This window comes from Streptomyces sp. NEAU-W12, assembly GCF_026242095.1.
In the GTDB taxonomy this organism is placed as follows: Bacteria; Actinomycetota; Actinomycetes; order Streptomycetales; family Streptomycetaceae; genus Streptomyces.
The window spans coordinates 170,023-285,365 of record NZ_JAPJDM010000005.1 but is presented as its reverse complement, the minus strand read 5'-3'; the positions used below and the strand labels follow the sequence as shown (position 1 = coordinate 285,365).

The 115,343-nt window shown below is 71.0% G+C and carries 90 protein-coding genes, 3 pseudogenes and 1 riboswitch (2 of these 94 only partly in view); of the genes and pseudogenes, 64 read left to right on the top strand and 29 right to left on the bottom strand.

Features of this window, described 5'->3' with window-relative positions; translation table 11 throughout:
* From ORI94_RS08940 to hflX, 3 genes and pseudogenes are all read left to right on the top strand, one after another.
* Nucleotides 1-2,032 carry the 3' portion of a RelA/SpoT family protein gene (locus ORI94_RS08940; RefSeq protein WP_266073824.1) on the top strand. Its footprint begins 179 nt before the window's first position, so 2,032 of the gene's 2,211 nt are visible here — the last part of the coding sequence; its start codon lies beyond the left edge, outside the window; its stop codon occupies nt 2,030-2,032.
* A 142-nt stretch (nt 2,033-2,174) separates the two neighbouring features.
* Nucleotides 2,175-3,806 carry a M1 family metallopeptidase gene (locus ORI94_RS08935; protein WP_266073823.1) on the top strand — a complete coding sequence of 544 codons (1,632 nt, stop codon included), beginning with the start codon at nt 2,175-2,177 and terminating at the stop codon, nt 3,804-3,806.
* A 146-nt stretch (nt 3,807-3,952) separates the two neighbouring features.
* Nucleotides 3,953-5,437: pseudogene (gene hflX / locus ORI94_RS08930) on the top strand (GTPase HflX); the annotation flags it as partial.
* Between the two features lie 562 nt (nt 5,438-5,999).
* Here the strand turns inward: hflX and ORI94_RS08925 are convergent.
* Complete coding sequence (locus tag ORI94_RS08925) at nt 6,000-7,220, bottom strand: trypsin-like serine peptidase (RefSeq protein ID WP_266073822.1); 1,221 nt, start codon at nt 7,218-7,220, stop codon at nt 6,000-6,002.
* A gap of 364 nt (nt 7,221-7,584) precedes the next feature.
* Here ORI94_RS08925 and ORI94_RS08920 point away from each other — a divergent pair, with 364 nt between their 5' ends.
* Entirely contained in the window at nt 7,585-9,591 is a 2,007-nt protein-coding gene (locus ORI94_RS08920) for an ATP-dependent DNA helicase (RefSeq protein ID WP_266073821.1), read from the top strand.
* A 246-nt stretch (nt 9,592-9,837) separates the two neighbouring features.
* Here ORI94_RS08920 and lexA read toward each other — a convergent pair whose 3' ends face one another.
* Entirely contained in the window at nt 9,838-10,620 is a 783-nt protein-coding gene (lexA, locus tag ORI94_RS08915) for a transcriptional repressor LexA (RefSeq protein WP_266073820.1), read from the bottom strand.
* 610 nt (nt 10,621-11,230) lie between these two features.
* Here lexA and nrdR point away from each other — a divergent pair.
* Complete coding sequence (gene nrdR / locus ORI94_RS08910) at nt 11,231-11,788, top strand: transcriptional regulator NrdR (RefSeq protein WP_266073819.1); 558 nt, start codon at nt 11,231-11,233, stop codon at nt 11,786-11,788.
* A gap of 157 nt (nt 11,789-11,945) precedes the next feature.
* Entirely contained in the window at nt 11,946-14,846 is a 2,901-nt protein-coding gene (locus tag ORI94_RS08905) for a vitamin B12-dependent ribonucleotide reductase (RefSeq protein WP_266073818.1), read from the top strand.
* A gap of 151 nt (nt 14,847-14,997) precedes the next feature.
* Here ORI94_RS08905 and ORI94_RS08900 read toward each other — a convergent pair whose 3' ends face one another.
* Entirely contained in the window at nt 14,998-15,531 is a 534-nt protein-coding gene (locus tag ORI94_RS08900) for a TerD family protein (RefSeq protein ID WP_042173031.1), read from the bottom strand.
* Nucleotides 15,532-15,698: 167 nt separating this feature from the next.
* On the opposite strand from ORI94_RS08900, the gene ORI94_RS08895 reads away from it, so the two are divergent.
* From ORI94_RS08895 to ORI94_RS08875, 5 genes are all read left to right on the top strand, one after another.
* Nucleotides 15,699-16,304 (top strand): YdbC family protein, encoded by a 606-nt coding sequence (locus ORI94_RS08895; protein WP_266073817.1) that lies wholly within the window; start codon nt 15,699-15,701, stop codon nt 16,302-16,304.
* Between the two features lie 106 nt (nt 16,305-16,410).
* A complete protein-coding gene (locus ORI94_RS08890) occupies nt 16,411-17,070 on the top strand; it encodes a histidine phosphatase family protein (protein ID WP_266073816.1) in 660 nt (219 codons plus the stop codon).
* A gap of 12 nt (nt 17,071-17,082) precedes the next feature.
* A complete protein-coding gene (locus tag ORI94_RS08885; RefSeq protein ID WP_266073815.1) occupies nt 17,083-17,985 on the top strand; it encodes an ADP-ribosylglycohydrolase family protein in 903 nt (300 codons plus the stop codon).
* A gap of 820 nt (nt 17,986-18,805) precedes the next feature.
* Nucleotides 18,806-19,507 (top strand): ribonuclease HII, encoded by a 702-nt coding sequence (locus ORI94_RS08880; protein ID WP_266073814.1) that lies wholly within the window; start codon nt 18,806-18,808, stop codon nt 19,505-19,507.
* Nucleotides 19,508-19,575: 68 nt separating this feature from the next.
* On the top strand, nt 19,576-20,205 hold the full coding sequence (locus ORI94_RS08875) for a hypothetical protein (RefSeq protein WP_266073813.1): 630 nt from the start codon (nt 19,576-19,578) through the stop codon (nt 20,203-20,205).
* A 104-nt stretch (nt 20,206-20,309) separates the two neighbouring features.
* On the opposite strand, the gene ORI94_RS08870 is transcribed toward ORI94_RS08875, so the two are convergent.
* A complete protein-coding gene (locus ORI94_RS08870; RefSeq protein WP_266073812.1) occupies nt 20,310-20,924 on the bottom strand; it encodes a hypothetical protein in 615 nt (204 codons plus the stop codon).
* 368 nt (nt 20,925-21,292) lie between these two features.
* Here ORI94_RS08870 and ORI94_RS08865 point away from each other — a divergent pair, with 368 nt between their 5' ends.
* From ORI94_RS08865 to ORI94_RS08835, 7 genes are all read left to right on the top strand, one after another.
* Nucleotides 21,293-23,452 (top strand): RecQ family ATP-dependent DNA helicase, encoded by a 2,160-nt coding sequence (locus ORI94_RS08865; protein WP_266073811.1) that lies wholly within the window; start codon nt 21,293-21,295, stop codon nt 23,450-23,452.
* 288 nt (nt 23,453-23,740) lie between these two features.
* Nucleotides 23,741-25,456 carry a DUF4192 domain-containing protein gene (locus ORI94_RS08860; protein WP_266073810.1) on the top strand — a complete coding sequence of 572 codons (1,716 nt, stop codon included), beginning with the start codon at nt 23,741-23,743 and terminating at the stop codon, nt 25,454-25,456.
* 184 nt (nt 25,457-25,640) lie between these two features.
* Nucleotides 25,641-26,399 (top strand): NUDIX hydrolase, encoded by a 759-nt coding sequence (locus tag ORI94_RS08855; protein WP_266073809.1) that lies wholly within the window; start codon nt 25,641-25,643, stop codon nt 26,397-26,399.
* 179 nt (nt 26,400-26,578) lie between these two features.
* Nucleotides 26,579-28,468: an ATP-binding cassette domain-containing protein gene (locus tag ORI94_RS08850; protein WP_266073808.1), complete on the top strand. Its 1,890-nt coding sequence runs from the start codon at nt 26,579-26,581 to the stop codon at nt 28,466-28,468.
* A 163-nt stretch (nt 28,469-28,631) separates the two neighbouring features.
* The gene (locus tag ORI94_RS08845; protein WP_266073807.1) at nt 28,632-29,516 is read left to right on the top strand and encodes a FadR/GntR family transcriptional regulator; all 885 of its coding nucleotides are present in this window, start codon (nt 28,632-28,634) and stop codon (nt 29,514-29,516) included.
* Nucleotides 29,517-29,944: 428 nt separating this feature from the next.
* The gene (locus ORI94_RS08840; protein WP_266073806.1) at nt 29,945-31,474 is read left to right on the top strand and encodes an RNA polymerase sigma factor; all 1,530 of its coding nucleotides are present in this window, start codon (nt 29,945-29,947) and stop codon (nt 31,472-31,474) included.
* 224 nt (nt 31,475-31,698) lie between these two features.
* Nucleotides 31,699-32,571: a S1 family peptidase gene (locus ORI94_RS08835; RefSeq protein ID WP_266073805.1), complete on the top strand. Its 873-nt coding sequence runs from the start codon at nt 31,699-31,701 to the stop codon at nt 32,569-32,571.
* 221 nt (nt 32,572-32,792) lie between these two features.
* On the opposite strand, the gene ORI94_RS08830 is transcribed toward ORI94_RS08835, so the two are convergent.
* Nucleotides 32,793-33,023 (bottom strand): hypothetical protein, encoded by a 231-nt coding sequence (locus ORI94_RS08830; protein WP_266073804.1) that lies wholly within the window; start codon nt 33,021-33,023, stop codon nt 32,793-32,795.
* A gap of 441 nt (nt 33,024-33,464) precedes the next feature.
* Between ORI94_RS08830 and ORI94_RS08825 the strand changes: the two genes are divergently transcribed.
* The 3 genes from ORI94_RS08825 to ORI94_RS08815 all read left to right on the top strand — a co-directional run bounded on the left by ORI94_RS08825 (nt 33,465) and on the right by ORI94_RS08815 (nt 37,883).
* Complete coding sequence (locus ORI94_RS08825; RefSeq protein WP_266073803.1) at nt 33,465-35,588, top strand: DNA gyrase/topoisomerase IV subunit B; 2,124 nt, start codon at nt 33,465-33,467, stop codon at nt 35,586-35,588.
* Between the two features lie 79 nt (nt 35,589-35,667).
* A complete protein-coding gene (locus ORI94_RS08820) occupies nt 35,668-36,294 on the top strand; it encodes a DUF485 domain-containing protein (RefSeq protein ID WP_266073802.1) in 627 nt (208 codons plus the stop codon).
* Nucleotides 36,291-37,883: a cation acetate symporter gene (locus tag ORI94_RS08815; RefSeq protein ID WP_266073801.1), complete on the top strand. Its 1,593-nt coding sequence runs from the start codon at nt 36,291-36,293 to the stop codon at nt 37,881-37,883. Before ORI94_RS08820 ends, ORI94_RS08815 begins: the two co-directional genes overlap by 4 nt.
* Before the next feature lie 53 nt (nt 37,884-37,936).
* On the opposite strand, the gene ORI94_RS08810 is transcribed toward ORI94_RS08815, so the two are convergent.
* From ORI94_RS08810 to ORI94_RS08800, 3 genes are all read right to left on the bottom strand, one after another.
* Complete coding sequence (locus tag ORI94_RS08810) at nt 37,937-38,617, bottom strand: response regulator (RefSeq protein WP_266073800.1); 681 nt, start codon at nt 38,615-38,617, stop codon at nt 37,937-37,939.
* Nucleotides 38,614-40,317, bottom strand: a complete 1,704-nt coding sequence (locus tag ORI94_RS08805; RefSeq protein WP_266073799.1) for an ATP-binding protein — start codon at nt 40,315-40,317, stop codon at nt 38,614-38,616. The genes ORI94_RS08810 and ORI94_RS08805 overlap by 4 nt, the downstream gene beginning before the upstream one ends.
* Before the next feature lie 130 nt (nt 40,318-40,447).
* Nucleotides 40,448-41,386 carry a sucrase ferredoxin gene (locus ORI94_RS08800; RefSeq protein WP_266073798.1) on the bottom strand — a complete coding sequence of 313 codons (939 nt, stop codon included), beginning with the start codon at nt 41,384-41,386 and terminating at the stop codon, nt 40,448-40,450.
* Nucleotides 41,387-41,637: 251 nt separating this feature from the next.
* On the opposite strand from ORI94_RS08800, the gene ORI94_RS08795 reads away from it, so the two are divergent.
* Nucleotides 41,638-42,729, top strand: a complete 1,092-nt coding sequence (locus tag ORI94_RS08795) for a CobW family GTP-binding protein (RefSeq protein ID WP_416237793.1) — start codon at nt 41,638-41,640, stop codon at nt 42,727-42,729.
* On the opposite strand, the gene ORI94_RS08790 is transcribed toward ORI94_RS08795, so the two are convergent.
* Nucleotides 42,726-45,182 carry a DNA gyrase/topoisomerase IV subunit A gene (locus tag ORI94_RS08790; protein ID WP_266073795.1) on the bottom strand — a complete coding sequence of 819 codons (2,457 nt, stop codon included), beginning with the start codon at nt 45,180-45,182 and terminating at the stop codon, nt 42,726-42,728. The genes ORI94_RS08795 and ORI94_RS08790 overlap by 4 nt on opposite strands.
* Nucleotides 45,183-45,581: 399 nt before the next feature.
* Between ORI94_RS08790 and ORI94_RS08785 the strand changes: the two genes are divergently transcribed.
* The 4 genes from ORI94_RS08785 to ORI94_RS08770 all read left to right on the top strand — a co-directional run bounded on the left by ORI94_RS08785 (nt 45,582) and on the right by ORI94_RS08770 (nt 50,498).
* Nucleotides 45,582-46,970 (top strand): M16 family metallopeptidase, encoded by a 1,389-nt coding sequence (locus ORI94_RS08785; protein WP_266073864.1) that lies wholly within the window; start codon nt 45,582-45,584, stop codon nt 46,968-46,970.
* Nucleotides 46,967-48,355 carry a M16 family metallopeptidase gene (locus tag ORI94_RS08780; protein WP_266073794.1) on the top strand — a complete coding sequence of 463 codons (1,389 nt, stop codon included), beginning with the start codon at nt 46,967-46,969 and terminating at the stop codon, nt 48,353-48,355. Before ORI94_RS08785 ends, ORI94_RS08780 begins: the two co-directional genes overlap by 4 nt.
* 224 nt (nt 48,356-48,579) lie before the next feature.
* A riboswitch (cyclic di-AMP (ydaO/yuaA leader) is annotated at nt 48,580-48,744 on the top strand.
* A gap of 13 nt (nt 48,745-48,757) precedes the next feature.
* Nucleotides 48,758-49,531: a M23 family metallopeptidase gene (locus ORI94_RS08775; protein WP_266073793.1), complete on the top strand. Its 774-nt coding sequence runs from the start codon at nt 48,758-48,760 to the stop codon at nt 49,529-49,531.
* Between the two features lie 253 nt (nt 49,532-49,784).
* Nucleotides 49,785-50,498 (top strand): GntR family transcriptional regulator, encoded by a 714-nt coding sequence (locus ORI94_RS08770; protein WP_266073792.1) that lies wholly within the window; start codon nt 49,785-49,787, stop codon nt 50,496-50,498.
* A gap of 189 nt (nt 50,499-50,687) precedes the next feature.
* On the opposite strand, the gene ORI94_RS08765 is transcribed toward ORI94_RS08770, so the two are convergent.
* Nucleotides 50,688-50,969, bottom strand: a complete 282-nt coding sequence (locus ORI94_RS08765) for an HPr family phosphocarrier protein (RefSeq protein ID WP_042172977.1) — start codon at nt 50,967-50,969, stop codon at nt 50,688-50,690.
* A 176-nt stretch (nt 50,970-51,145) separates the two neighbouring features.
* On the opposite strand from ORI94_RS08765, the gene ORI94_RS08760 reads away from it, so the two are divergent.
* From ORI94_RS08760 to ORI94_RS08715, 10 genes are all read left to right on the top strand, one after another.
* Nucleotides 51,146-54,118: a bifunctional GNAT family N-acetyltransferase/acetate--CoA ligase family protein gene (locus tag ORI94_RS08760; RefSeq protein WP_266073791.1), complete on the top strand. Its 2,973-nt coding sequence runs from the start codon at nt 51,146-51,148 to the stop codon at nt 54,116-54,118.
* Between the two features lie 392 nt (nt 54,119-54,510).
* Nucleotides 54,511-57,357 (top strand): Na+/H+ antiporter subunit A, encoded by a 2,847-nt coding sequence (locus ORI94_RS08755; RefSeq protein WP_266073790.1) that lies wholly within the window; start codon nt 54,511-54,513, stop codon nt 57,355-57,357.
* The gene (locus ORI94_RS08750; protein ID WP_266073789.1) at nt 57,354-57,875 is read left to right on the top strand and encodes a Na(+)/H(+) antiporter subunit C; all 522 of its coding nucleotides are present in this window, start codon (nt 57,354-57,356) and stop codon (nt 57,873-57,875) included. The genes ORI94_RS08755 and ORI94_RS08750 overlap by 4 nt, the downstream gene beginning before the upstream one ends.
* Nucleotides 57,872-59,431, top strand: a complete 1,560-nt coding sequence (locus ORI94_RS08745) for a Na+/H+ antiporter subunit D (protein ID WP_266073788.1) — start codon at nt 57,872-57,874, stop codon at nt 59,429-59,431. Before ORI94_RS08750 ends, ORI94_RS08745 begins: the two co-directional genes overlap by 4 nt.
* Entirely contained in the window at nt 59,428-60,333 is a 906-nt protein-coding gene (locus ORI94_RS08740; protein ID WP_266073787.1) for a Na+/H+ antiporter subunit E, read from the top strand. Before ORI94_RS08745 ends, ORI94_RS08740 begins: the two co-directional genes overlap by 4 nt.
* A complete protein-coding gene (locus ORI94_RS08735; RefSeq protein ID WP_266073786.1) occupies nt 60,330-60,596 on the top strand; it encodes a monovalent cation/H+ antiporter complex subunit F in 267 nt (88 codons plus the stop codon). The genes ORI94_RS08740 and ORI94_RS08735 overlap by 4 nt, the downstream gene beginning before the upstream one ends.
* A complete protein-coding gene (gene mnhG, locus ORI94_RS08730; protein WP_266073785.1) occupies nt 60,593-60,976 on the top strand; it encodes a monovalent cation/H(+) antiporter subunit G in 384 nt (127 codons plus the stop codon). The genes ORI94_RS08735 and mnhG overlap by 4 nt, the downstream gene beginning before the upstream one ends.
* Before the next feature lie 112 nt (nt 60,977-61,088).
* Nucleotides 61,089-61,676, top strand: coding sequence for a DUF5998 family protein (locus ORI94_RS08725; protein WP_042173127.1), 588 nt, complete (start codon nt 61,089-61,091; stop codon nt 61,674-61,676).
* Nucleotides 61,676-62,905 (top strand): alkaline phosphatase family protein, encoded by a 1,230-nt coding sequence (locus ORI94_RS08720; protein WP_266073784.1) that lies wholly within the window; start codon nt 61,676-61,678, stop codon nt 62,903-62,905. The genes ORI94_RS08725 and ORI94_RS08720 overlap by 1 nt, the downstream gene beginning before the upstream one ends.
* Before the next feature lie 55 nt (nt 62,906-62,960).
* Nucleotides 62,961-63,611, top strand: a complete 651-nt coding sequence (locus tag ORI94_RS08715) for a thymidine kinase (RefSeq protein WP_266073783.1) — start codon at nt 62,961-62,963, stop codon at nt 63,609-63,611.
* Between the two features lie 337 nt (nt 63,612-63,948).
* Here ORI94_RS08715 and ORI94_RS08705 read toward each other — a convergent pair whose 3' ends face one another.
* Genes ORI94_RS08705 through ORI94_RS08695 form a run of 3 tightly spaced genes read right to left on the bottom strand, consistent with a single transcriptional unit; the run spans nt 63,949 to nt 66,607 of the window.
* Nucleotides 63,949-64,608 carry a response regulator gene (locus ORI94_RS08705; protein WP_266073782.1) on the bottom strand — a complete coding sequence of 220 codons (660 nt, stop codon included), beginning with the start codon at nt 64,606-64,608 and terminating at the stop codon, nt 63,949-63,951.
* The gene (locus tag ORI94_RS08700; protein ID WP_266073781.1) at nt 64,605-65,771 is read right to left on the bottom strand and encodes a sensor histidine kinase; all 1,167 of its coding nucleotides are present in this window, start codon (nt 65,769-65,771) and stop codon (nt 64,605-64,607) included. Before ORI94_RS08700 ends, ORI94_RS08705 begins: the two co-directional genes overlap by 4 nt.
* Nucleotides 65,768-66,607, bottom strand: a complete 840-nt coding sequence (locus tag ORI94_RS08695) for a CPBP family intramembrane glutamic endopeptidase (protein WP_266073780.1) — start codon at nt 66,605-66,607, stop codon at nt 65,768-65,770. Before ORI94_RS08695 ends, ORI94_RS08700 begins: the two co-directional genes overlap by 4 nt.
* Before the next feature lie 631 nt (nt 66,608-67,238).
* Here ORI94_RS08695 and ORI94_RS08690 point away from each other — a divergent pair.
* The 4 genes and pseudogenes from ORI94_RS08690 to ORI94_RS08670 all read left to right on the top strand — a co-directional run.
* Nucleotides 67,239-67,460: pseudogene (locus ORI94_RS08690) on the top strand (thymidine kinase); the annotation flags it as partial.
* Nucleotides 67,461-67,600: 140 nt separating this feature from the next.
* Nucleotides 67,601-67,813, top strand: a complete 213-nt coding sequence (locus tag ORI94_RS08685; RefSeq protein WP_266073779.1) for an EF-hand domain-containing protein — start codon at nt 67,601-67,603, stop codon at nt 67,811-67,813.
* A 595-nt stretch (nt 67,814-68,408) separates the two neighbouring features.
* Nucleotides 68,409-68,666, top strand: a complete 258-nt coding sequence (locus tag ORI94_RS08675; RefSeq protein WP_266073778.1) for a hypothetical protein — start codon at nt 68,409-68,411, stop codon at nt 68,664-68,666.
* Nucleotides 68,663-69,043, top strand: coding sequence for a hypothetical protein (locus ORI94_RS08670; RefSeq protein ID WP_266073777.1), 381 nt, complete (start codon nt 68,663-68,665; stop codon nt 69,041-69,043). Before ORI94_RS08675 ends, ORI94_RS08670 begins: the two co-directional genes overlap by 4 nt.
* Nucleotides 69,044-69,300: 257 nt before the next feature.
* Here the strand turns inward: ORI94_RS08670 and ORI94_RS08665 are convergent, their stop codons facing one another.
* Nucleotides 69,301-70,107 (bottom strand): VOC family protein, encoded by an 807-nt coding sequence (locus tag ORI94_RS08665; protein ID WP_266073776.1) that lies wholly within the window; start codon nt 70,105-70,107, stop codon nt 69,301-69,303.
* A gap of 330 nt (nt 70,108-70,437) precedes the next feature.
* Here ORI94_RS08665 and ORI94_RS08660 point away from each other — a divergent pair, with 330 nt between their 5' ends.
* Entirely contained in the window at nt 70,438-71,289 is an 852-nt protein-coding gene (locus ORI94_RS08660; RefSeq protein ID WP_266073775.1) for a sulfurtransferase, read from the top strand.
* A gap of 94 nt (nt 71,290-71,383) precedes the next feature.
* On the opposite strand, the gene sepH is transcribed toward ORI94_RS08660, so the two are convergent.
* Nucleotides 71,384-72,424, bottom strand: a complete 1,041-nt coding sequence (sepH, locus tag ORI94_RS08655; protein ID WP_266073774.1) for a septation protein SepH — start codon at nt 72,422-72,424, stop codon at nt 71,384-71,386.
* Between the two features lie 478 nt (nt 72,425-72,902).
* Between sepH and ORI94_RS08650 the strand changes: the two genes are divergently transcribed.
* Nucleotides 72,903-73,793 (top strand): hypothetical protein, encoded by an 891-nt coding sequence (locus tag ORI94_RS08650; RefSeq protein ID WP_266073773.1) that lies wholly within the window; start codon nt 72,903-72,905, stop codon nt 73,791-73,793.
* Here the strand turns inward: ORI94_RS08650 and ORI94_RS08645 are convergent.
* Together ORI94_RS08645 and ORI94_RS08640 are read right to left on the bottom strand one after the other, a co-directional pair.
* Nucleotides 73,717-75,045 carry a D-arabinono-1,4-lactone oxidase gene (locus ORI94_RS08645; protein ID WP_266073772.1) on the bottom strand — a complete coding sequence of 443 codons (1,329 nt, stop codon included), beginning with the start codon at nt 75,043-75,045 and terminating at the stop codon, nt 73,717-73,719. The genes ORI94_RS08650 and ORI94_RS08645 overlap by 77 nt on opposite strands.
* Nucleotides 75,005-76,264: an MFS transporter gene (locus tag ORI94_RS08640; protein ID WP_266073771.1), complete on the bottom strand. Its 1,260-nt coding sequence runs from the start codon at nt 76,262-76,264 to the stop codon at nt 75,005-75,007. Before ORI94_RS08640 ends, ORI94_RS08645 begins: the two co-directional genes overlap by 41 nt.
* A 146-nt stretch (nt 76,265-76,410) precedes the next feature.
* Between ORI94_RS08640 and ORI94_RS08635 the strand changes: the two genes are divergently transcribed.
* Both ORI94_RS08635 and ORI94_RS08630 read left to right on the top strand, forming a co-directional pair.
* Entirely contained in the window at nt 76,411-77,538 is a 1,128-nt protein-coding gene (locus tag ORI94_RS08635) for a ferrochelatase (protein WP_266073770.1), read from the top strand.
* 8 nt (nt 77,539-77,546) lie between these two features.
* On the top strand, nt 77,547-78,365 hold the full coding sequence (locus tag ORI94_RS08630; RefSeq protein WP_266073769.1) for an inositol monophosphatase family protein: 819 nt from the start codon (nt 77,547-77,549) through the stop codon (nt 78,363-78,365).
* 208 nt (nt 78,366-78,573) lie between these two features.
* On the opposite strand, the gene ORI94_RS08625 is transcribed toward ORI94_RS08630, so the two are convergent.
* Nucleotides 78,574-78,747: a hypothetical protein gene (locus ORI94_RS08625; protein WP_266073768.1), complete on the bottom strand. Its 174-nt coding sequence runs from the start codon at nt 78,745-78,747 to the stop codon at nt 78,574-78,576.
* Between the two features lie 562 nt (nt 78,748-79,309).
* On the opposite strand from ORI94_RS08625, the gene ORI94_RS08620 reads away from it, so the two are divergent.
* The 4 genes from ORI94_RS08620 to ORI94_RS08605 all read left to right on the top strand — a co-directional run bounded on the left by ORI94_RS08620 (nt 79,310) and on the right by ORI94_RS08605 (nt 82,956).
* Nucleotides 79,310-79,963, top strand: a complete 654-nt coding sequence (locus ORI94_RS08620; RefSeq protein WP_042172936.1) for a response regulator transcription factor — start codon at nt 79,310-79,312, stop codon at nt 79,961-79,963.
* A 4-nt stretch (nt 79,964-79,967) separates the two neighbouring features.
* Nucleotides 79,968-81,215 carry a sensor histidine kinase gene (locus tag ORI94_RS08615; RefSeq protein ID WP_266073767.1) on the top strand — a complete coding sequence of 416 codons (1,248 nt, stop codon included), beginning with the start codon at nt 79,968-79,970 and terminating at the stop codon, nt 81,213-81,215.
* Nucleotides 81,216-81,608: 393 nt separating this feature from the next.
* Nucleotides 81,609-81,905, top strand: a complete 297-nt coding sequence (locus ORI94_RS08610) for a DUF4193 domain-containing protein (protein WP_003993510.1) — start codon at nt 81,609-81,611, stop codon at nt 81,903-81,905.
* A 13-nt stretch (nt 81,906-81,918) separates the two neighbouring features.
* Complete coding sequence (locus ORI94_RS08605; protein WP_266073766.1) at nt 81,919-82,956, top strand: hypothetical protein; 1,038 nt, start codon at nt 81,919-81,921, stop codon at nt 82,954-82,956.
* Between the two features lie 24 nt (nt 82,957-82,980).
* On the opposite strand, the gene ORI94_RS08600 is transcribed toward ORI94_RS08605, so the two are convergent.
* Complete coding sequence (locus ORI94_RS08600; RefSeq protein ID WP_266073765.1) at nt 82,981-83,442, bottom strand: DUF3093 domain-containing protein; 462 nt, start codon at nt 83,440-83,442, stop codon at nt 82,981-82,983.
* Nucleotides 83,443-83,667: 225 nt separating this feature from the next.
* Here ORI94_RS08600 and ORI94_RS08595 point away from each other — a divergent pair, with 225 nt between their 5' ends.
* From ORI94_RS08595 to ORI94_RS08565, 7 genes and pseudogenes are all read left to right on the top strand, one after another.
* Nucleotides 83,668-84,252 (top strand): PaaI family thioesterase, encoded by a 585-nt coding sequence (locus tag ORI94_RS08595; RefSeq protein ID WP_266073764.1) that lies wholly within the window; start codon nt 83,668-83,670, stop codon nt 84,250-84,252.
* On the top strand, nt 84,249-84,809 hold the full coding sequence (dut, locus tag ORI94_RS08590; protein ID WP_266073763.1) for a dUTP diphosphatase: 561 nt from the start codon (nt 84,249-84,251) through the stop codon (nt 84,807-84,809). The genes ORI94_RS08595 and dut overlap by 4 nt, the downstream gene beginning before the upstream one ends.
* 1 nt (nt 84,810) lies before the next feature.
* Entirely contained in the window at nt 84,811-85,572 is a 762-nt protein-coding gene (locus ORI94_RS08585) for a DUF3710 domain-containing protein (RefSeq protein ID WP_266073762.1), read from the top strand.
* A gap of 325 nt (nt 85,573-85,897) precedes the next feature.
* Nucleotides 85,898-86,398 (top strand): annotated as a pseudogene (locus ORI94_RS08580) (histidine kinase); the annotation flags it as partial.
* Nucleotides 86,399-86,562: 164 nt separating this feature from the next.
* Entirely contained in the window at nt 86,563-87,252 is a 690-nt protein-coding gene (locus ORI94_RS08575; RefSeq protein WP_266073761.1) for a response regulator, read from the top strand.
* Between the two features lie 117 nt (nt 87,253-87,369).
* Nucleotides 87,370-87,768 (top strand): OB-fold nucleic acid binding domain-containing protein, encoded by a 399-nt coding sequence (locus tag ORI94_RS08570; protein ID WP_266073760.1) that lies wholly within the window; start codon nt 87,370-87,372, stop codon nt 87,766-87,768.
* A gap of 3 nt (nt 87,769-87,771) precedes the next feature.
* A complete protein-coding gene (locus ORI94_RS08565) occupies nt 87,772-88,551 on the top strand; it encodes a DUF3159 domain-containing protein (RefSeq protein ID WP_266073759.1) in 780 nt (259 codons plus the stop codon).
* A 73-nt stretch (nt 88,552-88,624) separates the two neighbouring features.
* On the opposite strand, the gene ORI94_RS08560 is transcribed toward ORI94_RS08565, so the two are convergent.
* Both ORI94_RS08560 and ORI94_RS08555 read right to left on the bottom strand, forming a co-directional pair.
* Nucleotides 88,625-89,302 (bottom strand): potassium channel family protein, encoded by a 678-nt coding sequence (locus tag ORI94_RS08560; protein ID WP_042172914.1) that lies wholly within the window; start codon nt 89,300-89,302, stop codon nt 88,625-88,627.
* Nucleotides 89,302-89,973 (bottom strand): potassium channel family protein, encoded by a 672-nt coding sequence (locus tag ORI94_RS08555; RefSeq protein ID WP_266073758.1) that lies wholly within the window; start codon nt 89,971-89,973, stop codon nt 89,302-89,304. The genes ORI94_RS08560 and ORI94_RS08555 overlap by 1 nt, the downstream gene beginning before the upstream one ends.
* 592 nt (nt 89,974-90,565) lie before the next feature.
* Between ORI94_RS08555 and ORI94_RS08550 the strand changes: the two genes are divergently transcribed.
* On the top strand, nt 90,566-92,611 hold the full coding sequence (locus ORI94_RS08550) for an APC family permease (protein WP_266073757.1): 2,046 nt from the start codon (nt 90,566-90,568) through the stop codon (nt 92,609-92,611).
* A gap of 67 nt (nt 92,612-92,678) precedes the next feature.
* On the top strand, nt 92,679-94,007 hold the full coding sequence (locus ORI94_RS08545) for a class I SAM-dependent RNA methyltransferase (protein ID WP_266073756.1): 1,329 nt from the start codon (nt 92,679-92,681) through the stop codon (nt 94,005-94,007).
* Between the two features lie 624 nt (nt 94,008-94,631).
* On the opposite strand, the gene ORI94_RS08540 is transcribed toward ORI94_RS08545, so the two are convergent.
* Nucleotides 94,632-96,317, bottom strand: a complete 1,686-nt coding sequence (locus tag ORI94_RS08540) for a recombinase family protein (protein WP_266073755.1) — start codon at nt 96,315-96,317, stop codon at nt 94,632-94,634.
* Between the two features lie 155 nt (nt 96,318-96,472).
* Nucleotides 96,473-96,646, bottom strand: coding sequence for a hypothetical protein (locus tag ORI94_RS08535; protein ID WP_266073754.1), 174 nt, complete (start codon nt 96,644-96,646; stop codon nt 96,473-96,475).
* A 406-nt stretch (nt 96,647-97,052) separates the two neighbouring features.
* On the opposite strand from ORI94_RS08535, the gene ORI94_RS08530 reads away from it, so the two are divergent.
* On the top strand, nt 97,053-97,262 hold the full coding sequence (locus ORI94_RS08530; RefSeq protein ID WP_266073753.1) for a hypothetical protein: 210 nt from the start codon (nt 97,053-97,055) through the stop codon (nt 97,260-97,262).
* A gap of 225 nt (nt 97,263-97,487) precedes the next feature.
* Here ORI94_RS08530 and ORI94_RS08525 read toward each other — a convergent pair whose 3' ends face one another.
* On the bottom strand, nt 97,488-100,253 hold the full coding sequence (locus ORI94_RS08525) for an ATP-dependent helicase (RefSeq protein WP_266073863.1): 2,766 nt from the start codon (nt 100,251-100,253) through the stop codon (nt 97,488-97,490).
* Between the two features lie 758 nt (nt 100,254-101,011).
* On the opposite strand from ORI94_RS08525, the gene ORI94_RS08520 reads away from it, so the two are divergent.
* The 5 genes from ORI94_RS08520 to ORI94_RS08500 all read left to right on the top strand — a co-directional run bounded on the left by ORI94_RS08520 (nt 101,012) and on the right by ORI94_RS08500 (nt 108,065).
* Nucleotides 101,012-101,902: a DUF5655 domain-containing protein gene (locus ORI94_RS08520; protein ID WP_266073752.1), complete on the top strand. Its 891-nt coding sequence runs from the start codon at nt 101,012-101,014 to the stop codon at nt 101,900-101,902.
* 330 nt (nt 101,903-102,232) lie between these two features.
* Entirely contained in the window at nt 102,233-102,658 is a 426-nt protein-coding gene (locus ORI94_RS08515; RefSeq protein ID WP_266073751.1) for a hypothetical protein, read from the top strand.
* A gap of 108 nt (nt 102,659-102,766) precedes the next feature.
* Complete coding sequence (locus tag ORI94_RS08510; RefSeq protein ID WP_266073750.1) at nt 102,767-104,575, top strand: hypothetical protein; 1,809 nt, start codon at nt 102,767-102,769, stop codon at nt 104,573-104,575.
* Between the two features lie 1,136 nt (nt 104,576-105,711).
* The gene (locus ORI94_RS08505; RefSeq protein ID WP_266073749.1) at nt 105,712-107,154 is read left to right on the top strand and encodes a DNA phosphorothioation-associated putative methyltransferase; all 1,443 of its coding nucleotides are present in this window, start codon (nt 105,712-105,714) and stop codon (nt 107,152-107,154) included.
* A 59-nt stretch (nt 107,155-107,213) separates the two neighbouring features.
* Nucleotides 107,214-108,065 carry a hypothetical protein gene (locus ORI94_RS08500; protein ID WP_266073748.1) on the top strand — a complete coding sequence of 284 codons (852 nt, stop codon included), beginning with the start codon at nt 107,214-107,216 and terminating at the stop codon, nt 108,063-108,065.
* Between the two features lie 112 nt (nt 108,066-108,177).
* Here the strand turns inward: ORI94_RS08500 and ORI94_RS08495 are convergent, their stop codons facing one another.
* From ORI94_RS08495 to ORI94_RS08475, 5 genes are all read right to left on the bottom strand, one after another.
* A complete protein-coding gene (locus ORI94_RS08495) occupies nt 108,178-108,978 on the bottom strand; it encodes a phosphoadenosine phosphosulfate reductase (protein WP_266073862.1) in 801 nt (266 codons plus the stop codon).
* Nucleotides 108,979-109,183: 205 nt separating this feature from the next.
* A complete protein-coding gene (locus ORI94_RS08490) occupies nt 109,184-109,831 on the bottom strand; it encodes a hypothetical protein (RefSeq protein WP_266073747.1) in 648 nt (215 codons plus the stop codon).
* Nucleotides 109,832-109,905: 74 nt separating this feature from the next.
* Nucleotides 109,906-110,802 carry a phospholipase D family protein gene (locus tag ORI94_RS08485; protein WP_266073746.1) on the bottom strand — a complete coding sequence of 299 codons (897 nt, stop codon included), beginning with the start codon at nt 110,800-110,802 and terminating at the stop codon, nt 109,906-109,908.
* The gene (locus ORI94_RS08480) at nt 110,799-112,691 is read right to left on the bottom strand and encodes an ATP-binding protein (protein WP_266073745.1); all 1,893 of its coding nucleotides are present in this window, start codon (nt 112,689-112,691) and stop codon (nt 110,799-110,801) included. Before ORI94_RS08480 ends, ORI94_RS08485 begins: the two co-directional genes overlap by 4 nt.
* Nucleotides 112,688-114,274: a DEAD/DEAH box helicase gene (locus ORI94_RS08475; protein WP_266073744.1), complete on the bottom strand. Its 1,587-nt coding sequence runs from the start codon at nt 114,272-114,274 to the stop codon at nt 112,688-112,690. The genes ORI94_RS08480 and ORI94_RS08475 overlap by 4 nt, the downstream gene beginning before the upstream one ends.
* Nucleotides 114,275-114,773: 499 nt before the next feature.
* Here ORI94_RS08475 and ORI94_RS08470 point away from each other — a divergent pair, with 499 nt between their 5' ends.
* Nucleotides 114,774-115,343, top strand: the 5' end (the start) of a protein-coding gene (locus ORI94_RS08470; protein WP_266073743.1) for a cysteine desulfurase family protein. The gene runs 606 nt beyond the window's last position; 570 of the gene's 1,176 nt are visible here — the first part of the coding sequence; its start codon is at nt 114,774-114,776; its stop codon lies beyond the right edge, outside the window.

Sequence of the window (115,343 nt, the reverse complement as noted above, 5' to 3'; positions counted from 1 at the left end):
CGGCCATGTCGTCGACGCCCACCGGGCCCATCATCCCGACGCCGATCTCGACCCCCTGCGCCGCGCCTATCTCCTGGCCGAGTCCTCGCACCGGGGGCAGATGCGCAAGAGCGGTGAGCCGTACATCACCCACCCGCTCGCCGTGACCCTCATCCTCGCCGAACTCGGCGCAGAGACGACCACCTTGACCGCCTCCCTGCTCCACGACACCGTCGAGGACACGGAGGTGACGCTCGATCAGGTACGTGAGCAGTTCGGCGAGGAGGTGTGCTACCTCGTCGACGGCGTCACCAAGCTGGAGAAGGTCGACTACGGTGCCGCGGCCGAACCCGAGACCTTCCGCAAGATGCTCGTCGCCACCGGAAACGACGTCCGCGTGATGTCGATCAAACTCGCCGACCGGCTGCACAACATGCGCACCCTCGGGGTGATGCGTCCCGAGAAGCAGGAGCGCATCGCCAAGGTGACCCGGGACGTCCTCATCCCGCTCGCCGAACGGCTCGGCGTCCAGGCGCTCAAGACGGAACTCGAGGACCTGGTCTTCGCGATTCTGCGTCCCGAGGAGAACAAGCACACGCGTGAGCTGATCCTCCGCAACGCCTCCCGCGCGGACGACCCGCTCGCCGAGGTCGCCGCCGAGGTGCGCAAGGTGCTGCGCGAGGCGGACCTCGCCGCCGAGGTCCTCATCCGTCCCCGTCACTTCGTCTCCGTGCACCGCGTGTCCCGCAAACGCGGCCGGCTCCGCGGCGCCGACTTCGGCCGCGTACTGGTGCTGGTGAACGAGGACGCCGACTGCTACGGCGTCCTGGGCGAGCTGCACACCTGCATGACGCCCGTCGTCTCGGAGTTCAAGGACTTCATCGCCGTCCCCAAGTTCAACCTGTACCAGTCGCTGCACACCGCCGTCGCGCGCGACGACGGCCAGGTCGTCGAAGTCCTCATCCGCACGCACCAGATGCACAAGGTCGCCGAGGCCGGTGTCGTCGCTCTCGGCAACCCCTACGCCGTCCCGGCGGAGGAACAGTCGACCAGCGACGGCGAACGCGTCGACCCGACCCGGCCCGGCTGGCTCTCCCGGCTCCTCGAGTGGCAGCGCGGCGCGCCCGATCCCGACACGTTCTGGTCCACGCTGCGCGAGGACCTCGCCCAGGACCGAGAGATCACCGTGTTCCGCCCCGACGGCGGCACGATCGGCCTGCCCGAGGGCGCGACCTGTGTGGACGCCGCGTACGCGCAGTACGGCGAGGACGCGCACGCCTGCATCGGCGCCCGGGTCAACGGCCGCCTGGCGACGCTGAGCACCGTGCTGAGGGACGGGGACACCGTCCAGCTCCTGATGGGCCAGGACCCCGCGTCCGAGCCCTCCAGGGAGTGGCTGGAGCACGCCCACACCCCGGCCGCGCGGATCGCCATTCAGCGATGGCTGACCGCCCACCCCGCCGATCCGGTCGGGAACGACCCCGCCGATCCGGTCGGGAACGACCGCACCGGGTCCGATGCGGCACAGCCGGCTCCCCGCCCTGCCACGGGCGAGCCCCCGGCGGGACACGCCCCCGAAGCGGTGCCCGGTTCCTCCGGCGGTGCCCAGGTCCTGGCCGACCGGCCCGGCGCGCCGGTACGGCTCGCCGGCTGCTGCACGCCCGTACCGCCCGACGAGGTGACCGGCTTCCTCGTGCGCGGGGGGGCGGTCACCGTGCACCGCGCCGAGTGCGCCGCCGTGGCACGCATGAAAGCCGCGGGGCGCGCGGAGGTCGGGGTGCGCTGGGGGGAGGGCGCCGAGTGCCGGGTCACCCTGGTCGCCGAATCGTTCGTCCGCCCGCATCTGCTCGCCGACCTCACCGAGGCCATGGCGGTGGAAGGCGCCGAGATCGTCTCCGCGACCGTCGAGCCACCGACCCACCAGCAGGTGCGGCACACCTACACCGTGCAGCTGCCGGACGCCGCCCACCTGCCCACCCTCATGCGCGCGATGCGCAGGGTGGCGGGCGTGTACGACGTGAGCCGGGCCACACCGCAGACCCAGGGAACCTGACAGCGGTCCGCGCCGGGCGTCGCGGGCGCCGGGCGGCCGGACACCTTGTCGGCGTGCCTGCCGGGCCATCGGTCCACCCGGTCGGGTGAACCGGGAGCGCGCCGCCGAAAGCGCTCACGCGCGCGCTGATAGCCGTGGGCCCATGCTGCTCACCCCCCACGGCCCCGCTGCCCCGGAGCCGGCTTTCGAACGTCCCGCCGCCCCGCACGGTCCGGCCTCCGGCCGTCAGGACGCCCCCGTCCCGGCCGCCCGCAGGCCGACCCCCCGCGGTCGTTCCCGGCGGACGTCCGCGGCGCTGCTCGCGTCGGCCGTCTCCGTCTGCCTCCTCGCCGCGAGCGCCCCCGCCGCGCCGCTGGGCATCGGCGACCGCCTCTTCCCGTACCTGGGCAACCCCGGGTACGACGTGACGTCGTACCACCTCGCCCTCGGCTACCCCGGCACCAACGACACACCGCTCCGGGCCACCACCACGATCCACGCCCGGACGAGCACGGACCTGGAGCGGATCAACCTCGACTTCGCCCGGGGCACGGTTCATTCGGTCGAGGTGGACGGCGCCCCCGCCACCTTCACCACCGCCGGTGAGGACCTCGTGATCACCCCCGTCGGCGGCCTGGAGGCCGGCGAACGAACCCGTATCGCCGTGCGTCACACCAGCGAGCCGGTGGCCGCCGAGGACCGTGACGGCGGCTGGGTGCGCACCGCGGACGGCCTCGCCATGGCCAACCAGGCCGACGCCGCGCACCTGGTCTTCCCGTGCAACGACCACCCGTCCGACAAGGCCTTCTTCACCTTCCGCATCACCGCACCCGCCGGTCACACGGCCGTCGCCAACGGTCTGCCGATCCACGTCGACCGCACCCGCGCGGCGACGACGACCTGGACGTACCGCACCCGGCACCCCATGGCCACCGAACTCGCCCAGGTGTCCATCGGCCGCTCCACGGTCCTGCGCCGCACCGGCCCGCACGGGCTGCCGCTGCGCGACGTCGTCCCCACGGCCGACCGCGAACGGCTCGAACCGTGGCTGTCGAAGACCCCCGCCCAGATCGCCTGGATGGAGGCCAGGGTCGGCCGCTACCCCTTCGAGACGTACGGTCTGCTCATGGCCGACGCCTCCACCGGCTTCGCACTCGAGACCCAGACGCTGTCCCTCTTCGAGCGGGACCTCTTCACCGATCCGGCCCGCCCCGCGTGGTACGTCGAGTCGATCATGGTGCACGAGCTGGCCCACCAGTGGTTCGGCAACAGCGTCAGCCCTCGCACCTGGTCCGACCTGTGGCTCAGCGAGGGCCACGCCACCTGGTACGAGGCGCTGTACGCGCAGGAGAGGGCCGGCCGGTCCCTCGAGACCCGGATGAAGGCCGCCTACGAGGCATCCGACCGATGGCGCGCGGCGGGCGGACCGCCCGCCGCCCCCAAGGCCCCCCGGCCCGGCCGGAAGATCAGCATCTTCCGGCCGATCGTCTACGACGGTGCCGCGCTCGTGCTGTACGCCCTGCGCGAGGAGATCGGCCGCGCCGCGTTCGACCGCCTGGAGCGGCGCTGGGTGACCCGGCACCGGGACGGTACGGCCTCCACCGCCGACTTCGTCAAGCTCGCCTCCGAGACCGCGGGACGGGACCTGACCGGCTTCCTGGACGCCTGGCTGCACGACGTGAGGACCCCACCGATGCCCGGCCACCCGGACTGGAGGTCCGCGGCCCACGAACCCACGGGGGGCTCCGCCCCGACCGTGCATCGAACAGGCGTGAACCGGGAACAAACACGGTGACGAGACGTGCCGTGCCGTGCCACCATCATCAGGACGCCACGGCGCGGGACACGGGAATCTCCCGGGAGACCCGTGCGTTGTGAAGGGTGACGGGAGTACCCCGCCACCCCTGCGCATCCCCATCCACATATCGACGTAAGGACCCAATGACCTCCTCTTCTTCCCCTTCCCAGGACACCAAGCGCCTCGCGCAGACCTACCCCGAGGGCCTCCGGGCCGATGCCCTGATGGAAGCGGACGTCGCCTGGAGCCTCGAGATCGACGGAGAGCGGGACGGCGACCAGCTCGACCGCTCCGAGCGTGCGGCCCTGCGCCGCGTCGCCGGCCTCTCCACCGAGCTCGAGGACGTCACCGAGGTCGAGTACCGTCAGCTCCGCCTGGAGCGCGTCGTACTCGTCGGCGTGTGGACGTCGGGAACCGTGCAGGACGCGGAGAACTCCCTCGCGGAGCTCGCCGCCCTGGCGGAGACGGCGGGCGCCCTCGTGCTCGACGGCGTGACCCAGCGCCGCGACAAGCCCGACGCGGCGACCTTCATCGGCTCCGGCAAGGCCGAGGAACTGCGTGACATCGTGCTCGACACGGGCGCGGACACGGTCATCTGCGACGGAGAGCTGAGCCCCGGACAGCTGATCCACCTCGAGGACGTCGTCAAGGTCAAGGTCATCGACCGTACGGCCCTGATCCTGGACATCTTCGCCCAGCACGCCAAGTCCCGGGAGGGCAAGGCGCAGGTCGCGCTCGCGCAGATGCAGTACATGCTGCCGAGGCTGCGCGGCTGGGGTCAGTCGCTGTCCCGGCAGATGGGCGGCGGCAAGGGCGGCGGACTCGCCACCCGCGGTCCCGGTGAGACCAAGATCGAGACCGACCGGCGCCGGATCCGCGAGAAGATGGCGAAGATGCGCCGGGAGATCGCGGAGATGAAGACCGGCCGCGACATCAAGCGCCAGGAGCGCCGGCGCAACAAGGTGCCGTCCGTCGCCATCGCGGGCTACACCAACGCCGGCAAGTCCTCGCTGCTCAACCGCCTGACGGGCGCGGGCGTGCTGGTCGAGAACGCCCTGTTCGCGACCCTCGACCCGACCGTGCGCCGGGCCGAGACGCCGGGCGGACGGCTCTACACGCTGACCGACACGGTCGGCTTCGTCCGGCACCTGCCGCACCACCTGGTCGAGGCGTTCCGCTCCACGATGGAGGAGGTCGGCGACGCCGACCTGATCCTGCACGTGGTGGACGGTTCGCATCCCGTCCCGGAGGAGCAGCTGGCCGCCGTGCGCGAGGTGATCAGGGACGTCGGCGCCACCGGCGTACCCGAGATCGTGGTGATCAACAAGGCCGACGCGGCCGACCCACTGACGCTCCAGCGGCTGCTGCGGGAGGAGAAGCGCTCCCTCGCGGTCTCGGCCCGCACCGGCCAGGGCATCGACGAGCTGCTCGCCCTCCTCGACCACGAGCTGCCCCGGCCGGCCGTGGAGATCGAGGCACTCGTGCCGTACACCCAGGGCAAGCTGGTGGCCCGCGCGCACGACGAGGGCGAGGTGGTCTCCGAGGAGCACACCGCGGAGGGCACCCTGCTCAAGGTGCGGGTGCACGAGGAACTGGCGGCGGAGCTCACGCCGTACCTGCCCACGCCGGCCGTCGGCGTGTGCGGACGACCCGCCGCCTCGGCCACCGGGCGCCCTGATCCCGTACCGTCGTGCTCACCGGCCGCCGTGGGTCCTGCTCATGTTCTGGTGAAGCCTCATGTTCTGGTCCAGCGCCTCGACGTCCCGGCCCGGCTGCGGGCCCGCGAGCCAGGTGTTGCCGGTCGGGCCGATCGACGTCTTCGACACCGGTACAGTCCCGCCGTCCACCACCCGGAACCAGCCGCCGCCCTTCCACTCGTCGACATCGATCCCGTACTCCTCGAGCCGGGCCGTGATGCCGGCCGAACCCCCCGGCCTCGCTGCCCGCGGCCGGTGAGGTGCCGGAACCCGGCTTCTTCGCGTCGGCCCCTTCGTCGGCCGAACCGCCGCACGCGGTCGCGGTGCGTGCCAGGGCGGCGACGAGCCCGGCGGCGGCGAGCCCGGCGGCGGCGAGAGCTCCGCGACGGCCACGCCGGCGCGGAGCGGACCTACCGGTGGAACGCATGGTGCGATGACCCCCGGTGCCGTGAAGGAACGTCCTGCTGCTGTCCGCCGCCGGAGCGGCCTCAGGTCACCGGCCGGCGAACTTGTCGCTGACCGCGTCGTACACGCCCTCGGCCTCGTCGCCCAGCCGCGGGCCGGCCAGCCAGCCCGAGGTCACCGGGCCGATGGAGGTGTTGGACACCAGCGCCGGCCGGCCGTCGGAGCCCTCCGCGACCCAGCCACCCCCGGACGATCCGGCGGTCATGCTGCATCCGATGCGGTACATCGTCGGGTCGGAGGCACCGAGCGAGAGCCGGCCCGGCTGGTCCTCGCAGCTGAACAGCGTCTGGCCGTCGTACGGCTCGCCGGCCGGGTAACCGGTTGCGGTCACGCTCTTCACGTCGGGCACGGCGGGAGCCCCGAAGTCCACCGGCAGCGCCGAACCGACCGTCTCCTCCAGCGACTTGCCGTCGCCGCCCTTTTCCGGCGTCACATGGATGACGGCGAAGTCGTGCGAGGCGCCGTCACCGCCGGTCGCACTGCCCTGCTCGATCCACTGGTCGGAGGTCTGCGCCCAGTCACCCCACCAGACGCCGTACGGAGCGACCTCCTCCTCGGTGGCGCCCTCGAGCTCGCCGGTCGGCCTGCCCGCGTCGTTGTACGACGGCACGAAGGCGATGTTGCGGTACCAGCCGCCCTTCTTGCCGGCGTGCACGCAGTGCCCGGCCGTCCACACCATGTTGGACTTCCCCGGATTGGCGGGGTCCTGCACCACGGTGGCGGAGCACACCATGGTGCCCTCGGGGGAGTCGAAGAACACCTTGCCCGCCGTGGGGGCGTTGTCGTGGTACGACGGCGGCACGGCCTGCGCCTGCACCGGCTCCGGCGTCGGGTCGGTCACGCCCTGGTCACCGGAGATGTCGCTCTCGTCGACCTCCGGGTCCGGCTGCTCGGCGTCCCGCATGCGGTCCGGGTCCCACAGGTCCTCGATGATCGGGTTGATGTAGTCGTTGGCCTCGCGCAGCCAGTCGTCCTTGTCCCAGTTCTTCCAGTCGCCGTTCCTCCACTTGTCGACATCGATCCCGTGCTCCTTGAGCCGGTCCGCGATGTCGCTCGGGATCCGGATCTTGCCGTCCCCGGCCGCGGCGGTCGCGGAGGCTTCGCCGCCCGCCGCGTCGTCCCCCGCACCACAGGCGGTAGCGGTGAGCGCGAGCACCGAGGCGAGCGCGACGGCGGTCAGTACGGGGGAGGTGCCGCGGCGCGCCCTCCCGCCTCGGTGACCGGTGGACGACGGCCGTATGGATCGCATGATCTGACTCCCCCTGATGTGGACGAACTTGGTGCTCGGGCCGTGCCCGCCTCGCGGACCCGAACGGAGCCCGGACCCGTGGCACGACCACCGGGAACGGCACCACACACTATGTGTTCGCCGTGGTGGACAACCGCCGGAACGGCAACGGTTTCGCTACGAGCTCTCTGGCCTGGACACGCGCCGGAGAGCGGCCGATGCGATGCCCTGCCGGCTCTTTGCCGGGGGCTGGTGCCCGGTGACACGCATCCGACCGGAAACGTGTTCGTCCCCACCTCGTGCCGCGCTCACCTGTGCGTCCACGGCCCACGGCCCTCGCGATCGGCGCACGATTGTCGGTGCCGGGCCGTAGGGTGGTCGCGCTATGACGAAGCCCTCACTCCCCGAACTCCTGCACGCTGCCGTCACCGCCGTCGGCGGCACGGAGCGCCCCGGCCAGGTGACCATGGCCGAAGCCGTCGCCGAGGCGATCGACGACGCCTCCCATCTGCTGGTCCAGGCCGGCACCGGTACCGGAAAGTCGCTCGGCTACCTCGTGCCCGCGCTCGCACAAGGAGAAAGGGTCGTCGTGGCGACGGCCACGCTGGCCCTGCAGCGCCAGCTCGTCGAGCGCGACCTTCCGCGCACGGTGGAGGCGCTGCATCCGCTGCTGCGCCGCCGTCCGGAGTTCGCCATGCTCAAGGGCCGGTCCAACTACGTGTGTCTGCACCGGCTCCACGAAGGCGTACCGCAGGACGAGGAGGAGGGTCTCTTCGACCAGTTCGAGGCGGCCGCCCCCACCAGCAAGCTGGGGCAGGACCTGCTGCGCCTGCGCGACTGGGCGGACGAGACGGAGAACGGGGACCGGGACGACCTCACCCCGGGCGTCTCCGACCGTGCCTGGTCCCAGGTGTCGGTGTCGTCGCGGGAGTGCCTGGGCGCCACGAAGTGTGCCTACGGCGCCGAGTGTTTCGCCGAGATGGCCCGCGAGCGCGCCAAGCTCGCCGACGTCGTGGTCACCAACCACGCCCTTCTGGCGATCGACGCGATCGAGGGTGCGCCGGTGCTCCCGCAGCACGAGGTGCTGATCGTCGACGAGGCCCACGAACTGGTCTCCCGGGTCACCGGAGTCGCCACGGGGGAGCTCACCCCCGGCCAGGTCAACCGCGCCGTGCGCCGGGCCGCGAAGCTGGCCGACGAGAAGGCGGCCGACCAGCTGCAGACCGCGGCCGAAGGCTTCGAACGCCTGATGGAGCTGGCCCTTCCGGGCCGTCTCGAGGAGATCCCGGAGGACCTCGGGTACGCGCTGATGGCGCTGCGTGACGCCTGCCGGGCCGTCATCTCCGCGATCGGGGGCACCCGTGACAAGTCCGTCCAGGACGAGGACGCGGTCCGTAAGCAGGCGCTCGCCTCGGTGGAGAGCGTGCACGACGTGGCCGAGCGCATCACCAACGGCTCCGAATGGGACGTCGTCTGGTACGAGCGCCACGAGCCCCGCGGCGGAGCCGCATACCGGCCCAGCGGCGCCTCGCTGCGCGTCGCCCCCATGTCGGTCTCGGGCCTCCTGCGGGAGAAACTCTTCTCCGACCGCTCGGTGGTCCTGACGTCCGCGACGCTGAAGCTCGGCGGCGACTTCAACGGCGTGGGCGCCTCCCTGGGCCTCGGCCCCGAGGGCGCCGAGGGGGACGACCTCCCACCGTGGAAGGGCGTCGACGTCGGCTCTCCGTTCGACTATCCCCGGCAGGGCATTCTCTACGTCGCCAAGCATCTGGCACGCCCGGCCCGCGACGGTGACCGCGCGGACATGCTCGACGAGCTCACCGAACTGATCCAGGCCGCGGGCGGCCGCACCCTGGGCCTGTTCTCCTCGATGCGGGCCGCTCAGCTCGCCGCCGAGGAACTGCGTTCCCGCATTCCGGAGTTCCCGATCCTCCTCCAGGGCGAGGAGACCCTCGGCGAGCTGATCAAGAACTTCGCCGCCGATCCGAGGACCTGCCTGTTCGGCACGCTGTCGCTCTGGCAGGGCGTCGACGTTCCCGGCCCCAGCTGCCAGCTGGTCGTCATGGACAAGATCCCGTTCCCGCGCCCGGACGACCCGCTGATGAGCGCCCGCCAGAAGGCCGTGGAGGACGCCGGCGGGAACGGCTTCATGGCGGTCGCCGCGACGCACGCCGCGCTGCTCATGGCACAGGGCGCCGGTCGCCTCGTCCGGGCCACGGGTGACCGCGGGGTGGTCGCCGTCCTGGACCAGCGACTGGCGACGGCGCGCTACGGCAGCTATCTGAAGGCCTCGCTGCCCGACTTCTGGTTCACCACGGACCGCAACCAGGTGAGGAAGTCCCTGGCCGCGATCGACGCGGCGGCCGGGCAGGCCGGGAGCCAGGCGGACTGAGGGGCGAGGGGGCAAGCGGGCCGGGAACAAGCGGGCCGGGAACGAGGAGCACGCCCCGGCGTGGACGCCAGGCGCGAGGCCCTCGGCATGGGCCATGAAGGGGGCGTGCCGGGCTGTGAACCGACAGCACAGGACCGGACAACCCAGGGCCGGGCAACCCGGACGGGGCAGGGCCCCGGAACCGGCGCAGGGGTTCCGGGGCCCGGACCAGAGGCGGGGCCGGACCGGCCGGTCCCCGCGGCGGACTCAGACGCGGCGCAGAACGGCCACCACCTTGCCCAGAATGGTCGCGTCGTCACCGGGGATCGGCTCGTAGGCCGCGTTGTGCGGGAGGAGCCAGACATGGCCGTCCTCGCGCTTGAAACGCTTGACGGTGGCCTCGCCGTCGAGCATCGCGGCGACGATGTCACCGTTCTCGGCGACGGGCTGGCGCCGGACCGTGACCCAGTCCCCGTCACAGATCGCGGCCTCGATCATGGAGTCGCCGACGACCTTCAGGACGAACAGCTCACCGTCCCCGACGAGCTGACGGGGGAGAGGGAAGACGTCCTCGACCGACTCCTCGGCGAGGATGGGACCACCGGCGGCGATACGGCCGACCAGCGGTACGTACGACGCGGCCGGCTTGCCCGTGGTGTCCGTGGTCTGCACGGAGGTGGCCTGGTCGGAGCCGCGCACCTCGTACGCGCGGGGACGGTGCGGGTCGCGACGCAGGAATCCCTTGCGCTCCAGCGCCATCAGCTGGTGTGCCACGGAGGACGTGCTGGAGAGGCCGACCGCCTGGCCGATCTCGCGCATCGACGGCGGGTACCCGCGACGCTGCACCGAGTCCCTGATGACCTCGATCACCCGACGCTGGCGGTCGGTGAGTCCCGAGCTGTCCGCCCGGATGCCGGGAGGTCGGCCCGGCAAGGAGCGCTTCTGTCCCTCAGGATGCTGCGTGGCTTCGCTCATCGCATGCGCCGGCTCGAGCCGGCCCTGGGAGCGGTCCTGGGCAGTGATGCTGGCGCTGTCTGCGGTGGTGGTCACGTCGGCCCCTCTCGATGGTCTCCCTGCAGGACAACGGTAGTAGCTTTCGAAAGGTTGCGCCAAACACACGTTCGAGTGAAAAAACGCGAATTACCCTCTGTCGTGGCCCACCGAGGTGTATTGACTGCGATTCTCCCCGTCGGTGAAAACCCCGTGGCCGCACCCTCCGCCGCCGGGGCGGCGGCCTCCCGGCCGGGGCTCAGTCTGTCACCGGGTGCCGCGTGATGCGGTGAGCGGCCCGGCTCTTCCCGGGCCTCCTCGGGAGTCGCACGCCGCCTCCTTCCGGTGGGCACGACATCTCCCCGTGTGTGGCCTTCCCGGGGCCCGCAGGGGGCTGCGCGAGGTCGCGCGAGTCCGCACCGTGGCCCCGTGTGAGCGCACCGTGAGGAGGGCCCGCCGGGTGCCTCGCGCCCGGATTCGAACGACACGCGTGCTGGAGTGTATGAATGAGCCAATCACCACATCTAGTGGTTGGATTGCAACAGCTACCCAGAAGTTGTGGTCCCGCGGTCCTGAGGCCTTCGGAGATCGCTTATGCTGGAGCAGCTTCGCGGGGCCGAGCAGGCCCTGTGGGGCCATGGAGTCTGCTGCGAGGGAGGGTTGGGATTTCATGCACTGCCCCTTCTGCAGGCACCCCGACAGCCGTGTCGTCGACAGTCGTACGACCGATGACGGCACGTCGATCCGCAGGCGCCGCCAGTGTCCCGACTGCTCCCGTCGTTTCACGACCGTGGAGACGTGCTCGCTCATGGTGGTCAAGCGGTCCGGCGTGACCGAGCCGTTCAGCCGCACCAAGGTCATCAACGGTGTGCGAAAGGCGTGCCAGGGCCGTCCCGTCACCGAGGACGCGCTCGCGCAGCTCGGCCAGCGCGTCGAGGAAGCGGTGCGGGCCACCGGGAGCGCCGAGCTGACCACCCATGACGTGGGGCTGGCCATACTCGGCCCGCTGCAGGAACTCGACCTCGTCGCCTACCTGCGGTTCGCGTCCGTCTACCGGGCGTTCGAGTCGCTCGAGGACTTCGAGGCCGCGATCGCGGAACTCAGGCAGGTGGAGCACCCCGCCGCGGACGACGGAGACCGTGAGAGGGCTGCCGCGGAGGGCCGGGAGGACAGCGGCGGCTCCGGTGGGGCCGCCCGGGTCCCGGAACCCGCCCACCCCGCCGGCTGACCGGCGGGCCCCGCGGCCGGGGGCGGCCGGGTCGCGGCGATGAGAAGACCTGTTGTGGGTGACGCGCGCGTGGACACCCGCAGCAATCATGACAAACACCGTGCCACGGGAACATCGGGGCACTTCAGGGCGTTTTCGCCCGTACCAGGGAGGCGGCATGACAGAGACGGCGAGCGGTCCGACACGGAGTTCCCGGACCAAGGGCAGCGGCAAGGCCGGCAAGGGGCTGCGAGTCGAGCGCATCCACACCTCTCCCGGAGTCCACCCCTACGACGAGGTGGCCTGGGAGCGTCGTGACGTCGTCATGACCAACTGGCGCGACGGCTCGGTCAACTTCGAGCAGTACGGCGTCGAGTTCCCCGACTTCTGGTCGGTGAACGCGGTCAACATCGTCACCAGCAAGTACTTCCGCGGTGCCGTGGGCACCCCGCAGCGCGAGACCGGCCTCAAGCAGCTGATCGACCGCATCGTGAAGACGTACCGGAAGGCCGGCGAGGACCACAAGTACTTCGCCTCCCCCGCCGATGCCGAGATCTTCGAGCACGAGCTGGCCTACGCCCTCCTGCACCAGATCTTCAGCTTCAACAGCCCTGTCTGGTTCAACGTCGGCACGCCCCAGCCGCAGCAGGTCTCCGCCTGCTTCATCCTGTCCGTCGACGACTCCATGGAGTCGATCCTCGACTGGTACAAGGAAGAGGGCATGATCTTCAAGGGCGGGTCCGGCGCCGGCCTGAACCTCTCCCGCATCCGTTCCTCCAAGGAACTGCTGTCCTCCGGCGGCAACGCCTCCGGCCCGGTCTCCTTCATGCGCGGCGCCGACGCGTCCGCCGGCACCATCAAGTCCGGCGGTGCCACCCGCCGGGCCGCCAAGATGGTCATCCTCGACGTCGACCACCCCGACATCGAGGACTTCATCCAGACCAAGGTCAAGGAAGAGGAGAAGATCCGCGCCCTGCGCGACGCGGGCTTCGACATGGACCTGGGCGGCGACGACATCACGTCCGTCCAGTACCAGAACGCCAACAACTCGGTCCGCGTGAACGACACGTTCATGAAGGCGGTCCGGGACGGCGGCAAGTTCGGCCTGACGTCCCGCATGACCGGCGAGGTCATCGAGGAGGTCGAGGCCAAGGCGCTCTTCCGCAAGATGGCCGAGGCCGCCTGGGCCTGCGCCGACCCGGGGATCCAGTACGACGACACCATCAACCACTGGCACACCTGCCCGGAGTCCGGCCGCATCAACGGGTCGAACCCCTGCAGCGAGTACATGCACCTGGACAACACGTCCTGCAACCTCGCGTCGCTGAACCTGATGAAGTTCCTCGAGGACGACAGCAAGGGCAACCAGTCCTTCGACGTCGAGCGCTTCTCGAAGGTCGTCGAGCTGGTCATCACCGCGATGGACATCTCCATCTGCTTCGCGGACTTCCCGACCCGGAAGATCGGCGAGAACACCCGCGCCTTCCGTCAGCTCGGCATCGGCTACGCCAACCTCGGCGCCCTGCTGATGGCCACCGGCCACGCCTACGACTCCGACGGCGGCCGCGCCCTGGCCGGCGCCATCACCTCCCTGATGACCGGCACGTCGTACAGGCGCTCCGCCGAACTGGCCGCGATCGTCGGCCCGTACGACGGCTACGCCCGCAACGCGCAGCCGCACCTGCGGGTCATGAAGCAGCACTCCGACGAGAACGCCAAGGCCGTTCGCATGGACGACCTGGACACGCCGGTCTGGGCGGCCGCCACCGAGGCCTGGCAGGACGTGCTGAGCCTCGGCGAGAAGAACGGTTTCCGTAACTCCCAGGCGTCCGTCATCGCCCCCACCGGCACCATCGGTCTCGCGATGTCCTGCGACACCACCGGCCTCGAGCCCGACCTCGCCCTGGTCAAGTTCAAGAAGCTGGTCGGCGGCGGCTCGATGCAGATCGTCAACGGCACCGTCCCGCAGGCCCTGCGCCGCCTGGGGTACCAGGAGGAGCAGATCGAGGCGGTCGTCGCCCACATCGCCGAGCACGGCAACGTGATCGACGCCCCCGGTCTCAAGCACGAGCACTACGAGGTCTTCGACTGCGCCATGGGCGAGCGCTCCATCTCCGCGATGGGTCACGTCCGCATGATGGCCGCGATCCAGCCGTGGATCTCCGGCGCCCTCTCCAAGACGGTCAACCTGCCGGAGTCGGCGACCGTGGAGGACGTCGAGGAGGTCTACTTCGAGGCCTGGAAGATGGGCGTCAAGGCGCTGGCCATCTACCGCGACAACTGCAAGGTCGGCCAGCCCCTCTCCGCCAAGACCAAGGAGAAGGAGAAGGCCGAGATCACCGAGAGGACCGAGGACACGATCCGTGCCGCGGTCGAGAAGGTGGTCGAGTACCGTCCGGTCCGCAAGCGTCTGCCGAAGGGGCGTCCCGGCATCACCACGTCCTTCACCGTCGGCGGCGCCGAGGGCTACATGACCGCCAACTCCTACCCGGACGACGGTCTCGGCGAGGTCTTCCTGAAGATGTCCAAGCAGGGCTCGACCCTCGCGGGCATGATGGACGCCTTCTCCATCGCGGTCTCCGTCGGCCTCCAGTACGGCGTCCCGCTGGAGACGTACGTCTCGAAGTTCACCAACATGCGCTTCGAGCCGGCCGGTATGACGGACGACCCGGACGTGCGGATGGCGCAGTCCATCGTCGACTACATCTTCCGTCGCCTCGCGCTGGACTTCCTCCCCTTCGAGACGCGCTCCGCACTCGGCATCCACTCCGCCGAGGAGCGCCAGCGTCACCTCGAGACCGGCTCCTACGAGCCGACCGACGACGAGGTGGACGTCGAGGGCCTGGCCCAGTCCGCGCCGCGGGCGGCTCAGGAGCTGAAGGCGGTCTCCACGCCGAAGGCCGGGACCGAGGCGGCCGAGCCCGCCCCGCAGCAGGCCCACACCAGCGCCGAGCTGGTCGAGATGCAGTTGGGTATCCAGGCCGACGCCCCGCTCTGCTTCTCCTGCGGGACGAAGATGCAGCGCGCCGGTTCCTGCTACATCTGCGAGGGCTGCGGCTCGACCAGCGGCTGCAGCTGAGACAGGGCGTGACACCGTCCGCCCGGGCGTGCCCGCCCGGTGCGACCGGTTGAGACGATGGGAGAGGGGCACCTGCTTCGGCCGGTGCCCCTCTCCCCGTTCCTGCCGCCGTTCCCGCCGGACCGGGGCCCGGCGGTGTCCGGGATCCGGTTCACGGGCGGCGGGTGACTCCCATGGAGCGGGTGAAGGTCAGCGGGTCCCCCTGGAAACCCTGGACGCCGGGATGGAAGTCCCAGGCGCCGGTGCTGTCCCGGGTGAACTCGGCGACCGTTGCCGCCGTGGCCCCCAGGACACCGCTGAAGTCGTCCTCGGCCAGGACGGTGTACCCCTCGCGGATGCGCAGGCCGGGGCGGCCCACGCCGGCGAAGGTGCGTTGCTCCTGATGCTGCTGTATGACGACCCCGACCACCACGCGCGCGTACCGCGCGTCGAGCCGGTTCAGCTCCAGCATCATGACCTCGTCGAAGCCGAAGCCCTTGCCGTCCTTGCTGTCCCGGCTGAGGAGGATCGTGCCGTCGGGAGAGCGGCTGTCGAAGTGCACCACGTACGAGGGGTCACCGTGCGGATCGCTTGCCGGGTAGGGCGCGGCGACGAGATCCAGGTCGGTGGCCGGTTGTCCCGCGGGACTCGGGTCCCACCTCAGCGCGATCTCGACCTTGCCGATGCCCTTGTTGACGCCGTTCACCAGTCTTCCCCTTCCCCCTGGGACCGTCATGCCGCTTCAGAAGCTGCTGTCCAACTGCCGGGCGAACCCGGCAGGTTGTCCATCCTGTCATGCCGGGCCGGATGAGTGCGGCGAAGCAGTCCCGCCGAGGAGGACCGGGCCGCGCCCCGCGGCCTTACGATGGCGCGGTGCTGGTCAAGTGGATTCGCTGCACCGTGGTGGACCGCCGCGGGTTCGAACGGGGACAGCGGAAGTGGGCGGGGCTTCTGGGGGAGCCGGGATTTCGTGGACAGGGCGGGGGCTGGAGCCGGGGGCGACAGGACGTGGCGCACGTCTTCTCCTTCTGGGAGAGCCGCGCCTTCTACGACTCCTTCATGGCGCGGTCCTACGACCGGCTCGCCTCGGCCCAGTCGGGCACCTTCAAGGACGCCCGGGTCAGGCTGTTCGACCACCGCTTCGACGTGAAGACCGGATTCGAACCGCGCTTCACGGACGTCGACCTGCTGAGAGTGGCCCTGTGCCGCGTCCACGAGGAACGTGCGGAGCATTTCGTGCTGATGCACGAGAAGGTCTGGAACCCGGCGATGGCAGGCTCGCCCGGCATGGTCCGGGGACTGTTCGGTGAGGCCCCCGGCCATGAGTTCCTGGTGCTGTCGATGTGGCGGTCGGCTGCCGAGCACGGCAAGTACCGCACCGAGCGTGTGGAACGTCTCGCGCTGCGTGCGCAGACGGAGGCCGACATCGCGGCGCTCACGGGGGACATCGTGGACATGGAGCCGGTCTGGACGGTCTGACGTCCCGGGGCGGAAAACGGTCCCGAAGCGAAGGAAGTGTGTGACCTGTGCCGTACGAGGCGCGTACGGGTGCTCGGTCCGCCGTCAGCCGTTCTAGGGTTTCAGTATGGTACGACCACGGCGCATCGTCCTTGTCCGGCACGGTGAATCAACGGGCAATGTTGACGACACCGTTTACGAGCGCGAACCCGATCACGCGCTGGCCCTGACCGAGCGGGGCCGGCGGCAGGCCGAGAAGACGGGCAAGCGGCTGCACGACCTGTTCGGTGAGGAACAGGTCAGCGTGTACGTGTCCCCCTACCGCCGCACGCACGAGACGCTGCGCGCCTTCGGTCTCGACCCGGAGCGCATACGTGTGCGTGAGGAGCCGCGACTGCGTGAGCAGGACTGGGGCAACTGGCAGGACCAGAAGGACGTCCGTCTGCAGAAGGTGTACCGGGACGCGTACGGCCACTTCTTCTACCGCTTCGCCCAGGGCGAGTCCGGTGCTGACGTCTACGACCGGGTCGGAGGCTTCCTGGAGAGCCTGTTCCGCAGTTTCGAGGCCCCCGACCACCCGCCGAACGTCCTCATCGTGACGCACGGCCTTGCCATGCGGCTGTTCTGCATGCGCTGGTTCCACTGGACCGTGGCGGAGTTCGAGTCGCTGTCCAACCCCGGGAACGCCGAGATGCGGGTGCTCGTCCTGGGGCAGGACGGCAAGTACACGCTCGACCGGCCCTTCGAGCAGTGGCGGCAGCCGGAACCGTACGGGATCACCGGATAGGGTGGCAGGGCGATGACCGCTGACTCCACCACCGCCAGGCGCCTCGACCGCGCCCTGGCCAGCCTGCGTGGACTGTCCGTGGGGGACGCGCTGGGCTCACAGTTCTTCGTCCCGGTGAACTATCCGCTGCTCATGCGCCGTGAGCTGCCTCCGAGCTCCTGGCAGTGGACGGACGACACGGAGATGGCCTGCTCGGTCGTCGCCGTCCTCGCCGACCACCGGCGGATCGACCAGGACGCCCTCGCGCAGTCCTTCGCCCGGCGCCATGACTTCGACCGTGGCTACGGGCCCGCGGTCAACCGGCTGCTGCGGCTGGTCCGCGAAGGCGGTGACTGGCGCGAGCTCGCCGCCGGACTCTTCGACGGCCGGGGTTCCTGGGGCAACGGCGCCGCGATGCGCATCGCGCCCCTGGGCGCCTGGTACGCGGACGATCCGGAGCAGGCGGTCCACCAGGCCGAGATCTCGGCCTACCCCACCCACCAGCACCGCGAGGCCGTGGTCGGCGCGATGGCCGTCGCCGCGGCGGCCGCACTCGCCGCCGCCCCCGGCGGGCCGCCCGGGCCCGAAGCACTGCTCGACGGGGTCGTCGCGCTGGTGCCCGGGAGGAGTGCGGTCGGTGCGGGACTGCGCCGGGCCCGGGACATGTTCGACTACGGCGACGCGGCCACCGTCGCCGCTGTACTGGGGTGCGGACGGCGGACGACGGCCCACGACACCGTGCCTTTCGCGCTGTGGTCGGCCGCCCGAGCCCTGGGCGACTACGAGGAGGCCTTCTGGACCACGGCCCAGGCCGGCGGGGACGTCGACACCACCTGCGCCATCGTGGGCGGGGTGATCGCGGCGGGGAAGGCCGGGAGACCGCCCGCCGGGTGGGCCGAGCGGGTCGAGGCGCTCCCGGGCTGGATGCCGGTGTAGCTCCGGCAGGCCCGGACGTGCGGGGGGCGGACGTGGACGCGCGAGCTTTCGGAACCCTCCGTGCGTCATGGGAACTCTCCGTGACCGGCTGCCCGTTGTCGGGACGTCAGCCGTGTGGGGCATGAGGCCCGGGACGAGGCGGCGGCCGTACGGGTCCGAGTCCTGCCGGCGGTGATCGTGAACGGGCGGTTCACCGCACCGCTCCCGGTACTGCTCGGTTCCGCGACCGCGGTCCTGACAGGCGCGGGGCGGTCCGGCGTCCTGCGCGCCCCGGCCTGCCGGGGCGGCCGGAGAGGTGCCGGGCCGTCCCGCCCGGGGCGGGTCCTCGTCGGCCGGCGCCCGGCCCGGCGGAGACCCTTCGACGCGGCGCCGGACGTGGACCGTGTGCACGCGATTGGCCGGCCCCGTGCCCGCGAGGGCGTGCCGCGATGTTCTCCCGGCCGGGTGCCGTCCTGCGCCCGTTCGTTCACGCATGCGACTCCGTGCAGGCCGAGCGGTTTCGTGCCGTGTCTTCGACGGGGTCGTGGAGTGGGCCGTCACGATGCTCCGAGAAGTGATCGGGCGGCGAACCGGGCGCGGAGGGGCGCGTACCGATGTGGCGAGCGGCTGCGCCGTCGACGCCGTCCCGGCGATGACGGTGTACCGGTCCAAGGTGTGCGGAAGTGAATGGGCGGACGTCGACGTGGAGGAGACGACCGACCTGCCGACGGTTCCGGCGCTACGGCCGGCAGGCCCCTGAGCCGAGGTCGCCGGCACTCCGGCACCGCTCGGGGAACCTGGGTGTCGCGGGCCGTTCCGAGCGGCGTACGCTATGGGCGCCATGCCGTACGAACCACCAACTCACACTGTCGAGCGCTCCCTCCGCGCCACGACCGGGGCGAAGACCGTCGCAGGCGTCGACGAGGTGGGGCGCGGCGCCTGGGCCGGCCCCGTCACCGTCTGCGCGGCGGTCACCGGACTGCGCCGTCCCCCCGAGGGCCTCACCGACTCCAAGCTCCTCACCGTCAAGCGGCGGGACGCGCTCGACCGGACGCTGCGGGACTGGGTGACGTCGTACGCCCTGGGCCACGCGTCCCACGAGGAGATCGACCGGCTGGGGATGACGGCCGCGCTGCGGCTGGCGGCGGTGCGCGCGCTCGAAGGGCTGCCGGTGCGTCCCGACGCGGTGATACTCGACGGCAAGCACGACTATCTCGGGGCCCCCTGGCGGGTCCGCACCGTGATCAAGGGTGACCGGTCGTGCGTGGCGGTCGCGGCGGCCTCGGTGATCGCCAAGGTGCACCGCGACAAAATGATGGCCGAACTGGGTGCCGAGCATGCAGACTTCGGTTTTGCGGACAACGCGGGGTATCCGTCACCCGTGCACAGGGCCGCGCTGGAGGTCCGGGGCCCCACCCCCCACCACCGGCTGTCGTGGGCGTATCTTGATGCGCTGCCCCAGTGGCGGCATCTCAAGAAGGTCCGCAGCTGGGCGGATGGAAGCGTTCCGGCGATCGAGGGGCAGCTCGGCTTCGATTTCTGACGATTCCGTTCGCACTCATGTGCCACCCGACGGCGCGAGCCGTACCAGTGTTTGATAAAAATCAGCCCATGCCTCTCATTCCCGAGGAGTCTCAGATTCACGAGAGTGCCCAGGGTCCCCGCGCCACTCCGGCCAGCGGCCGTACCGCGCCGACCCCCCGCCCCGTACCCGGTCCCCGTCCCGCCGCACCGCCGCGACCCGGTCGGCCCGGCCCGGTCCGGCCCGCGCCTTCGGCGCAACGCACGCCGCGTGATGCCCCTGCGGCGGCCGACCCCGTCCCTTCGAAACCGACCGTTCCGGCTGCGGCCGGCGTCCAGGTCCAGCTGATCCCGGCACCCGTCCAGGGGGCGCTCGACGCCGCCGAGGAAGCCGTGGACCTGCTGCTGGACTCCGGCCGAGCCCCGGGCGACGTGCTGGTGATCACCACCGGCGAGCCGCACCCGTGGGCCACCCACGAACTCTCCTTCGGTGAGGCCTCCTACTGGGCCCTGCACGCCGCCGCCGACGACGTCTTCTACACGGACGCCGCTGTCGCGGACCGTGCCGGAGCACGCCCCGTGGTCGTGGTCGCCGTCAACGGGGGGCCCGAGCCGGTGACCGCGTCGGCCCTGGCCGTGGCGCGCACCAAGGCCACCACCCTGCTGATCGTCTGCGGTGACCCGCAGCGGATCAACCCGGTGACGGGGACCCGCGTCTGAGGTGACGTCATGGCGCCCGTCCGTACGGGCGCCATGCGGCCGCCCTTCCGCCGTGCGGGCAGTGGCGGCGAAGGAGCCCTGGTTCCCGGGTGCCCGGCGGGCCCTCAGCGCGCTGCCGCGCGGCGCAGGACGTCGGACGCGGCACCGCCGGTGCGCGGTATGCGCGGCGGCGCCTCGGCCGTGGCGAACGGTTCCGGCGCGGAGCCGGTGCTGGGCCGGCGCCCGCCGCGGCCCTCACCGAGCACCTGCCAGCCGTCACGGGTCAGCGTGATGTACGCCCCGCAGCGCAGCCCGTGCAGCGTGCAGGCGTCCCGCAGCCCCCACATCCACGCGCCGTCCTCCTCCGTCCAGCGTGCGTCGCCGTCACGGCAGCAGAGCAGGACAGCGGTACGCACCGGTGTACGGCGCCGCAGGTCGTGCGGGACGACCCGGCGCAGTTGGGACAACAGGGCGTTGCGGAACATCCAGCCGTCGGCCGGGGCGGGGCGGCGGGTGAACGAAGCGCTCGCCCGTACCCGCTCGTCCTGGTCGAGTACGGCGACGATCGCGGTCGCCGGCCCCGGGTGGTGCCGGGCGTGCAGGCCGCTGACGACCTCACGCGGGTTGCGCAGCAGCGGGATTCCCGCGGCAGCCCACTCCGCGGGTTCGAGCAGGCGAGTGGCGGAAGCGGCGGGTGTGGACAGCGATGCCGCCGAGGACGGAGCGAATCCGAAGGTCACGGTCCTCCCTTCGGCTACGCCCGGACGACGGGCGGGGTCGGATTCAGGGGAGCGCGCACGCAACGGAGCCCAACCTGGGTGGCGGACGAGCCGTGCGGGTGCGGACCTCAATTCTTCCTGTCGAACCAGGATGCGGCAACGAGCAATCGTGCGGGCCGACCGGTATCGGACGATTGGGTGTTTATATCCCTGCCCCGCGTGCCGGCGGGGCACACATGCGGCGCTCGATCCCGCCGTGTCGGTACGTGACGTACGGGGCCGGTGGCCTGTGGCCGGTTTCCAGGAGGCCGGGACGCGCGGTGCGTCACCACGAGGTGAACGCAGGGGTGAGGTGGCCGACTGTCGTAGCCATCGGGTTGCATGGGGGCATGGACACCCCGGAGCTGCGCACCGAAGCCGACGCCATCCTCGCCGAGCTCGTCGGCGACCCCGAAGGCTCGGCACGGTTGCGGGAGGACCAGTGGCAGGCCGTGGCGGCCCTGGTGGAAGAACGCCGGCGCGCCCTGGTGGTGCAGCGCACCGGCTGGGGCAAGTCGGCGGTCTACTTCGTCGCCACCGCCCTGCTGCGCCGGCGTGGTTCTGGCCCCACGGTGATCGTCTCGCCGCTGCTGGCGCTGATGCGCAACCAGGTCGAGTCGGCGGCGCGGGCCGGCATCCGGGCGCGCACCATCAACTCGGCCAACCCCGAGGAGTGGGACACGATCTACGAGGAGGTCGAGCACGGCGAGACCGACGTTCTCCTCGTCAGCCCGGAACGCCTCAATTCCGTGGACTTCCGCGAGCAGGTGCTGCCCAAGCTCGCGGCCACCACCGGTCTGCTGGTGGTCGACGAAGCGCACTGCATCTCCGACTGGGGCCATGACTTCCGCCCCGACTACCGCCGACTGCGTGCCGTGCTCGCCGACCTCGCCCCCGGTGTACCGGTGCTGGCCACCACCGCGACCGCCAACACGCGCGTCACCGCGGACGTGGCCGAGCAACTGGGCACCGGCGCCGGCGAGGCCCTGGTCCTGCGCGGCCCTCTGGAACGGGAGAGCCTGCGGCTGGGCGTGGTCCGGCTGCCGGACGCCGCGCACCGCCTGGCCTGGCTCGCCGAGCACCTGGACGAGCTGCCGGGCTCCGGGATCATCTACACGCTGACCGTCGCGGCGGCCGAGGAGGCCACCGCCCACCTGCGGCAGCATGGCTTCCAGGTGGCCTCGTACACCGGGCGCACGGAGAACGCCGACCGGCTGCAGGCCGAGGCAGACCTGCTGGGCAACCGGGTCAAGGCGCTGGTCGCGACCTCGGCGCTGGGAATGGGCTTCGACAAACCGGACCTGGGCTTCGTGCTGCACCTGGGCTCCCCGTCCTCGCCGATCGCCTACTACCAGCAGGTCGGCCGGGCGGGCCGGGGCGTGGCCCACGCCGACGTGCTGCTGCTGCCGGGCAAGGAGGACGAGGCCATCTGGCGCTACTTCGCCGACACCGCCTTCCCGCCCGAGGAGCAGGTCCGGCAGACGCTCTCGGTCCTGGCCGAGGCGGGACGGCCCTTGTCCGTGCCGGCCCTGGAGGCCCGGGTCGACCTCCGGCGCACCCGCCTGGAGACCATGCTCAAGGTGCTCGACGTGGACGGCGCGGTCAAGCGGGTCAAGGGCGGCTGGATCTCCACCGGCGAACCGTGGGCCTACGACTCCGAGCGGTACGCCTGGGTCGCCCGGCAGCGGGCCGCCGAGCAGCAGGCCATGCGCGACTACGTGAGCACGGACCGGTGCCGGATGGAGTTCCTGCGACGGCAGCTGGACGACGAAGGAGCGGTCCCGTGCGGCCGCTGCGACAACTGCGTGGGGCCCTGGGCCGATTCCTCCGTCTCGGCCGAGACCCTGACGGCGGCGGCGAAGGAACTGGACCGCCCGGGAGTGGAGGTCGAGCCGCGCCGGATGTGGCCGACGGGGATGCCGGCCCTGGGGATCGAGCTCAAGGGACGCATCCCGGCAGGAGAACAGTGCTCCACCGGACGCGCCCTGGGCCGGCTCTCGGACATCGGCTGGGGCAACCGGCTGCGTCCGCTGCTGGCCGAGAACGCGCCCGACGGGCCGGTCCCCGATGACGTCCTGCGGGCCGCGGTGGAGGTCCTCGCGGACTGGGCACGTTCTCCGGGCGGCTGGGCGACGGACGGCCCGGACGCCTCCGCCCGGCCGGTGGGAGTCGTCGCCGTGCCCTCCCTCACCCGTCCGCAGCTGGTCGGTTCCCTCGCCCAGGGCATCGCGACCGTCGGGCGCCTGCCCCTGCTCGGCACCCTGACGTACACCGCGCCGGACGGCGCCCGCACGGCACGCCGCAGCAACTCCGCCCAACGCCTGAAGGCGCTGTCCGGTGCCTTCGCCGTCCCCGACGAGCTGGCGGGCGCCCTGGCGCACGCGCAGGGGCCTGTCCTGTTGGTGGACGACTGCACGGACTCCGGCTGGACCCTCGCTGTCGCCGCCCGCCTGCTCCGCAGGGCAGGAGGCGCACAGGTCCTTCCCCTGGTCCTCGCCGCGGCAGGCTGAGCCTCCGTCGCCGGCCCGGTCCGGTCTCCGGGACTCCCGTGCCGGCCCCGGCCGAGGAGTTCTTCCTCGAGTTCGCCGGCGGCGTCCTGCGTGCCCGCGGCGATTTGGAGAGCGCCGGGAAACCGTTCGGTCGCCCCTCGTCCCGGTGGCGGAGACGCTCGCGTGATGGTGTGGCAATCGGACCGCAGTGAAATGGAAAGTGCAGGTCACACGAAGTGCGTGACGTGTCCCTGGAAGGAGTTGTCCACAGGGCGAGCGGAGTTTCCTGATCCGAGCGATCGTCCTTTCATGACGAACAGCAACGAAACGAACGGATCCCCGGGAAACGGTGATGTCGCCGGCCGGGGGCGGGGCGAGCGCGCCGGCCTTCCGGGACGCGACGACAACGACCGCGGCGCCGGGGTCCCGGGACCGGGGACCCGCGGGAACGGGGGCACGCACGCAGGGCGTGCGCCGGACATCGCCTGTACCGCCTACGGCAGCCACGGCGGCGAACAGCAGGTCACGCTGCGCACCCCCGCCGAACTCGCCGACGCCCTGCCCTACCTGCTCGGCTACCACCCCGAGGACAGCATCGTCCTGGTCGCCCTGTACGACAAGGACGGGCGGGGCAGGTTCGGCGGCCGGGCCAGGCTCGGCATCCCCGCCCACCGGGACGACTGGCCCGCTGCCGCCCGCCAGCTGGCCCAAGGGCTGGTCACGGGCAGCGAGCGCCGAGGCGCCAAGCCCGAGCAGATGATCGTCTTCCTCTGCCAGGAACCGGGGGACCGCGAATCCGGACAGCAGGTCAGGGAACGGCTGGGCCCGCTCGCCCACGCGCTGCGCCTGGAGTGCGGTGCCCTCGACGTCCCTGTGGTGGAGGCCCTGTGCCTCTCGGGCGGCCGCTTCTGGTCGTACTGCTGCGACGACGAGGGGTGCTGCCCCGAGGCCGGGACACCGATGGGGCTGCCGGGCACCTCGGTGCTGGCCGCCGCCGCGACCTACGCCGGACTCCAGGTCCGGGGCACGCTGCGTGAACTGCGGGCGAGGTTCCTCCCGTGGGAGAACGCCGCCGCCCTCGACCAGGAAACCGCTCTGGACGCCGCCCACCGGACGCTGGTCCCCAGGATTCTCGACGCGGCGGGACGGAACGAGGTCGCCCGGCAGACGCTGGAACTGGCCGAGCGTGTCATGGGCAGGCTGGCCTGCACCCCGCCCGTGCCCGGCACGCTCCCGGCGGACCTGCGGGACGACGAAGCGCTCCGGCACGACGAGGCCGCCACGCTGATCCTCGGTCTGCAGGACCGCACGACCCGGGACCGGGCGGCGGAGTGGATGGAGGGTGAAGAGGCAGGCCCCGCCCTCCGCCTGTGGCGGGCGCTGGCCCGCCGCTGCGTCGGATCGTACGGCGAACACGCCGCGGCGCCCCTGACACTCGCAGGGTGGGTCGCCTGGTCCATCGGCGACGAACTTGAGGCCAGGGAAGCACTGGCCATGGCCCTGGGGGCCGATCCCGACTATCTCTTCGCCCGTCTTCTGCACCAGGCCTGCAACGAGGGCCTCGACCCGGAATCGATCCGCCGCTGCCTGCGCTCGGAACGCGACGGCCAGGGTCAGGCGGACGGCGACGGTCCGGCGGCCACCGGTGCGGAGGACGAGGATCCGGGCAACGGAGATCCGGGTGACGGAGAGCCGGGTGACGGAGAGCCCGGTGCGGCGGGAGAGTCCACACCCTCCGGGCCCGCGGTTGCCCTGGTCCGGGAAGCGCGTTCGCGCCGCCGACGCCGCGAGCGTCTCTCCGGTGCTGGGGCCGGTGCCGGTGCCGGTGGCAGTTCCCCGCGTCGGGGGCGGACGGAAGACAGCCGCCCGAATGTGCGGATTCCGTATCCCCGTACGGCGGTGGGGGACGCGTGTCCGGACGGGGCGCGTCCCGGTGTCGAGAGGCCGGGTGCTGTCCGCCGTCGCCCCGCAGCCCCGCGGGGACGCACGCAGATCCGGAGTCAAGGCGGTGCCGGTGAGGAGTGACCGGGCGGGAGGGGGGCCACCGGTCGGGCGAAGGGGAGGGCGCAGGCGCCCCCGGAACCCGTCCCGCAGCTGAGCTGACCGTCGCCGACCCGCGGCGGGAGCAGCACCGGGCCGAAGTCGACCAGCCGTCGACGTCGTCGGTGAAGGGAGTGTTTATCGTCAGGAAGACGACTATGATCGCCGCATGTCCTACGACCCGTCAGCCTTTCCGCCCTTTGCCGTCACCGTGGACCTGGTCGTGCTGACTGTGCGCCGTCACGCCCTGTGTGCGCTGGCGGTGCGCAGGGGGGAACCGCCGTTTCAGGGGCGCTGGGCGCTTCCCGGCGGATTCGTCCGGGCCGACGAGGACCTGGCGCAGGCGGCGGCACGTGAACTGGCGGAGGAAACCGGACTGAGCGTGCACGACCCCGCCACCCCCGCCCAGGCCGGCGGGGCGCACCTGGAACAGCTCGCCACCTACGGCGATCCCAAGCGCGACCCCCGGATGAGGGTCGTCAGCGTCGCGCACCTCGCTCTCGCCCCCGACCTGCCCGCACCCCGGGCGGGCGGCGACGCCAGCAACGCGCGCTGGGCCCAGGTCGGGGAACTGCTGCAACAGGCGGGCTACGGCAGGGAAGGCGAGCCGGTGGCGCCGCTCGCCTTCGACCACGCGCAGATCCTGGCGGACGGGGTGGAGCGGGCCCGCTCCAAGATCGAGTACTCGTCACTGGCCACGGCCTTCTGTCCGCCCGAGTTCACGGTCGGCGAGCTGCGCCGTGTCTACGAGGCCGTGTGGGGTGTTGCCTTGGACCCGCGCAACTTCCACCGCAAGGTGACGGGGACACCGGGCTTTCTCGTGCCGACAGGTGGCACGACCACCCGGCAGGGCGGCCGTCCCGCCCAGCTCTTCCGGGCCGGCGGAGCCACCCTGCTCAATCCGCCGATGCTGCGCCCCGAGGTGTGACCGCACCGGACCGAACGGCCTGGGCGACGGGAGCGGGTGAGGGCGCGGAGGTGACTGCAGAGGCATCCGGCCCGGGTGGGGGCGGGTCGTGGGCGCGGGCCCCGTGCGGCTGAATTACCCGTGGCCGGCGGGCCTTGCGGTGCCCGAAAAACCCGATATGGCACGCTATCTTGCTTTGGGTGATCCAGGCCATCGGACTGACCAGCAACCCGCGCAAAGAGCTTCCGCCCGCTGTCGACAACGTGTCCTTCGACGCACACGCAGGTCGCGTCACGATGCTGCTCGGAGCGCCGGGCGCGGGCAAGACGACGACGCTCAGACTCATGCTCGAACTCCAGCCGGGCCGTGGCATCACCTACTTCAGGGGCCGCCCACTGCACCGCATCGGCCATCCGCCCCGCGAAGTCGGCGTACTGCTGGGCGAGGTGCCGGGCCACCCCGCACGCACCGTGCGCGGACACATCCGCATGCTGTGTGCCGCGGCGGGAGTTCCGGTGCGGCGCGGAGACGAAGTCCTGGAGGCCGTCGGGCTCGTGAGTCTGCGGGACGAACGCCTCGGCACCCTCTCGCGGGGCATGGACCGACGCCTCGGGCTCGCCTGCGCGCTGTTGGCGGACCCGCACACCCTCGTGCTCGACGAACCCGCGCACGGGCTGTCCGCCGGCGAGAGCCGCTGGCTGCACGGCATGCTCCGGGCCTACGCGGCCCAGGGCGGCACCGTTCTGAGTACAACGGCCGACCCCAAGGAGGCGGCGCGCACCGCGGACCGGGTGGTCACCCTCGTCCAGGGCCGGCTCGTGGCCGATCAGCCGGCCGCGGACTTCTCGCGCACCCGGCTGCGCCCCCGCGTCGCCGTCCGCACCCCGCACGCCGCCCGGCTCTCCGCGCTGCTCACCAAGGAGGCCCGCACCGCCCGGCGTTCCGTGGAGGTGGCCGAGGACGGCGGCAATCGCATCTCCGTCTACGGCAGTACCTGCGCGGACGTCGGCGAGATCGCCTTCCGCCACGGCATCGTCGTCCATCAACTCGCTGAAGAGATCGGGGACATGGGGCCAGGTGCGGGTGCCTCGTCCCATGCCGGGAAGCCGGTTGCCCCGGACGGCGAAACGCCGTCCGCCGCGGCGTCGGCCCTCGCCGCCGCTTCCGACGCCGGACATCCCGGTGACTCCTCCGACTCCCGCCCCGTCGACTCCCGTCCCGTCGATTCCCCACTCTCCGGCCTCCGCGCCGGAGGTGAGGCCCGGGCGTCGGAGTCCGGGTCCACGGCGGGGCTGCCGCCTCCCCTCTCCGTCCGTCCCACCCCCCGCCCCCTCCGCCCGCTGCGCTACGAGATCCGCCGGGTCACCGGCGTCGGGACCGGGTTCCTCGTCGGGGCGACCGTGCTGGTGGTGTCCGCGCTCACCGCCGTGCTGCTGGCCCGGATCGGGCACACCCCGCAGCCGCGCCTGCTGGCCGCGTGGCCCAGGGAGCTGCCCCTGCCGCCCGCGGCACTCGGGGCGGGGCTGCTCGGGGCGCTGGCCTTCGGTGACGAGTTCCGCCACCCCGTCCTGGCGGCGGACCGGGCAGGTGTGCCCCGGCGGCTGGGACTGCTGACCGCCAAACTCCTCGTCGCCTCGGTCTCCGCCCTCGTCCTGGCCGTCCTGACGATCGGGTGCGATGCCGAGATGCTCTACCTCGTCTACGGACGGGAGCTGGTCGAGATCCCCGCCGACTGGCTTTCGCTCGGAGCGAGTTGGCTCGGACTCGTGATCGGGTGCGCGTGGGCGGGCGTGCTGGCCGCGGGGCTCTTCCGGTCGACCGCCGCCGGTCTCGCCGCGGTCCTCGCCGTCCCCCTCCTCGTCGTGCCCCTCATGCGCAGGCTGGTGGAGGGGGCGTCGGTGGAGACCGTGGCCGGGGTGCCTCTGCGGATGCGTGAGGTGTCCCTGCTCCACTGGCCCTTCGGGGGCGAACGGTATCTGGAGGGGGTGCTGCGGATGGTCGCCCAACCGGTGGGCGGCGCAATGGCGTTGTCCCTCGCGGTGCTGCTCTGCGCGTATCTGCTCGCCTTTTTGCGGAACAGGGTCCGATGACGACCGGGCGCGCCCCGATCGGTCCGTCACTGCCGACAACTCCCCGCAGGGAGCCCGCTTCTTTCCGATAAGGCGTCAATTGCGACGGGGTGAGCGATCACCCTTTCGTGTGCTTTTCACCAAACTCCTCAAGGGAGTTGGGAGCCACGCCGACAAAGGATGCGTGAGTACCCTTGCGCACACCATGATGACCACCGCCCGCTCCGCAGACTCCGGCCTCACGGGTCCGGGCGAACTCGACCGCTACCCCTACGCCGACGCGCCCGTCGGCGGCCGTGCCGGGGCCCCTGTCTGGGACACCGATCCCGAGCTGGGTCGTGCGGGGCGCCGCAGCGCGGGCAGCCGTGGCCGCGGGCTGCACGGCCAACTCGTCCAGCAGCTGGGTCAGATGATCGTTTCGGGGGATCTGGGCGCCGACCGTCCTCTGGTTCCCGAGGAGATCGGCCAGCGCTTCGAGGTCTCCCGCACCGTCGTCCGTGAGTCGCTCCGTGTCCTGGAGGCCAAGGGCCTGGTCAGTGCCCGGCCCAATGTCGGCACGCGGGTGCGCCCGGTCAGCGACTGGAACCTTCTCGACCAGGACATCATCGAGTGGCGGGCCTTCGGGCCGCAGCGTGACGACCAGCGCCGTGAGCTCAGCGAGCTGCGCTGGACGATCGAGCCGCTGGCCGCCCGGCTCGCCGCCGGGCACGGGCGCGAGGACGTCCAGCAGCGCCTGTCCGACATGGTGGAGATCATGGGTCACGCCATGGGGCAGGGGGACGCGCTGACCTTCGCCCGCGCCGACTCCGAGTTCCATTCGCTGCTGATCCAGGTCGCCGGCAACCGCATGCTGGAGCACCTCTCCGGGATCGTGTCCGCCGCGCTGCAGGTCTCGGGCGGACCGGTCGCGGGCTGTGAGCGGCCGAACGAGGCGTCGCTCGGGCACCACGGCCGGATCGTCGACGCGCTCGCCGGTGGTGACGGCGCGGCGGCCGAGGCGGCCATGCGCCAGTTGCTGACGGTCCACCCCGAGGTCGAGCGGGTGGTGCCCGCCCCGCGCGAGCGCTGACCGCCTTCCGCGAGCGGCCCGGCCGGGTCTGCCGCCCCCTCCTGCGGCACCGTCCGGCCGGTGGGCCGCCCGCTGTAGGACCCCGCGGGATCCCCTTCGATCCCGCGGGGTCCTACAGTGATGAGGGGGCCGTAAGGTCCGGCACGGTGCCGCTGTCACCCCTGAGTGACCGTCTTTGTCCCGATCTGATCGATTCTGGATGCTTACGGGGTGTGACTCGGGCCACGCGGATTGGACGTAACGCTCCTGGAAAGAACGCGATGACCTAAGAGGTGACAGTCGCGGAGGGAATACGGACGCCGTTCACGGCGCTGTTGCATCTCCCCGGCCCCCGCCCGCATCGTCGGCCCATCCCCAAGCCGGCGGTCGGCTCCTGTCCGTCGTGGACGGGGCCGGAAGCCGTTTCTCAACGTCCCGAGAGGTTGTTCGTGTCGGCCAGCACATCCCGTACGCTCCCGCCGGAGATCGCCGAATCCGTCTCTGTCATGGCGCTCATCGAGCGGGGAAAGGCTGAGGGGCAGATCGCCGGCGATGACGTGCGTCGGGCCTTCGAAGCTGACCAGATTCCGGCCACTCAGTGGAAGAACGTACTGCGCAGCCTCAATCAGATCCTCGAGGAAGAGGGTGTGACGCTGATGGTCAGTGCCGCGGAGCCCAAGCGCACCCGAAAGAGCGTCGCAGCGAAGAGTCCCGCCAAGCGCACGGCGACCAAGACGGTCGCGGCGAAGGCGACGACCACGCGGAAGGCCAGTGCCGCCGCCACGTCGGCCGCGCCCGCCGCGGACGCCGTCGCCGAAGAGGAGGCACCCGCCAGGAAGGCGGCTGCCAAGAAGACCACCGCGAAGAAGGCGACCGCCAAGAAGGCGGCGGTGAAGAAGACGGCCGCCAAGAAGACCGCGGCCAAGAAGGACGACGCCGAGGCGCCCGACGAGGAGACCGTCGAGGAGGTCAAGGCGACGGACGAGCCGGAGGGCACGGAGAACGCCGGTTTCGTCCTCTCCGACGAGGACGAGGACGACGCGCCCGCCCAGCAGGTCGCCGCCGCCGGTGCCACCGCCGACCCGGTCAAGGACTACCTCAAGCAGATCGGCAAGGTGCCCCTGCTCAACGCCGAGCAGGAGGTCGAGCTCGCCAAGCGGATCGAAGCCGGTCTCTTCGCCGAGGACAAGCTGGCCAACTCCGACAAGCTGGCGCCGAAGCTCAAGCGCGAACTGGAGATCATCGCCGAGGACGGACGCCGCGCCAAGAACCACCTCCTGGAGGCCAACCTCCGTCTGGTGGTCTCCCTGGCCAAGCGCTACACGGGCCGCGGCATGCTCTTCCTGGACCTCATCCAGGAGGGCAACCTCGGTCTGATCCGCGCGGTGGAGAAGTTCGACTACACCAAGGGCTACAAGTTCTCCACCTACGCCACCTGGTGGATCCGTCAGGCGATCACCCGCGCGATGGCCGACCAGGCCCGCACCATCCGCATCCCGGTGCACATGGTCGAGGTCATCAACAAGCTCGCGCGTGTGCAGCGCCAGATGCTCCAGGACCTGGGCCGCGAGCCCACCCCGGAGGAGCTGGCCAAGGAGCTCGACATGACCCCGGAGAAGGTCATCGAGGTCCAGAAGTACGGCCGCGAGCCCATCTCCCTGCACACCCCGCTGGGCGAGGACGGCGACAGCGAGTTCGGTGACCTCATCGAGGACTCCGAGGCCGTCGTCCCGGCGGACGCGGTCAGCTTCACGCTCCTGCAGGAGCAGCTGCACTCCGTCCTGGACACCCTCTCCGAGCGCGAGGCGGGCGTCGTCTCCATGCGTTTCGGTCTCACCGACGGTCAGCCGAAGACCCTCGACGAGATCGGCAAGGTGTACGGCGTCACGCGCGAGCGGATCCGCCAGATCGAGTCCAAGACCATGTCGAAGCTGCGTCACCCCTCGCGCTCCCAGGTCCTGCGCGACTACCTCGACTAGGAACAGCGAGCACGACGGCGGGCACGACAGCCCCGCAAGCCGGCCACAGGCCCGGTCCCGTTCTCGGGGCCGGGCCTGTGGCCCTTGCTGTGGCCCGGTGCCGTCCGGCACGGGCTGTCCGGCACGGTCCGCCGGGCAGCCCCGGGTGCCGGTCCGCGGGTGCGGTGCGGGACGGGGTGGACCACTCTGGGTGTCCCATCGACGCCCCAGTGTGAGGAGAGCGCATGTGTCGTCGCCTGGCCCGGCTCCTGGCCCGGCAACTGGTTCTCGCCACCGCCACGACCGCGATACCCCTGGCCGCGGCGCCTCCGGCGGCTCCGGCGGTCGCGGACCGCATCGTCGTCGGCGGTTTCCCGGTCGATGTGGCCCAGAGCCCGTGGACCGTGGCGCTGTCCAGCCGTGACCGGTTCGGGGGTACCCGGGCGGGACAGTTCTGCGGGGGTGTCGCCGTCGGCCGGACCACCGTGCTCACCGCCGCCCACTGCATGGACGAGGAGGTCCTGGGGGCGCGTCCGGACCGGGTGCCCGACCTCAGGGTGATCTCGGGCCGCACGGACCTGCTCTCGGAGCAGGGCGAGGAGATAGCGGTGCGCGAGACCTGGGTGAACCCGGGCTACGACCCGGTCGGCAACTCCGGGGACTTCGCCGTGCTCACCCTGGCCGCGCCGCTGCCCTCCGGCTCGGTGATCGGCATGGCCGGCGCGGACGATCCCGGGTACCGGGCCGACACCCCCGCGACCGTCTACGGCTGGGGGGACACCACCGGTTTTGGGACCTACGCCGGCAGCCTGCACGCGGCACGGGTGCGTGTGCTGCGCGACACCGTGTGCGAGGCCGCGTACCCGGGCGGAGCCGAGGGCGCGTACCGTGCCGGGACGATGCTGTGCGCCGGTGAGCAGGCCGGCGGGCCGGACGCCTGCCAGGGGGACAGCGGCGGACCGCTGGTGGCCGAGGGGAGACTGATCGGCCTGGTGTCCTGGGGCGGCGGATGCGGCTGGGCGGACTCTCCCGGGGTCTACACGCGTGTGTCCGAGGTCGTGCGAACGCTCGACGGGCCTTTGGTCCACCGGTCCGGAAGGGCGCCCGGCGGCGCCTGAAGGCGCCTGGCGGGCCCTGAGCGGGCCTCCCGGGGCCTTCCCGAGGCCCTGGCGGCCTCCGGACGCCCGGAGGGCTCCCGTGGGAGCGAGAGCGCGCGGGGCGACGGGAACGAGCGCACGAGGAAGGGACGGCTGTCTCCGCAGCGGAGGCAGCCGCCCCTCTCGCCGGCCTGTGCCGGGTTGGCTCGTCGTCGTGCGCGAGGTGTCAGAGAGTCACCGTGTCAGTGCTCTTCCTCGATGGCGGGGGCCGACGGGGAGGTGAGCCGTTCGCTCTCGTCCTGTATCTCGGCGGCGATCTTCTTGAGTTCCGGCTCGAACTTGCGGCCGTGGTGGGCGCAGAAGAGCAGTTCTCCGCCGCTCAGCAGGACGACGCGCAGGTAGGCCTGGGCGCCGCAGCGGTCGCAGCGATCGGCGGCCGTCAGTGGGCTCGCGGGGGTCAGAACAGTAGTCACGTCGCCTCTTCTCTAGCTCGACGAGCTGTCGTACCAGGGTCAACATCCAACCAGCCCCAAAACGTTCCCGCTCGTGGCTTCTCTTCGAAAAAATCTTTCCGAAGTGGCTGGGTGCTGCCGGTTGGCGGCGAATGTGCCGTATCGCGTGTCTCTGTGTCGTACGGATTCGCGTGGTATCGGTGGTCGGCCCTCCCGGCTGGGTTGCCGGTTTGTTGTTGAGGACGTGCCCGGAGCCTAAATGGTTCATGCCTGGAAGGGAACGTGATGTGTGCTTCACTCCATCGAGAGATCGAACAGGTATACGACTCTGGACTAGTCTAGGTTTCAGACGAGGGTGGCGTGACAACGGCTCTACCAGGCCTCGGTACCCTCTCACCGGTGACAAGCGACGCGCCCTTACCCATGAGGGCCCCATCTGAAATTCAGCGAGGAGCGAACCGCGTGACCGCCGAGACGTCCGTGCCGTCCACAGCGCTGCTGGCAGGAGCAGACCGGGACGGTTCCAACTACACCGCGCGGCACCTGCTCGTCCTCGAGGGGCTCGAGGCCGTGCGGAAGCGCCCCGGGATGTACATCGGGTCGACCGACAGCCGCGGTCTGATGCACTGCCTCTGGGAGATCATCGACAACTCGGTGGACGAGGCCCTCGGGGGCCACTGCGACCACATCGATGTGATCCTCCACGACGACGGCTCGGTGGAGGTCCGGGACAACGGCCGGGGCATCCCGGTCGACGTCGAACCCAAGACCGGCCTCTCCGGCGTCGAGGTCGTCATGACCAAGCTGCACGCCGGCGGCAAGTTCGGCGGCGGTTCGTACGCCGCCTCCGGCGGCCTGCACGGCGTCGGCGCGTCCGTGGTCAACGCGCTCTCCGCGCGACTGGACGTCGAGGTGGACCGCGGTGGGCACACCCACGCGATCAGCTTCCGCCGCGGCGTCCCCGGCGCCTTCGCCGCCCTGGGCCCGGACGCGAAGTTCGAGGCCGGGAGCGGACTGCGCAGGACGAAGAAGATCCCGAAGGCCCGCAGCGGCACGCGCGTGCGCTACTGGGCCGACCGCCAGATCTTCCTCAAGGACGCCAAGCTGGCCCTGGAGACCCTGCACCAGCGCGCCCGCCAGACCGCGTTCCTGGTGCCCGGCCTGACCATCGTCGTCCGCGACGAGCTCGGGCTCGGCGACGGCGGCAGCAAGGGCGAGGAGTCCTTCCGCTTCGACGGAGGCATCAGCGAGTTCTGCGAGTTCCTGGCCACCGACAAGGCCGTCTGCGACACCCTCCGCTTCACCGGGCAGGGCACCTTCAAGGAGACGGTTCCGGTTCTGGACGAGCGCGGCCAGATGACCCCCACCGAGGTGACCCGGGAGCTCGGCGTCGACGTCGCGATGCGCTGGGGGACCGGCTACGACACGACCCTCCGGTCGTTCGTCAACATCATCGCCACCCCCAAGGGGGGCACCCACGTCGCCGGCTTCGAGCAGGCCGTCGCCAAGACGGTGAACGAGGTGCTGCGCACGAAGAAGATGCTGCGCGTGGCCGAGGACGACGTCGTCAAGGACGACACCCTGGAGGGCCTCACGGCGGTCGTCACCGTCCGCCTGGCCGAGCCGCAGTTCGAGGGCCAGACCAAGGAGGTCCTCGGTACCTCGGCGGCCCGCCGCATCGTGAACACCGTGATCTCCCGTGAGCTCAAGGCCTTCCTGACCTCCACCAGGCGCGACGACGCCCAGCAGGCCCGGGTGGTCCTGGAGAAGGCGGTCGCCGCGGCCCGTACGCGCATCGCCGCCCGTCAGCACAAGGACGCCCAGCGCCGCAAGACGGCCCTGGAGTCCTCCTCGCTGCCGGCCAAGCTGGCCGACTGCCGCAGCGACGACGTCGAGCGCAGCGAGCTGTTCATCGTCGAGGGGGACTCCGCCCTCGGCACGGCGAAGCTCGCCCGGAACTCCGAGTTCCAGGCGCTGCTGCCGATCCGGGGCAAGATCCTCAACGTTCAGAAGTCGTCCGTGACGGACATGCTGAAGAACGCGGAGTGCGGAGCGATCATCCAGGTCATAGGAGCCGGCTCCGGACGGACGTTCGACATCGACACGGCGCGCTACGGCAAGATCATCATGATGACCGACGCGGATGTGGACGGTTCCCACATCCGCACCCTGCTCCTGACGCTGTTCCACCGCTACATGCGGCCCATGGTCGAGTCCGGCCGGGTGTTCGCCGCGGTGCCGCCGCTGCACCGCGTCGAGCTCGTCCAGCCCAAGAAGGGCCAGGACAAGTACGTGTACACGTACTCGGACCGTGAGCTGCGCGACAAGCTGATGGACTTCGAGGCCAGGAACATCCGCTACAAGGAATCGATCCAGCGCTACAAGGGCCTCGGTGAGATGGACGCCGACCAGCTGGCCGAGACGACCATGGACCCGCGCCACCGCACCCTGCGCCGGATCAACCTCACCGACCTGGAGGCCGCCGAGCAGGTCTTCGACCTGCTCATGGGCAACGACGTCGCTCCGCGCAAGGAGTTCATCTCCAGCTCGGCGGCGACACTGGACCGGTCGCGCATCGACGCGTAGGGGGCCCGCGGTCACCTGATGGGGTGAAGCGGAACGGGAAGAGGGGCCGGAGCTCCTCCCGTTCTGCCCATCCTTGGGCATGCGCCGAAGAGACGACCGCCCCCACCCGGGCGGAGGCGGTCCCGAGAGTCCCGCCGGACCTGCCGAAAGACGCTCCGTACCTCCCGGGGGACGCTCCGCCGGACCGCCGGAAGGCGGCCACGTCCCGTTCCACGGCGGCCCGTCCGGCGGCGTGGACTACGGCGACCCGTGGTACGACGCCCTCGCCTCGGGCTGGGGCGAGGGTGCCGGAGCAGCCACGGCGGTTCAGGCGCCGCCCGCGCCGACGCAGACAGCGGTCGTACCGGACGCGCGCGGGCGGGAAGGCACCGTGGCGGCGGCCGACGCGTACCTCCAGGTCCAGCGCAGCGCCGCGTTCCAGGAAGTACGCAGCCGCTACCGGAGGTTCGTGGTCCCGGCCGTCATCGCCTTCTGCGCCTGGTACGTGGCGTACGTCGTGACCGCCACCACCGCGCCGGACCTGATGGCGCGACCGGTGGCCGGCGCCGTGAACGTGGGGATGTCCGCCGGGCTCGGCCAGTTCCTGACCACGTTCCTGCTCACCTGGGCCTACGCGCGCCACGCGCGGCTGCGCAGGGACCGGGCCGCGCTGGAACTGCGTTGGGAAACCCAGGAGATGGCGCGCGTCCGGGACGGTGCCTCATGACGGGCGATCACCAGGCGCTGGCACTGCTGCTGTTCAGCGCGTTCGTCGCGGTCACCCTGGGGATCACCACCTGGGCGAGCCGCAGCAGGCAGGGATCGGCCGAGGAGTTCTACGCCGGCGGCCGGCTCTTCTCACCGATGGAGAATGGTTTTGCCATCGCGGGCGACTACATGTCCGCCGCTTCCTTCCTCGGCATCTCCGGACTGATCGCCCTCTTCGGCTACGACGGGATGCTGTACTCGGTGGGCTTCCTGGTGGCCTGGCTCGTGGTGCTGCTCCTGGTCGCGGAACTGGTCCGCAACTGCGGCCGGTTCACCCTCGCCGACGTGGTGGCGGCCCGGATGAGGGAACGCCCCGTGCGCATCGCCGCGGGAACGTCGTCGGTCACCGTGTCCGTCCTGTACCTGGTGGCGCAGATGGTCGGCGCGGGCAGCCTGGTCGCGCTGCTGCTCGGCGGCCGGAGCGAGGCGGCGCAGGCCTGGACCGTCGTCGGCGTCGGGGCACTCATGGTGATCTACGTGTCGATGGGAGGGATGCGGGCCACCACCTGGATCCAGATCGTCAAGGCGGTCCTGCTGCTCGGCGGCACCATCGCGCTGACCGTCCTCGTCCTGCTGCGGTTCCACGGCGACTTCAACCGGCTGCTGCGCACGGCGGCCGGGCGCAGCGGTCACGGGGAGGCGTTCCTGGCCCCCGGACTCGCCTACGGCGGTGACTGGATCTCCCGGTTCGACTTCATGAGCCTGGGACTGGCGCTGGTGCTGGGCACGGCCGGGCTGCCGCACATCCTGTCCCGCTTCTACACCGTTCCGACCGCGCGGGCGGCCCGGCGTTCGGTCGTCTGGTCGATCGGGCTGATCGGCGGGTTCTACCTGATGACGATCGTGCTCGGCTTCGGTGCCGCGGCCATCGTCGGACCGGGGGCCGTACGCGGGTCCAACGCGGCCGGGAACACAGCGGTTCCGCTGCTGGCGCTCGACCTCGGCGGCGGTGCCGGCTCCACCGGCGGGACGGTGCTGTTCGCGATCGTCGCCGCGATAGCCTTCGCCACGATCCTCGCCGTCGTCGCCGGGATCACGCTCGCCTCGTCGGCGTCCGTCGCCCACGACCTGTACGCCTCCCTGCGGCGCCGCGACAGGAAACCGCGCAGCGAGGTGGCCGTGGCCCGGGTGGCCGCGCTCGGCATCGGCGTGCTCGCGATCGCGCTCGGCCTGCTGGCCCGCGACCTCAACGTCGCCTTCCTGGTCGGGCTGGCCTTCGCCGTGGCCGCCTCGGCCAACCTGCCCGTGCTGCTCTACTCCCTGTTCTGGCGCGGGTTCACCACCAGGGGCGCCGTGTGGGCCGTCCACGGCGGGCTGGTCCCGGCGATGGCGCTGGTCCTGCTGTCCCCGGTGGTCTCCGGCAGTCCGGAATCGCTGTTCCCCGGCGTCGACTTCCACCTCTTCCCGCTCCAGAACCCCGGCCTGGTCTCCATCCCGCTCGGCTTCCTCGCCGGTTGGCTCGGCACGGTGACCTCGGCCGAGACCCCGGACGAGGCCAAGCACGCGGAGGTCGAGGTGCGGTCGCTGACGGGCGCGGGGGCGGTGTGACGCGAGCACGTGTGGCGGGGGCCCGTGTGGTGCCGGGCCGTGCGACGACGTGCTCAGGTGCGGGGCACCCACACGTAACGGTGCTCCGGACGGCCCGCGTCGCCGTACTTGAGGGTCAGCACGGCCCGGCCGGTCCGCTCCAGGAGCTTGAGGTAGCGCTGGGCGGTCTGCCGGCTCACCCCCGTGCGCTCGGCGATCTCCTGGGCCGACAGCGCGCCGTCGGCCCTGATCAGGCACTGGCGCACCAGTTCCGCGGTGGTGGGGGAGTGCCCCTTGGGCAGGCCGGGTTCCGCCGACGCCGACAGGGCGCCGAAGATGCGGTCCACCTCGGCCTGTTCCGCCTCGCCGCCGCCGTCCAGGGTGCGGCGCAGCCCGGCGTACGCCTCCAGCTTGGCGCGCAGGCCCGCGAAGGCGAACGGCTTGACCAGGTACTGCAGCGCGCCCTGCCGCATGGCCGCCTGCACGGTGGACACGTCACGCGCCGCCGTCACCATGATCACGTCGGTCTGGCGGCCGTGCCGGCGCATCTCCTGGACGACCGCCAGCCCGGTCCGGTCGGGCAGGTAGTGGTCCAGGAGCACCAGGTCCAGCCGGGGCAGCGTCTCCAGCAGGCCGAGTGCCTCGGCCGCGCTGTGCGCCTCGCCGGCGACGTGGAAGCCCGGGACCTTCCCGACGTAGGCGGCGTTGACGCGCGCGACCCGGACGTCGTCGTCCACGACCAGGACCTCGATCATGACGGCTCCTCCTCGGTGATCTGCGGAACGGACGGGGAGAGCCGCGCGGGGCCACAGGCCCCGGTGAGGGCGGGCCGCGGGCCCGGATCGGTCAGCGCCTCGGGCAGGACGACGGTGAACTCCGCGCCTCCGCCCCGTGCCTCGCCCACGGTCGCGGTGCCGCCCTGGCGCTCGGCGAGCCTGCGGACGAGGGAGAGCCCGATGCCCCGCCCGCGGTGGTCCGGGGGCCTCTTGGTGGACCAGCCCTCGGTGAAGACCGACTCACGGTGCTCCGGAGGAATTCCGGGTCCCGTGTCGCGTACGCCGAGCACCGCCGTACGCCCCTCGGTGCGCAGTTCGACCTCCACGCGCGCGTGCGGCGCGCCCGCGACGGCGTCGAGCGCGTTGTCCACCAGGTTCCCGGCGACCGTGACGAGCCCTCCGGGGTCGATCAGCCGGTCCGGCAGCAGCGTCCGGTCCGAGACCCGCAGTGCGACCCCCCGCTCGGCCGCGACCGTCGCCTTGCCCACCAGCAGGGCGGCGAGCAGCGGGTCCCGGATCTTCTCGGTGACCTGCTCCGCCGTGGCCCGGTGATCGCCGACCACCTCGCCGACGAACTCCACGGCGTCGTCGTACATCTCGAGCTCCAGCAGCCCGAGCAGGGTGTGCATGCGGTTGGCGTGCTCGTGGTCCTGGGCGCGCAGCGCGTCGATCAGTCCGCGCGTGGAGTCCAGTTCCCGGCCCAGCCGGTCCACCTCCGTGCGGTCGCGGAGGGTGGCCACGGCCCCGCCGTCGTCGGTCGGCATGCGGTTGGCGACCAGGACGCGCTGCCCGCGGACGGTGAGCAGGTCGGTGCCGGTCACCCGGCCGGCCAGCACGTCGGCCGTCCGGCCCGCGCCGAGCGCCTCGTCGGGGGAGCGGCCCACAGCCTCGTCACCGAGGTCCAGCAGACGCCTGGCCTCGTCGTTCAGGAGGCGGACGCGGCCGGTGCGGTCGAGCGCGACGACGCCCTCCCGGATGCCGTGCAGCATGGCCTCGCGCTCCGCGAGCAGCGCCGCGATGTCGGAGAAGGCGAGGTCCCGGGTCTGCCGCTGCACCCGCCGGGAGATCAGCCAGGCCGCGAGCGCACCCACGGCCAGCGCCCCGCCCGCGTACGCGAAGAGCCCCGGGATCGCGTGGATCAGCCGGGCCCGGACACTGTCGTAGGCGATGCCGACCGAGACCGCACCGACGATCTCGCCGTCGGCGTCGCGCAGCGGGACCTTGCCGCGTGCGGAGCGCCCCAGGGTGCCGTCGTCGATCTCCATGACCTCGTGCCCCGCCAGGGCCTCGCCGGGGTCGGTGGAGACCGGGTCGCCGATTCTGCGGGGATCGGTGTGCGACCAGCGCACGCCCCGCCGGTCCAGCACCACCACGTACTCGGCGCCGGTGGCCTTCCGGATCCGTTCCGTTTCCCGCTGCACCGGCCCGTTCGGTGCCGGGGCCGTACCGCGCAGGTCGCGTGCGACCTGCGGCTGCTGGGCGGTGGTCTGGGCGATGGCGAGCGCACGGCGCATCGCCTGGTCGTCCAGCTGCTCACCGAGCGGGGCGAGGAACAGCCCGGTCGCGAGCACCACGACTCCCGCGGCGATCGCCAGCTGCATCAGCAGGACCTGCGAGAAGACCCGCCGAGGCAGACCGAGGCGCAGGCGGTGGGCGAAGGGAGCGGTGCGCATACCCATGACGGTACGTGGACGGCCGCCGGGGACCGCGGGCGTGTGGCGCGGATCGCCCCCGCACGCGCGGGGAGGAGCCCGTGTGCGCTCGCACGGGCGAGGCGGTGCCGGTCTCCGTGGGGGACCGCGCGGCGGGTCAGCCCGCGAGTGCCGCCATGGTCACCTCGCGGACCGCCACCACGTCCATCCGCGCGGGCGAGCCCAGTGCCGACCCGCAGCTCTCCGCTCGGGGCGGCAGGGACGAGCCCTGTGCCACCTCCACCCGCCAGCGGCGCCCGTCGGCGTGCGCGACGAGCACCTCCCAGCGCGGGGCCGTGCCGTCCGTCCGTACGACGGTCAGCGTCTCGGCGGCGTACTCGCCCACCTCGGTGCGCACGGCCAGCTCGGCCGCCTGGCCGGGGCGCCCCCAGGCGGAGCTCCCGCGGCACCCCTCCACGACGACCCGGCCCTCCCGCGCGCTGTGCAGCACCTCCTTGACGGCGTGTGCCTCGGCCCTGCCGTACGCGTAGCCGTGGGGCAGCACGAGCACCGTGGGCGAGAAACGGTGTCCGCCCAGGTGGGTGACCTCCCAGACGCCCTGGACGCCGGAGAGCGCGAGCTCGGCCGCAAGGGGCCGGCCGAGGAGTGCGCAGCAGCGGTCGCGCCTGCCGTTGGTGCAGACGAGGGCGAGCGGGGCGCCCTCGTGCGGCCGCCCGCCGAGCGCCGTGGCGAAGGTGCCGCTGTGCCCCCTGCCGAGGGCGGCGAAGTCGAGGTCGAGCAGGCGCTCCGGGTCCGTGGTCGTGGCGGTGTGCAGCCACGTGCTGCCGGGCACGGTATGGGCCGCGTACACCTGACGGGTGGCGGACGTCCCGCGGTCCGCGTGCCGTCCGGAGCGCCTGATCAGGGCGATCCGCACCCCGGTGCCCGACGCGGCGGCCTCCAGGGCGCGGCCCAGGGCCGGGTCGAGGTGGCTCGAGGTCAGCGCCTTGGGGCCCCACGGACCGGACTGCTCCAGCAGGAGCCAGGTCCTCGCGGTGGCCGCGGTTCCCGCGACGGGCTCGTCGAGCTCGCGGGAAGCGGTTGAGCACGTACTCACAGAGGTGAGCCTAACCTGAGTTGCCCCAAGACTGCTGTCCGGCTCACGGGTACCCTGTTCCCGCCGCGGCCTTCCTCCCCTCCCGCGCGACAGGGGACGAAACGGCTCGGACCGTTCTGTCGTCGCTCGGGGCCTGCCGCGGTCCGGCGCCACGAGTCGGTCCGCCGCGCCTATCCTGGCCAGTCGGTCACTTCCCCGGCGTACGCCGAGGCGCGGGCCGGGGTACGGGTAGGCGTGAGAGGGGTCGCGTGGTGGAGCGCAGCAGTGGTCGGCAGATTCCGGTCGTCGTCCTGGCCGGATTTCTCGGATCCGGGAAGACCACCCTGCTCAACCACCTCCTCCACCACAGCGGTGGCAGCCGTATCGGGGCCGTCGTCAACGACTTCGGTGCCATCGAGATCGACGCCATGGCGGTGGCCGGAGCGCTCGGCGACTCGACCGTCTCGCTCGGCAACGGGTGCCTGTGCTGTGCCGTCGACGGCAGCGAGCTGGACGTGTATCTCGAGCGGCTGGCGCGGCCGTCCGCCGGGATCGACGTCATCGTCATCGAGGCCAGCGGTCTCGCCGAGCCGCAGGAACTCGTGCGGATGGTGCTCGCCTGCGAACATCCCCGGATCGTGTACGGCGGGCTCGTCGAGGTCGTGGACGCCGCCGAGTTCGAGGAGACGAGGGCCCGGCATCCCGGGATCGACCGGCACCTCGGCCTCGCCGACCTGGTCGTCGTGAACAAGCTCGACCGGGCGGCGGACGCGGACGGCGTGCTCGACGTCGTGCGGTCGCTCGTCGACCGCGCCGCCGTCGTTCCCGCCACGCACGGCCGCGTCGACCCGGAGTTCCTCTTCGACTGCCGGCCCGGCGAGGAGCGTGTCGGCCAGCTCTCCTTCGACGACCTGCACCGGCACGGCTCCGACGCGGACGACGAGCACGCCGGGCACCTGCACGCCCGGTACGACAGCCTGTCCTTCGCCTCCGCGGCACCCCTCGATCCGCGGCGGCTGATCCGGTTCCTCGACAGCCGCCCGGAAGGGCTCTACCGGATCAAGGGATACGTCGACTTCGGCCCGTACGACGCCGGGAACCGGTACGCCGTGCATGCCGTCGGGCGGTTCCTCCGGTTCTCCCCGGAGCCCTGGCCGGCCGGTGCGGAGCGGCTCACGCAGCTGGTACTCATCGGGACCGGCATCGACGCCGTAGCCCTTCGCAAGGAGCTGGAGGAGGCCTGCGGCAGCGACGCCCCCGGCGGCCCCGGCGCCCCACACGCCGACGAGCAGGGCATGTGGGGCGTGCTGCGGTACGTACGGGATCCCGACGACCCGCAGGACCAGGACGACCCGCAGGGTTAGACCGGGCCCGCCACCACCGCCACCGTCTTCGGCAGGGGCTCTCCCGAGCCGTCGCGGCGCGGGTCGGGCTCCGGCAGGTCGACCGGTGTCCCGTTCTTCTGGGAGGCGCGGGCCGGGGTGGGGCCGGCCCAGGCCAGGGACAGGCAGTCCTCGCCCTTGAGGAACCGCTGGCAGCGCACACCGCCGGTGGCCCGGCCCTTGCGCGGGAACTGGTCGAACGGCGTCAGCTTGGCCGTCGTCTGGACGGAGTCGTCCAGTGTGCCGCGCGAGCCGGCGACCGTGAACACCACCGCGTCCGCCCCCGGATCGACCGCCGTGAAGGTCATGACCTTCGCGCCCTCGGCGAGCTTGATGCCCGCCATGCCGCCGGCGGGACGCCCCTGCGGACGGACCTGCGCGGCCTGGTAGCGCAGCAGTTGCGCGTCGTCGGTGATGAAGACCAGGTCCTCCTCACCCGTGCGCAGCTCGACGCCGCCGACGATCCGGTCGCCCTCCTTGAGGGTGATGACCTCCAGCTCCTCCTTGTTGGAGGGGTAGTCGGGCACCACCCGCTTGACGACGCCCTGTTCCGTACCGAGCGCGAGACCCGGCGAGGACTCGTCGAGCGTCGTCAGGCAGATCACCCGCTCGTCGTCCTCCAGGGAGACGAACTCCGAGATCGGCACCCCGCCCGAGAGGTTCGGGGTCGGCATCGACTCCGGCAGCTGCGGGAGGTCGATGACGTTCACCCGCAGCAGGCGACCCGTGGAGGTGACCACGCCCACCTCGCCACGGGCGGTGGCCGGCACCGCCGAGACGATCATGTCGTGCTTGACCCGCTTGGCGTGCGCGCCCTTCGGGAACGGCCTCGCGTCCGCCGTACGGGCGAGCAGGCCCGTGTCGGACAGCAGCACCCGGCACGGGTCGTCCGCCACCTGAAGCGGCACGGCGGCGACCGGGGCGGCCACCCCGTCCAGCAGGACCGTACGGCGGTCGTTGCCGAACTTCTTCGCCACCGCGGCCAGTTCGGAGGAGACCAGCTTGCGCAGCTCCGCGTCCGACTCCAGGATGCGGGTCAGCTCCTCGATCTCCGCGTTCAGCCGCTCCTGCTCCGCCTCCAGCTCGATGCGGTCGAACCTGGTGAGGCGGCGCAGAGGGGTGTCCAGGATGTACTGGGTCTGGATCCCGCTCAGCGAGAACCGGTCCATCAGGCGCTGCTTCGCCTGCGCGGAGTTGTCGCTGGAGCGGATCAGACGGATGACCTCGTCGATGTCCAGCAGCGCCGTGAGCAGGCCCTCGACCAGGTGCAGACGGTCGCGCCGCTTGCCGCGGCGGAACTCCGAGCGGCGGCGGACCACATTGAAGCGGTGGTCGAGATAGACCTCCAGGAGCTCCTTGAGGCCCAGGGTGAGCGGCTGGCCGTCCACCAGGGCCACGTTGTTGATGCCGAAGGACTCCTCCATGGACGTCAGCTTGTACAACTGCTCCAGGACCGCCTCCGGCACGAAGCCGTTCTTGATCTCGACGACCAGACGCAGGCCGTGGGCGCGGTCGGTGAGGTCCTTGACGTCGGCGATGCCCAGGAGCTTCTTCGAACCGACCAGGTCCTTGATCTTGGCGATCACCTTCTCCGGGCCCACCGTGAACGGCAGCTCGGTGATGACCAGGCCCTTCCGGCGGGCCGTCACCTCCTCCACGGTGACCGTCGCGCGGATCCTGAAGGTGCCGCGGCCCTTCTCGTACGCGTCCCGGATGCCCGGGAGGCCGACGATCCTGCCGCCGGTGGGCAGGTCGGGGCCCGGGACGTGCTTCATCAGGGCGTCGAGGTCCGCGTTCGGATACCGGATCAGGTGGCGGGCGGCCGCGATCACCTCGCGGAGGTTGTGCGGCGGCATGTTGGTGGCCATACCGACCGCGATGCCCGACGCACCGTTCACCAGGAGGTTCGGGAACGCGGCGGGCAGGGTCGTGGGCTCCTGCTCCTGGCCGTCGTAGTTGGGCGCGAAGTCGACCGTGTCCTCGTCGATGGACTCGGTCATCAGGCTCGTGGCCTCGGTCATCCGGCTCTCGGTGTAGCGCATGGCGGCCGGCGGGTCGTCATTGCCCAGGGATCCGAAGTTGCCGTGTCCGTCGACCAGGGGGACCCGCATCGAGAAGGGCTGCGCCATGCGTACCAGGGCGTCGTAGATCGACGCGTCGCCATGGGGGTGCAGCTTGCCCATGACCTCGCCGACCACGCGCGCGCACTTCACGTAGCCGCGGTCGGGGCGCAGTCCCATCTCGTTCATCTGGTAGACGATGCGGCGGTGCACCGGCTTCATGCCGTCGCGCGCGTCCGGAAGGGCGCGGGAGTAGATGACCGAGTACGCGTACTCGAGGAAGGAGCCCTGCATCTCGTCGACGACGTCGATGTCGAGGATCCGCTCCTCGTACGAGTCGTCGGGCGGCGGGGTCTTCGTGCTGCGGCGGGCCATCGCTGCCGGCTCCTTGCTGTGAAGCGTGGGACGGTATCTGACGCGGACCATTGTGGACCGCCGCACCGACAACCGGGACCATGGCCCCCGCCGCCGCCCTCCGCCGGGGGCCGGGGCGGGGTGCCGGAAGGGTACGCGCACCTCCCGCCGACGCCGCGAGCGGGGGCGGGGGAGAACCGGCACCGGGTGCACGACCCCGTGCGCCGTCTGCGATCCCGTACGCCCCACGAACCCCGTGCATACCGCGCGGCCCCACCCGTACCCGCGGTTCTCGCTCTCGGCGTATCCGGTCCCGTCCGGGAACTTCACCGGTCCTCCGCACGCTTGCATACAGTGGCAGGACCGGCACCAACGGCGGATGCGACGACCGCCTCCGCGATCGAAGGGACGTACATGCCCATGGGTCACACGGCCACCGCCCAGGCAGGCTCCGGCGGCCTGACAGCGACCGAGCACCGGCTGTCCAACGGCCTGCGCGTGGTGCTCTCAGAGGACCACCTGACCCCAGTCGCGGCGGTGTGCCTCTGGTACGACGTCGGTTCGCGCCACGAAGTCAAGGGCCGCACCGGCCTGGCTCACCTTTTCGAGCACCTCATGTTCCAGGGCTCCGGGCAGGTGAAGGGCAACGGCCACTTCGAGCTGGTCCAGGGCGCCGGAGGCTCGCTCAACGGCACCACCAGCTTCGAGCGGACCAACTACTTCGAGACCATGCCGACCCACCAGCTGGAGCTCGCCCTCTGGCTCGAGGCCGACCGCATGGGCTCCCTGCTGGCAGCCCTGGACGAGGAGTCCATGGAGAACCAGCGGGACGTCGTCAAGAACGAGCGCCGCCAGCGCTACGACAACGTCCCCTACGGCACGGCCTTCGAGAAGCTGACCGCCCTCTCCTTCCCGGCCGGCCACCCGTACCACCACACGCCCATCGGATCGATGGCGGACCTGGACGCGGCCACCCTGGAGGACGCCCGCGCCTTCTTCCGCACGTACTACGCGCCGAACAACGCCGTGCTCTCCGTCGTCGGTGACATCGACCCGGAGCAGACGCTCGCCTGGATCGAGAAGTACTTCGGCTCCATCCCCTCCCACGAGGGCAAGCCCGAGCCCCGTGACGGCTCGCTGCCCGGGATCATCGGCGAGGAACTGCGCGAGCTCGTCGAGGAGGAGGTTCCCTCGCGTGCGCTGATGGCCGCCTACCGGCTGCCCGAGGACGGCACCCGCGCGAGCGACGCCGCGGACCTGGCGCTCACGATCCTCGGTGGCGGCGAGTCCTCCAGGCTCTACAACCGGCTGGTACGACGGGACCGTACGGCGGTGGCGGCCGGGTTCGGTCTGCTGCGGCTGGCCGGGGCGCCCTCCCTGGGCTGGCTGGACGTGAAGACGTCCGGTGACGTGGAGGTACCCGTGATCGAGGCCGCGGTCGACGAGGAGCTCGCCCGGTTCGCCGAGCAGGGGCCCACGGCCGAGGAGATGGAGCGCGCCCAGGCCCAGCTGGAGCGCGAGTGGCTGGACCGGCTCAGCACCGTCGCCGGCCGGGCCGACGAACTGTGCCGGTACGCCGTCCTGTTCGGTGACCCGCAGCTCGCCCTCACCGCCGTCGGACGCATCCTCGAGGTGACCGCCGAGGACGTCCGGGAGGTCGCCGAGGCCCGCCTGCGTCCCGACAACCGCGCGGTGCTCGTCTACGAGCCCGTCGCCCCCGAGGCCGGGGAGTCCGAAGAAGCCGCGGCCGCAGGCACCGACGAGGCCGCGGCCGCAGGCACCGACGAGAACGAGGAGACGGCGAAGTGACCGAGCTCGCCACGATGGACTTCCACCCCCAGCCGCAGGCGGGCGAGGCCCGGCCCTGGGCCTTCCCGGCCCCCGAGCGCACCACCCTCGGCAACGGTCTGACGGTGCTGCGCTGCCACCGCCCCGGCCAGCAGATCGTCGCTGTCGAGGTACTCCTCGACGCGCCCCTGGAGGCCGAGCCGGCCGGCCTCGACGGCGTCGCCACCATCACCGCGCGGGCGTTCTCCGAGGGCACCGACAAGCACTCCGCCGAGGAGTTCGCCGCCGAACTGGAGCGCTGCGGCGCGACCCTGGACGCCTACGCCGACCACCCCGGCGTCCGCCTGAGCCTCGAGGTGCCGGCCTCCCGGCTCGCCAAGGGACTCGGACTGCTCGCCGACGCCCTCAGGGCGCCCGCGTTCGCCGACGGCGAGATCGAGCGTCTCGTCCGCAACCGCCTCGACGAGATCCCGCACGAGCTGGCCAACCCGTCCCGCCGCGCCGCCAAGGAACTCTCCAAGGAGCTGTTCCCGGCGACGTCGCGCATGTCCCGCCCGCGCCAGGGCACCGAGGAGACGGTCGCCGGCATCGACTCGACGGCCGTACGCGCCTTCTACGAGAGGCACGTCCGCCCCGCCACCGCCACCGCGGTGGTCGTCGGCGACCTCACCGGCACCGACCTGGACGAGTTGCTCGGCGACACCCTCGGAGCCTGGACCGGACCGGCCGCCCAGCCGCGGCCCGTCGCGCCGGTCACCGCCGACGACACGGGCCGCGTCGTGATCGTGGACCGCCCCGGCGCCGTACAGACGCAGCTGCTCATCGGCCGCGTCGGCGCGGACCGGCACGACCGCGTGTGGCCCGCGCAGGTGCTCGGCACCTACTGCCTCGGCGGCACCCTCACCTCCCGCCTGGACCGCGTCCTGCGCGAGGAGAAGGGCTACACCTACGGTGTGCGGTCGTTCGGCCAGGTCCTCAGGTCCGCCCCGGACGGCACCGGCGCGTCGCTGCTCGCCATCAGCGGCTCCGTCGACACCCCGAACACCGGACCCGCCCTGCAGGACCTGTGGACGGTGCTGCGCACCCTCGCCGCGGAAGGCCTCACCGACGCCGAACGCGACGTCGCCGTGCAGAACCTGGTGGGCGTGGCACCGCTCAAGTACGAGACCGCCGCGGCCGTCGCCGGCACCCTCGCCGATCAGGTGGAGCAGCACCTGCCCGACGACTACCAGGCCGAGCTGTACCGGCGGCTCGCCGCCACCGGCACGGTGGAGGCGACCGCGGCGGTGGTGAACGCCTTCCCGGTGGACCGCCTGGTGACCGTCCTGGTCGGTGACGCGGCGCAGATCAAGGAGCCCGTCGAGGCGCTCGGCATCGGCGAAGTCACGGTGGTGTCCGCCGAGTAGACGGGCCGTCGGCGGCCGTTTGGCCGCACGCCGGACACGCACGCGGGCGGGGCCCTGGTGACGAGAACGCCACCAGGGCCCCCTGGTGTCCTGATTGGTCCGGGAGATACCTGTCTGCCCTGTGGGATGCGCTACAAAATCCGGGATCCGTTTGGGGAGGGAAAGCCGTCCCGTTTAGCGTCAGGCGGTCTGTTCGTCGGGCAGTGCGCCGCACCCGCGGCACCGGACAGTCATCGCCGAGTCCCCGTACGGCGCGAGCCAGGGGAGCCGGGGACCCGTCAGCAGTCCCTGGGGTGAATCGGACGCCCGCGCGTGTCGCGAGGGGGTCCGTAGGAGACCTTCCTGCTCCGAACCCGTCAGCTAACCCGGTAGGCGAGAAGGAAGGAAAGGACCACCCTGTACATGGCGTTCACCCGCGCCACCGGAAAGCACCGCCGTCCCAGCCGCGTGCACCGCGGCACCGCCAGGGCGGCGGGCGCCGCGGCTCTCACCACCACCGGTGTCATCGGCTCCCTCTCCGCTCCGGCGCTCGCCGCCGAACCCGCCGCGGGGCAGACCGGCCTGACCCCCGTGGTCACCATGGGCGACGAGGCCGCCGCCCGGGTCGACGCCCAGGCCTCCGCCCAGCACGAGGCCGCACGCGAGGCGGCCCAGGCCGCCGCACGCGAAGCCGCCGAGGAGGCCGCCCGGGAGAAGGCGGCCGAGGAGGCCGTCAAGGCCCGCGAGGCCGAGGAACGCGCCGCGCGTGAGGCCGAGCGCAAGCGCCTCAACACCTTCGTGTCCCCGATCGCGGGCTCGTACGTCTCGACCGGCTATCTGTCCGGCGGTGCCGTCTGGTCCTCCGGCACCCACACCGGTGTCGACTTCCACGCCGCGAGCGGCACCCCCGTGCTCTCGGTCGGCATGGGTACCGTCGTCGAGGCCGGCTGGGGCGGCGCCTACGGCAACCAGGTCGTGATCAAGATGCACGACGGCACGTACACCCAGTACGGCCACCTGTCGTCCGTCGGCGTCTCGGTGGGCCAGCAGGTCACCCCGGGCCAGCAGATCGGCGTCTCCGGCGCCACCGGCAACGTCACCGGCGCGCATCTGCACTTCGAGGCCCGCACCACCGCCGGGTACGGCTCCGACATCGACCCCGTCGCGTACCTCCGCGCGCACGGAGCGAACGTCTGACCGGGGACGCGTTCCCCGGCCGCCGTGCGCACCTCGACGTCCGTGTGGTCCCCTGACGCCCCAGGTGTCCGCTTTCGCGGAATGGCCCCGACTCGGCTCTCCGAGTCGGGGCTTTCGGTGTTTCCGGCGGACCGTTGTCCAAAAAACGAACATGATTTCCGGCCCGCCGTCGGAAATCCTCGCGCGTTGCAATAGAGTCACGGAACAGGTGTCACCCGTTGACGTTGTGCGGGGATCAATTCGGAGGTCGGTCATGCGTATTCCGGCGCACTCGGTGTGCACGGCGATCCGGGACGACATCGTCTCGGGTGTCTACGAGCGTGGCGGCCGGCTGACCGAGGAACTCCTCGCCCGCCGCTACGGTGTCTCGCGCGTCCCCGTCCGGGAGGCCCTGCGCACCCTGGAGGCCGAGGGCTTCGTGGTCACCCGGCGGCACGCGGGCGCGTGCGTGGCGGAACCCACCGAGCAGGAGGCCGCCGACCTGCTGGAGATGCGGCTGCTGCTGGAGCCGCTCGGCGCCCTGCGTGCCGCGCAGCGCCGCACCGAGGCCCATCTGAAGGTGCTGCGCGGTCTGGTCCGGCTGGGCCAGGAGCGGGCCCGGCAGGGTCACAGCGACGACCTGCGCTCCCTGGGCGGCTGGTTCCACGAGACGCTCGCCCAGGCGTCCGGCAGTCCGGCGCTGACGTCGACGCTGATCCGGCTCCGGCACAAGATCGGCTGGATGTACGAGGTGCGGGGGGCGAGGGACCCCGTGGAGTGCTGGGCGGAGCACGGCGCGATCGTCGACGCCGTGGTGCGCGGCGACGGCGAGCGCGCGCGTGCGGTCATGGCGCTGCACACCGAGCGGGCCACCGCCGCCCACCGCCCGCGCTTCACCGCGGGGGCCGGGCGCGCGGACCGGGCGGCCCGTGCCGAGCGTGTGAGGAACTCGCAACATCCCGTAAACACACCGAGCCTCCGGCATTAACACGGAGACCGTATACAAGAGAAGGAAATTCGGTGGAAGTGAAATCCGCCTGCCGTTTTCCGTGAACGCCTGATTGTGTGCGGGGGAGTGGCGGCCGGATGAGCCGGGGGGCTGGTAAAACGCGCCCCCTGAAAAAAGGGCGCCGCGACCCCCGCAAGGGGTGCCGCGGCTCCGTTTTTTCCGGGCGTCTCACACGGTCTCGGGGAGTTCCTCGAGGCCTTCGGAGACCAGCTTCGCCAGCCGGTCGAGGGCGGCGTCGGCCCCCTCGGCGTCGGAGGCGAGGACGATCTCCTCGCCCCCCTGGGCGCCCAGGCCCAGAACGGCCAGCATGGAGGCCGCGTTGACGGGGTTGCCGCCGGCCTTGGCGATCGTCACCGGGACGCCTGTGGCCGTGGCGGATCGGACGAAGATGGAGGCGGGACGGGCATGGAGGCCCTCGGCCCAGCCGACGTTGACGCGGCGCTCAGCCATGTGTTGCTGCCCTTCGAAGTTCAGGTTGTCTAGACCAGTTTTCCATATCGTGAAGCAAGCCGGGGAGGGGCACTCGCCCCCGCTCCCCGGCGGCACCGGACCGCGGCCCCGGTCCGGTGCGTGCCCCCACAGACTGCCTCGCGCCGTTGCCGTACGCGAGCCGTACTCTGGGGCCCATGCAGATCTCGTCGGACCGGCATGAGTACCCCGCCCACTGGGAGGCCGACGTGGTGCTGCGGGACGGCGGCACCGCGCGTATCCGCCCCATCACCGTCGACGACGCCGAGCGCCTGGTCAGCTTCTACGAGCAGGTGTCGGACGAGTCGAAGTACTACCGTTTCTTCGCGCCCTACCCCCGTCTGTCCGCCAAGGACGTGCACCGCTTCACGCATCACGACTTCGTGGACCGGGTGGGGCTCGCGGCCACCGTGGGCGGCGAGTTCATCGCCACCGTACGCTACGACCGGATCGGCCCCGACGGGACGCCCGCGTCTGCGCCGGCCGACGAGGCCGAGGTCGCCTTCCTCGTGCAGGACGCCCACCAGGGCCGGGGCATCGCCTCCGCCCTGCTCGAGCACATCGCCGCCGTCGCTCGGGAGCGCGGCATCCGCCGGTTCGCCGCCGAGGTGCTGCCGGCCAACAGCAAGATGATCAAGGTGTTCACGGACGCCGGGTACACCCAGAAGCGCAGCTTCGAGGACGGTGTCGTCCGCCTGGAGTTCGGCCTCGAGCCCACGGACCGCTCCCTGGCCGTGCAGCAGGCGCGCGAGCAGCGCGCCGAGGCCCGCTCGGTGCAGCGGCTGCTCGCCCCGGGCTCGGTCGCCGTCATAGGCGCCGGCCGTGCGCCCGGCGGCGTGGGCCGCGGTCTCCTCGACAACATCCGGGACGCCGGGTACACCGGCCGCCTGTACGCCGTGAACAAGGCCCTGCCGCCGGAGTGCGAGGAACTCGACGGAGTCGCCGGGGTGCCCGCCCACCGCTCGGTGCGGGACATCGACGGCCCGGTCGACCTCGCCGTCGTCGCGGTCCCCCCCGGACAGGTCTCCGAGGTCGTCGCCGAATGCGGCGAACACGGGGTGCAGGGACTCGTGGTCGTGACCGCCGGGTACGCCGACGCGGGCCCCGACGGCCGTGAGCGCCAGCGCGCCCTCGTCCGCCAGGCCCGCTCGTACGGCATGCGGATCATCGGACCGAACGCGTTCGGCGTCATCAACACCTCCTCGGACGTACGCCTGAACGCCTCGCTCGCACCGCAGATGCCGCGCCCCGGCCGCATCGGCCTGTTCGCCCAGTCCGGAGCCATCGGCATCGCCCTGCTGTCGCGGCTGCACCGGCGCGGCGGGGGCGTCACCGGTGTCACGGGTGTGTCCACCTTCGTGTCCTCCGGCAACCGGGCCGACGTCTCCGGCAACGACGTCCTGCAGTACTGGTACGACGACCCCGACACCGATGTCGTCCTGATGTACCTGGAATCCATCGGCAACCCCCGCAAGTTCACCCGCCTCGCCCGCCGGACCGCCGCCGCGAAGCCGCTGGTCGTGGTCCAGGGCGCCCGTCACGGTTCCGGCCCCCGCGGCCACGCCGTACCCGCGACGCGCATGCCCCACGCGACCGTCTCCGCACTGCTGCGGCAGGCCGGGGTCATCCGGGTGGACACCATCACGGAACTGGTCGACGCGGGCCTCCTGCTCGCCCGCCAGCCACTGCCGTCCGGCCCCCGTGTGGCGATCCTGGGCAACTCCGAGTCCCTGGGCCTGCTCACCTACGACGCCTGCCTCGCCGAGGGGCTGCGCCCGCACCCCCCGCTGGACCTCACCACCGGGGCCTCGGCGGCGGACTTCCACACCGCGCTGTCCCGGGCGCTCGCCGACGACACCTGCGACGCGGTCGTCGTGACCGCGATCCCCGCACTGGGGGAGCCGCCGACCGGCGACGCGGCACTCGCCGGGGCGCTGCGCTCGGCCGCCGCCGCGACGCCGTCCAAGCCGGTCCTGGTGGTCCACGTGGAACTCGGAGGCCTCGCCGAGGCCCTCTCGGCGGCGGCCGGCACGGCCCCGCAGCCCGCCCCGGCCACCGAGGACCGCCTCCGGGCGCGGGACCCCGGCCCCGCACCCTCCGCCGGTCAGCGCCCGGCCGGCTCCGGGACACCGTCCGCCGCCGACGGAACGGCCGCCCCCGCGGCGCCGGCCACCGCACCCGCGCCGGTCGCTCCACGGGGCCCGGCCGGCCCGCCTGCCCCCGGGAGCCCCGGCCAGGCAGCCCCGCCCGCGAGCCTCCCCGACGACGCCCACCTCATCCCCGCCTATCCCGCCTCCGAACGCGCGGTCCGGGCCCTCGCCCACTCCGTCGCCTACGCCCAGTGGCGCCGGGACGCCGCCGACCCCGGCAAGGTCCCCGCGTACGAGGACATCGACGAGCGGAGCGCCGCCGCCCTCGTCGACGCGCAGCTCACCCGCGGGGAGAGCCTCACCCTCGGCCCCGAGGAGACCTGCGCCCTGCTCGGCGCCTACGGCATCCACGTCCACCGCGCCCTCCCCGCCCCCACCGCGGACGCCGCCGTCGATGCCGCCCGCGCCCTCGGCCGGCCCGTGGCCCTCAAGGTGACCGCCCCGCACCTCAGGCACCGCGCCGACCTGGGCGGCGTACGGCTGGACATCGCGGACGAGGAGCAGCTGCGCCGGGCCTACGCCGAGCTGACGCGGCAGCTCGGCACGCCCGGGGAACTGCGCCTCGTCGTGCAGCGGATGGCGCCGCGCGGTGTCGACACCATCGTCCGCGCGGTGATCGATCCCGCCGCCGGAGCCGCGCTCTCCTTCGGGCTCGCAGGTCCCCCGTCGCAACTGCTCGGGGACATGGCGCACCGGCTGATCCCGGTGACCGACCAAGAGGCGAACTCCATGGTCAGGTCGATCAGGACCGCACCCCTCCTGTTCGGCTGGCGCGGCTCGACCCCGGTCGACACCCCCGCCCTGGAGGAACTGCTGCTGAGGGTGTCGCGGCTGGTCGACGACCACCCCGAGGTCGTCGAGGTCGGCCTCGAGCCGGTCGTCGTCGCCACCCGCGGGGTGAGCGTCCTCGGCGCCTCCGTACGCCTGGCACCGCCACCCGCCCGCGACGACCTCGGCCCCCGGACCCTCCCGGCGTACTGAGAGCGGCGTGAGCCCTCCGTCCGTTCCCACTCGGCAGGTCACCGTGGGTTTGACGGTGCGTCGAACGGGTTACCTGTGCCTGCGGCCGGCAGCGGCACCTGCCGCGGGCACAGGACGGAGACAACGGCATGCATCTCGGGGCCATCGACGCCGGCAGGGCCGGCTCCCCCTTCGTCCGGCACGTCGCCCGCGGCGGTCCCGAGGTGCCGGCGTCCTTGCCCGCCCCTCCGCCGGTGAGGTGTGGCGCGGCGGTACCCCGCCGGACGGCTGACCCCTGCTACACAGAGCACTGAACGCCCCATCATTGACGAACCGGGGCACAACCCTCAGGGCTCGGGCGGAGGCCGACCGCGTGTCAGCGGTCCGGCCACCGCGAAGGAGTTGGTGCTGACGTGCTGGTCCTGCTGGCCGCCCATGCGGTGGCCGCAGTGTCGATGCCGTGGTGGGAGAGGCGGCTCGGCCGTGCGATGTGGGCCGTGGCCGCCCTGGTGCCACTGGCGGCCGTCGTCTGGGCGGGCACGCGGGCGGGCCGCGTGCTGGACGGCGGCGCGTACCGGGAGTCCCTGTCCTGGGCCCCGGCGCTCGGCCTGACGATCGACCTGCGCCTGGACGCCCTGTCACTCCTGATGCTGTGGGTGGTGGCCGGTGTCGGAGCCATGGTGCTCCTGTACTGCCGGTACTACGTCGAGCGCGACGCCGGCCGGCTGGCCGCCCTGCTGCTCTCCTTCGCCGGGGCGATGACCGGGCTGGTGCTGGCGGACAACCTCTTCGTGCTGTACGTCTTCTGGGAACTGACCACGGTCGCCTCCTTCCTGCTGATCGCGGGGCGCGGGGAGGGCGCGGAGCAGCGGCGCGCCGCCCGCCAGGCCCTGCTGGTGACCGCGGCCGGCGGCCTGGCGATGCTGCTCGGCTTCATCGTGCTGGGCCAGGAGGCCGGCACGTACCGCGTCTCCGAGATCCTCGCCGACCCCCCGCGGGGCGGCGGAGTCTCCGCCGCCGTGGTGCTCGTCCTGGTCGGCGCGTTCGCCAAGTCCGCGCAGATGCCGCTGCACGGCTGGCTGCCCGCGGCGATGGTCGCCCCCACACCGGTCAGTGCCTTTCTGCACGCGGCGGCGATGGTCAAGGCCGGGGTCTACCTGGTGGCCCGGCTGGCGCCCGCCCTGGCCGACGTGGCCCCGTGGCGGCCGATGGTGCTCGGGGTGGGACTCGCCACGATGGTGGTGGCCGCGTGGCGGGCACTGCGCGAGACCGACCTGAAAATGCTCCTCGCCTACGGGACCGTCAGCGAACTCGGCCTGCTGACCGCCCTGCTGGGCGCGGGAACGCGGACGGCGGCGCTGGCCGGGGTGGTGATGCTGCTGGCGCACGCGGCGTTCAAGTCGGCACTCTTCCTGTCCGTCGGGGTCGTCGACCACAGCACGGGCACACGCGACATCCGGGAACTGTCGGGCCTGAAACGCCGGCTGCCCGTGCTGTTCTGGGTCACGGCACTGGCCACCGCGTCGATGGCCACTCTGCTGCCCCTCGTCGGCTTCCTGGGCAAGGAAGCAGCCCTGGAAGCCCTCCTGCACGGCACCGGACTGGCCTACCACTACCAGCTGACGGTGGTGCTCGTGTGCGGCTCCGCACTGACCGTGGCGTTCGCGGCACGGTTCCTGCACGGCGCCTTCGGCGGGCGCCGGCCGTCGGGAAAGGCGGCGCGCTCCGTGCGGAGCCCGGAACCCGGATTCGTCGCACCGGTGGCCGTCCTGTCCGGGGCGGGCCTGGTGCTGGGCGTGGCGTACACCGCCACGGGGGCCCTCGCCGCCGCCTACGCCGACGCCTATCCGCCGGGATCCGACGGTCCGTACGAACTGTCCCTGTGGCACGGGTTCACGCCCGTGCTCGGTCTGTCCGCGCTGTCGCTCGTCACCGGTCTCCTGATCCACGCGGTGCAACGCCGAGGCGTTGCGACGGACCGCATGCCGCGCCTGCCCGACGTGCAGCACGCGTACGACCGTGCGAGCGAGGGCGTGGACCGGCTGGCCGTGACGCTGACCCGGCACACCCAGGTCGGCTCCCTGCCCGTCTACCTGACCGTCCTGCTCGCGACGGTCGTCGCCGTGCCCGGCACGGCGCTCGTGGCCGCGGGCCCCTCACTGGGATCACCGCCCCTGTGGCGGCATCCGCTCGAACCCGCCCTGGCCGTGGTGATACTGACGGCCGCCGCGGCGGTGGTGGCCGCCCGGCACCGGCTCACCGCCCTGCTGCTGACCGGGGCCGTCGGATACGGCGCGGCCGGCCTGTTCCTGGTGCGGGGCGCCCCGGACCTGGCGCTCACCCAGTTCCTGGTCGAGACGTTGACGCTGGTCGTCGTGGTGCTGGTGCTGCGCCGGATGCCGGCCCGGTTCGACCCCGGCCGGACGGCGGCCCCGGGGCGCGTGCTGCGGGGTGCGCTGGCCGTCGGGGTCGGCCTCGTCGTCACCTGCTTCGCGCTGGCGACGTCCGCCGCGCGTACGGCCCCGGCGATCTCACCCGAGTACCTGCGCCGGGCGTCGGAGACGGGTGCCTACAACGTCGTCAACGCGATCATCGTCGACTTCCGGGCCCTGGACACGCTGGGCGAGATCTCGGTCGTCCTGGTGGCGGCGGTCGGGGTCGGCAGTCTGGTCCGGTTCCGCGACCGCAGCGCGGTACGGGTGACCGACGAGGAGCCGCCGGCCCGGTTCCCCACGACGCACTGGGACGAGCCCCGGCAGACCTGGCTGCCGGGAGCGGGCGAACGGCCCGGCGGCGAGCGCTCGGTGCTGATGGAAGTGGCCACCCGGCTGCTCTTCCCCTCGACCCTGGTGCTCTCGCTGTTCCTGCTGTTCTCCGGGCACTACCGCCCCGGCGGAGGCTTCTCGGGCGGTCTGGTGGCAGGGCTGGCGTTCGTCCTGCGGTACCTGGTGGGCGGACAGGCCGACCTCGGCGCCGCCGTACGCCTGCGTCCGGTCGCGGTCGCGGGCACGGGTCTGCTGATCGCGGCGGTCGTCGGGCTGGTGCCGCTGGCCTTCGGCGGTACGCCGCTGGACAGCGACCTGGTGACGTGGCACCTGCCGCTGCTGGGCGAGGTGAAGTGGGCGACCAGCGTGTTCCTCGACGTGGGCGTCTACCTGCTCGTGGTCGGCGTCGTCCTCAAACTCCTGTCGGCGGTGGGTGTCTCACTCGAAGTGGCCGGCGCGGCGACGGACCGGCAGGAGGAGGGATCCGCTCGATGAACGGCGCGGGCGACATCACGCTGAACACGCTCGACGTGACGATGGCCGTCGCGGTGGGCGGCCTGTTCACGATCGGCTTCCACCTCATGCTGCAACGGTCCCTGATGCGGATCGTTCTCGGCTTCATCCTCCTGGGCCACGGCACCAACCTGCTGCTCCTGGTCGCGGGCGGCACCACCGGCCGGCCCCCGGTGCTGGGGGGGAAGCCGGTGGACCCGGCGGAGGCCGCCGATCCGCTGCCCCAGGCCATGGCGCTGACGTCCATCGTGATCACGTTCGGTCTCACGGCGTTCCTGATGGTCCTCGCCTACCGTTCCTGGCGGCTGTCCGGCAGCGACGAGGTGCGCGACGACGTGGAGGACCGGCGCATCGCCCGGCAACGCGCCGACACCGACGAGGAAGCCGACACCGACGAGGAAAACGCCACCGACGACCCCGGCGACGGCGACCAGGGCGACGGCGAGTCGGACCACCGCGACCACCGCGACCACGGCACCGCTCCGGGGGAACACCGATGACCGCACTGCTGCTCGCCCTGCCCGTGGTGCTGCCGGCCCTGGGCGCCGCCACGGCCCTGCTCGGACTGCCCGTCCGGGTGACCCGCCCCATGAGCACCCTCGTACTGGCCTGCGTACTGGCGGACGCCGTCGCGCTGCTCGTCCTCGCCGACACCCGCGGCCCGCAGGCCGTGCACGTCGGCGGCTGGCCGGCCCCGCTGGGCATCACGCTCGTCGCCGACCGGCTGTCGGCGCTCCTGCTCGCCGTGTCCCTCCTGGTGACCCTGGCCGTGCTGCTCTTCGCCATCGGCCAGGGCACCGCGGAGAAACGCCGGAGCTCGGCGGAGGTCTTCCACCCCGCCTACCTGATGCTCGTCACCGGAGTGAGCCTGGCCTTCCTCACCGGCGACCTGTTCAACCTCTTCGTCGCCTTCGAGGTGCTGCTCGCCGCGTCCTACGTGCTGATCACCCTGGACGCCGACGGAAACCGCACCCGCGCCGGTATGACGTACATGATCACCAGCCTGACCTCCTCCCTGCTGTTCCTCACCCTGGTCGCCCTGGTGTACGCGGCCGCCGGCACGGTCACCCTGGCCCAGCTCGGACCGCGGCTCGCCGAGCTCCCCGACGGACTGCGCGGCGCACTCGCCCTGCTGCTCCTGGCCGTCCTGGGCATCAAGGCGGCGATCGTCCCCCTGCACTTCTGGCTGCCCGACAGCTACCCCACCGCGCCGGCGCCGATCACCGCCGTGTTCGCCGCCCTGCTCACCAAGGTCGCCATCTACGCCCTGCTGCGCACCCAGACCCTGCTCTTCCCGCGCTCCAGCGTGTGGACCCTGCTGGCCTGCGTGGCGATCGCCGCCATGATCGTGGGCATCCTCGGGGCCCTCGCCCAGGACGACATCAACCGGCTGCTGTCCTTCACCCTCGTCAGCCACATCGGCTTCATGCTGTTCGGGCTCGCGCTGTTCGACACACTCGGACTCACCGGCACGGTCCTCTACATCGTCCACCACATCGTCGTCCAGGCGGCGCTCTTCCTCGCCGCCGCCCTCGCCGTGCGCCACGCGGGGACAACGGGCATGAAGCGCATGGCGCAGGGGCCGCCCCCGGGGCCGTTGGTCGCCGCACTGTTCGCCCTCCCCGCACTGAGCCTGGCCGGGATCCCGCCGTTTTCCGGGTTCGTGGCCAAGCTGACCCTGCTGCGGGCCGGTGCGTGGCAGGGCGGCACCGCGGCGTACGCCCTCGCCGCGACCGCCCTGCTCACCAGCCTGCTGACGCTCTACGCCATGACCCGGGTCTGGACCAGGACCTTCATGCGGCAGGACCCGCACCCGGTCCGCGGTGACACGCCACCGCCGGACAGGCCGGCCCCCGGCACCGCCCTCCGCCCGGAGCGCCGCGCCGTGCGGCGCGGGACCGGGCTGATGACCGCCGCCACCGTCGTCATGGTGGTCACCAGTGTCGCGGTCGCCGTCTGCGCGGGCCCGCTCGCCCGCGTCGGCGAACGAGCCGCACACGACCTGCTCGACCCGCGCGAGTACCGCTCCGCGGTCATGACCGAGGGGGACCGTTGACCTGCCGGGAGCATGCCCGCCGAGTCCTGCGCCGCCTGCCCATGACCGGGTGGCTGTGGCTGCTGTGGATCGTGCTGTGGGGTTCCGCCGGCCCGCTGGTCCTCCTCGGAGGCCTGCTCGCCGCCGTGGCCGTCGTCGGGTCCTTCCCCCTGCCGCCGGTCCTGCCGGGCGCCGTGCCCCGGCCGCTGTCGATCGCGCGCCTGCTGGTCGACCTGCTGAAGGATCTCGTCGGGTCCGGGGTCACCGTCGCCTGGCAGATCCTGAGACACGGGGGGAAGACGTCCGCGGCGATCGTCGAAGTCCCGCTGCACGTCGACAGCGACCTTCTGATCACAGCGGTGGCCGAACTCACGACGATCTCCCCCGGCACCCTGGTGGTGGAGATCGACCGGCGCCGGCGGCGGCTGTACGTCCACGCGCTCCCGGTCCGCGACGAAACCGACCTCGCCCGCCGCAGAGAGGTGGTGCAGGCCGTCGAGCGCAGGGTGGCGCGGGCGGTCGGCCGCGGCCGACGCACCGGAGGGGCGGGTGACGACCCCGCCGGACCTGCCTCCGGCCCCGGCCCCGGCCCTGCCTCCGGCTCCGGGCCTGCCTCCGGCTCCGGGCCTGTGGGTGGCTCAGGGTCTGCCACCGCCTCTGAGGGCTCCGGCGGCCTTGGTTCTGGCCCGGGTTCCGGTCCCGGCCCGTGGCCTTCCCCCGGCCCTGAGGGCCCCGGGCCGGCCTCCCGGTCCGAGGCCGGCCCCGGACCGGCCCCCGGCCCTGAGGGCCCCGGCCCCGGCGGCGATTCCGGGCCTTTCGACGCCCCTGGACCTTCCGGCGGTCCCGGGCCTGCTGCCGACCCGGGGCCGTCCGACCGCCCTGGTCCTCCCGACCACCCTGATCAAGGAGGCGGAACCTCATGACCGTCGTGTACACCGGCACCCTGTCCGTGGTGTCAGCGGCCGGCCTGCTCGCCCTGCTGCGTCTCGTGCGCGGTCCGGACGCGCTCAACCGCATCGTGGCGCTCGACGCCCTCCTGACGATGATCATCGTCGGGGCCGCCGTGGGCATGGTCCTGCGCGAGGACGCCACGCCCCTGCCCGTGCTCGTCGTCCTCACCCTGCTGGCCTTCATCGGATCGGTGACGGCCGCCCACCTGATCGAGAAGCGGGCAGGCCTGCGATGACCGCGGTGGCCGACGTGATCACCGCCGTCCTGCTCCTGGCCGGCGCGCTCTTCTGCCTGCTCGGCTCCGTGGGCCTGATCCGCTTCCCGGACATCGTCAGCCGCCTGCACGCGGCCGCCAAGGCCCAGACGCTCGGCCTGATGCTCGTCCTGGCGGGAACCGCCGTGCAGATGCCCCTGCGCTACGCGCCGGTGCTGCTGCTCATCATCCTGTTCCAGCTGTTCACCGCGCCGATCACCAGCCAGATCGTCGGCCGCACCGCCTACCGCGTCCAGGCGCTCGACCGCGGCGCGCTGTTCCGGGACGAACTCGCCGACCGTCTCGCGCGGGACGGCACTCCGGTGGACGAACAGCCCTCCCGCGAGGACGCGGACCAGTGAGTCCCGCCGGCCGTACCGGCCGGGCCTTTCCCGGCCCGGCCCGGCCCGGCGCGCGCGGGGGAGTGCCGTGACCGGTGCCTCGCAGTCAGCGGTCCCCCGTAGGATGGGCGTCATGGCCAAGACCAGTACGACGACCCAGGGGCTGCGGGCGGCGATCGAGCGCAGCGGCTACTACCCGGCCCTCGTGGCCGAGGCGGTGGAGGCCGCCGTGGGCGGCGAGCCCGTCCGGTCGTACCTGGTCCACCAGGAGACGACGTTCGACCAGAACGAGGTACGGCGCCATGTGACCGTGCTCGTCCTCACCGGCAACCGCTTCATCGTCAGCCACACCGACGAGCAGGCCGCCGACACCACGTCCCCGACCCCGTACGCCACCACGTCCACGGAGTCGGTCAAGCTCGGCCGGATCTCGTCGATCGTGGTCAGCAGGGTGGTCGCCAACCCGGAGTCGTACAAGCCGGGCACGCTGCCCCGCGAGATCGTGCTCACCATCGGCTGGGGCGCGGTGGCCCGGCTCGACCTGGAGCCGGCCGCCTGCGGCGACCCCAACTGCGAGGCCGACCACGGCTACACGGGCAGTTCGACGGCCGACGACCTCAGCCTGCGGGTGAGCGAGGCCGGGGACGGCCCGGAGACGGTGCGTCAGGCGCTCGCCTTCGCGCAGGCCCTCTCCGAGGCGACCGCGGACTCCGCACGCTGATGCCGCACGCCTCCCCGTCCCCGCACACCCCGCCGTCCCCGCACACCACCGGCTGGGACGTCCACCCGGAGCCCCTCGCCCCGGACTCCGCCCCCCTGCCCGAGTACGGCACCGGCTCGCTCGCCGACCTGCTGCCCACCCTCGCCGCGGGCATGGGCGTCCCCGGCACCACCGCCGCGATCCCGGAGCTTGCCCCCGCCGACCGGAACTGCGTGTTCCTGATCGACGGCCTCGGCTGGGAGCAGCTGAAGGCGCACCCGGAGGAAGCCCCGTTCATGGCGTCCCTGATGGCCGCCTCCCGGGGCGGCACCGGGCGTCCCCTCACGACGGGTTACCCGGCGACCACCGCCACCTCCCTGGCCTCCGTCGGCACCGGCCTGCCGCCCGGCGCGCACGGCCTGCCGGGCTACACCGTGCGCAACCCGGACACCGGCGAGCTGATGAACCAGCTGCGCTGGCAGCCCTGGACCCGGCCCGACACCTGGCAGCCCCACCCCACCGTCTTCCAACTGGCCCACCGGGCAGGGGTGCACACCGCCCAGGTGTCCTCACCCGCCTTCGCGAACACCCCGCTCACCAAGGTCGCGCTCAGCGGCGGCACCTTCCACGGGAGGCTGTCCGGCGAGGAGCGCATGGACCTCGCGGCCGCTCAACTGGCCGCCGCCGACCGCTCCCTGGTCTACACGTACTACGCCGAGGTCGACGGTGCCGGGCACCGCTTCGGCCTCGACTCCGACACCTGGCGCGGCCAGCTCATGTACGTCGACCGCCTGGTCCAGCGGCTGGCCGAGCAACTCCCGCCGCGCAGCGCGCTCTACGTCACCGCCGACCACGGAATGGTCGACGTGCCCTTCGACGAGGAGCACCGCATCGACTTCGACCACGACTGGGAGCTGAGCGCCGGAGTCGCCCTGCTCGGCGGCGAGGGCCGCGCCCGTCACGTCTACGCCGTTCCGGGCGCCGCCAGGGACGTCCTGACCTGCTGGCGCGAGGTGCTCGGCGAGCAGTTCTGGGTGGCCTCGCGGGACGAGGCGATCGGCGCGGGCTGGTTCGGCCCCCGGATCGAGGAGCGCGTGTACCACCGTATCGGCGACGTGGTCGCCGCCGCCCGGGACGACGTCCTGATCATCGCCTCCGAGCGGGAGCCGAGGGAGTCGGAGATGGTCGGCAACCACGGTTCCCTCACCCCTGCCGAACAACTGGTCCCCCTCCTCGAAGTACGCTCCTGAGGCCCACCCGGCCCGTCCTCACCGCCCGTTCCCGCCGAAAGGTGCCCGACCTCCCATGCCCGAGCTGGTGTTCTTCTCCGGAACGATGGACTGCGGGAAGTCGACACTTGCCCTACAGCGAATCTACAACCGGTCGGCAAGGGGTCTACAGGGCGTGATCTTCACGCGTGATGACCGGGCGGGGGAGGGGAAGCTGTCTTCGCGGCTCGGTCTGGTGACGGATGCTGTCGAGGCGGCGCCGGGGATGGATCTGTACGCCTATGTGGTGGGTCGTATGTCGCAGGGCGACAGGGTCGACTATCTGATCGTGGACGAGGCACAGTTCCTGGCGTCGGAGCAGGTGGACCAGTTGGCGCGGGTCGTGGACGACCTGGACCTGGACGTTTTCGCCTTCGGTATCACGACCGACTTCCGGGCCAGGCTCTTCCCGGGCTCGCAGCGGCTGATCGAGCTGGCGGACCGGATAGAGGCGCTCCAGGTGGAGGCGATGTGCTGGTGCGGAGCTCGCGCCACGCACAACGCCCGCACCGTGGGTGGTGAGATGGTGGTGGAGGGTGAGCAGGTCGTCGTCGGTGATGTGAACCGCCCAGCCGCGGAGGTCGGCTACGAGGTGCTGTGCCGACGGCACCATCGTCGCCGTATGACGAGCGGTTCCGCCCGGGCCGGCGTGCTCTCGCCGGACGTCCTGCCGGTGGCCTCCGACTGAGGCGGCAAGGTTCGCCTCGGCCCTGGTGGCGAACACCCGGCCGCGGACGCACTCGGTCTCGACCGGCATCCACAGGCTCTCCGCCGGCGCGTTGTCGAACGAGTCGCCCACCGGCCCGAGCCCGTCGAGGACCAGGCGGTGGAGCTCGGCCCGCGCCCGGGCCCTCGGCCACTCCGCGAACCGCCGGTGGGCTGTGGCTCCCGACGGCCCGAACGAGGCGGGCGGGTCGGCGCCTTTGGCACCACCCGCTGGAACAACTCCCCCAACTCATCCGGCACCAGCCGTTCGACAGTTCCTCCGTCGACGGATGGTCGAACAGGCCGCACGGGACGACCTGTCAGGTCACCAGGCCGCGCCGGTAGGCGTAGACGACGGCCTGGACGCGGTCGCGCAGGCCGAGCTTGGTGAGGATGCGGGACACGAAGGTCTTGACGGTCTCATGGCTGATGACGAGCGCCGCGGCGATCTCGCCGTTGGACAGTCCGTCCGCGATGAGGCGGAGGACCTCCAGTTCGCGGGGTGTCAGCGGGATGTCCTGCGCGCCGCCCTCGGCGGGCCGGATACGGGCGGCGTAACGGCCCACGAGCCGACGCGTCACCTCGGGGTCCAGCAGCGCCGCGCCCGTGGCCACGGTCCGGATTCCGTGCAGCAGCCGGTCCGGCGGCGCGTCCTTGAGCAGGAACCCGCTCGCTCCGGCCCGCAGCGCCTCGTAGACGTACTCGTCCAGGTTGAACGTGGTCACCACGAGCACCTTCACGGGGTGCTCGACCCCGGCACCGGCCAGCAGCCGGGTGGCCTCGATGCCGTCGAGGACCGGCATGCGCACGTCCATCACCACGACGTCCGGGCGCAGTCGGCCGGCCAGCTCCACGGCGGTCCGCCCGTCCCCGCACTCGCCCGCCACCGCCAGGTCGGGCTGTGCGTCGATGATGGTCGACAGCCCGGTGCGGATCAGTATCTGGTCGTCGCAGACCAGGACCCGGACGGGCGCGCTCATGCCGGGCTTCCCGCGGGTATCCGCGCCCGGACGAGGAAGCCGCCACCGGTCCGGCGGCCCGCGCTGAAGTCGCCGCCCAGCATGTCGACCCGTTCGCGCAGGCCCTCCAGCCCCCGCCCGTTGCCGCCGGGAGAACCGGCCCGCGAACCGGAACCGTCCGTGCCGACCTCCACCGTGATCTCCCTTTCACCATGGCGCACCAGGACCGAGGTCCGGCTGCCGTGGTCGTACTTGAGCGCGTTCGTCAGGGCCTCCTGCACGACCCGGTAGGCCACGAGGTCGGCGCTGCCGGTCGAGGCCGGCGGCGTGCCCTCCTCGGCGAACTCCACCGGCTGCCCGGCCAGCCGCGTCTGCTCGACGAGGGTGAGCACCCGGCCGACGGGCGGCGTCCTGTCCTCGCCACAGTGGCCGGTGCCGTGGTCGGGGTTGAGCAGGTCGAGCAGGTGCCGCAGGTCGGTGATGGCCCGTCGGCCGGTGTCACTGACGGCGGCCAGGGCCTGGTCGAGGCGGTCGGGTGAGGCGGTCAGGTACCGGGCCGCCTCGGACTGCACGACCATCGCCGTCACATGATGGGTCACGACGTCGTGGAGCTCGCGGGCGATCCGGGTGCGCTCGGCGGTACGGGCGTCCTCGGCCACGCGGCTGCGGCGTTCGGCCTCCGCGGCCCGGACGGAGCGCATCCACGCGCCGATGCCCCACGCGAGGGCCAGCGCCAGGTAGAACGTCACGAACTCGGCCACCGGTTTGCCGGGCCCGCGCTGGTGGAGCGCGACCGCCAGAGCCGCGAACGCCACGGAGGAGGCGACCGGGGTGGCGCGCCGGTACCGCTCCAGATACGACCCGGCGCTCAGCAGCGCGATGGGCAGCGCGGTGCCGGCCACGAGGTGGTAGCCGCACAACTGGTCGAGGGCGAAGCCGCACGACACCAGGGTGAGGCAGACCAGCGGCCACCGCCGGCGCACGGCGAGCGGAAGGCACTGCAGGACGGCCGCCACACCGGCCAGCGCGTCGACGGGACGGTTCGGCAGGCCGCCGATCTCCGTGCCGTTGCCGTGGAGCGCCGGAACGGCCGACGCCACGAGGAGCAGTATGCCGAGCGGGAGGTCCCGGACCGTGACATCGAGCCGGGGCCACAGCTCCGGGACACGCCGACGATCGGTCACCGGGGCAGTGTAGCGGCGGAGTCGACGCCCGCGGCTCGCCGGGAACCGAAGGGCACGATGTTCCCGCGCCGGTGGGCCAGCCACAGGAACACCAGGGTCAGCAGTGCCCCGAAGCCCACCGAGTACACACTGCCCTCCGGCCCGAACCCACCGCCGGTGAGCAGCTCCGGGCCCGACATCGAGGCGTCCAGGAGCCCCTGGTTGGCGCCGTTGCCGGAGACCTCGGTGCTGAAGACGCCGGCCGCGGCGAAGTTCCAGCCGAAGTGCACGCCGATCGTCAGCCAGAGGCTGCGGGTGGCGGCGTACACGGCGGCGAGCATGAAGCCGGCCTCGATCGCGATGGCGAGGCCGCCCCACAGGGTCGCGTGCTCGTTGAGCAGGTGCGAGAGGCCGAACACGAGTCCTGTCGACACCAGGGCCATGTACGTACCGATGTGCTCCTCGACGATCCGGAACAGCACGCCGCGGTACACCACCTCCTCGGTCGCCGCGGCGAAGGCCATGAAGCCGAGCAGCCCCAGCGCGCCGGTCACCGAGCCCAGGCCGTCGACGTCGTAGTGCCCGGAGGCGAAGAGGTTCACGATGACGGCCGCGAACATCCCGCCGCCGATCAGGACGCCCCAGCCGGTCCGGGCCGCGGCGCCCCCCCGGGCCACGTCCAGGGCGGGCCGGTGCTCGGTTCGCCGCACCACCCACCCGTACACGAGCACGGCCAGTGCGGCGACCGTGACGCCGAGGACGAGCGTGAACCAGTCGTTCTCCTTCACCGCGTTGACGCCAGCGCCGCCCAGGGCGGCCATCGCCACGACGGCCAAGAACTGCCAGACAAACCTCACGGGAACCCCTCTGCCGGACCGCGACCGGTGCGCCGCGGGCTGCACCGAACGCTACGGATCCGGCGGCCGGAGATCGTCACCTCACGGTGGACACCTGGCTGTAGCTCGCACGGGGGACAAGCCCCCGGGCCGCCCCGCCGGACCGGCTGATCTCCTGCTCCGACGGTCGACTCCGCCGATGCCCTCGCCTCCTTCCGGCCGCCCGGCCGCCCACTCGTGCCCAGGCGGCACAGCGCCTGCCGGCGGACCCTCGGCAGGCCGGAGGAGCACAGGACATGGGGCGGCGTCCTGTGTCGCGAGGTGCTGTCGTCCCCTGCCGACGGTCGCCGGGCCACCGGACCGGCGCATCCCTCTCTGCCGGCCGGGCGTAGTGCCGTACACGGATCTGCCCGACGAAGCGCACGTGCGCGAGTCGGGCCCGGACGTCGTCGACGCCGCGGCCGCCGACGACACCGCCCTCGCCTTTTGGACGGCGCTCGCCGGACGGCGCTCGCCGGACGGCGGGCGACGGCGACAGCCGGCCGGACGGCTCGGGCCGGCCGGACGCCAGGGCGGACGAGCACCCGGCCCTGGCTCAGTGGAGGCCGACGGCAGCGGATGGCGATCGCGCGCCCTCGCCGTACGGCCCCGGCTGCTGGTCGAGGCCTTGTGCCGGTGCGGCGCCCGCGCCACCCACAACGCCCGGACGGTCGGCGGGGTGAGGGTGGCGGGAGGCGCGCAAGTGGTCGTCGGTGATGCCACGGGCTCCCCGGACGAGGTCGGTTACGAGGTCCTGCGCCGCCACCACCGCCGCATGACGGTCGCGACGGCCCACGCGGCCGCCCCGGCCCCGGACGTCCTGCCGGTCACCTGACCGGCGTTCCCAAACTCCCGCGAGGCGGAGTCCGTGTGAGGGATCACCGCACCGGGGACTCGCGTGGGCAGATAGTCTGACCTGCGTCATCAGGACTCCCAGAGAGTCCGGCGGAGTACGAGGAACAAAGGGGCGGACCGGTGGCGGAGATCGAGGAAGCGCGCAGGCAGTTCGAGCGGATCGACGCGGACGGGGACGGGTTCGTCACCGCTGCCGAGTTCAAGACCGCCCTGGCCCAGGGCGGTGACTGGAACGTCACCGAGCCGGTGGCGGAGGCCGTCATCAAGTCCCGCGACCTGGACGGCGACAGGCTCCTGTCCTTCGACGAGTTCTGGGCACACCTGAACAAGTGAGCCCCGGGCCGGGGGCCCGACTCCGCGCACTTCCGCGGCGGACCGGGCCCCCGGCCGGGGAGCGGGCACTGCGGTCCCGGCGACGGAATCCTCCGCCCCTGCCCGGACGACGCGATCGTGGACGCCACGTGCCCGTGTCGTCTCCCGAACTCCACGAGTTCCAACCCTTCCCGCACTCGCGGCGCCTCCATGGCGGGACGGCGTCCGGTGTGACAGCCGATCGGCGGGGACGCCCCGGTTGTGACCGGCGTGCCGGTGGCCCCGCCCGACTGAGCGGTCGGCTCACCCGAGCCGACCAGGGCCTGCTCTTCTTCGACGGACCGTCCTCCGCGCCACCGGCCGTGCAGGCGGCTCCGCTGCGGGTCGTGCTCGAACGGGCTACGCGGAGTCTGCGGCCGAACTCCTCCACCAGCCCGGAGTGCGCCGGTGGAAGTCCCGGAGTCCGGGGACGCCCGGACGAGCGCGGGGTGCGGCGAGGCGCGGAGTGCGCATTCCCCTCATGTCCTCAGAAGTGAACTCGTCCGGAGCGCCCGGCGCGGACTGGACGGGTACGTACCCGTACCCGTATCCTCGGAGGTCGAATGAGGAGGCTTGTGTGCCCGATGCCAACGTCCGTATCCCCGCCGAAGCCCGCGACCGGCTTGCCCGGATAGCTTCCTCGGAAGGTATGTCCCTACGGGGTTACCTGTCCCACCTCGCCGAGACCCTGCTGACGCCCGAGGAGCGCACGGCCCGCGCCGAGCAAGCGCGCACCGCCCTGCGGGAGTGGAACGGCTACAACCCGAGCGTGAGCGAACAGGCTTCTCTGGACGCCGAGTTGGACCGGCGCCTCGGTGAGGCGGGAGCAAGGTGACGGAGGCTCTGCACATCGTCCTGGACGAGACGGTGATGGTGGCGGCAGGGCAGGGCAACGTGCTCGCCTCGCGCCTGATCCATCGCGCGAATTCCGAGGCGGACTGGTTCCTCTACGCCCCCGCATGCGCTCTGGTCGAGGCGGACCGGGTGCGGCCCGGTACGGCGGAACGCCTCGCCGCGCTCCCAGGTGTCACGTTGCTCGACCTGGATCTGCCCGCTGCACTTGCCGTGGCCCGCGAAACGTCCTGGGCTCCCGCCCACACGCGTCACGCCGCCGAGCCGACCGCGGAACGACCGAACGGCGCCGTGGTCGCCACCACGGCCCCCGACGTGTGGAAGGGGCAGTCCGTACGTGTCATCGACCTGAACTCCTGAGCTGTTCCAAGGGGCGTCGACACTGCTGCGCCACTCGTGCCCGCGCGGCATCTCCTACGAAGGGGCCACCACGTGAGCCGTCGGCCCTTCGTCTGTGAACAAGCACGGCCGGCCCGCCACTGGTGCATGAACCGGCCGACCGGCCTGCGGTTCACTCGAGCTCGGCACACCGGGCGTGGCACGCGTCGGTGTGACTCCGAACCGCGCCGGGACGGTGACGAACAGGCCGGCCTTCGAGCTGATGGGGAGCCTGTGGGTCACCGCGGCCCCTGCAACAACGAGAACCGTGCCCCCTCCGGGTCCGCCACCGCCGCGACGCGGCCCCGGACGCCGGCGTGGGGTCGCTCGAGGACCTGGCCTCCCAGGTGCAGGACGTGGTCCACCGCGTCGTCGAGGTCGGCCACGCTGAAGTACGTCGTCCAGTGCGGCCCCCGGTCCCCCAGTGGGCCGTTGCCCACGCCGTGGATCCCGGCCACCGGCCTGCCGTCCACGCTCAGGGTCATGTGGTCGATGTCGGTGGACACCTCGGGCTGGGCGGTGTGACCGAAAACCGACGCGTAGAACTTGGCCACGCGCTCCGACTCGCGGGTCGTCAGTTCGTACCAGGCGGGCGCGCCGGGCACCCCGGTGGCCGCCCGGCCGCCCCGTCGCGCGGACGCCTGCCAGATGCCGAAGACGGCGCCCGACGGGTCGGATCCGATCGCCAGCCGCCCGGCCTCGCCGGCGTCCAGCGGGCCGACGCCGATGGTGCCGCCGCGCCACCGCACCGCCTCGGCGGTGCGGTCCACGTCCGCCGAGGCGAAGTACGGCGTCCAGGCCACCGGCAGCCGCACGTCCGGCGGCAGCAGTCCGATGCCGGCCACCTCGCAGCCGTCGAGCAGCGCACGCGCGTAGGGGCCGAGTTGCTGCGGACCGGACCGGAACTCCCAGCCGAACAGTGCTTCGTAGAACCTCCGGGCCCTGTCCGGTCCGTGCGCCATGAGACTCACCCAGCAGGGTGTACCGGGTGCGTGCCGAACGGGCGCTTCACCCTCTCGGCGGGCGGACCCCCGTGCGTCGGTCATCGTCACTCTCTTCTCGGCCCCCCTCGAGGCGGCCGTGCTCTTCTCGACCCGGCGAGGGCCGTGCCGCGTCCGCTCTGCGGATTCGTCCCCGTGCTGGTACAGGCGTCGGCCACGGTGTCGCGCGCTCCGGGACCGCCCCGTACGACGGTTCCTGTCTCCGGAGGGTGCCCGATGTGCGGGACCCCGTCCTTTTCGGCGCGCTTGCCGGAGGATATCGATCGGTAGTACAGCATGTGCCCGATCCCCTACGCCTCGTGATCGGGTCTGCCCGGCCGAGCAGAGTAGCCGGACCTGGACGAGACGGCCACCCCGTACGTCAGGATGGTGGCCATGAACGTCATCATCTCCGCATCCGAACTCGCCGCCGGACTGGCGGGCGGCGACCCGCCGGTACTGCTCGACGTCCGCTGGCAGTTGAGCACGGCCGCGGCGGCCGGCCAGCCGCCGTTCGACGGACGGGCCGCGTACCGCGCCGGGCACCTTCCCGGCGCCGTGTTCGTCGACCTGGACAAGGAGTTGGCCGCGCCACCGGCCGGGCGGGGACGCCATCCGCTGCCCGGTCCGGAGGAGTTCGGCGCCGCGATGCGCCGGGCGGGCGTGTCGGCGGGCACCCCGGTGGTCGTGTACGACGGCGGGCTGGGCTGGGGAGCCGCCCGTGCCTGGTGGCTGCTGCGCTGGACGGGTCACCCGGACGTGCGGGTCCTCGACGGCGGGTTGCCGTCCTGGGACGGCCCGCTGGAGACCACGGAACCCGAACCGGCCGAGGGCGACTTCGTGCCCGTACCCGGCCCGGACGGGCTGCTCGACGCCGACGGCGCGGCGGCCCTGGCCCGGTCCGGGCTGCTCCTCGACGCCCGCGCGGGGGAGCGCTACCGGGGTGAGGTGGAGCCGATCGACCCCGTCGGCGGCCACATCCCGGGCGCGGTCTCGGCGCCCACCACCGAGAACGTCGGCCCGGACGGCCGCTTCCTGCCCGCCGGAGAACTGGGCGCCCGGTTCCGGGAGTTGGGTGTGTCCGCGGACACGCGGGTCGGCGTGTACTGCGGTTCGGGGGTCTCGGGGGCGCACGAGGTGCTGGCACTGGCGGTGGCGGGCATCCCGGCGGAGCTGTACGTCGGCTCCTGGTCGGAGTGGTCGTCGGACCCGGAGCGGCCGGTCGCGGTGGGACCGGACCCGCAGTAGGCCGGAAGCGTGACAGGGGCGCTCGCACACGGCGAGCGTCCCTGTCACGACGTCCCAGGCGGGTTCAACTGCTTCGGCGGCCGCTCCCGCAGGGTCACTCCTGCTTCTTGCGCCGGGTCCCGAACACGATCTCGTCCCAGCTCGGCACCGCCGCGCGGCGGCCCGGACGGACGCCGTCCGCCTCCGCCTGACGGTCCGTGGAGCCGACGAGGCGGTCCCGGTGGCTGGTGACGGCGCGGGGCATGAGGACGTCCGCGTAGGCGGAACCGGCCGAGGCCGCGGGGGCCGGCGGCTCCTCCGCCTCGGATTCGTCGTCGGGTTCCTCGACGCCGGGCTCGGGGGCCCGCTCGGGAACCACCAGGTCACCCCGGAAGCTCGGCACCGCCTCCAGCAGGCTGGTGAGCGAGTCCCGTTCACCGCCGGCGGTGACCGCCAACTCCTCGTCGGACTCGTAGTCCTGACCCGGCGGCAGGCTCTGCGGCTCGCGCTCGTCCGGACGGTCACGGGGCAGCCGGGCGATGCGCGGCACGAACGGGAAGCTGGGCTCGGGCGAAGCGGCGAGGTCGTCGGACTCGCCGATCAGCGAGCGCGCCTCGTCGTCGACTGCCTGGACCAGCCGCCGGGGCGGGTCGTACGTCCAGCTCGCCGAGTGCGGTTCCCCCGCGACCCGGTAGACCAGCAGTACCTCCCAAGTGCCGTCGTCGCGGCGCCAGGAGTCCCACTGCGCGGTGTCCTTCTCCGCACCGCGCAGCGTCAGCCGCTCCTGCACGGCCTCGCCCAGCGGCGGACCGGAGTTCTCGCCGGGCCTGCGGACGGGGGTCTTGCGGGCGCGCTCCGCCATGAAGGCGCGCTCGGCGAGTACGGGGCCTTCGAAGCGGCGGACGCGGTCCACGGGGATGCCGGCCATCTGGGCGACCTCTTCCGCGGTCGCACCGGCTCGTATGCGCGCCTGGATGTCGCGGGGGCGGAGATGGCTCTCCACCTCGATCTCGATCTGGCCGAGGCGGGGACGGTCGCCGCGCACCGCGGCGCGCAGGCGTTCGTCGATCGGAAGCGTGTACTCCGTGCTGTCCGCAGCCTTCAGCACCAGCCGTGTGCCGTCATTCGAGACGGCCACGACACGCAGTTCGGGCATGGGGACCTCCCGGGTGGTGCCTGCCGACGTCACGTGCGTCGCTGCTTCCGCTAGTCGAGTGTGGCCTGCCCGGGTGCAGCCTGCCACAACCTTGCCGAGTTGCCCGGCGTGTCGGGCGTGGGCCCGGGCTCGCCGTTATGGCACGGTTACCTATTCGCAACGCTAAGTGACCAACTGCGTCACCCTGTGCAACTGGCCCCCTTCCCGGCGGTCCGCGAGGGACTCGAGCGCCCTGACGGGCGACCGGACCCAGGGCTCGCAACAGTACTCCATTCGGGCCATGTGCGTGGATTGGCGCGCCGTCCGACTTCGCGCAAGGGGGCTACTCGGCCGTCACCGCCCGGATCCGCCGATCCCGGCGTGGGGAGCTTCAGGCAATCACCAGAAACGGAGCCAATGGTTTCGTCCGGACGTCCGTTTGTCGTGCAGTTGATCGTTCGTGTGCGGGAATTCCGGGAAAGGCAGGCAAGGTTCGGAAATGCGTGGAACACCGGTTGTCGCGGGCGAGCACGGTGACGCGGAGGAGGGGAAGCGTGCGCGGATCGATCTGAGCGTGCCGCAGGTCGCGGGCAGCGCGGTGGCCGCGGTGCTCGGCGCCCAGCTCGCCTCCTCGTTCGGCGTCTACGGGACGATCACCGGCGCCGGAGTCGTGAGCATCGTCGCCACCTGCGGCGGAACGATCTTCCAGCACTTCTTCACGCGCACCGGCGAGCAGCTGCGCGTGGCGCCCGCGGCACCGGGCCGGCCGGCCGGGGAGCGGCCCGCGCGAACCCCCGGCGGGTTCACCGAGGGCACCGTCCACCGGGGCCGGGCCAGGGGAGTGCGGTGGGGCTGGAAGCGGACCGTGGTCGCGACGGCGCTGGTGTTCGGCGTCACGATGGCCGGAATCACCACCTACGAACTCGCCTCGGGCCGGAGCCTCAGTGGCGCACCGGACACCACGGTCGGCAACGCGTTCACCGGGGAGTACGCGTCGGGTTCCGGTGACTCGGACGGCTCCGGCGGTTCGGGCGGTTCGGGCGGTTCGGGCGGTTCGGGCGAGCAGGATTCCGGCACCTCCGGGACGGCGGACGATCCCGGCACCTCGGAGGACTCCGAGGGTTCCGGGGAGTCCGGCGGCTCCGGAGAGGACGGACGGACGCCCGCCCCCTCCGTGACGCCGCAGGACGAGGGAACGACCACCGGCCCCGGCGGGGAGGCGCCGGGCGGCGGCGACGCGCCGGCGGCCACCCCGGACGGCACCGGGGACCAGGACTCCGGCGACACCGCGAGCCCGGGACCGGACGCGTCCGCTACGTCCCCAGGACCTTCCGCAGGTAGTCGTTCTGGAACAGACGTTCCGGATCAAGGCGGTTCCGCAGCGCCGTGAACTCGGCGAAGCGCGGGTACATCCGGGAGAAGTACCGGGCGTCCCGGGTGTGGATCTTCCCCCAGTGCGGCCGTCCCTCGTGGGCGGTGAAGACGCGCTCCGCCGCCGTGAAGTACTGCTGGTAGGGCGTGCCGCGGAACATGTGGACCGCGATGTACGCGGTGTCGCGGCCGGAGGCCGTGGACAGGGTGATGTCGTCGGCCGGGGCCGTGCGCACCTCGACCGGGAAGCTGACCCGCAGAGGGGAGCGGTCGACCATGGCCTTCAGCTCGCGCAGCGTGTCCACCAGGGCCTCGCGCGGCACCGCGTACTCCATCTCCACGAAGCGCACCCGGCGCGGCGAGGTGAACACCTTGTGCGGGATGTCGGTGTAGGTCCGCGCGGACAGGGCCCTGCTGGAGACCCGCGCGATGGCGGGAACGGTCGCGGGCGCCGCGCGGCCGACCCAGTTCGCCGCCTGGAAGACGCCGTTGGAGAGGAACTCGTCGTCGAACCAGCCCCGGACGGGACGCACCGGGCGCTGCGGTCCGGCGCTGCGGTTGTTCCGCTTGGTGTTGGTGCTTTCGGTGTGCGGGAACCAGTAGAACTCGAAGTGCTCGTTCTCGGCGTGCAGTTCGTCGAACTCGGCGAGGACGCGGTCCAGGGGCATCGGTTCCTCGCGGGCCGTGAGCAGGAAGATCGGCTCGACGGCGAAGGTGATCGCGGAGACGATGCCGAGGGCGCCGAGGCCGATCCGGGCGGCGGCGAAGACCGCACGCTCCTCGTCGGTCCCCTGCTGCGAGCAGGTGAGCACCGAGCCGTCGGCGGTGACCAGTTCCAGGCCCCGGATCTGCGCGGCGATGGAGGCCGAGTCGCGGCCCGTCCCGTGGGTGCCGGTGCTGGTGGCCCCGGCGACGGTCTGCTCCGTGATGTCGCCCATGTTGGTGAGCGACAGCCCTTCCCGCGCGAGAGCCGCGTTGAGCCGCTTGAGCGGGGTGCCGGCCTCGACCGTGACGGTGCCGGCCGCGCGGTCGATGTGCCGGATGCCGGTCAGCAGGTGCGGGCGGATCTGCACACCGTCGGTGGCCGCGATCGAGGTGAAGGAGTGCCCGGTGCCCACCGCCTTCACCGGGAGGCCGTCCTCGGCGGCCCGGCGCACGGCCGCCGCCAGTTCGTCGACGGAGGCCGGCGTGACCTCCCGCGCGGGGTGGGAGAGGACGGTGCCTCCCCAGTTACGCCACGTTCCGTTCCTCGTGTTCGCCGTGCTGCCCAACGGAGCCTCCCCGACCCGGAGCCGGCCGCTTGAGCCGGCGGTACCCGAGGAAACCGACCGCGACCGCGACGGCTCCGGACACCGCCGGAACCCCGTACCCGGCGCGCGCCCCTGCCGCGTCGATCACCCAGCCGGACGCGGCGGAGCCGAGAGCGACCCCGACCGCGAGCCCGGTGCTCACCCAGGTCATGCCTTCGGTGAGCTGCGCGCGTGGTACGTGCTCTTCGATGAGGGACATCGTCGTGATCATCGTGGGAGCGATGGACAGACCCGCAAGGAACAGCGCCACGGTCAGAAACGGCAGGTTCCCGACCAGTAGGAGGGGGATCATACTCACGGCCATCGCACATATGCCCAGCAGCCAGCGGCGCTCGGGCGCCCCGGCGAAGCGCATCAGCCCGAACGCGAGGCCTGCCACGCAGGAGCCCAGCGCGTACACCGCGAGCACCACACTGGCGGCGGCCTTGTGCCCGCGCTCCTCCGCGAACGCCACGGTGACCACGTCCACGCCGCCGAAGATCGCCCCCGTCGCCGCGAAGGTGGCCACCAGGACCTGCAGGCCCGGGGAGCTCAGCGCCGTACCGCCTCCCGCGCGCTTGCGGCCGTCGCCCGGGCGCTCACGCGGGTGCGGGGCCGGTTCGGTGGCGTGCTGGGACGTCAGCCAGAAGACGCCGACCGCGAGGAAGCAGGCCGCGAGCAGCGGGCCGGCCTCCGGGAACCACGCCGTGGACAGCCCGATCGAGATGATCGGCCCGAAGATGAAGCACATCTCGTCCACCACGGACTCGAACGAGTACGCGGTGTGCAGGTGCGGGGTGCCGCGGTACACGGCGGCCCAGCGGGCCCGGGTCATCGCGCCGAGGCTCGGCACGCAGCCGATGCCGGCGCAGGCGACGAAGAGCACCCAGTCCGGCCAGCCGTAGTGCGCGGCGAACAGCAGCAGCGCCGCCGCGGCCAGCGCGAGCAGCGTCGCCGGACGCAGGACCCGCCGCTGCCCGTACTGGTCCACCAGGCGGGAGACCTGGGGGCCCGCGACCGCGGCGGCCAGGGCGATGGTGGCCGACAGGGCGCCGGCGAGCCCGTACCGTCCGGTCAGCTGGGAGACCATCGTGACCACGCCGATGCCCATCATGGACAACGGCATCCGGCCGATGAACCCCGCGGCCGAGAAGGCCTTGCTGCCGGGGGCGGCGAACAGGGCGAGATAAGGGCTGGGCACGAGGTCTCCGGACATCTCAGTAAGGCGCGACCGCAGGCGATACAGCTTACGGGTTAGGTAACCCTAATGTCTCCTGGTCGCAGAGGTCGGCCCGGTCGGCCCCCCACCGTTGCCCGGCCGCCGGTGGCGGGTGGCAGGATCGGGGCATGCCTGACGAGCTCGATCCCACCCCCTACGACGCACTGCTCCTGCTCTCCTTCGGCGGCCCCGAAGGCCCGGACGACGTCGTCCCGTTCCTGGAGAACGTGACGCGCGGGCGGGGCATCCCCAAGGAACGACTGAAGGAAGTCGGGGAGCACTACTTCCTGTTCGACGGGGTGAGCCCCATCAACGAACAGAACCGCGCCCTGCTGGACGCCCTGCGCAAGGACTTCGCCGACCACGGCCTCGGCCTCCCGGTGTACTGGGGCAACCGCAACTGGGCGCCGTACCTGACCGACACCCTGCGCGAGATGGTCCGCGACGGGCGCCGCCGCATCCTCGTCTTCGCCACCAGCGCCTACGCCTCCTACTCCGGCTGCCGTCAGTACCGCGAGAACCTCGCCGAGTCCCTGGCGACGCTGGAGGCGGAGGGCCTCGAACTGCCCCGCGTCGACAAGCTGCGGCACTACTTCAACCACCCCGGCTTCGTGGAGCCCATGGTCGACGGGATCGTCCGCTCGCTCGCCGACCTGCCCGAGGAGGTGCGCGACGGCGCGCACATCGCCTTCTGCACCCACTCGATCCCCGTCGCCTCCGCCGACACCTCCGGACCGGTCGAGCGGCACGGCGACGGCGGCGCGTACGTGGCCCAGCACCTGGACGTCGCCCGGGTGATCGGCGACGCCGTACGGGAGCGCACCGGCGTGGAGCACCCCTGGCAGCTCGTCTACCAGTCCCGCTCCGGCGCCCCGCACATCCCCTGGCTGGAGCCCGACGTCTGCGACCACCTCGAGGAGCGGCACGCGGCCGGGGCCCCGGCCGTCGTCATGGCCCCCATCGGCTTCGTCTCCGACCACATGGAGGTGATCTACGACCTCGACACCGAGGCCACGGCCAAGGCCGGGGAGCTGGGGCTGCCGGTGCGCCGCTCGGCGACCGTGGGCGCCGACCCGCGGTTCGCCGCCGCGGTCCGCGACCTGATCACGGAGCGTGCCGCCACCGAACGCGGCCGGGACGCCACCCCGTGCGTCCTGGGCGGTCTCGGCGCGAGCCACAACCTCTGCCCGGCGGGCTGCTGCCCGGCCCGTGCCCCGCGCCCCGCCGCCGCGGGCGCCGACAGCCCCTACGCCTGAGGAGCGCCGTGACCGACCACCCCCTGCACGCGGAACTGCTGGAGCTGGCCCGCGAGGCGGCACGCCGCGCGGGTGAGCTGCTGCGGGACGGCCGCCCGGCCGATCTCGAGGTCGCCGCGACCAAGTCCAGCCCGATCGACGTCGTCACCGAGATGGACATCGCGGCCGAGAAGCTGATCACCGGGCTGATCGCCGAGCGCAGGCCCGACGACGGCGTCCTCGGCGAGGAGGGCGGCTCCACCGAGGGCACCAGCGGCGTCCGCTGGGTGATCGACCCGCTCGACGGCACGGTCAACTACCTGTACGGGCTGCCCACCTGGGCCGTCTCCATCGCCGCCGAGCAGGACGGCGAGACCGTCGTCGGGGTGGTCGCCGCCCCGATGCGGGGTGAGACGTACCACGCGGTCCGCGGCGGCGGGGCACGGGCCACCGGCGCGTGGGAGGGCGAGCGCACGCTGACCTGCCGCCCGTCGCCGCCCCTGGACCAGGCGCTGGTCTCGACCGGTTTCAACTACGTCACCGAGGTCCGCGCCCACCAGGCCGATGTCGCGCAGCGAATGATCCCGCTGCTGCGCGACATCCGGCGCGGCGGCTCGGCCGCGGTCGAACTCTGCGACCTGGCCTGCGGGCGGCTCGACGGCTACTACGAGCGCGGACTGCACCCCTGGGACCTGGCCGCGGGGGACCTGATCGCCCGGGAGGCGGGCGCGCTGACCGGTGGACGGCCCGGTGAACGTCCCTCATGGGATCTCGCGGTCGCGGCCACCCCCGGCGTCTTCGAGCCCCTCCAGCGGCTGCTGGAGGACCTCGGCGCCTGGCACGACTGACGGACGGTCGGGAGACGGACCGGGAGGTCCTCGTGACCTCCTGGATCCCTGCGGCTCCTACGGATCCGAGAACCGGGAGAACCCGGAGAACCCGGAGAACCCGGAGAACCGGGAGAACGACGAGAACCCCCGAGAACGACGAAGCGGGCCCCGGCGCTGGATTCGCCGGGGCCCGCCCACGTCGAGCCGCCTCATCTCATCGGGCTGATCAGACGCAGGACACGCCGACCTCCACACCGTGCTCGGCGGCGAGCCGGCGCAGGTCGTCGAGCTCGCCCTGCTCCACCGCGACGAGGAAGTCGTCGCCCTCGTCGCGGGCCCGGGACAGATCGGACTCGGTCGTCCTTATGCGCTGCAGAAGTCCTGCGGTGAAAGCGTCCATGCTGCGCCCCCTCGTCCTGGGTCGTGGGTCGATGGCACGGGGGTGTGCCGGTTCGGAAGGGATGATCACGCCTCCGGTGGATGACCGCCGCCGCTCGGCCGGGGGGCTACGGCTTCGGACATCCGGGTCCGCTCTGCGGAAACGGACTGAAGCGCACCGCATGGTGGCGCGGTGCGAGCAGAGCGTGATCGCGGGATGTAAAACCCGTCCTCCCCAAGCTCCCTCCCGCGGAAACCCAACCGGACGAGAAAATCTCGTATTACCGTTCCGTTCTCCGGGACGTCCCCGGTCTCCCGCCCTCGCGCCACCCTCCGTTCCCCGGGGCCGCGCCGACCGCCGGTGCCGACCGGCCGCCCCCGCCCGCTTCCCGCTCGGGTGTCCGCCGCGGACGTCCGCCCGCCGCAGCCTGCTGTCCGGCACCCTGCCCCCGCTGCCCGCCGGTCCCCCGGCTTACAGCCGACTTATGGCCGAAAAGGGCAGGATGGAGGCAACACACCCACCAGACCCCTGCGCGCGTGCGCTGAGGAGCGCTGCCCGGCAGGACGTAGGAAGGACAAGCGACGTGCGCGTACTCGTCGTCGAGGACGAGCAACTGCTCGCCGATGCGGTGGCCACCGGACTGCGCCGGGAGGCCATGGCCGTCGACGTCGTGTACGACGGTGCGGCCGCCCTCGAGCGCATCGGCGTCAACGACTACGACGTGGTCGTCCTCGACCGCGACCTCCCCCTCGTGCACGGTGACGACGTGTGCCGCAGGATCGTCGAACTCGGCATGCCCACGCGCGTGCTGATGCTCACGGCCTCCGGCGACGTCAGCGACCGCGTCGAGGGCCTGGAGATCGGCGCCGACGACTATCTGCCCAAGCCCTTCGCGTTCAGCGAGCTCATCGCGCGCGTACGCGCGCTGGGACGGCGTACCAGCGTGCCGCTGCCGCCGGTCCTGGAGCGCGCCGGCATCAAGCTCGACCCCAACCGTCGCGAGGTCTTCCGCGAGGGCAGGGAGGTCCAGCTCGCACCCAAGGAGTTCGCCGTCCTGGAAGTGCTCATGCGCAGCGAGGGCGCCGTCGTCTCCGCGGAGCAGCTCCTGGAGAAGGCCTGGGACGAGAACACCGATCCGTTCACCAACGTGGTGCGGGTGACCGTCATGACGCTGCGCCGCAAACTGGGCGAGCCGCCGGTCATCGTGACCGTCCCCGGCTCGGGTTACCGGATCTGATCCCGTGTCCGCCGCACCCGCTCCCACCCCGCCGCCCCCGCCGGCCCCCCCGAAGCCCACCTGGGACCCGCGCAGGCCCGTACCGCCCTTCCCCTGGCTGCGCCCGACCATCCGGATACGGCTCACCCTGCTCTACGGCGGCATGTTCCTGATCGCCGGGATCCTGCTGCTGTCGATCATCTACCTGCTCGCCGCGAACGCGCTGAACGTGGGCAGCGACCTGCCCTTCCGGATCCTGTCCGGGCAGGTGTCCAGCGACATCTGCCCGCTGCGCAGCGCGCAGCTGCCCGCGGACGAGCTGAACAGCGCGCTGAGCGCCTGCGTCAACGAACAGCGCCAGCACGCCCTGGACAACCTGCTCAGCCGCTCGCTCCTCGCCCTGCTCGGTCTCGCGGTCATCGCCTTCGCCTTCGGGTACGCCATGGCCGGCCGCGTCCTGTCGCCGCTGGGCCGGATCACCCGCACCGCGCGCGCGGTGGCGGGCTCCGACCTGTCCCGCCGGATCGAGCTGGACGGCCCGGACGACGAGCTCAAGGAGCTGGCCGACACCTTCGACGACATGCTGGAGCGGCTGCAGCGGGCCTTCACCGCCCAGCAGCGCTTCGTGGGCAACGCCTCGCACGAGTTGCGCACCCCGCTGGCGATCAACCGCACGCTGCTCGAGGTGCACCTCTCCGACCCCGACGCGCCGGTGGAGCTCCAGCAGCTCGGCAAGACGCTGCTGGCCACCAACGAGCGCAGCGAGCAGCTGGTGGAGGGACTGCTGCTCCTCGCGCGCAGCGACAACCAGATCGTCGAGCGCAAGCCGGTGGATCTCGCCGAGGTGGCCTCCCAGGCCGTCGACCAGGTGCACGCCGAGGCGCAGGCCAGGGGCGTGGAGATCCGCGGGGACCGGAAACCCGCGGTCGTCCGGGGCAACGGCGTCCTGCTGGAGCGGATCGCCCTGAACCTGGTCCAGAACGCCGTGCGCTACAACGTGGCCGAGCAGGGCTGGGTGGAGGTCACCACCGACGTCGAGCACGGGCAGGCGGTCCTGGTGGTGTCCAACACGGGTCCGGTGGTACCCGCGTACGAGGTCGACAACCTGTTCGAGCCCTTCCGGCGGCTGCGCACCGAGCGGACGGGCAGCGACAAGGGCGTCGGCCTGGGGCTCTCCATCGTCCGGTCGGTGGCGCGGGCGCACGGCGGGCACATCTATGCCCAGCCGCGTGAGGGCGGCGGGCTCGTGATGCGCGTCACCCTGCCGATCTGACATCATGTCGCCGACACGACGAGGTGTTCGCTTTGGGCGGAAATTCCGGGAAGTCCCTCCGGCGCTCCCGTGTGGGATCGATCACAGGGGCGATTTTCGGTCCGTCGACTCTCCGTGATCTTGGAGCCCCCGAAAGGCCGGACAAGTCCCGGTTTTCAGGGGCTTCGATTACGGGAAGTACACGGTGAGGCGGCTTTGAAGTGCCGCGTTCGGACCGTGTACGGTCCCCCTCGCCATCCAAGCCGATCGCCCGTGAGGGGTTCGGTTGGGTGTCGATTGAGTAACAGACCTTGATGTGAGGCAAAATCTCCGCCTCGGGTCGGGCACAAGTCCGGCCCCTCGCGCGTTACGTGCGCTGAAGAGACCGCATACACCCAGAGGGGGAGAGCGACCATGGCAACCGATTACGACACTCCACGCAAGACCGACGACGACGTCGACTCGGACAGTCTCGAAGAGCTGAAGGCCCGCCGCAACGACAAGTCGGCCTCGGCCGTGGATGTCGACGAGTTCGAGGCCGCGGAAGGCCTCGAGCTGCCCGGCGCGGACCTCTCGAACGAGGAGCTGGCCGTCCGTGTCCTGCCGAAGCAGCAGGACGAGTTCACCTGCATGAGCTGCTTCCTGGTGCACCACCGCAGCCAGCTGGCCCGGGAGAAGAACGGCCAGCCGATCTGCCGCGACTGCGACTGAGGGCGGGTCGGCCGTGACTGGCTCGACCCCTCCTCGGAAGCGCCGCTTCCTCTCGAGGGGAGCGGACCCGGGGCCGCAGGACGGCCCCCAGCGCGACGCGCGTGACCACGAGCGAGGCCCAACCGATACCGGCTCGACCGACACAGGTCCGGCCGATACCGGGGCGGCCTCGCTCGATCCCGCAGCCGACCGGGGTGACCTCCCGGCGCCCGCGGAGGTCACCGCCACCGCTCCGGCGGCCCGCGGGCGCGCCGCCGCGTTCCGGGACAAGGCCAGGGAAGGCGCCCAGAAGGGCGGCACCCGCACGCGTGCGGGCCTGGCGTACCTCACGGACCGGATCATCGAGCTCGCCCCGCGGGTGCCCGTACGGGACCTGGAGGCGCTGCGCAGGCAGTTCCCGGGGCTCGGTCCCGAGGAGATCGCGGAGAAGCTCGTGGCGGGCGCCGTCAGGGCCACGGCGACGGTCGGCGCCGGCGTCGGCGCCGCTGCGGCGATGCCCGTACCGCCCGCGATGCCGGCGGAGCTGGCCGCCGAGGTCACCGGAGTCGCGGCGATCGAGCTCAAGCTGATCGCCGAACTGCACGAGGTCTACGGCGTACGGCCGGCCGGCAACCTCACCCAGCGCAGCACCGTCTACCTGAACTCCTGGTCGCAGGAGCGCGGGATCGAGGCGACCAGACCCTCGACCGTACGCGCGGCGATGAGCAGCCGCACGAAGCGCGAACTGCGCCAGCGGATCATGAAACGCACCGTTCGCAACCTGCCGAACCTGATGCCCTTCCTGGTGGGAGCCGTGGTCGGCGCGGCCATGAACCGCCGGGACACCAGAAAGCTCGCCACGCGTATCCAGGCCGACCTGCGCAGGATCCAGGTCCCCTGGGACGAGCTTCCCGCCCTCCCCGCCCTCGAGCCCCCGGCCGACGCCCTGGAGACGGACGGGCTCAGCGGCGGCGCCCTCCGCAAGGCGCTCGGCAGCGGCGACGGCCAGCCGGACGGCAACGACGGACCTGGCAACGACGGACCTGGCAACGACAGACCCGGGAGAGGCTGATCCCGCCCGGTGGTCCCCGCCGTGCTACGCGGCGGCCTTCGCCGCCCGCAGGGCTTCCGCCAGTCGTTCCGGCTCGCGCGTCGACAGGAAGGCGTACGGCGTCGGGTCGTCCGGGTCGGTGATCTCCACCCGCAGTGCCCCCGGGACGTAGGCCCGCAGCAGCATGAAGCAGCGCGGGTCGGCCCGGTGGGTACGCCAGGCGCGAGCCCCTTCGGCGTCCAGGATCTCCACGTCGCCCAGAGCGGTCACCGGGATCTTCGCCTCACCGGCGATCAGCAGCCCGCCCACGACCCGGATCCGCACCGAGCCGTACGCGCTGGCCACGACCGCGGCCGTCGCCGTGCCGCCGGCCAGACCGCCGAGCATCGGCAGGACGCCGAACGGCAGCACGATCAGCGCCATCGAGACACCCGCGAGCAAGGAGATCACCCACCAGGAACGAGGAGCTGTCAGGCGTTCTTCGTACGGGAGGGCGGAGAGCTGCATGGATCCAAGCTTGGCACGGCGCCGGGGCGGAACCGCAGCCAGGGGCGGTCGGTGCGAAGCGCTGTCGGGTGGGGCGGTGGTGGGTGGCGGGGGGATCCGGGCGGTCGGTGCGAAGCGCTGTCGGGTGGGGCGGTGGTGGGTGGCGGGGGGATCCGGGCGGTCGGTGCGAAGCGCTGTCGGGTGGGGCGGTGGTGGGTGACGGGCGGGCGGGTAAGGTCTGCGCCTGTGAGTGGTACTTCCTCGACTCTTCGGCCCCCCGCCGACGCTGTGACGCCGGTGCGTCACCCGGACGCCCCCGCACCCGGTGAGCTCCTCGGCGCGCACTACGGCCAGTGCTTCGGCTGCGGCGGCGAGCAGCCCCACGGACTGCACATCGAGGCGCGGGCCGGTGAAGGCGTGTCCGTCACCGCCGCCTTCACCGTGCGCCCCGCCCACCAGGGCGCCCCCGGCCTCGCACACGGCGGGGTGCTCGCCAGCGCCCTGGACGAGACGCTCGGCGCGCTGAACTGGCTGCTGCGCACGATCGCCGTGACCGGCAGGCTCGAGACCGACTTCGTCCGGCCCGTGCCGGTCGACGCGGTCCTCCACCTCCGGGCGGAGGTGACCGCGGTGGCCGGACGGAAGATCTACTGCACCGCCACCGGACGCATCGGCGGCCCCGACGGCCCGGTCGCCGTCCGCGCCGACGCGCTGTTCATCGAGGTCGAGGTCGACCACTTCGTCGACCACGGCCGCGAGGAGGAGATCAAGGCGGCCATGGACGATCCGGACCAGATCCGTCGCGTCCGCGCCTTCGAGGTCAACCCGTGAGCGGGACCCCTCCCCCCGAGCTCCGTGTGCTGCTCCGGCGCGTCGACCCGGACGTACCGCTCCCGGCGTACGAGCACCCCGGTGACGCGGGCGCCGATCTGCGGACCACCGAGGTGTGCGAGCTGGCACCCGGGGAACGGGCCGTCCTTCCCACCGGAGTGTCTGTGGCCCTGCCGGAGGGGTACGCGGCCTTCGTGCACCCGCGATCCGGACTGGCCGCGCGCTGCGGCGTCGCCCTGGTGAATGCCCCGGGGACGGTTGATGCCGGGTACCGTGGGGAGATCAAGGTGATCGTGGTGAATCTCGACCCGCGCGAGGTCGTGCGGTTCGAGCGCTTCGACCGGATTGCCCAACTGGTCGTCCAGCAGGTCGAGCGGGTCCGCTTCGTGCCGGTCGCGGAGCTGCCCCGCTCGGCACGGGCCGAGGGGGGCTTCGGATCCACCGGTGGCCATGCCGCCGTGGAAGGTGAGAGCGGCACAAGCGTTCAGGCCGCCGTCGGCGGCACAGCGGGTGGGAATCGATACGCTTCGGTCGTATCCGACCGGGAAGGACAGTGACGTGTTCGGACGTCGCAAGAAGAGGGATGCCGCCGAGGACGCGGCCGGCGAGGCCGAGCAGGTCGTCGACGGTGTCGACGCGGAGGCGGACGGCGAGAGCGAGCGGCTGAGGCTCGAGCCGGCGCCCCGACCCGACGGACCCTGGGACAGCTCCGAGGTGAGCCGACCCGGTGAGGGCCGGGTCGACCTGGGCGGTCTGTTCGTGCCCGGGGTGGACGGCATGGAGCTGCGGGTCGAGGTCGCGGGCGACGCGATCGTCGCGGCCACCGTCGTCCTGCGGGACAGCGCCATCCAGCTGCAGGGTTTCGCGGCCCCGAAGCGTGAGGGCATCTGGACCGAGGTCCGAGAGGAGATCGCGTCCGGCATCACCCAGCAGGGCGGCATCATCGACGAGGTCGAGGGCCCGCTGGGCTGGGAGCTGCGGGCCCAGGTGCCGGTGCAGCTGCCGGACGGCACGGGCGGTTTCCAGGTCGTCCGGTTCGTCGGCGTGGACGGCCCGCGCTGGTTCCTGCGCGGAGTCATCTCAGGCCAGGGCGCGGTGCAGCCGCAGGCCGCCGGGCTGCTGGAGCAGATCTTCCGGGACACCGTCGTGGTGCGCGGGGACGGCCCGATGGCACCGCGCGACCCGATCGTCCTGAAGCTGCCGAACGACGCGCAGATGGTCCCCGAGGGCGTGCAGCAGGAGGAGGCGCCCGAGGGCTCCCGCTTCGCGGGCGGCATGGGACAGCTGGCGCGCGGACCGGAGATCACCGAAGTCCGCTGAGCCCGGCTCCCGAGCGTTTCGCAGCGACGACGGCGGGGGCAGTCCCTGTACCCCCTGTACGACATCGGCCCCGGCATCCGTGAGCGACCGCGGCGCGGGCCCCCGGCCGCACCGCCGCACCGCCGTGGGGCGTCGCCGTGACCGGTACCTGGGGCCGGAGTCGGCCGCAGTCCCGTCAGAGTTCCGTCAAGGCCGGATTCCGCGCCCCGGTCGGCGCCTTCGGCCGTCCGGCACGGACGTAGGGTCGGCTCCGCGGCCGGCGGTGGACCGGCGGCCGGCGGCCGGCGGCGGCCGTGCTGTCCGGAAACCGGAAGACAATGAGGGCATGGGGCGCGGCAGACTTCGGATCCACCTCGGCGCGGCACCGGGCGCCGGCAAGGCGTACGCGATGCTGTCCGAGGCGCAGCGCCGTGTCGAGCGGGGCACCGACTGCGTGGTGGGCTTCGTCGAGCACTACGGCCGGCCGCGCACCAGGGCACTGCTGGAGGGCCTGGAGCAGATACCGCGCCGGGAACCGGAGCACCGCGGCGCCGTACTCCCCGAGATGGACCTCGACGCCGTCCTCGCCCGCCGCCCCCAGGTGGTTCTCGTCGACGAACTCGCCCACACCAACGTGCCCGGCTCGCGCAACGCGAAGCGCTGGCAGGACGTGGAGGAGCTGCTGGCCGACGGGGTCGACGTGCTGTCGACCCTCAACATCCAGCGCCTGGAGTCCCTCGGCGACGTGGTGGAGTCCATCACCGGCGTCCGGCAGCAGGAGACCGTACCGGACGAGGTGGTGCGCAGGGCCGAGCAGACGGAGCTGGTCGACCTTGTGGGCCCTGCGAGCCCGGAGCCCGTCCACCCCGTGGGCCTGGGGCCTGTGGGCCCCGCGGGCCCGGAGCCCGTCCACCCCGTGGGCCCGGAGCCGGTGAGCCCCGCGGGCCCGGAGCCCGTCCACCCCGCAGAACCGGAGCCCGTGGGCCCCGCAGAACCCGAAAGGCACTCCTCATGACCCGTGTGCTGGTGGTCGACGACGAGCCGGCGATCGTGCGCGCCCTCGTCATCAACCTCAAGGCCCGCTCGTACGAGGTCGACTCCGCCCACGACGGCGCCGAAGCCCTCCGCCTGGCCGCCGCCCGCCACCCCGACGTGGTCCTTCTGGACCTGGGGCTGCCCGACATGGACGGTGTCGAGGTGATCCGGGGACTGCGCGGCTGGACCCGGGTGCCGATCCTGGTGCTGTCCGCCCGGCACGCCTCCGACGAGAAGGTCCAGGCGCTCGACGCGGGAGCCGACGACTACGTCACCAAGCCCTTCGGCATGGACGAACTGCTGGCCAGGCTGCGGGCCGCCGTGCGCCGCGCCGAGCCCTCCGGCGAGAACGGGGACGAGGGAGCCCCGGTGGTGGAGACCGACGGGTTCACCGTCGACCTGGCCGCGAAGAAGGTGCACCGCGACGGCAGGGACGTACGGCTGACCCCCACCGAATGGCATCTGCTGGAGGTCCTCGTACGCAACGTCGGCCGGCTGGTGGCGCAGAAGCAGCTGCTCCAGGAGGTGTGGGGGCCGTCGTACGGGACGGAGACGAACTACCTGCGCGTGTACATGGCCCAGCTGCGCCGCAAGCTGGAGGCCGACCCGTCCCACCCGAAGCACTTCATCACCGAGCCGGGCATGGGTTACCGCTTCGAACGGTGAGCGCCCGCCCGGGGCGTGTGCGCTGTGTGTGCTGCGCGCGCGGTGCCGGGAGAGGCCGGTTCGGACCGGGCGGGCAGCGGGTACGTGACCGTGGGAGCGCCCCGGTACGCTTCACGTATGGGTGCTGTTCCTCGCTCGGAGAAACCGACGGGCCGGTTCCGGCGCATGCTCGACCGGCTCTCCTCGTCCCAGGAGGACCTGGAGTCCGAGGAGCTGCGTGAGGACGCCGAGACCGCCGGCTGTACACGAATAGGTGACTGCCAGGACCGGCAGATAGTGACGGTTACTGGTACTTTGCGCACGGTCACGCTGCGGCCGCGTGCGGGAGTCCCCGCCCTGGAGGCCGAACTGTTCGACGGCTCCGCCGCGCTGGACGTGGTGTGGCTCGGCCGGCGCTCGATCGTCGGGATCGAACCGGGCCGCAGGCTGATCGCATCGGGCAGGATCTCCCTGAGCAGAGGCCACAGGGTGCTGTTCAACCCGAAATACGAACTGAGACCCCTCGGACGGGAGTAGCCGGTGACGTCACTCGACAAGCCGACAACCGAAGACACATCCGCTGACGACGCCAGGGCGGTGACCGAGGCCGCCCTGTTCGAGGCATTCGGCGGGGTGCGGGGCATGGTCGAGACGGTGCTGCCCGGCCTCCTGTTCGTCAGCATCTACACGATCAACAAGAACCTGCACATGGCGGCGATCGCGGCGCTCGCCGTGTCGCTGGCGATGGTCGTGGTCCGGCTGGCGAGGAAGGACACCGTCAAGCACGCCTTCAGCGGCGTCTTCGGCGTCGGCTTCGGTGTGGTCTTCGCGATGATGACCGGCAACGCCAAGGACTTCTACCTGCCGGGCATGCTCTACACCACCGGCCTGGCCCTGGCGTACATCATCACCGCGATGGCCGGTGTCCCGCTGATCGGTCTGATGCTGGGCCCGATCTTCCGGGAGAACCTCTCCTGGCGCACCCGCAACCCGGGCCGCAAGAAGGCGTACACCAAGGCAAGTTGGGCCTGGGGTCTGATCCTGCTCGGCAAGAGCGCGATCCTGTTCCCGCTGTACTGGTGGGCGGACACGACACAGCTGGGCTGGGTCCTGGTCGCGCTGAAGATCCCGCCGTTCCTGCTCGCCGTGTACCTGACCTGGGTGTTCCTGGCGAAGGCGCCGCCGCCGATCGACGTGTTCGCGGAGATGGAGGCGGAGGAGCGTGCCGAGGAGGAGCGCCGGGCCGCGCGCGAGCAGGAGAAGGAGCTGCGCGCGGAGGACGACGACGAGACGACGACGGGCCGGCACCGCCGCCCCTGAGCGCCGTGACCACGTGAGGGGGGCGCCCGGAGATCTCCGGGCGCCCCCCTCACGTGGTCACGGCCTCGCGTGCCTAGCGCGCGGTGTCGGTCCTGCGTACCGACAGCAGGTCCTCCAGCTGCTCCTCGCGGGCCTGGGCGGCCACGAAGAGCAGTTCGTCGCCCGCCTCGAGCGAGTCCTCCCGGGTCGGGGTGAGGACGCGCGTCCCGCGGATGATCGTGACCAGGGAGGTGTCCTGCGGCCACTGGACGTCGCCGACCTGTGTGCCGGCCAGCGCCGACTCCTCCGGCAGGGTCAGCTCGACCAGGTTGGCGTCCCCGTGGCTGAAGTGCAGCAGCCGGACCAGGTCACCGACGCTGACCGCCTCCTCGACCAGGGCCGACATCAGACGCGGGGTGGAGACGGCCACGTCCACGCCCCAGGACTCGTTGAACAGCCACTCGTTCTTGGGGTTGTTCACCCGGGCGACGACGCGCGGAACGCCGTACTCCGTCTTGGCCAGCAGGGAGACGACCAGATTGACCTTGTCGTCGCCGGTCGCGGCGATGACGACGTTGCAGCGCTGGAGCGCCGCCTCGTCCAGGGACGTGATCTCGCAGGCGTCGGCGAGCAGCCACTCGGCCTGCGGCACCCGCTCGACCGAGATGGCAGTCGGCGCCTTGTCGATGAGCAGGATCTCGTGCCCGTTCTCCAGCAGCTCGCCCGCGATCGAGCGGCCCACCGCGCCGGCTCCGGCAATGGCGACCCTCATCACTGACCGCCTTCCTCTCCGGGGCCCTTGGCGAATACCGCCTCGACCTTGTCGATCTCGTCGGTGCGCATCATCACGTGCACCAGGTCCCCCTCCTGCAACACCGTCTGGGAGCTGGGCAGGATCGCCTCACCGAGCCGGGTGAGGAAGGCCACGCGGACGCCGGTCCGGTCCTGCAGCCTGCTGATCCGGTGCCCCACCCAGGCCTGCGAGGTGTGCACCTCGGCGAGCTGCACACCGCCGGTCGGGTCGCGCCACAGCGGCTCGGCGCCCGAGGGGAGCAGCCTGCGCAGCATCTGGTCGGCCGTCCAGCGGACCGTCGCCACCGTGGGGATGCCCAGGCGCTGGTAGACCTCCGCGCGGCGGGGGTCGTAGATACGGGCGGCGACGTTCTCGATGCCGAACATCTCGCGGGCCACCCGCGCGGCGATGATGTTGGAGTTGTCCCCGCTGGAGACGGCGGCGAAGGCACCCGCGTCCTCGATGCCCGCCTCGCGCAGGGTGTCCTGGTCGAAGCCGATCCCAGTGACCCGGCGGCCGCTGAACGAGGAGCCCAGCCGGCGGAAGGAGGTGGGGTCCCGGTCGATCACGGCGACCGTGTGCCCCTGCTCCTCCAGAGTCTGGGCCAGGGCGGAACCCACCCGCCCGCACCCCATGATCACAACATGCATCGCGTCACACCGCGCTTCCTGCAGGCCCGTCGACCCTCATGACCATCGTGACCATCGTGCTCGTGTCCTTCTTTCGGCTCGCCGGGCAACCCGCGGCGGCCCGATGACGGGCCGCGGGGCAACATCATGCCGGGACGGCGCGTTCCCGATCTCCTCCGGGGCCCGGTCCCGGGTACCCGGGACCAACGTATCCGTACCGGGAGGCGGTCAGCGGCGGGTGATGCTGCGCACGCTCGCCAGGGTCAGGATCCCGAGGCCGAGCAGCGCGGCGAGGGCCCCGATCAGTTCTGCGGGCGCGTACATGGGAACCTCCACGGAGCGGCGACGGACAGGGCCGGCGGACAGAGCCGGCGGACAGAGCCCAGCCGTAACGGACAGGGGCCCAGTCATATAGGCATGGAATCAGTGGGCTTCGCGGAACCCGCAACGCCGTCACCCCGTGTTTTCACCCGGAGAGCAGAAGGCCGGACGCCCCGCAACCCGGCGGTGCACCCGAGTGCCGTACGGAGTGCCGTGCGCGAGCGTACGGAAGCCGTACGGAAGTGGGCGGCGGGTGGGTCGCTCCTTGTGCCAAGGCCTACGATCCACTGTTGTGTCCAAACTGACCGACGTGCCCAAGCGCATTCTCATCGGGCGCGCGTTGCGCAGCGACCGACTGGGCGAGACGCTTCTGCCCAAACGCGTCGCCCTTCCCGTCTTCGCCTCCGACCCCCTGTCGTCCGTGGCGTACGCGCCCGGTGAGGTCCTGCTCGTCCTCTCCGTCGCGGGTCTGTCGGCGTACCACTTCAGCCCCTGGATCGCGGTCGCGGTCGTCGTCCTGATGTCCACCGTGGTCGCCTCCTACCGGCAGAACGTGCGCGCCTACCCCAGCGGCGGTGGCGACTACGAGGTGGCGACGACCAACCTCGGCCCCCGGGCGGGCCTGACCGTCGCGAGCGCCCTGCTCGTCGACTACGTCCTCACCGTGGCCGTGTCGATCTCCGCCGGCATCGAGAACCTGGGCTCGGCGATCCCGTTCGTCATCGAGCACAAGGTGGCCTGCGCGATCGGTGTGATCGTGCTGCTGACGCTGATGAACCTGCGGGGCGTACGCGAGTCGGGCACCCTCTTCGCGATCCCCACGTACGTGTTCGTCGCCGGCGTCTTCACCATGATCGCGTGGGGCACGTTCCGCTCGGTGGTGCTCGGCGACGACATGCGGGCTCCCACGGCGGACTACGAGATCAACCCCGACCACCAGGGCCTGGCCGGCTTCGCCCTGGTCTTCCTCCTGCTGCGCGCCTTCTCCTCCGGCTGTGCCGCGCTCACCGGCGTCGAGGCGATCTCCAACGGCGTACCGGCCTTCCGCAAGCCCAAGTCCAGGAACGCGGCGACGACGCTCGCCATGATGGGCCTGCTCGCCGTCACCATGTTCTGCGGCATCATCGCGCTGGCCCTCGCGACCGACGTCCGCATGGCCGAGAAGCCGGCCACGGAACTGTTCCGCGACGGCGTCCCGGTCGGCCCCGACTACGTACAGCACCCGGTGATCTCGCAGGTCGCCGAGGCCGTGTTCGGCGAGGGCAGCCTGCCGTTCCTCGTCCTGGCCGCCGCGACCGCGCTGGTGCTCTTCCTCGCCGCGAACACCGCCTACAACGGCTTCCCGCTGCTCGGCTCGATACTGGCCCAGGACCGCTACCTCCCGCGCCAGCTGCACACCCGTGGCGACCGGCTCGCCTTCTCCAACGGGATCGTGCTGCTCGCCGGCGCGGCCATCCTGCTGGTGTGGGCCTACGGCGCCAGCACCACGCACCTGATCCAGCTGTACATCGTCGGCGTCTTCGTCTCCTTCACCGTCAGCCAGATCGGCATGGTCCGGCACTGGAACCGCCTGCTGACCACCGAGAAGCAGCGGGCCGCACGCCGCCGCATGATCCGCTCCCGGGCCATCAACACCTTCGGCGCCTTCTCCACCGGCCTGGTCCTGGTCGTCGTACTCGTCACCAAGTTCACCCACGGCGCCTGGGTCGCCCTGCTCGGCATGTGCTTCTTCTACGCGCTGATGACGGCCATCCGCCGGCACTACGACCGCGTCTTCGAGGAGATCGCCGCCCCCGAGGGCCCCGGCCCCGACATGGTGCGCCCCTCCCGCGTCCACTCGGTCGTCCTGATCTCCAAGATCCACCGCCCCACGCTGCGCGCCCTCGCCTACGCCAAACTGATGCGCTCGGACACCCTGGAGGCGCTCAGCGTCAACGTCGACGCGGCGGAGACCCGGGCGCTGCACGCGGAATGGGAGCGGCGCGGCATCGAGGTGCCCCTGAAGGTGCTGGACTCCCCGTACCGCGAGGTCACGCGGCCGGTCATCGAGTACGTCAAGAACCTGCGCAAGGAGTCGCCGCGGGACGTGGTGTCCGTGATCATCCCCGAGTACGTGGTCGGCCACTGGTACGAGCAGCTGCTGCACAACCAGAGCGCGCTGCGGCTGAAGGGCCGGCTGCTGTTCACACCGGGCGTGATGGTGACCTCGGTGCCGTACCAGCTGCAGTCCTCCGAGGTGGCCAAGCGGCGCGCCCGCAAGCGGGCGGACTGGACGGCACCGGGGTCGGTGCGGCGCGGGCCGGCGGAGCGGTCGAAGGACTCCTCCCCGCACACGTAGACTGGACGGCTGTTGTCGCGGGCCACCGCCCGCACCTACGCCCCCGATGTTGTGGAGTCACCCCGCCATGCAGGCAGAACCGAAGAAATCGCTGGTGGGGGAGGAGTACGAGGTCGAGGTCGGCCCCGTCGCCCACGGCGGCCACTGCATCGCCCGTACGTCCGAAGGCCAGGTGCTGTTCGTCCGGCACGCGCTGCCCGGCGAGCGGGTCGTCGCGCGGGTGACCGAGGGCGAGGAGGGCGCCCGCTTCCTGCGCGCGGACGCGGTCACGGTGCTGGACGCCTCCAAGGACCGCATCGACGCCCCCTGCCCGTACGCCGGGCCCGGCCGCTGCGGCGGCTGCGACTGGCAGCACGCCAAGCCGGGAGCGCAGCGCCGGTTCAAGGGCGAGGTCGTCGCCGAGCAGCTCCAGCGGCTCGCCGGGCTCACCCCCGAGGAGGCCGGCTGGGACGGCACGGTCGTGCCCGCCGAGGGCGACAAGCTCCCCGCCGGCCAGGTCCCGCAGTGGCGCACGCGCGTGCAGTACGCGGTGACCGCCGACGGCCGCGCGGGCCTGCGCCGGCACCGCTCGCACGAGGTCGAGCCGATCGACCACTGCATGATCGCCGCTCAGGGCGTCAGCGAACTCGGCATCGAGAAGCGGGACTGGACCGGCATGGACTCCGTCGAGGCGATCGCCGCGACGGGCTCGCAGGACCGCCAGGTCGTCCTCACCCCGAAGCCGGGGGCACGCCTGCCGCTGGTCGAACTCGACCGCCCGGTCTCCGTCCTGCGCATCGACGAGCGCAACGGCCAGGTCCACCGCGTCCACGGCCGCCCCTTCGTCCGTGAACGCGCCGACGGCCGCACCCACCGGGTCGCGAACGGCGGCTTCTGGCAGGTCCACCCGAAGTCGGCGGACACCCTGGTCACCGCGGTCATGCAGGGCCTGCTGCCCCGCAAGGGCGACATGGCCCTCGACCTGTACTGCGGCGCCGGCCTGTTCGCGGGCGCCCTCGCCGACCGGGTCGGCGACGCGGGAGCGGTCCTCGGCATCGAGTCCGGCAAGCGCGCGGTCGAGGACGCCCGGCACAACCTCGCCGACTTCCCCCGCGTCCGCATCGAACAGGGCAAGGTCGACTCCCTCCTGCCCCGCACCGGCATCACCGAGGTCGACATCGTCGTCCTCGACCCGCCGCGGGCGGGCGCCGGCCGCAAGACGGTGGAGCACCTGTCGTCACTGGGCGCGCGAAGGATCGCGTACGTCGCCTGCGACCCGGCGGCCCTGGCCCGCGACCTGGCGTACTTCCGGGACGGGGGGTACCGGGTGCGGACACTGCGGGCGTTCGACCTGTTCCCGATGACGCATCACGTGGAGTGCGTTGCCGTCCTCGAACCGGCCGCGAAGGGCTCCTGACCTGCGGTTTTGTGTGTGCGCATTATGTGCGGTGTGGGCGTTACGGGCGATATCTTGACGCTGAAATGACGCTCGTGACGCTCATTTGACGCTCGTTCTGATGGGGTGTCAGGCGCCTTGTCGGGCAGGTCAGACTCTGCCAACGTGGCGAGCATCGATGGGGCGCCGAGGGCAGGCGACGCTGAGCGCAGACCTACTGAGTCCTGCTGGTCAGATGTCCCGGAAGAGACCAGGCAGCCCCGTGAGCTGCTGTGATGGGTGGTTACGCACTCCTGACCTGGGTGAATGATCTTTCGGCTGTTTCACGCTCCTGCCCGTTGATGCAGCCGGAAGTCCCAGAAAAGTCCATGAGCACTCCCACTGCCCGGAGCCACTCCTTCGGTTCCATACCAGCGGGCTAATGGCGGGCAGGTCCCTGGGAGGTTCTGCGAGAGTCGTGTAGACACTGGTCAGCATCCCCACCGATCTCGATGGGCTCCGATCTTGTGAGCGTGACTGGTTCTTGGCAGGGCTGGCGGTGTGACCGTCGGCGCCATCACGCTCAGACGGTACGGTCGTGCTCGTCTGTAGCTGCTCCTCCGTGCTCCGGGAACGGAAATACATTGAGGGGGCCCATCTTTTGTTTCATGGCTGCAGCTCGTGGGCGGCGAACATCAGTCCGTCAAGCAGGCAGTCCGGAATCGTCACCCTCAAGGTCAGCTCTTCGTGGGGTCGGCTGTAGCGAACCTCCAGCCCGAAGGCGCTGTAGAGACGTCGTTGGAGTTCCTCCGGGACCAGGGCGAGATCCACATCAAGGTGCGGGACCGCATCCAGCAGAGCCGCATTGGCTTCGGCGCGCACAGCCTGCTTCGGCGCGCGCAGGTCAGCCAGCTGCTCGGCGAGCTGTTCACGCTGGGCGCCCAGCGCGGCGTGCTCGCGTTGGATCGAGTCACGAAATTGCTTCTCCTGATCCGGGTCGAGATCGCTGGCCTCGTGGCCGCCAAGGCCGTCGGCGAGGGTGCGGATATGACGGGCCTGGCGCTGGCCGATGGCACTGATAGTGCGCCCCGGCGCGGCCTGCTCCTTGCCGATGCGGTCGTCGGCACCGTCCGCGGACCGAGCGGCTTCGAGGGCGGCTCTGAGATGGTTACGCCGATCGAGTCCGAAGATCCTGGTGGCGAAGAAGCGGGAGATGCAGGCGATCAGGATCTGCTCGCGGATCCACAAGCTCTTGGGGTGATCAGGAAACCACGGCTGACCACGATGTTCGTTGGGGTCGGGTTGGCAGGCGTAGTAGGAGATCTGGTGGCGCGACTTGCCGAACATGCGGCGATCACACGTGTCGCAGTAGACGTACGACCGCAGGACGTAGGAGCGCTTGGTGGCCGGGTGCGCGTTGGCTCCGTGGGTGGTGCGGGATCCCTGGCGTTTGCGGCCCACAGTGGAGACGGCGTCAAACAGTTCCTTGGTGACAAGAGGCTCATGGACGGGCCGGGGCGACCACACCCAGTCCTTCGGGTCGTTGTAGCGACCGCCCTTCTTCATCGCCCGGCGGTTCCAGACCTGGTAGCCCGTGTACTTCGGATTGCGCAGGATCTCTCGCACGGCGGAACCGCTCCAGCACCCCAGGGCCACATCGGGGCGGGTTGGCTCCGGAGGCGGGTAAGCCGCTAGGTCCCGGTTCAGACGGTCGGCGATGGCGTCGTAACCGAGCTTGTCCAGCCCGCGAAGCTGGAAGATAAAGGTGACCGCTGAGGCCCGCAGCGGGTCGGGGATGAGCCGGTGCTTGGTACGGCCCTCAGCTCGGCGAGCCGGAACGGGGTGAGGCACCTTCTCCGCCAGGTAGCCGTAGGGAGGCTTCCCCACGTTCCAGCCCTGGGAGATGTGCTCGATGAAGCCGTCCCAGGACAGTTCGAGCATCTGGAGCACGTACCACTCGGAGACGGCCTGCTTGATGCGCCGGGTGAGGGTCGGTGTGGCGAGCTTGGCCCTGGGACCGGTGACGATCGGCTCGTCGGCGGCGCACAGGGCGACTCCAGCTTGCTCCAGCTCGTACTCGATCTTCGTGCCGAAGTAAGTGCGGCGGGCGATGCGTTCGATCGACTCGCAAATGACGGCAGCGAAGCGACGGTTGGGGCGTTGGGCCTCTTTGAGGAGGTCGGTGACGCTGCCGTCGCGTGGGATGGGGATCTCGAAGTTCTGGTGGGCTCGGGAGTTGCCTCGCTCGTGCAGTTCCTTGCGGCCGGACTCTACGTCGTAGAAGTGGGCGACGATCACCCAGCCGGCCGGCAGAGCGGCTCTGGCGTTGCGCAGCTGTCTGGGCAGCGACAACGTGGGGTCCTGGGCGTCCTCTGTGGAGGTTCGGCCGAGCCAGGCAACCGGGACAGTCACTGGAGGCGCCGCTGCGTCCGGGATGCTGTCGGTGGCCCAGGGGCGGCCGAGTACGGGAGGTGCCCAGGGCGGCCGGGGGGCAGGTGGGGTGACGGTCATGTGGTGTCCCCCTCCGTGCGGGAAGGCGTAGGGCTGGCCGTTTCGGCCTGTCCGCCCTCCGCTGGGACGCTGTGGCGGGCGTAGAGCCACTTCAGCACCTCGCGGATCGCGGCGTCTTGGCGCTGGGCCAGCGGGTGAGCGTCCTCGCCGTCGACAATGACGTACTCCACGAACACCCGCGGACCCCCGGCCGGGCAGGGCCTTTTCGGGGCGACGCTGCCGGTTGCCGTGGATGGAGGCTCAGCCTCGGCCGTGTCGTCAAGGATGCCGTCCGACGTGTCGGCTAGAAGACGCGAGAGGTGATTCACGGTCGCTCCGGTGACTATGGGGTCCCAGCCCTAATCTGATGTTGAGCAGATAGTAGAAATTCGACGCGGCACATTGTCGCCGTCTCAACGGCCCGCAAGAACTCCCCTGAAAACAATTCCGCGCCCCAGTCGCAGATAATCCCGGAACCTCAAATGTGTCGTCTCGGCTCATGCTAGATAGGCCAGGGGACGGTGTCGGGCCTGGGCTGTTCAGCGCCACGGCTACGCGATCGACGTTACGTCGGCTTGGCGTTCGTGCATCGAGGGTATGACCGCTGTCGACGACGTCGGTGTGGGTGTCCGGGGTGACGGCGGGGATGCGGGCGGCGAGCCCGGCATGCCGGACCTGTGTCAGGAAAGCATCAACCTGAGTCTTAATAAATATTCTCAGCCGAAGGGCCTTCTCAGGTTCAGGTACCGCGGCCACCTCTACGGCGCCGTGCCGGGGCGGATTCTGCCTGGCGTCGCCGGGAGATGACGACTTCGCTGTGCGAACCCATACCAAGCTGGCCAAGGAGCTGAACCAGCGCTTCGCATGCAACGCGCGCAGGGAACTCTTCCACCACCCCGACACACCTCCAGAGCGCCTCGACCTGGTCCGGGTTCCAGGCGCCCCCGCCGGTCGCGTCGGGGGTGTGGAGGTTGGGCCGTGGTGCGGCGCACACAACACCGCGGCCCAACGGGCCGACGTGGTCGAGCAGCGTTACGGAGTGCTGGGCCGGTCCCGGCAGATCGCGGCGAAGTCGCAGGCGGCGCAGGTGCCGCACCACGAGGTCTTGCGGGGCATGTCGTTGTGGCGAAGTTGGTCCCCGGCCTTGGCGACCTTGCCGGAGATCTCCTTCAGCAGGGTGTCGTTGACCTCCTCGCGACTGCTGCGGCTGCCCTCGTCGAGGTTCAGGACTTCGACGAGGTCGGCGCGCTTGCCGCTCAGCTCCTCGTACCCGGCGACGTAGATGTGCAGTTGATCGCGGGTGACAGCGTCAGCCTGGGCGCGTTCCTTGGACTTGAAGTCCACGATGGACTGCTCACCGGTGTCGATCCGGCGGATCAGGTCGATGCGTCCGCTGACGGTCACCCCCGGCGTGAGGTGCACCTCCACCGGCTGCTCGGAGTGCTCGGTGAGCGTCAGTCGCGAGCCGTTTTCGCGGAGGTAGCGGTGGACGGAGCGGATGGCCGCGTTGCGCAGCTGTTCCTTGAGCGGCTCCGGTGCGAACGGAGCGTGCAGGTGCCGGTCGACGAGCGCCTCCACCTCCGTCGTGTCGACGATGTCGCCCTTCACGGCGCGCTTGTGCACCTCGGCCATCACGTCATGGAGCGACTTGCCATACCCGAGTTCCTTCTGCAACGGCGAGTCGAAGCCGTACAGGAACCGCAGCTTGAACTGGTACGGACATTCGAACAGGTACTTCAGCTCGCTGAAGCTGAAGACGATGTCGGGCGTGTCGGCTAGGGGGGTTGAGGCCAGCCGGTTCAGCGTGGACTCGTCGGGCCTGGCGGCCTCCTGGGTCAGGACGTAGGTGTTGCGGGTCGCCTCGGCGAAGAACTGCGACTCCCGCTGGTAGAGCTTGCCCGGCCCGGGGGAGAAGGAGAGGGCGAGGTACTTCTGGGCGCGGGTCGCGGCCACGTAGAAGAGCCGACGCTCGTCGTCCTCGCTGCCGCGGTAGCGGTCGGCGTCGTTGACGGCGGCCTCCGGGACGATGTGGAACACACCGAGTCCGCCCTGCCGTTTGCTGGGAAAGCGGTTGCGGCGCATACAGGGCACGAACACCGCCGGCCACTGCATGCCCTTGGCCTGGTGGACGGTGGCGATGGTGACGGCGTCGGGCCGGGCGTATCCGGCATCGGCGTCACTCTCCTCGTAGTAGTCGCCGGCCTGGTGCTCCAGCCACTTGGCGAATGTGGCAAACCGGTCGGGCGGGCTGCTGAGGAAGTGGATGCGCTCGTAGTCGCCGATGGCGGTGCTGAACCGTCCCAGGTTGTAGAAGGCGAGCTCGCTGCGCTCGCGGCCGACCTCGGCCGTGAGGTGTTCCTCGCGGACGCCGACCTCGCCCAGGAAACGCTGGTAGGTGCCCTGGATCGTGTAGGTGTCCCAGGGCATGCCCTCCGCCCAGCCGCGAGCCTCGTCGAGGATCTTCACCCCGCGTTTCAGGGCCTCCTCGCGGAGCCCGAGCCGGGCGTTCGTCCAGGCGGTGACGACGGCGTCGCCGTCGACGGTTCCAGTGATGTAGTCGAAGCAGGTCTTGGCGGCCTGGACCTCGGGCGTCTGGAACAGGCGGCTCAGGCCCTTGATGATGTAGCGGATGCCTCGGGCGCGCATCTCCGTGACCAGCGGATCGGCGTCGCCCGACACACTGCGGAAGAGGACGGCGAAGTCCGAGTACGCCAGGCCCCGTGGTGGCGCGTCGGCACGGTCGGTGAAGGGCAGGCCGATCATCCACTCGATGCGGTCGCAGATCCACGCGGCCTCCTCCTGCGGCGTACCGAAGGAGAGGGCCAACAGGTCGCCGCGGTCATAGCTCTGGTGGCCACTGGCGATCATCGACTTGCTCAGCCGATGCGAGGGATCGATACCCTCCGCCACCCGGCGTGCAAGGTCCACCACTGCCTTGGACGAGCGGAAGTTCTCATTGAGTGTCACGGTCTTGGCGCTGCTGTGGCGGGTGGTGAACGTCAGGATGTTGTTCACCGCGCTTCCGCGCCACTGGTAGATCGTCTGGTCGTCGTCCCCCACGACGCACAGGTTCGCGCCGAACTGGATGAGACCAGCGATCAACTGTTCCTGGACGGGGTTGGTGTCCTGGTATTCGTCAACCACGACGTATCGGACCGTGTCCTGCACGTGGGCGCGCAGATTGACCACGGGTTCGGTGGCAGGTCCTCCCGTATTTGGTGGCGGGAGCAGCAGGTCCGCAGCGAGGCGGAGGATCTCGCTGTAGTCGAGATAGTGCAGGCGCTGGAGCAACGCTCGGTAACTGCTCAGGCCGTCGAGCACGTCCGACGGCAACTCGTCCTGGTCGATCTCGTCCTCTCGGAGCATTCCCAAAACCCTCTGGTAAAGACGGGAGTTGACGTATCGCTTCATCGGGCGGGGCGGTTTGCCCTTGGTGCGGATCTGTGTCGTCGTCAGGCCGCTGGCCCGGCTGTTGCGGTCGATAAGAACACGAGCCTGCACATCACTGAGGACAGTGCACTTGAACGTTTCCGGCACCTGGGACTGCAGCATGCTCAAGGCGTAGCCGTGCATGGTGCCGACGAAAAGCTCGGCCAATCCACGGACATCTCCCAGTTCCTCTCGGACGCGAGAGACGATGCGCTGCTTCAGCTCTCCAGCCGCCCGGTCGGTGAACGTGAAGGCGACAATGTGTCGCGGCTCCACGCCGGGCAGTCGGAGCAACTTCACTACCCGCCGGGCGATGACTTCGGTCTTTCCGGATCCAGCGCACGCGACGATTCCCAGGTGCCGGTCCACGGTGTCGATCGCTGCCAGCTGATTTGAGGTCAGTTGCACCGAGGTGCCTCCACTCGCCACGTCGGGGACCTGCTCCCCGAGCGACGAACTGTGTACCAAGCGGCACTGACAGTCGCTTCATTGCTGCAACGCGTTATCTATCACCAGTTCGAATCTCGGTTGGTGCGCCTGTCGGGCCATCCGTCTAATGGCCTCTGATTATTTCCATAGGAAGCGCATTAATGCCTCACTCTCGCGTGTGTGCCTGTTCGATATCTGCCTCTCACGTGTTCGATGCGTCCCGTGGGGTGATCGTGTAAGCGGCTGGGACTGGGACTGGGACTGGGACTGGGGGAGGCGGCGGGCGCTGCCGGATGGCTCCCGGAGAACGCCTGCCGACCGCGTCGGCTGCCTTCCGGACGTCGGAATGGTCGTCGTCCAGTGCAACCGATCTGTTGCTGGAAAGTGAGAACCTGCGTAAGGAGGTGCCGCTAGCACAGAAGTACGCGCCATGCCGAATGGCCTAGGTGCTTAGAAGGCGCCTGCTCTATCCACTGAGCTACGGAGGCTGACCTGCGCAAACGCAGTTTTCCCGGCGCTCGTCCTAGGTGCCTGTGGGACGTATGTGGGATTCGGGGATCCCCGGGACCCATGGGACGCTTGTGCGCCCCGGTGGCTCGGAGGTAGCTTCTCACACCATCTTCACTCGCCCGCAGAGTCTCATGGAAACAATCTTGCCCCTCCCTGGCGTTCTCGATCTTCGAGCCGAGGAGGGGAAGGTGTCGAGTCTGAAGCTGTTCCACACAACGAATGGCGGCGTGACCGAGGTCGTACCGCGTCTTGCTGAGGCCGAGACGGATGTGCAGGGCCTCGTCGAGGCGCACATGGAGGCGATGCTGGGGGTGCGGTTCCTGGCGAGCGAATACGCCATCGACTGTGCCGACGGCGGACGGATCGACTCTTTGGGCCTCGACGAGAACGGGGCGCCGGTGGTCGTCGAATACAAGCGCGGCACCGATGCCGGGGTGATCAACCAGGGCCTCTACTACATGTCGTGGCTCATGGCTCACAAGGATGCCTTTCGGCACCTGGTCCGCGACCGGCTCGGGGTACCGGCCGCGTCCCAGGTGCTGTGGAGCGCACCCCGGCTAGTCTGCGTCGCTGGCGACTTCACTCGTTACGACGCGCACGCCGTACGCGAGCACCGGCGCAGCATCGACCTTGTCCGCTACCGATTCTTCGGCAAGGAGCTGATCGGACTTGAGACCGTGGCCTCGGTTACCGGCCGGACGTCGGCCGTGAGGCGGGCACGCCGGGGAGCGGCCGGGCCGCCGCCCGTCTGCGGGCAGGGCGGGGCGCTGGCGGAGCTGGCCGAGGCGGTCGATGAGATGCTGCTCGGCCTCGGGGACGGCGTCAGCCGGGTGCAGCGCAAGCAGTACCGGGCGTATCAACGCCTGCGGAACTTCGCCTGCGTCTGCCCGCCCCAGAAGACCAAGCTCCTCGTCTATCTCAAGGCCGACCCGAAGGAGGTCGACCTCGTGCCCGGCTTCACCCGGGACGTGACGGGACTGGGCCATCACGGCACGGGCGACCTGGAGGTGCAGTTGCGGTCCGAACGGGACGTGGAGCGAGCTGTGGACCTCTTCCGCGCCAGCTACGCGGCGGCGTAGCCGTTCGGTACGTCTGTGACTGCGGCTGTTGTGGTGGTCGTGCCTTCCGACGTACGGGCAGGTAGTGGCGGTGGACCACCAATGATGCGTGGTTGTCGCTGCTTTCTTGGCGTGTCTCACATTCCTCAACTCCCGTTGACCGGACGTGGGGTTAGCAGTTGATGAGGGTCGTGTTGCGGACGTACCGTCCCGCCGCGTGTTGGTGCACTTCTTCTCTGCCGAGGGCTGGCAGTCCTGGGGGCTCGATGGCGAGCCGTTGCTCCCCGAGCGGATGCCGGTGTTGTTCGACGACGACTTCCTGTTCGAGGACGGGGGCGGGCCGCCCGCGAGGTGGGCATCTCCCGCGCGTCTCTCTATCGGACCTGGGGCCACCTCAAGGACGAGTTCGAAAAGCGGCGGGCAGCCGCCTGGGCAGCCGGTCAGCAGCCCGACCCGCGCGAGGCCCGCCTCGCCCGGCTACGTGATCTCAACCAGCGGCTCACCGGCAAACTCGCCCGCACCCACACCGAGCTCACCCAGCTCAAAGAGCGTCACCGACACCTGCTGTCGGTCCTGGCGGCCAAGGACGACGAGGTCCAGCGTCTGCGCCGCCAACTCAGTACGTTCGCTCCGCTCCCGGACCAAGGGCAGGGGGACGACGCCAAGGGCGTCGTCCCCCTGCTCCGGCGCGATGTCTGGGCCCGGCCACCGGACGTGACGCCGTTCAAGGTGGGATTCAGGGGCTCCAGCCACACGTCTCCGATTTCACATAGGTAGCTACATCTAGCCAATTATGCGACCTTCCGCATTTATCCCGTCACATAGCGTATTGATGGGGAGGCGGCCGCACCTGGTCGTTTCCGTGGGTGAGAGTGAGGAGTGGGTATGGCGCTCGAAGAAGTTGCGCCGGCGTCGGGTGCTGTGCGGCTGAGGGAGATGCTGCGCGGTACGGCCACCGCAGGCGAGAGCCGGCTCATGCGGGGCCTGCGGCAGGGTCAGGAGCTGGGGGTGCTGGTCGGTGCCGCGCTCCATGCCGCCGAGCGGTCCAGGCTGGGGAAGGCCCCTACCGACTTGGAGCGGTTGCTGTTGAAGGCGTTGGGGAATCTGATGCCGCAGGCGGATGTGCACGCGTGCGGGCAGGAGTACAGGTCGGCGGTCGCGGATCTGGGGTCGCTGGACATCGTGCCGGCCTCGGTCACCTCTCGGTCATTGACGTCGGGGTACACGCGCGCCAATTTCGCGGAGCGCCTGGCGGTGATCGGACGGGAGGCGGTCACGCTGCCCAACGCTGCAATCGTGGATCCTGCGGTACTGGCTGCCGGGCAGCCGATCGACACGGCGGAGTTCACCGAGGGCCTGACCGAGTTCGGTCATGGGGCGACCGTGTTCAACCGACCCCCGGTGCCCCCGGAAGAGCGGGGCAAGCCCGTGCCCGGCTACCGGGCCAAGGTGGAGTTCGACAGTTTCTACGTCCGCCGGGCGGTGGGCGACCAGTGGGGCGGCAAGGACGAGATCTACTGGACCGTCGCGGCCTCCTCCGACAAACACAAAGCCTCCCCCTACAAGTCCGGGGAGTTCGGCTCGATCAGAAGGGGCAACACGCGTTCGTTCACGGGAACGGACCGGGTGGTCTTCGACGGGCAGGCCGGCACGCACCTGGGCCTGCACATCGCGGCCTGGGAGGCCGACCAGAGCAGCTCCGAGTGGTACGACAAGCTCTTCGAAGTGCTGCAAGAGGTGATCGACGGACTGGAGATCTTCGACCTCCTCAACAACTTCAACCCCACATTCGCAGGTGAACTCATCGGCTACGCCCTGGAGATCACGAAGCTGTTCATCTTCCTCAAGGAGTACCTGCGAAACAACGACGACCTGTCCTGCGAGCGGATGTTCATCTTCGACCGCCACACCCTGGTCACTCTGTACAACCGCGGGCAGGACACCTGGGAATTCAACGGTGAAGGCCACCACTCCCTGCGCATCCGCTACAGCGGTGAGCGCCCGGTCTTCCCAGCCGGGGACCTGGAGTACGTCACCCTCACCGGCTCCGGCGCCGCCACCAGGGCGAGCGCACCCCTCGCGCTGGGCTGGACCAGCTCCGCACCCCCGGCACTGGCCTCCTACGACGGCAAGCTCCACACCGCCTACATCCGCCCAGGCGACCGGGCCGTCATGTGGAGCGTCCTGGACAACGGCACCTGGTCGGAACCCGTACAAGTGCGCTATTTCGCCAGCGACTACGCACCGGCCCTGGCCGCGTACGGGGGCAAGCTGTACATGGCGCACACCGGGACGGACGGAGCAGTGTATGTGTGCAGCTACGCCGACAGCGGGCCGTGGAGCGGGGAAACCAAAGTGCGCGACCTGCAAACCGAACGCGCGCCGTCCCTGGCCCTTCACGGCCCGAACGTCCCCGTCGTTCGCAATCAGCTCGTACTCTGCCACCGGAACATGGGGGGTGATGCCAAGCTGCACGAAATGACCCACGGCTACGGATCCGACGGCTGGTTCGCCGCCGGCAACCCCAGCGGCCGATGGTCGCCGGCGGCCGGGCCGTATTCGATCGCCTGCTACGACGACAGGATTTGGTACGCCTGCCGCACGGCCGACAGCCACAACCACACCGGCTGGTGCATCGTATCCGGCGCCCATTACGGTGAACTCGCCATGCCCTCGAACTGGCTCACCCCCTAATCGCCGACAATCACCGTCCACGACGGCAAACTGTGGCTGGCCGCCCGCGGAAACGACAGCAATCTGTGGTTCTTGCACACCACTGGCGAGACCTGGCAGAGCGCTCCTACCGTCCCTGCCGGCGCTATGGAGGGCGAGCCGGCCCTCGCCTCCCACAACGGCAAGCTGTACGTGATGTACCGCCGCTGACCCCCTCTTCAGTTTCCGTCCGTGGGGCTCCGCAAGCCACGCTCATGACGCCCACCACAGCGGCACACCCGCCAGCCTACGGTGTGCCCGATGGTCGCCCATCACAGTACCTACAGGTGCACCGCCGCCAGCCCGCCCTCCAACGGCGGTGCAGCCGTGCGTGCGTAAACGAACAAGGTCGTCGACCTACCGAGGCATGTCGCCCACATGAAGGAAGTGGGCGGCGCAACATGGACGCCATTCGACCGAGACAGACACCCGATTCTCCCGAGAGGCTGAGAACATCAGCTTCCCTGCGGGAGCGAGACACCGGGCGAAGGCGGACACGGCCTTCGCCGCGTTAAGCGCGGGATCGCCGGTTTGGCTAACCGGCGATCCCACGCTATGTTGCCCCACTTCGGAGCAGGCTGCGTTCACCTGCCCGAGGCGTCATCGGCTCTCCGCACGCTTCAGCGGTGCTTGGAGAAGTCGACACCGCTTGCATCGACCGATGCGGATCAACGGGGTCGGAGTCCAGTCGCAGCGGGAAGCGCAAGCGGGGCCGAGCCAGCGGCGACCGTACGCCGGAGACGTTGCTCCTCCCCATGCGGCGGGGCACCTGTCCTTCTGCGAGGCCAGGTGTCTCGTACCCCTGAGAAGCACCGCGGAGATCACGTAGCCGGTGCTGAGGGTCTACCAGCGCGGCCTTGCCTGCCTCGTTCAACACGAGATTGATCACCCCGCCAGCCCGCTCAACGCGGATCGCATGAGGCCGGGTGTCCTGCCTATCCGCATTGAGGGAGTACCGGCAGAGTGGCCGTACTGGACACACGAATCCTGACGTGGCGTGGCGTCGTCCGTGGTCGGCCGTGAGGTACAGCTTTGCGTAAGCCGGGTCGCCGAAGAGGGCGTCACGTAAGGTTCGGTGCTGTCACATGCTGGCCTGTCCGTAAAATCAGGGGACGCCGATGACACAGGAGCTTTGGAGCAGCCAGAGGCATCGGACCGCCATTGGTCGTGCCGGCCTCTCGCTGCCGGCCCGCCGTGCAGTTGGCGACCTCCAGTTGGAACCAGACACAGAAGTGCTGGACTACGGGTGCGGACGTGGCGGCGATGTACGGGCACTGCAGCGCCTCGGTCTCGATGCCGCGGGGTGGGACCCGGTGCACTTTCCGGATGGGCGGCGTGAGCCGGCCGAGGTGGTCCTTCTTACCTACGTCCTGAACGTCATTGAGAACCCCGCCGAACGACGAGAGACGCTCCTCCGCGCCTGGGAACTCACCAAATCCGTGCTCGTGGTGTCCGCACGGTTGAGGTGGGAGCGCAACCAGATCAAAGGCACGGAGTACGGCGACGGCATCCTGACTCAACGCCGCACCTTCCAGCACCTTTACGCCGCCGGCGAGCTTCGCGACTACGTTGAGGAAGCCACTGGCGTCCGCTGCCTGTCGGCGGCGCCGGGCATCGTCTATGCCTTCAAGGACGACGCGGCTCGCCTCAGCTACCTTGCCCGCCAGGTCGCCCCTGACGGGGGCTGGCTTGCGTCCGAGGACACCGCCTCGGCGATCACTTCGGTCGTGGATCATCTCGAGAATCGTGGCCGGATGCCTCAGCTTGAGGAAATGCCGCAGCCCATCATCAGCCTTCTCGGCCACCTGCGCCCCGCTGAATTGAAGCGCCTTGCCGAGCAGGAAGCCGACCCTGTGAAGGTGGAACGGAGTGCCGAACGTGGAGCCCTTGACACGCTGCTCTTCCTCGCTCTGGAGTTGTTCCACGGCCGGGGCCCCGTAAGCAGTCTGCCCCTGCCTGTGCAGCTGGACATCCGTGCGTTCTTCCCCTCGTACACCGAGGCGTGCCAGCGTGCCGATCGCCTGCTGTTCAAGCTGCGCGACGACGCATACGTCCGGCGCGCGATGAACGGATCGATCGCCGGCAAGTTCACCGCGACCGCTCTGTACGTGCACCGTCGGGCACTTCATCGGATCCCGGTTGTGCTGCGTCTGTACGAGCAGTGCGCGAGCATCGCTGCCGGCCGTCCCGGCGAGTGGTCCGTCGTCAAGCTCCGCCACCAGGGCCGCGGTGTCAGCTGGCTCGACTACCCCCAGTTCGACACGGATCCTCACCCGCGTCTTGCGGCGTCATACGCCGTCGACCTGAAGACTCTCAAGTCTTCCTTCACCTCGTACGCGGACTCCGCCAACCGCCCACTGCTGCACCGTAAGCACGAGTTCCTTGCCGAGGATGATCCTGACGCGCCCAAGTACCGGAGGCTCACGGACGCCGAGGTGCGCGCTGGCCTTTACGAGAGTCCGCACCTGATCGGCACGGAGGAGGGCTGGGAACGCGAACTCGTGCGCTGCGAGCGGGAGTTGCGAGGTCACCGGCTTGTACGGCGCGCCACCAGCACCTGAGCGTCGCACCGGCTCTCGACACCGGGGCGATTGTCAGTGCCGTGTGTCACGCTCCATCCATGACCACTACCGGGATGGAGGGCTCCTGCCTGCCCTCATACCGCACGCTGTCAACACTCGCGCTGTCCGAGCCTGAGGACCATGTCCGTGAACTCACCGACTGGGTGGAGCATGCCTCCGCCGTCTCCGGAGTCCCCGGGGCGCAGAACAGCTGGGACACGGCCTACAAGTGGCTGCGCCTCGCGCAGGGCCTGCGCACGGTGGCGTTCGACATGTCGTATGACGACGGCGGCATGTGCTCGGCGGGCCTCGACTTCGATGCCGTTTGGACCGAGATGATGGAGGAGTGGCAGCAGCACCAGGTCCGTCTTGGTTACCTGCGCGCTGCACTAGAAGGATTCGTCCGGCTGCTGTATCCGGACACCGGAGCGCCTGGGCTGGCCGTCGATGCCGCTGAGGAGAAGCTGCACCGCCTCGTCGGCGCATTGCCTGTCCACGCGCACGCGGTCGCCGACCATCTGCGGACGCATGCGCCGGACGGTGTGTCGGGTGCCGGCACGTCGGTGGCGGCAGCGGTGACTCAGGCGGTCGCCCTGCACGAGATGGCCGTCCGGGGCTGTGCGTCCGTCCCCGAGCCGGGCAGTGACGCGGACGGGAAGGTCTTTCCCACGGGGCACGCCGAGGTCTGCGCGGTCAAGGAAGCCTCCACGGTGCTGCTGCTGGGAATCCAGCTGCTTATGGCGGCGGCGGTGCAGGAGGACCGCGTCGCCGTCTTCGACGACAAGTACCTTCTCGACGGCATGTGGATTCCCGACGCCTCGGGCGGCAGCCGCTGGGTGGATGAAGAGATGCCCTACGGCGAGTACCTCGCCGTTCTCCACCTTCAGCCCGGCGAGCCGCCCGAGCTCTGATTCCGCCACGTGCAGTGCCCCGCGGCGATCATGTCGGCAGCCCAGGGGCAAACGACGGGTGGGCCCGAAGCCATGGCTTCGGGCCCACCCGTCGTGGCCTGCTCGGCACGTATCAGGTCATACACCAGCCGGAGTCGCATGCCCCCTCATCCTCATCGGCGTCGCCTCCCCCAGGGCTCTCGTCGGGGATGGCTTGAGTGAGTGGGATCCCGTACCTCGTGAGATACACGGCATCCCGCCCGAGTGCGGCCCGCCGTCGGTTGATTGTCTCCTCCAGTCGGACCGACTGAGCGAACAACTCCGGCTCGTGCCGACGCTGGTGGCGCCAGGCGTCGACGGTGCGGAAGGGGCAGAAGAAGCAGGAGCTCTTGGGCGGTACCGGCAGGCCGGCCTCAGCGATGATGCGCTCACAGTCGTCCCGGCGCAGCCCGAGATCGAGGAGAGGGTATTCGACGACCTCGTGGGCTTCCCGCCGTCGGCGGTTGGCGCGATGGATTTCGTCGACTGAAATGCCGATGCCGACCGTCGCCGGCTCCTCCGCCGTGGCGCCATGCTCCCGAAGCCACCGCCCGACCACCTTGATCTTGAAGTCCGCAGTGCAGTTGCGGCGGCCAGGAGCGCCGTTGGCCATACGGACCGGAATGGGGATCGACCGTGTGTCCGGCCGGTTCAGCCGCTGCATGAGCGTTTCCGTGGCCCCGTCGCGTCGGCGCCGCTTGAGCTCGTGGACATCCAGTCCCACCCGCACGGCGTACGGGATGGCGATCTCACGGACGTACGCGAGGGTCGCCGGATGCTCGCTGTCGTCACCGACGTTGGCGAACAAGAAGGTGCGGAAGTCGATCTTTCCGCGAGCGGCCAGCACGAGCAGGGCCGTGCTCTGGACTCCACCTCCGTAGGAAATGACCTTCAGGGGCGGGCGGTTGGGCTCGCTGGATGGGGCTTGGGGCAGGAGATCTGTGGGATCGACGTGATGGCCTCCGGGGGTGCGCTGCAAGATCGACATATGAGAGACAGTATGTATGTGATTTGATCAATGCAAGTGTTTCTCTCACTGCTGTTGGCGAACATGGCGATCAACGGGGCGTGGGTCGGCACGGCCCGGATGTGGTGATGAGCTACGGCCGGGGCTTAATGGTGACGGAATATCCCTGGGCCAGGACGGACGCCAGAAACTCCGCTGCGGCGCCGCGGTCAGCGTTGGTGAACGTCTGTGCGGCAGGTCGTGGCAGTGGAGGCGGGCTTGCCTCGGGGGTACTCGGCCTTCGGCCCCGGGGCTTCTGAGGAGCGCGTTGTCCTGCACGGAGCGCGGCGACTTCCGAGGCCACGATGGTTCGCTGCCGCTGTCGCGCGTCGTCCAGGATCGTCTCAAGGAGCCAGAGCGGAGAACCGGAGACGACCAGGTCGGCCTCGGCGATCCGCTGCCGGTTCCGCCACCGAGAGATGGCCTGCGCGTCTTGGTCGAGCACGCGGGCTGCCTCCTGGATACCGACGACGACCGGGAGGTGCTCCTTGTCCTCTAGGTCGTAGCCCAGGGAGATACCAGCCTTGTACGTCGCTAGCCGTTCTCGGTCGGCTTTGCGGTCACCTTCGCCGTCGAGTCGCATGACCGTGCTCAGCAGCCAGTACGGATTGCCCGATGCGATCAGATCGGGCTCGCCGAGCGTGCCCGCTGTCCGCCATCGTTGGGATGTCTGTCGCTCCACATGGAAGAGGAAGGCAATCTCGGCGTGCCCGAGGAGGAACGGGACGCGTACCTCTGCCATGAGACGGCCTTCCCCATCACTCTGTTCTCGTGTCCGTCGGCAGTGTGCTGGCAGGCCACGCCGTGGCTGAGATCTTAGGCGTGCTCTACGCCCGGTCGCAGCTCCCACGAGCCCACTTCGGTGTAGTACCGGCCGAAGTGCTGGAGCCAGGCCGCGAGCGTCTCGGTTGTTCTGCGCGCCTGCTCCTCTGTGTCTCCTGTCCGCTCGGCGATGGCCCGCTGCAGCTCGACGTTGCTGAGACGCTGTTCTGCGGTCAGCTGACCGAGTTCTGGGATCGCATGCAGGCGGGCCTCGACCTCAGAGTTGAAGGCGTCCTCCGAGAGGCCGGCGGGAACATCGAGCATGGCCAGGTCCCGCACGATGCCGGCCTCGACCAGCGAGGTGAACCGCTGCCGCCCGCTGTAGAGGGCGTAGACGTTCTCCGGTCTCCTTGTCTCCGGGAACCAGTACGGGGCTGCCTCGTCCTCGGACGGCGGAGTGACGCGCTCGCTTCTCAGGAGTTCGGCCTGCTGCCGTACAAGGGCTGCCGTGTGGGGTGTGGCTATGGTCGAGCGGGCGTTGATCTGGCCGAGGACGCGCTGTACTTCGGGGTGGTCGACCGGCACCTCCAGCAGGAGTTCCACGTTGGCGTTCGGTACGCGTCCAGTGGCTTTGCCGGTCAGGTTGGCGGAGCCGACCAGACAGCGGCCGTCGGCACGGTAGAGCTTGGCGTGGAGGGACGGACACAAGGCAATGGAGATGCGTTCGTCGCTCTGGGCAGCTTCGATGATCTCGGGGTCGGAGACCCCGGCGGCTACCTCCGCCGGGGTCCAGCGCGTGACACACGTGATCTTCTGGACGGAGGATGGCACCGCGGCGATGGTCTCCTCGAAGATCGCCTTCTTGATGAAGGGGGCGATGATGACCACCTCCTCGGCGGCGTCCTCCATCAGGTCCGCGATCTGCTGCCAGACGTGGTCCGGCTGCGTCACTCCTCTTCGCTCCCGTCCTCGATGAAGTCACGGGCGTACCGGCCCCAGTCGCTTCGGGCATCCGAGATGACCCGGCGCGCCTTCTTGTTGGGGATCTCGTCCTCCATCCGTGCCCAGGAGAAGATGAGCAGCTTGAAGGTCTCGGTCGCACGGGCGAGCCGCTGGCGGAGCTCTGCGTCGTTGGCGTCCTCGGGCACGTCCTCAAGAACGGCCATGAGCTTGTCGTGCAGGGGGTGTTCCGTGTTGAAGGACACCTGGAGCATGCCGGCGAGCAGGTCGATGTTGAAGAAGGCGGATGAGTCCTGGGGGCTGGAGATCCAGCGGACGCGCCAGTCGTTCTCCATGGCATCGTCGACCAGGGTCTGGGCGGTGTCCTCGTCGACGTGGTGTCGCTCGGTCAGCGCGGTCAGCTGCTCCTGGCGCTTGTCGGCGTCCGTCGCCTCCTCGGCGAGCAGGTCGGTCGTACCGGTGTACCCGTCCTCCTGCCGGCGCTTGACGGCGTCCGTGGCCTTGGAGGTGACGTCCTGGTCGTACCGCTTCTTGCCCTTCCGGTCGCCCAGCGTCTGCTGCTTCAGCTTCTTGCGCATTTTACCCAGGAGACCCTTGAGGTACTGGGCGAGGTCGATCAACGGCAGTCGGGGGTCGCCGAGTTCCCGCAGACGGTCCTTGAACTGCTTGGGTGTCTCGTCGGGATCCTGTTCGGCCGACCAGTCGAAGTCGGCGAGTGACGAGAACACGACGGCCGTCTGCTTGTTGTTGGTGACGCCGAACACCTCGTCGAGCTCGGGCGGGAAGTCCACCTCGACGCCCCACCACCGCTCCACCGGGTCGTAACCGATCGCCCACGAGGTATCGAGGTCGAGTTCGCGGCCCTTTCGGACCAGCGAGACGCCGACATTCCGACGGGCGTGCTTCCCCCACTTCTGGTCACCCGGGGCCCGGTTCGGGTTGGCATCGTCGGGCCACGGATGGCCGGAGACATCGGAACGGCGGGCTTCAGGCCGGGCGATGGATGCGCGCACCGTTACGGTGTGCTGTGTGCCATCGACCGTGATGGGATAGCGGTAGACCCCGGGCTCCGCCTCGTTGCCCATGTGGAAGGGCTCGAACATGGGGGTGCTGTTGAAAGGCGCGGGCGTTCCGGTCTTCGCCATGAGGTACAGAGGGTCATTGGGTTCGGCGTAGTAGGCGCCGTTGTCCCCTTCGTTGACCTTCTCGATGACCTTCCCGTCGCGAACGGGAGCCATCTTGATGTCCACGGAGCCGTCGTTCAGGTAGTGCCGGTACACACGGCCGATCAGCTCGGCGGTGTTGCGCAGGGTGGCGCCGGCACTGTGCCACTTGACGCGGTCCAGGTTCGTCCAGACGACGAGGGTGCCGCTGGTGCCCAGGGGCACCTCGCTGAGGTCGTCCCACTGATCCGGAACACGGCGAGGGACGGGGTCGGGAACCTCATCCTGCCCGTTGGTGATCTCGTCCAGGTCAAGATAGGTGTACAGGGCGTTCGCGGCGCCGTTCTTCCACGACCAGACCTCGACCTTGGTGCACTGGGACATGCTGGAGTTGGGCAGGCCCATGCCGAAGCGGCCGATTCGGCTGCGGTCGTCGCCGAGACCGTCTCCGTACTTCAGGGCGCGGCGCAGGAGTTCGCCGTCCATGCCCTTGCCGTCGTCGAGGACGGCGATCTTGTCCACCCGGTACCTGGTCTGGGCGGCACCCTCGATGGGGCTCTCGCAGGCGAAGACCTGCACCAGCGTGGCTTCCGCGTCGATGCTGTTGTCGATCAGCTCGGCGAGCGCGTAGGCGGTGTTCTTGTAGCCGCTGTCGCGCATGGCCTTGACGGTCAGCGAAGGGCTGACGATCCGGTAGTTGTTTCCTTCGCCGCTCACGCTGTCTCCCATACGTCTTCCCAGTTGGTGAATGCTTCGGCGACGTCGCCGAACCCGGGGAGCGCCGGGTCGACGACGGTGACGATCTCGCAGGTCTCGGTTCCGCCGGCCTTGGGGCCGCGGATGACCCGGCCGACCATCTGGCTGTAGAGCACCAGGGATTTGGTCGGCCGAGCGATGACGGCGGCGCTGGCCGCGGGCGCGTCGAAGCCCGTGGTCAGGACTCCGAAGTTGCAAAGGATCATGGGCTTGCGTGCCGCGCTCTTGAAACGACGGATGGCGTCGCTGCGGTGCCGAGGAGACGACTCACCGGTCACGAATACCGCGTCGAGGCCGGCCGCGGACAGCACGGAGGCGATGAGTCGGCAGTGCTGCAGCGATGCCGCGAACACGAGGATGCGGCGGTGCTGCTTCTCAAGCAGCTCCATGATCGTTTGGACAACCTTGAGGTTCCACTGCTCGTCCTTCGCGAGCTCGGCGATGATGCTGTCCGGGATCTCGAACGCTCGCGCCAGGCTCTGCTGATCCCGAGCCGACAGATGCATGCCAGCTTCCGCGGCCACCGTACGCATAATCGGTTTGGCCAGGTAACCCTGGTCGATAAGGGCTGTCACGGGATTCGTGTAACCCTCGATCTCCAGCATGACCTTCTGCCGGGAGAAGAAGTCGGCAAGTTCCTCGTCCTTGGCGATGTCAGCCCACGTGCGGCCCGGGGTCGCAGTGAGGCCCAGCAGGCTGGAGTCGTGACGTACCGTCAGGTCGTCCACCACGCCCTGAAACGTGGGGGCGATGATCTGATGCGCCTCGTCGAACACGGTCAGAGTGCTGCGGGCGGCCAGTGTGCGCAGGAACTGCGGGTCCGACTTGGCGGTTGAGACGGCCTTCTCCAGCCCGAGGACGACCAGTCCGTCGGTCACGTCCGCGAGGTCCGGGGAAGCGCTGCCCCACACACGGAGGACCGGCAGGGGGCGGTCGCCGACCTTGCTCCAGGCGCGCTCGAACTCGGCTGCGGCCTGCTCCAGCAGTTCCTGCCCGTGGGCCAGCCACACCACCAGGGCGGGACCGTGCTGCCGCAGGTGGTCGCAGATCATGCTCATGCCGGTCCGCGTCTTGCCCACGCCCGTCGGAAGGTGGAGCACGGCCCGGCGGGGGCCGTCGTACAGCAGCTCCTTGACCCGGCGCGCCGCGCGGAGCTGATGAGGGAACAGGGCGTAGTCGGGTGCTGTCTCCCGCTTGAAGGAGGGCAGTTGAGGCTGTGCGCGCTCGACCGTGAAGCCGAAGAACTCCAGAAGTTCCCTGCGCTCGTCAGGAGTCCACTTCAGCGCCTGCAGGTACTTCAGCGGCTGTCCGTCGTCCAGCGACCCGAGCCGTTGCGCCAGTTCCGCCTGCTTGGGGCCGGGAACAAGGCCGAGCAGTGCGGCGCGCTCGTCCTCGTCCGCGACCAGGAGCTCGGCGTCGATCGCGATCGCGGCGACGGCTCGCAACCGCTCGTCACCCGCCGTGCCTCCTTCGACGAGGTCGAGAAGGCCGCACAACTCCTTGCCGAGGTGCCGGCGGATGTAGTCCATGGGGGCGTTTGCCAAGACTGCCTCGAAGGGCATTCCCGGTGACCACGTCGTCACAGCCTCACCTGACCGATGCGGCTGACGGCATGCCGTGAGCCGCTCGCACAGGACCGACCATCATCGTGAAGTTCCTCCCCCAGCTCGACGCACACCAAGCAGCGCTTCAACGTGCGGATACTGCGGCGTTGCAGCGTGCGGACCACCCTAAACGGGACCACTGACAACAGGAGCACCATCAGACTAAAAGCCCAGCCAGGGACGGCAATTGGCCACGTAGCTGCCCGACTTCCCGGCCACGGAAACGGATTTTGCAGCATGCGTCTTGCGCGCGAGGAGCACAATATAGAACATTCATTCGGTAAAACGCTTGCGACACCACGCGTTCGAGTGATTCAAAGAGTGGATCTAGGCTCGCGACTAGGATCACGGCGAGCTACTGGTGGAACCCCGGGTGCGGGGCGAGGTTTCCACCAGCAGTACTCTGGTGTGCGACACGAGCGAGGTGGGGTGGCAGACGATGAGCGAGCCGAGTGGGCCAGATATGTCCTATTTTGACTACAACGCCACCGCTCCGATCCGGCCCGAGGCCCTCGCGGCTGTCGTCGAGGCCATGCAATCGGTCGGCAACGCCTCAAGCATGCACCAACCCGGACGGCAGGCGGCTCATCGGGTCGACGTCGCACGCCGACAGCTAGCCGACCTCCTCGGCTGCTCGCCCGGCGAGATCATTTTTACCTCCGGGGCGACAGAAGCGAACAATCTGGCTCTGCGGGCCGCGTTCACCGCCGGAAGTCCTCTGGTCACAAGCTCTGTTGAGCATCCGGCCGTGCTGGAGACGGCCCGTGCGGTCACCACCGGAAGCCCCGAGGACCTTGTGCTCCTGCCGGTCGGTGGCGACGGCCTGGTGGAGCTCGACGCCCTCGATCAGGTCTTTGCTGCGCGTCGTGGGGGACTGGTCTCCCTGATGGCGGCGAACAATGAGACCGGTGTCCTCACCGATCTCCGCGTCGTGGCCAAGGCGGCCCGTGAAGCCGGTGCACTCGTCCACACGGACGCCACGCAGCTCATCGGCCGCCTCCCCGTGGAC

What these genes read in the sequence shown, in the direction of transcription:
- ORI94_RS08935 (WP_266073823.1), top strand. Translation starts at nt 2,175, where the DNA reads ATGCTGCTCACCCCCCACGGCCCCGCTGCCCCGGAGCCGGCTTTCGAA.
- ORI94_RS08925 (WP_266073822.1), bottom strand. Translation starts at nt 7,220, where the DNA reads ATGCGATCCATACGGCCGTCGTCCACCGGTCACCGAGGCGGGAGGGCG.
- ORI94_RS08920 (WP_266073821.1), top strand. Translation starts at nt 7,585, where the DNA reads ATGACGAAGCCCTCACTCCCCGAACTCCTGCACGCTGCCGTCACCGCC.
- nrdR (WP_266073819.1), top strand. Translation starts at nt 11,231, where the DNA reads ATGCACTGCCCCTTCTGCAGGCACCCCGACAGCCGTGTCGTCGACAGT.
- ORI94_RS08905 (WP_266073818.1), top strand. Translation starts at nt 11,946, where the DNA reads ATGACAGAGACGGCGAGCGGTCCGACACGGAGTTCCCGGACCAAGGGC.
- ORI94_RS08890 (WP_266073816.1), top strand. Translation starts at nt 16,411, where the DNA reads ATGGTACGACCACGGCGCATCGTCCTTGTCCGGCACGGTGAATCAACG.
- ORI94_RS08885 (WP_266073815.1), top strand. Translation starts at nt 17,083, where the DNA reads ATGACCGCTGACTCCACCACCGCCAGGCGCCTCGACCGCGCCCTGGCC.
- ORI94_RS08880 (WP_266073814.1), top strand. Translation starts at nt 18,806, where the DNA reads ATGCCGTACGAACCACCAACTCACACTGTCGAGCGCTCCCTCCGCGCC.
- ORI94_RS08875 (WP_266073813.1), top strand. Translation starts at nt 19,576, where the DNA reads ATGCCTCTCATTCCCGAGGAGTCTCAGATTCACGAGAGTGCCCAGGGT.
- ORI94_RS08865 (WP_266073811.1), top strand. Translation starts at nt 21,293, where the DNA reads ATGGACACCCCGGAGCTGCGCACCGAAGCCGACGCCATCCTCGCCGAG.
- ORI94_RS08860 (WP_266073810.1), top strand. Translation starts at nt 23,741, where the DNA reads ATGACGAACAGCAACGAAACGAACGGATCCCCGGGAAACGGTGATGTC.
- ORI94_RS08855 (WP_266073809.1), top strand. Translation starts at nt 25,641, where the DNA reads ATGTCCTACGACCCGTCAGCCTTTCCGCCCTTTGCCGTCACCGTGGAC.
- ORI94_RS08835 (WP_266073805.1), top strand. Translation starts at nt 31,699, where the DNA reads ATGTGTCGTCGCCTGGCCCGGCTCCTGGCCCGGCAACTGGTTCTCGCC.
- ORI94_RS08820 (WP_266073802.1), top strand. Translation starts at nt 35,668, where the DNA reads ATGCGCCGAAGAGACGACCGCCCCCACCCGGGCGGAGGCGGTCCCGAG.
- ORI94_RS08815 (WP_266073801.1), top strand. Translation starts at nt 36,291, where the DNA reads ATGACGGGCGATCACCAGGCGCTGGCACTGCTGCTGTTCAGCGCGTTC.
- ORI94_RS08810 (WP_266073800.1), bottom strand. Translation starts at nt 38,617, where the DNA reads ATGATCGAGGTCCTGGTCGTGGACGACGACGTCCGGGTCGCGCGCGTC.
- ORI94_RS08805 (WP_266073799.1), bottom strand. Translation starts at nt 40,317, where the DNA reads ATGGGTATGCGCACCGCTCCCTTCGCCCACCGCCTGCGCCTCGGTCTG.
- ORI94_RS08790 (WP_266073795.1), bottom strand. Translation starts at nt 45,182, where the DNA reads ATGGCCCGCCGCAGCACGAAGACCCCGCCGCCCGACGACTCGTACGAG.
- ORI94_RS08785 (WP_266073864.1), top strand. Translation starts at nt 45,582, where the DNA reads ATGGGTCACACGGCCACCGCCCAGGCAGGCTCCGGCGGCCTGACAGCG.
- ORI94_RS08775 (WP_266073793.1), top strand. Translation starts at nt 48,758, where the DNA reads ATGGCGTTCACCCGCGCCACCGGAAAGCACCGCCGTCCCAGCCGCGTG.
- ORI94_RS08770 (WP_266073792.1), top strand. Translation starts at nt 49,785, where the DNA reads ATGCGTATTCCGGCGCACTCGGTGTGCACGGCGATCCGGGACGACATC.
- ORI94_RS08765 (WP_042172977.1), bottom strand. Translation starts at nt 50,969, where the DNA reads ATGGCTGAGCGCCGCGTCAACGTCGGCTGGGCCGAGGGCCTCCATGCC.
- ORI94_RS08760 (WP_266073791.1), top strand. Translation starts at nt 51,146, where the DNA reads ATGCAGATCTCGTCGGACCGGCATGAGTACCCCGCCCACTGGGAGGCC.
- ORI94_RS08750 (WP_266073789.1), top strand. Translation starts at nt 57,354, where the DNA reads ATGAACGGCGCGGGCGACATCACGCTGAACACGCTCGACGTGACGATG.
- ORI94_RS08745 (WP_266073788.1), top strand. Translation starts at nt 57,872, where the DNA reads ATGACCGCACTGCTGCTCGCCCTGCCCGTGGTGCTGCCGGCCCTGGGC.
- ORI94_RS08735 (WP_266073786.1), top strand. Translation starts at nt 60,330, where the DNA reads ATGACCGTCGTGTACACCGGCACCCTGTCCGTGGTGTCAGCGGCCGGC.
- mnhG (WP_266073785.1), top strand. Translation starts at nt 60,593, where the DNA reads ATGACCGCGGTGGCCGACGTGATCACCGCCGTCCTGCTCCTGGCCGGC.
- ORI94_RS08725 (WP_042173127.1), top strand. Translation starts at nt 61,089, where the DNA reads ATGGCCAAGACCAGTACGACGACCCAGGGGCTGCGGGCGGCGATCGAG.
- ORI94_RS08720 (WP_266073784.1), top strand. Translation starts at nt 61,676, where the DNA reads ATGCCGCACGCCTCCCCGTCCCCGCACACCCCGCCGTCCCCGCACACC.
- ORI94_RS08715 (WP_266073783.1), top strand. Translation starts at nt 62,961, where the DNA reads ATGCCCGAGCTGGTGTTCTTCTCCGGAACGATGGACTGCGGGAAGTCG.
- ORI94_RS08705 (WP_266073782.1), bottom strand. Translation starts at nt 64,608, where the DNA reads ATGAGCGCGCCCGTCCGGGTCCTGGTCTGCGACGACCAGATACTGATC.
- ORI94_RS08665 (WP_266073776.1), bottom strand. Translation starts at nt 70,107, where the DNA reads ATGACCGACGCACGGGGGTCCGCCCGCCGAGAGGGTGAAGCGCCCGTT.
- ORI94_RS08660 (WP_266073775.1), top strand. Translation starts at nt 70,438, where the DNA reads ATGAACGTCATCATCTCCGCATCCGAACTCGCCGCCGGACTGGCGGGC.
- sepH (WP_266073774.1), bottom strand. Translation starts at nt 72,424, where the DNA reads ATGCCCGAACTGCGTGTCGTGGCCGTCTCGAATGACGGCACACGGCTG.
- ORI94_RS08650 (WP_266073773.1), top strand. Translation starts at nt 72,903, where the DNA reads ATGCGTGGAACACCGGTTGTCGCGGGCGAGCACGGTGACGCGGAGGAG.
- ORI94_RS08635 (WP_266073770.1), top strand. Translation starts at nt 76,411, where the DNA reads ATGCCTGACGAGCTCGATCCCACCCCCTACGACGCACTGCTCCTGCTC.
- ORI94_RS08625 (WP_266073768.1), bottom strand. Translation starts at nt 78,747, where the DNA reads ATGGACGCTTTCACCGCAGGACTTCTGCAGCGCATAAGGACGACCGAG.
- ORI94_RS08610 (WP_003993510.1), top strand. Translation starts at nt 81,609, where the DNA reads ATGGCAACCGATTACGACACTCCACGCAAGACCGACGACGACGTCGAC.
- ORI94_RS08600 (WP_266073765.1), bottom strand. Translation starts at nt 83,442, where the DNA reads ATGCAGCTCTCCGCCCTCCCGTACGAAGAACGCCTGACAGCTCCTCGT.
- ORI94_RS08575 (WP_266073761.1), top strand. Translation starts at nt 86,563, where the DNA reads ATGACCCGTGTGCTGGTGGTCGACGACGAGCCGGCGATCGTGCGCGCC.
- ORI94_RS08570 (WP_266073760.1), top strand. Translation starts at nt 87,370, where the DNA reads ATGGGTGCTGTTCCTCGCTCGGAGAAACCGACGGGCCGGTTCCGGCGC.
- ORI94_RS08560 (WP_042172914.1), bottom strand. Translation starts at nt 89,302, where the DNA reads ATGAGGGTCGCCATTGCCGGAGCCGGCGCGGTGGGCCGCTCGATCGCG.
- ORI94_RS08555 (WP_266073758.1), bottom strand. Translation starts at nt 89,973, where the DNA reads ATGCATGTTGTGATCATGGGGTGCGGGCGGGTGGGTTCCGCCCTGGCC.
- ORI94_RS08545 (WP_266073756.1), top strand. Translation starts at nt 92,679, where the DNA reads ATGCAGGCAGAACCGAAGAAATCGCTGGTGGGGGAGGAGTACGAGGTC.
- ORI94_RS08530 (WP_266073753.1), top strand. Translation starts at nt 97,053, where the DNA reads ATGACCGCTGTCGACGACGTCGGTGTGGGTGTCCGGGGTGACGGCGGG.
- ORI94_RS08510 (WP_266073750.1), top strand. Translation starts at nt 102,767, where the DNA reads ATGGCGCTCGAAGAAGTTGCGCCGGCGTCGGGTGCTGTGCGGCTGAGG.
- ORI94_RS08505 (WP_266073749.1), top strand. Translation starts at nt 105,712, where the DNA reads ATGACACAGGAGCTTTGGAGCAGCCAGAGGCATCGGACCGCCATTGGT.
- ORI94_RS08500 (WP_266073748.1), top strand. Translation starts at nt 107,214, where the DNA reads ATGACCACTACCGGGATGGAGGGCTCCTGCCTGCCCTCATACCGCACG.
- ORI94_RS08490 (WP_266073747.1), bottom strand. Translation starts at nt 109,831, where the DNA reads ATGGCAGAGGTACGCGTCCCGTTCCTCCTCGGGCACGCCGAGATTGCC.